The organism is Heliomarina sp. (genome assembly GCF_052826185.1).
The window spans coordinates 57672-171783 of record NZ_JBRBUI010000016.1 but is presented as its reverse complement, the minus strand read 5'-3'; the positions used below and the strand labels follow the sequence as shown (position 1 = coordinate 171783).

Annotated in this window: 112 protein-coding genes, 1 tRNA gene, 1 pseudogene and 2 riboswitches (2 of these 116 only partly in view); of the genes and pseudogenes, 59 read left to right on the top strand and 55 right to left on the bottom strand. The window is 59.6% G+C overall.

Features of this window, described 5'->3' with window-relative positions; translation table 11 throughout:
- The 3 genes in view from ACU0FH_RS04135 to ACU0FH_RS04125 are tightly spaced (at most 12 nt apart) and all read right to left on the bottom strand, a layout consistent with a single transcriptional unit that may run on beyond the window.
- On the bottom strand, window positions 1-152 hold the 5' portion of the coding sequence (locus ACU0FH_RS04135; protein ID WP_446193483.1) for a CaiB/BaiF CoA transferase family protein. 961 nt of this gene lie to the left of the window's left edge; the window shows 152 of its 1113 coding nt (coding positions 1-152); its start codon is at window positions 150-152; its stop codon lies off the left edge, out of view.
- A complete protein-coding gene (locus ACU0FH_RS04130; protein ID WP_446193482.1) occupies window positions 152-829 on the bottom strand; it encodes a DsbA family protein in 678 nt (225 codons plus the stop codon). Before ACU0FH_RS04130 ends, ACU0FH_RS04135 begins: the two co-directional genes overlap by 1 nt.
- Before the next feature lie 12 nt (window positions 830-841).
- A complete protein-coding gene (locus ACU0FH_RS04125) occupies window positions 842-1348 on the bottom strand; it encodes a DUF721 domain-containing protein (RefSeq protein ID WP_446193481.1) in 507 nt (168 codons plus the stop codon).
- An 85-nt stretch (window positions 1349-1433) separates the two neighbouring features.
- On the opposite strand from ACU0FH_RS04125, the gene mutY reads away from it, so the two are divergent.
- The 3 genes from mutY (at window position 1434) to ACU0FH_RS04110 (ending at window position 4173) form a co-directional block, all read left to right on the top strand.
- Window positions 1434-2495, top strand: coding sequence for an A/G-specific adenine glycosylase (gene mutY / locus ACU0FH_RS04120; RefSeq protein ID WP_446193480.1), 1062 nt, complete (start codon window positions 1434-1436; stop codon window positions 2493-2495).
- A gap of 78 nt (window positions 2496-2573) precedes the next feature.
- Window positions 2574-3698 (top strand): alkane 1-monooxygenase, encoded by a 1125-nt coding sequence (locus ACU0FH_RS04115; RefSeq protein ID WP_446193479.1) that lies wholly within the window; start codon window positions 2574-2576, stop codon window positions 3696-3698.
- Between the two features lie 76 nt (window positions 3699-3774).
- Window positions 3775-4173, top strand: coding sequence for a response regulator (locus ACU0FH_RS04110; RefSeq protein WP_446193478.1), 399 nt, complete (start codon window positions 3775-3777; stop codon window positions 4171-4173).
- Here the strand turns inward: ACU0FH_RS04110 and ACU0FH_RS04105 are convergent.
- The 5 genes from ACU0FH_RS04105 to ACU0FH_RS04085 all read right to left on the bottom strand — a co-directional run bounded on the left by ACU0FH_RS04105 (window position 4170) and on the right by ACU0FH_RS04085 (window position 8577).
- On the bottom strand, window positions 4170-5570 hold the full coding sequence (locus ACU0FH_RS04105) for an adenylate/guanylate cyclase domain-containing protein (protein ID WP_446193477.1): 1401 nt from the start codon (window positions 5568-5570) through the stop codon (window positions 4170-4172). The genes ACU0FH_RS04110 and ACU0FH_RS04105 overlap by 4 nt on opposite strands.
- Window positions 5571-5715: 145 nt before the next feature.
- Window positions 5716-6819: a DNA methyltransferase gene (locus ACU0FH_RS04100; protein WP_446193476.1), complete on the bottom strand. Its 1104-nt coding sequence runs from the start codon at window positions 6817-6819 to the stop codon at window positions 5716-5718.
- An 89-nt stretch (window positions 6820-6908) separates the two neighbouring features.
- On the bottom strand, window positions 6909-7541 hold the full coding sequence (locus ACU0FH_RS04095; RefSeq protein ID WP_446193475.1) for a ribonuclease HII: 633 nt from the start codon (window positions 7539-7541) through the stop codon (window positions 6909-6911).
- 57 nt (window positions 7542-7598) lie between these two features.
- Window positions 7599-7919, bottom strand: coding sequence for a hypothetical protein (locus ACU0FH_RS04090; RefSeq protein ID WP_446193474.1), 321 nt, complete (start codon window positions 7917-7919; stop codon window positions 7599-7601).
- A 121-nt stretch (window positions 7920-8040) separates the two neighbouring features.
- Window positions 8041-8577 carry a hypothetical protein gene (locus tag ACU0FH_RS04085; protein ID WP_446193473.1) on the bottom strand — a complete coding sequence of 179 codons (537 nt, stop codon included), beginning with the start codon at window positions 8575-8577 and terminating at the stop codon, window positions 8041-8043.
- A gap of 175 nt (window positions 8578-8752) precedes the next feature.
- Here ACU0FH_RS04085 and ACU0FH_RS04080 point away from each other — a divergent pair, with 175 nt between their 5' ends.
- A complete protein-coding gene (locus tag ACU0FH_RS04080) occupies window positions 8753-9043 on the top strand; it encodes a hypothetical protein (protein ID WP_446193472.1) in 291 nt (96 codons plus the stop codon).
- Complete coding sequence (locus ACU0FH_RS04075; protein WP_238371787.1) at window positions 9015-9719, top strand: winged helix-turn-helix domain-containing protein; 705 nt, start codon at window positions 9015-9017, stop codon at window positions 9717-9719. The genes ACU0FH_RS04080 and ACU0FH_RS04075 overlap by 29 nt, the downstream gene beginning before the upstream one ends.
- 1 nt (window position 9720) lies before the next feature.
- Here the strand turns inward: ACU0FH_RS04075 and ACU0FH_RS04070 are convergent, their stop codons facing one another.
- Window positions 9721-11289: a hypothetical protein gene (locus tag ACU0FH_RS04070; RefSeq protein ID WP_446193471.1), complete on the bottom strand. Its 1569-nt coding sequence runs from the start codon at window positions 11287-11289 to the stop codon at window positions 9721-9723.
- 157 nt (window positions 11290-11446) lie between these two features.
- Here ACU0FH_RS04070 and ACU0FH_RS04065 point away from each other — a divergent pair, with 157 nt between their 5' ends.
- On the top strand, window positions 11447-12118 hold the full coding sequence (locus ACU0FH_RS04065; RefSeq protein ID WP_446193470.1) for a rhomboid family intramembrane serine protease: 672 nt from the start codon (window positions 11447-11449) through the stop codon (window positions 12116-12118).
- Here ACU0FH_RS04065 and ACU0FH_RS04060 read toward each other — a convergent pair.
- From ACU0FH_RS04060 to ACU0FH_RS04050, 3 genes are read right to left on the bottom strand one after another with little or no spacing between them, the layout of a single operon-like run.
- The gene (locus ACU0FH_RS04060; protein ID WP_446193469.1) at window positions 12112-12957 is read right to left on the bottom strand and encodes a CpsD/CapB family tyrosine-protein kinase; all 846 of its coding nucleotides are present in this window, start codon (window positions 12955-12957) and stop codon (window positions 12112-12114) included. The two genes, ACU0FH_RS04065 and ACU0FH_RS04060, sit on opposite strands and share 7 nt — an antisense overlap.
- Window positions 12958-13003: 46 nt before the next feature.
- Window positions 13004-14557, bottom strand: a complete 1554-nt coding sequence (locus ACU0FH_RS04055; RefSeq protein WP_446193468.1) for a GumC family protein — start codon at window positions 14555-14557, stop codon at window positions 13004-13006.
- Window positions 14554-15405 carry an ExeA family protein gene (locus tag ACU0FH_RS04050; protein WP_446193467.1) on the bottom strand — a complete coding sequence of 284 codons (852 nt, stop codon included), beginning with the start codon at window positions 15403-15405 and terminating at the stop codon, window positions 14554-14556. Before ACU0FH_RS04050 ends, ACU0FH_RS04055 begins: the two co-directional genes overlap by 4 nt.
- A 604-nt stretch (window positions 15406-16009) precedes the next feature.
- On the opposite strand from ACU0FH_RS04050, the gene ACU0FH_RS04045 reads away from it, so the two are divergent.
- Both ACU0FH_RS04045 and ACU0FH_RS04040 read left to right on the top strand, forming a co-directional pair.
- Complete coding sequence (locus tag ACU0FH_RS04045; RefSeq protein ID WP_273545055.1) at window positions 16010-16693, top strand: sugar transferase; 684 nt, start codon at window positions 16010-16012, stop codon at window positions 16691-16693.
- A gap of 38 nt (window positions 16694-16731) precedes the next feature.
- Complete coding sequence (locus ACU0FH_RS04040; protein WP_446193466.1) at window positions 16732-19221, top strand: tetratricopeptide repeat protein; 2490 nt, start codon at window positions 16732-16734, stop codon at window positions 19219-19221.
- A gap of 983 nt (window positions 19222-20204) precedes the next feature.
- Here ACU0FH_RS04040 and ACU0FH_RS04035 read toward each other — a convergent pair.
- The 3 genes from ACU0FH_RS04035 to ACU0FH_RS04025 all read right to left on the bottom strand — a co-directional run bounded on the left by ACU0FH_RS04035 (window position 20205) and on the right by ACU0FH_RS04025 (window position 22533).
- A complete protein-coding gene (locus tag ACU0FH_RS04035) occupies window positions 20205-21077 on the bottom strand; it encodes a ribokinase (RefSeq protein ID WP_446193465.1) in 873 nt (290 codons plus the stop codon).
- A 57-nt stretch (window positions 21078-21134) separates the two neighbouring features.
- Window positions 21135-21647 (bottom strand): carboxymuconolactone decarboxylase family protein, encoded by a 513-nt coding sequence (locus ACU0FH_RS04030; RefSeq protein WP_446193679.1) that lies wholly within the window; start codon window positions 21645-21647, stop codon window positions 21135-21137.
- 85 nt (window positions 21648-21732) lie between these two features.
- Window positions 21733-22533: an IclR family transcriptional regulator gene (locus ACU0FH_RS04025; protein WP_446193464.1), complete on the bottom strand. Its 801-nt coding sequence runs from the start codon at window positions 22531-22533 to the stop codon at window positions 21733-21735.
- Window positions 22534-22804: 271 nt separating this feature from the next.
- Here ACU0FH_RS04025 and ACU0FH_RS04020 point away from each other — a divergent pair, with 271 nt between their 5' ends.
- The 15 genes from ACU0FH_RS04020 (at window position 22805) to ACU0FH_RS03950 (ending at window position 40582) form a co-directional block, all read left to right on the top strand.
- A complete protein-coding gene (locus ACU0FH_RS04020) occupies window positions 22805-24124 on the top strand; it encodes a Rieske 2Fe-2S domain-containing protein (RefSeq protein WP_446193463.1) in 1320 nt (439 codons plus the stop codon).
- Between the two features lie 42 nt (window positions 24125-24166).
- A complete protein-coding gene (locus ACU0FH_RS04015; RefSeq protein ID WP_446193462.1) occupies window positions 24167-25621 on the top strand; it encodes a glutamine synthetase family protein in 1455 nt (484 codons plus the stop codon).
- Between the two features lie 256 nt (window positions 25622-25877).
- Window positions 25878-26528, top strand: coding sequence for a TetR/AcrR family transcriptional regulator (locus tag ACU0FH_RS04010; RefSeq protein ID WP_446193461.1), 651 nt, complete (start codon window positions 25878-25880; stop codon window positions 26526-26528).
- A 155-nt stretch (window positions 26529-26683) separates the two neighbouring features.
- Window positions 26684-27541: a flagellar motor protein MotB gene (locus tag ACU0FH_RS04005; RefSeq protein ID WP_446193460.1), complete on the top strand. Its 858-nt coding sequence runs from the start codon at window positions 26684-26686 to the stop codon at window positions 27539-27541.
- Window positions 27542-27645: 104 nt separating this feature from the next.
- Window positions 27646-28947 (top strand): flagellar hook protein FlgE, encoded by a 1302-nt coding sequence (locus ACU0FH_RS04000; protein WP_446193459.1) that lies wholly within the window; start codon window positions 27646-27648, stop codon window positions 28945-28947.
- Between the two features lie 46 nt (window positions 28948-28993).
- Complete coding sequence (flgK, locus tag ACU0FH_RS03995) at window positions 28994-30445, top strand: flagellar hook-associated protein FlgK (RefSeq protein WP_446193457.1); 1452 nt, start codon at window positions 28994-28996, stop codon at window positions 30443-30445.
- Window positions 30446-30447: 2 nt separating this feature from the next.
- Window positions 30448-31455: a flagellin gene (locus tag ACU0FH_RS03990; protein WP_446193456.1), complete on the top strand. Its 1008-nt coding sequence runs from the start codon at window positions 30448-30450 to the stop codon at window positions 31453-31455.
- Complete coding sequence (locus ACU0FH_RS03985) at window positions 31452-32546, top strand: flagellar basal body P-ring protein FlgI (RefSeq protein ID WP_446193455.1); 1095 nt, start codon at window positions 31452-31454, stop codon at window positions 32544-32546. Before ACU0FH_RS03990 ends, ACU0FH_RS03985 begins: the two co-directional genes overlap by 4 nt.
- Window positions 32547-32733: 187 nt before the next feature.
- A riboswitch (cobalamin riboswitch) is annotated at window positions 32734-32932 on the top strand.
- A 122-nt stretch (window positions 32933-33054) separates the two neighbouring features.
- Entirely contained in the window at window positions 33055-34287 is a 1233-nt protein-coding gene (locus tag ACU0FH_RS03980) for an aromatic ring-hydroxylating oxygenase subunit alpha (protein WP_446193454.1), read from the top strand.
- Window positions 34288-34290: 3 nt separating this feature from the next.
- The gene (locus ACU0FH_RS03975) at window positions 34291-35361 is read left to right on the top strand and encodes a 2Fe-2S iron-sulfur cluster-binding protein (RefSeq protein ID WP_446193453.1); all 1071 of its coding nucleotides are present in this window, start codon (window positions 34291-34293) and stop codon (window positions 35359-35361) included.
- 106 nt (window positions 35362-35467) lie between these two features.
- Window positions 35468-36241 carry a lytic transglycosylase domain-containing protein gene (locus tag ACU0FH_RS03970; protein ID WP_446193452.1) on the top strand — a complete coding sequence of 258 codons (774 nt, stop codon included), beginning with the start codon at window positions 35468-35470 and terminating at the stop codon, window positions 36239-36241.
- Between the two features lie 63 nt (window positions 36242-36304).
- Window positions 36305-38332: a flagellar biosynthesis protein FlhA gene (gene flhA, locus ACU0FH_RS03965; protein WP_446193678.1), complete on the top strand. Its 2028-nt coding sequence runs from the start codon at window positions 36305-36307 to the stop codon at window positions 38330-38332.
- Window positions 38329-39099 carry a flagellar biosynthetic protein FliR gene (locus ACU0FH_RS03960; RefSeq protein ID WP_446193451.1) on the top strand — a complete coding sequence of 257 codons (771 nt, stop codon included), beginning with the start codon at window positions 38329-38331 and terminating at the stop codon, window positions 39097-39099. Before flhA ends, ACU0FH_RS03960 begins: the two co-directional genes overlap by 4 nt.
- A complete protein-coding gene (locus ACU0FH_RS03955; RefSeq protein ID WP_446193449.1) occupies window positions 39096-40184 on the top strand; it encodes an EscU/YscU/HrcU family type III secretion system export apparatus switch protein in 1089 nt (362 codons plus the stop codon). Before ACU0FH_RS03960 ends, ACU0FH_RS03955 begins: the two co-directional genes overlap by 4 nt.
- On the top strand, window positions 40181-40582 hold the full coding sequence (locus tag ACU0FH_RS03950) for a hypothetical protein (RefSeq protein WP_446193447.1): 402 nt from the start codon (window positions 40181-40183) through the stop codon (window positions 40580-40582). The genes ACU0FH_RS03955 and ACU0FH_RS03950 overlap by 4 nt, the downstream gene beginning before the upstream one ends.
- Window positions 40583-40587: 5 nt before the next feature.
- On the opposite strand, the gene ACU0FH_RS03945 is transcribed toward ACU0FH_RS03950, so the two are convergent.
- The 9 genes from ACU0FH_RS03945 to ACU0FH_RS03905 are packed head-to-tail and all read right to left on the bottom strand — an operon-like array spanning window position 40588 to window position 45086.
- The gene (locus ACU0FH_RS03945; RefSeq protein WP_238371809.1) at window positions 40588-41046 is read right to left on the bottom strand and encodes a flagellar basal body-associated FliL family protein; all 459 of its coding nucleotides are present in this window, start codon (window positions 41044-41046) and stop codon (window positions 40588-40590) included.
- 11 nt (window positions 41047-41057) lie between these two features.
- The gene (flgH, locus tag ACU0FH_RS03940; RefSeq protein WP_238371810.1) at window positions 41058-41798 is read right to left on the bottom strand and encodes a flagellar basal body L-ring protein FlgH; all 741 of its coding nucleotides are present in this window, start codon (window positions 41796-41798) and stop codon (window positions 41058-41060) included.
- Entirely contained in the window at window positions 41798-42211 is a 414-nt protein-coding gene (flgA, locus tag ACU0FH_RS03935; RefSeq protein ID WP_446193446.1) for a flagellar basal body P-ring formation chaperone FlgA, read from the bottom strand. Before flgA ends, flgH begins: the two co-directional genes overlap by 1 nt.
- Window positions 42211-42996, bottom strand: a complete 786-nt coding sequence (flgG, locus tag ACU0FH_RS03930) for a flagellar basal-body rod protein FlgG (protein ID WP_088632932.1) — start codon at window positions 42994-42996, stop codon at window positions 42211-42213. The genes flgA and flgG overlap by 1 nt, the downstream gene beginning before the upstream one ends.
- 12 nt (window positions 42997-43008) lie before the next feature.
- Window positions 43009-43722 carry a flagellar hook-basal body complex protein gene (locus tag ACU0FH_RS03925; protein WP_446193445.1) on the bottom strand — a complete coding sequence of 238 codons (714 nt, stop codon included), beginning with the start codon at window positions 43720-43722 and terminating at the stop codon, window positions 43009-43011.
- Window positions 43722-43994 (bottom strand): flagellar biosynthetic protein FliQ, encoded by a 273-nt coding sequence (locus tag ACU0FH_RS03920; protein WP_446193444.1) that lies wholly within the window; start codon window positions 43992-43994, stop codon window positions 43722-43724. Before ACU0FH_RS03920 ends, ACU0FH_RS03925 begins: the two co-directional genes overlap by 1 nt.
- A gap of 1 nt (window position 43995) precedes the next feature.
- Window positions 43996-44286 carry a flagellar hook-basal body complex protein FliE gene (gene fliE, locus ACU0FH_RS03915; protein ID WP_446193442.1) on the bottom strand — a complete coding sequence of 97 codons (291 nt, stop codon included), beginning with the start codon at window positions 44284-44286 and terminating at the stop codon, window positions 43996-43998.
- 12 nt (window positions 44287-44298) lie between these two features.
- Window positions 44299-44691 carry a flagellar basal body rod protein FlgC gene (flgC, locus tag ACU0FH_RS03910; protein WP_446193441.1) on the bottom strand — a complete coding sequence of 131 codons (393 nt, stop codon included), beginning with the start codon at window positions 44689-44691 and terminating at the stop codon, window positions 44299-44301.
- 8 nt (window positions 44692-44699) lie between these two features.
- Window positions 44700-45086 carry a FlgB family protein gene (locus ACU0FH_RS03905; RefSeq protein WP_446193440.1) on the bottom strand — a complete coding sequence of 129 codons (387 nt, stop codon included), beginning with the start codon at window positions 45084-45086 and terminating at the stop codon, window positions 44700-44702.
- A gap of 86 nt (window positions 45087-45172) precedes the next feature.
- On the opposite strand from ACU0FH_RS03905, the gene ACU0FH_RS03900 reads away from it, so the two are divergent.
- The gene (locus ACU0FH_RS03900; RefSeq protein WP_446193439.1) at window positions 45173-46513 is read left to right on the top strand and encodes a FliI/YscN family ATPase; all 1341 of its coding nucleotides are present in this window, start codon (window positions 45173-45175) and stop codon (window positions 46511-46513) included.
- A gap of 59 nt (window positions 46514-46572) precedes the next feature.
- Here ACU0FH_RS03900 and ACU0FH_RS03895 read toward each other — a convergent pair whose 3' ends face one another.
- Window positions 46573-47007: a 6,7-dimethyl-8-ribityllumazine synthase gene (locus ACU0FH_RS03895; RefSeq protein ID WP_446193438.1), complete on the bottom strand. Its 435-nt coding sequence runs from the start codon at window positions 47005-47007 to the stop codon at window positions 46573-46575.
- A gap of 71 nt (window positions 47008-47078) precedes the next feature.
- A riboswitch (FMN riboswitch) is annotated at window positions 47079-47227 on the bottom strand.
- Between the two features lie 62 nt (window positions 47228-47289).
- On the opposite strand from ACU0FH_RS03895, the gene ACU0FH_RS03890 reads away from it, so the two are divergent.
- The 5 genes from ACU0FH_RS03890 (at window position 47290) to ACU0FH_RS03870 (ending at window position 51591) form a co-directional block, all read left to right on the top strand.
- The gene (locus ACU0FH_RS03890) at window positions 47290-47904 is read left to right on the top strand and encodes an FMN-binding negative transcriptional regulator (RefSeq protein WP_446193437.1); all 615 of its coding nucleotides are present in this window, start codon (window positions 47290-47292) and stop codon (window positions 47902-47904) included.
- Between the two features lie 59 nt (window positions 47905-47963).
- Window positions 47964-48575, top strand: a complete 612-nt coding sequence (locus ACU0FH_RS03885) for a glutathione S-transferase (RefSeq protein WP_238371820.1) — start codon at window positions 47964-47966, stop codon at window positions 48573-48575.
- Window positions 48576-48785: 210 nt separating this feature from the next.
- Window positions 48786-49349: a ubiquinol-cytochrome c reductase iron-sulfur subunit gene (gene petA, locus ACU0FH_RS03880; RefSeq protein WP_446193436.1), complete on the top strand. Its 564-nt coding sequence runs from the start codon at window positions 48786-48788 to the stop codon at window positions 49347-49349.
- Window positions 49350-49363: 14 nt separating this feature from the next.
- Window positions 49364-50698 (top strand): cytochrome b, encoded by a 1335-nt coding sequence (gene petB, locus ACU0FH_RS03875; RefSeq protein ID WP_446193435.1) that lies wholly within the window; start codon window positions 49364-49366, stop codon window positions 50696-50698.
- 17 nt (window positions 50699-50715) lie between these two features.
- Window positions 50716-51591 (top strand): cytochrome c1, encoded by an 876-nt coding sequence (locus tag ACU0FH_RS03870; RefSeq protein ID WP_446193434.1) that lies wholly within the window; start codon window positions 50716-50718, stop codon window positions 51589-51591.
- A 231-nt stretch (window positions 51592-51822) separates the two neighbouring features.
- Here ACU0FH_RS03870 and mtaB read toward each other — a convergent pair whose 3' ends face one another.
- Window positions 51823-53073 (bottom strand): tRNA (N(6)-L-threonylcarbamoyladenosine(37)-C(2))-methylthiotransferase MtaB, encoded by a 1251-nt coding sequence (mtaB, locus tag ACU0FH_RS03865; protein ID WP_446193433.1) that lies wholly within the window; start codon window positions 53071-53073, stop codon window positions 51823-51825.
- A complete protein-coding gene (gene dapF / locus ACU0FH_RS03860) occupies window positions 53070-53903 on the bottom strand; it encodes a diaminopimelate epimerase (RefSeq protein WP_446193432.1) in 834 nt (277 codons plus the stop codon). The genes mtaB and dapF overlap by 4 nt, the downstream gene beginning before the upstream one ends.
- Before the next feature lie 218 nt (window positions 53904-54121).
- Here dapF and ACU0FH_RS03855 point away from each other — a divergent pair.
- Window positions 54122-54197: transfer RNA gene (locus tag ACU0FH_RS03855), tRNA-Lys, on the top strand.
- A 459-nt stretch (window positions 54198-54656) separates the two neighbouring features.
- On the opposite strand, the pseudogene ACU0FH_RS03850 reads toward ACU0FH_RS03855, so the two are convergent.
- Window positions 54657-55212: pseudogene (locus ACU0FH_RS03850) on the bottom strand (transposase); the annotation flags it as partial.
- A gap of 159 nt (window positions 55213-55371) precedes the next feature.
- Entirely contained in the window at window positions 55372-55770 is a 399-nt protein-coding gene (locus tag ACU0FH_RS03845; RefSeq protein ID WP_446193431.1) for a VOC family protein, read from the bottom strand.
- A gap of 85 nt (window positions 55771-55855) precedes the next feature.
- Between ACU0FH_RS03845 and ACU0FH_RS03840 the strand changes: the two genes are divergently transcribed.
- On the top strand, window positions 55856-56563 hold the full coding sequence (locus ACU0FH_RS03840; protein ID WP_446193430.1) for a helix-turn-helix transcriptional regulator: 708 nt from the start codon (window positions 55856-55858) through the stop codon (window positions 56561-56563).
- Between the two features lie 657 nt (window positions 56564-57220).
- Here the strand turns inward: ACU0FH_RS03840 and ACU0FH_RS03835 are convergent.
- The 4 genes from ACU0FH_RS03835 to ACU0FH_RS03820 are packed head-to-tail and all read right to left on the bottom strand — an operon-like array spanning window position 57221 to window position 60765.
- Window positions 57221-58057, bottom strand: a complete 837-nt coding sequence (locus ACU0FH_RS03835; protein ID WP_446193429.1) for a class I SAM-dependent methyltransferase — start codon at window positions 58055-58057, stop codon at window positions 57221-57223.
- Between the two features lie 17 nt (window positions 58058-58074).
- Window positions 58075-59391, bottom strand: coding sequence for a flavin-containing monooxygenase (locus ACU0FH_RS03830; RefSeq protein ID WP_446193428.1), 1317 nt, complete (start codon window positions 59389-59391; stop codon window positions 58075-58077).
- Window positions 59392-59413: 22 nt separating this feature from the next.
- On the bottom strand, window positions 59414-59656 hold the full coding sequence (locus ACU0FH_RS03825) for a DUF1127 domain-containing protein (protein ID WP_446193427.1): 243 nt from the start codon (window positions 59654-59656) through the stop codon (window positions 59414-59416).
- Window positions 59653-60765, bottom strand: coding sequence for a class I SAM-dependent methyltransferase (locus ACU0FH_RS03820; protein ID WP_446193426.1), 1113 nt, complete (start codon window positions 60763-60765; stop codon window positions 59653-59655). The genes ACU0FH_RS03825 and ACU0FH_RS03820 overlap by 4 nt, the downstream gene beginning before the upstream one ends.
- A 114-nt stretch (window positions 60766-60879) precedes the next feature.
- On the opposite strand from ACU0FH_RS03820, the gene ACU0FH_RS03815 reads away from it, so the two are divergent.
- Window positions 60880-61920, top strand: coding sequence for a GlxA family transcriptional regulator (locus ACU0FH_RS03815; RefSeq protein ID WP_446193425.1), 1041 nt, complete (start codon window positions 60880-60882; stop codon window positions 61918-61920).
- Window positions 61921-62070: 150 nt separating this feature from the next.
- Window positions 62071-62598, top strand: a complete 528-nt coding sequence (locus ACU0FH_RS03810; RefSeq protein WP_446193424.1) for a flavodoxin domain-containing protein — start codon at window positions 62071-62073, stop codon at window positions 62596-62598.
- A gap of 292 nt (window positions 62599-62890) precedes the next feature.
- Here the strand turns inward: ACU0FH_RS03810 and ACU0FH_RS03805 are convergent, their stop codons facing one another.
- From ACU0FH_RS03805 to ACU0FH_RS03795, 3 genes are all read right to left on the bottom strand, one after another.
- Window positions 62891-63184, bottom strand: a complete 294-nt coding sequence (locus tag ACU0FH_RS03805; protein ID WP_446193423.1) for a DUF1330 domain-containing protein — start codon at window positions 63182-63184, stop codon at window positions 62891-62893.
- Window positions 63185-63404: 220 nt separating this feature from the next.
- Window positions 63405-64664: an MFS transporter gene (locus ACU0FH_RS03800; RefSeq protein WP_446193422.1), complete on the bottom strand. Its 1260-nt coding sequence runs from the start codon at window positions 64662-64664 to the stop codon at window positions 63405-63407.
- Between the two features lie 281 nt (window positions 64665-64945).
- Window positions 64946-65557 carry a TetR/AcrR family transcriptional regulator gene (locus ACU0FH_RS03795; protein ID WP_446193421.1) on the bottom strand — a complete coding sequence of 204 codons (612 nt, stop codon included), beginning with the start codon at window positions 65555-65557 and terminating at the stop codon, window positions 64946-64948.
- A gap of 182 nt (window positions 65558-65739) precedes the next feature.
- Here ACU0FH_RS03795 and ACU0FH_RS03790 point away from each other — a divergent pair, with 182 nt between their 5' ends.
- Window positions 65740-66708 carry a homocysteine S-methyltransferase family protein gene (locus ACU0FH_RS03790; protein WP_446193420.1) on the top strand — a complete coding sequence of 323 codons (969 nt, stop codon included), beginning with the start codon at window positions 65740-65742 and terminating at the stop codon, window positions 66706-66708.
- An 84-nt stretch (window positions 66709-66792) separates the two neighbouring features.
- On the opposite strand, the gene ACU0FH_RS03785 is transcribed toward ACU0FH_RS03790, so the two are convergent.
- Window positions 66793-68172: an alpha/beta fold hydrolase gene (locus ACU0FH_RS03785; protein WP_446193419.1), complete on the bottom strand. Its 1380-nt coding sequence runs from the start codon at window positions 68170-68172 to the stop codon at window positions 66793-66795.
- A 348-nt stretch (window positions 68173-68520) separates the two neighbouring features.
- Here ACU0FH_RS03785 and ACU0FH_RS03780 point away from each other — a divergent pair, with 348 nt between their 5' ends.
- From ACU0FH_RS03780 to ACU0FH_RS03755, 6 genes are all read left to right on the top strand, one after another.
- Window positions 68521-68979, top strand: coding sequence for a hypothetical protein (locus ACU0FH_RS03780; RefSeq protein WP_446193418.1), 459 nt, complete (start codon window positions 68521-68523; stop codon window positions 68977-68979).
- A gap of 81 nt (window positions 68980-69060) precedes the next feature.
- Window positions 69061-70080, top strand: coding sequence for a sensor histidine kinase (locus ACU0FH_RS03775; protein WP_446193417.1), 1020 nt, complete (start codon window positions 69061-69063; stop codon window positions 70078-70080).
- Between the two features lie 601 nt (window positions 70081-70681).
- Window positions 70682-71335 (top strand): hypothetical protein, encoded by a 654-nt coding sequence (locus ACU0FH_RS03770; RefSeq protein WP_446193416.1) that lies wholly within the window; start codon window positions 70682-70684, stop codon window positions 71333-71335.
- 550 nt (window positions 71336-71885) lie between these two features.
- Complete coding sequence (locus ACU0FH_RS03765; protein ID WP_446193415.1) at window positions 71886-73541, top strand: PQQ-dependent dehydrogenase, methanol/ethanol family; 1656 nt, start codon at window positions 71886-71888, stop codon at window positions 73539-73541.
- 4 nt (window positions 73542-73545) lie between these two features.
- Entirely contained in the window at window positions 73546-73881 is a 336-nt protein-coding gene (locus tag ACU0FH_RS03760; RefSeq protein WP_446193414.1) for a c-type cytochrome, read from the top strand.
- Complete coding sequence (locus ACU0FH_RS03755; RefSeq protein WP_446193413.1) at window positions 73874-74863, top strand: hypothetical protein; 990 nt, start codon at window positions 73874-73876, stop codon at window positions 74861-74863. Before ACU0FH_RS03760 ends, ACU0FH_RS03755 begins: the two co-directional genes overlap by 8 nt.
- Window positions 74864-74923: 60 nt before the next feature.
- Here ACU0FH_RS03755 and ACU0FH_RS03750 read toward each other — a convergent pair whose 3' ends face one another.
- Window positions 74924-75946, bottom strand: coding sequence for an AraC family transcriptional regulator ligand-binding domain-containing protein (locus ACU0FH_RS03750; protein ID WP_446193412.1), 1023 nt, complete (start codon window positions 75944-75946; stop codon window positions 74924-74926).
- Between the two features lie 235 nt (window positions 75947-76181).
- Between ACU0FH_RS03750 and ACU0FH_RS03745 the strand changes: the two genes are divergently transcribed.
- The 14 genes from ACU0FH_RS03745 to ACU0FH_RS03680 all read left to right on the top strand — a co-directional run bounded on the left by ACU0FH_RS03745 (window position 76182) and on the right by ACU0FH_RS03680 (window position 91228).
- A complete protein-coding gene (locus ACU0FH_RS03745) occupies window positions 76182-77033 on the top strand; it encodes a cysteine hydrolase family protein (protein WP_446193411.1) in 852 nt (283 codons plus the stop codon).
- Window positions 77034-77274: 241 nt separating this feature from the next.
- Window positions 77275-77763, top strand: a complete 489-nt coding sequence (locus ACU0FH_RS03740; RefSeq protein WP_446193410.1) for a YHS domain-containing (seleno)protein — start codon at window positions 77275-77277, stop codon at window positions 77761-77763.
- Window positions 77764-77865: 102 nt separating this feature from the next.
- Window positions 77866-78717 carry a PhzF family phenazine biosynthesis protein gene (locus ACU0FH_RS03735; RefSeq protein WP_446193409.1) on the top strand — a complete coding sequence of 284 codons (852 nt, stop codon included), beginning with the start codon at window positions 77866-77868 and terminating at the stop codon, window positions 78715-78717.
- Between the two features lie 303 nt (window positions 78718-79020).
- Window positions 79021-79473, top strand: a complete 453-nt coding sequence (locus ACU0FH_RS03730; RefSeq protein ID WP_446193408.1) for a (2Fe-2S)-binding protein — start codon at window positions 79021-79023, stop codon at window positions 79471-79473.
- A 3-nt stretch (window positions 79474-79476) separates the two neighbouring features.
- Window positions 79477-81777: a molybdopterin cofactor-binding domain-containing protein gene (locus ACU0FH_RS03725; protein ID WP_446193407.1), complete on the top strand. Its 2301-nt coding sequence runs from the start codon at window positions 79477-79479 to the stop codon at window positions 81775-81777.
- 266 nt (window positions 81778-82043) lie between these two features.
- Window positions 82044-83435: a multicopper oxidase family protein gene (locus tag ACU0FH_RS03720; protein ID WP_446193406.1), complete on the top strand. Its 1392-nt coding sequence runs from the start codon at window positions 82044-82046 to the stop codon at window positions 83433-83435.
- Window positions 83436-83478: 43 nt separating this feature from the next.
- On the top strand, window positions 83479-83910 hold the full coding sequence (locus ACU0FH_RS03715; RefSeq protein WP_446193405.1) for a c-type cytochrome: 432 nt from the start codon (window positions 83479-83481) through the stop codon (window positions 83908-83910).
- 177 nt (window positions 83911-84087) lie between these two features.
- Window positions 84088-84996: a DMT family transporter gene (locus tag ACU0FH_RS03710; RefSeq protein ID WP_446193404.1), complete on the top strand. Its 909-nt coding sequence runs from the start codon at window positions 84088-84090 to the stop codon at window positions 84994-84996.
- 184 nt (window positions 84997-85180) lie between these two features.
- On the top strand, window positions 85181-86641 hold the full coding sequence (locus tag ACU0FH_RS03705) for a catalase (protein WP_446193403.1): 1461 nt from the start codon (window positions 85181-85183) through the stop codon (window positions 86639-86641).
- A complete protein-coding gene (locus tag ACU0FH_RS03700; RefSeq protein ID WP_446193677.1) occupies window positions 86536-87234 on the top strand; it encodes a catalase-related domain-containing protein in 699 nt (232 codons plus the stop codon). The genes ACU0FH_RS03705 and ACU0FH_RS03700 overlap by 106 nt, the downstream gene beginning before the upstream one ends.
- 129 nt (window positions 87235-87363) lie before the next feature.
- Complete coding sequence (locus tag ACU0FH_RS03695; RefSeq protein WP_446193402.1) at window positions 87364-87732, top strand: hypothetical protein; 369 nt, start codon at window positions 87364-87366, stop codon at window positions 87730-87732.
- Window positions 87729-89783 carry a pyrroloquinoline quinone-dependent dehydrogenase gene (locus ACU0FH_RS03690; RefSeq protein ID WP_446193401.1) on the top strand — a complete coding sequence of 685 codons (2055 nt, stop codon included), beginning with the start codon at window positions 87729-87731 and terminating at the stop codon, window positions 89781-89783. The genes ACU0FH_RS03695 and ACU0FH_RS03690 overlap by 4 nt, the downstream gene beginning before the upstream one ends.
- Before the next feature lie 201 nt (window positions 89784-89984).
- A complete protein-coding gene (locus ACU0FH_RS03685) occupies window positions 89985-90545 on the top strand; it encodes a hypothetical protein (protein ID WP_446193400.1) in 561 nt (186 codons plus the stop codon).
- 356 nt (window positions 90546-90901) lie between these two features.
- Window positions 90902-91228 carry a hypothetical protein gene (locus tag ACU0FH_RS03680; RefSeq protein ID WP_446193399.1) on the top strand — a complete coding sequence of 109 codons (327 nt, stop codon included), beginning with the start codon at window positions 90902-90904 and terminating at the stop codon, window positions 91226-91228.
- A gap of 86 nt (window positions 91229-91314) precedes the next feature.
- On the opposite strand, the gene hglS is transcribed toward ACU0FH_RS03680, so the two are convergent.
- The 7 genes from hglS to ACU0FH_RS03645 form a co-directional block, all read right to left on the bottom strand.
- The gene (gene hglS, locus ACU0FH_RS03675; RefSeq protein ID WP_446193398.1) at window positions 91315-92700 is read right to left on the bottom strand and encodes a 2-oxoadipate dioxygenase/decarboxylase HglS; all 1386 of its coding nucleotides are present in this window, start codon (window positions 92698-92700) and stop codon (window positions 91315-91317) included.
- A 269-nt stretch (window positions 92701-92969) separates the two neighbouring features.
- Window positions 92970-93839 (bottom strand): NAD(P)-dependent oxidoreductase, encoded by an 870-nt coding sequence (locus tag ACU0FH_RS03670; protein ID WP_446193397.1) that lies wholly within the window; start codon window positions 93837-93839, stop codon window positions 92970-92972.
- Window positions 93840-93996: 157 nt separating this feature from the next.
- A complete protein-coding gene (gene lpdA, locus ACU0FH_RS03665; RefSeq protein ID WP_446193396.1) occupies window positions 93997-95376 on the bottom strand; it encodes a dihydrolipoyl dehydrogenase in 1380 nt (459 codons plus the stop codon).
- Entirely contained in the window at window positions 95369-96664 is a 1296-nt protein-coding gene (locus ACU0FH_RS03660; protein ID WP_446193395.1) for a dihydrolipoamide acetyltransferase family protein, read from the bottom strand. Before ACU0FH_RS03660 ends, lpdA begins: the two co-directional genes overlap by 8 nt.
- Window positions 96665-96667: 3 nt before the next feature.
- A complete protein-coding gene (locus tag ACU0FH_RS03655; RefSeq protein ID WP_446193394.1) occupies window positions 96668-97681 on the bottom strand; it encodes an alpha-ketoacid dehydrogenase subunit beta in 1014 nt (337 codons plus the stop codon).
- A 1-nt stretch (window position 97682) separates the two neighbouring features.
- Window positions 97683-98915: a thiamine pyrophosphate-dependent enzyme gene (locus tag ACU0FH_RS03650; protein WP_446193393.1), complete on the bottom strand. Its 1233-nt coding sequence runs from the start codon at window positions 98913-98915 to the stop codon at window positions 97683-97685.
- On the bottom strand, window positions 98908-99135 hold the full coding sequence (locus ACU0FH_RS03645) for a hypothetical protein (protein WP_446193392.1): 228 nt from the start codon (window positions 99133-99135) through the stop codon (window positions 98908-98910). The genes ACU0FH_RS03650 and ACU0FH_RS03645 overlap by 8 nt, the downstream gene beginning before the upstream one ends.
- Before the next feature lie 98 nt (window positions 99136-99233).
- Between ACU0FH_RS03645 and ACU0FH_RS03640 the strand changes: the two genes are divergently transcribed.
- The 5 genes from ACU0FH_RS03640 (at window position 99234) to ACU0FH_RS03620 (ending at window position 103374) form a co-directional block, all read left to right on the top strand.
- Complete coding sequence (locus ACU0FH_RS03640; protein ID WP_446193391.1) at window positions 99234-99740, top strand: Lrp/AsnC family transcriptional regulator; 507 nt, start codon at window positions 99234-99236, stop codon at window positions 99738-99740.
- 229 nt (window positions 99741-99969) lie between these two features.
- A complete protein-coding gene (gene ykgO, locus ACU0FH_RS03635; RefSeq protein ID WP_005850168.1) occupies window positions 99970-100095 on the top strand; it encodes a type B 50S ribosomal protein L36 in 126 nt (41 codons plus the stop codon).
- 220 nt (window positions 100096-100315) lie between these two features.
- Window positions 100316-101326 carry a Fe(3+) ABC transporter substrate-binding protein gene (locus ACU0FH_RS03630; RefSeq protein ID WP_446193390.1) on the top strand — a complete coding sequence of 337 codons (1011 nt, stop codon included), beginning with the start codon at window positions 100316-100318 and terminating at the stop codon, window positions 101324-101326.
- 227 nt (window positions 101327-101553) lie between these two features.
- Window positions 101554-102441: an adenylate/guanylate cyclase domain-containing protein gene (locus ACU0FH_RS03625; protein WP_446193389.1), complete on the top strand. Its 888-nt coding sequence runs from the start codon at window positions 101554-101556 to the stop codon at window positions 102439-102441.
- Window positions 102442-102507: 66 nt separating this feature from the next.
- The gene (locus ACU0FH_RS03620) at window positions 102508-103374 is read left to right on the top strand and encodes a CobW family GTP-binding protein (protein ID WP_446193388.1); all 867 of its coding nucleotides are present in this window, start codon (window positions 102508-102510) and stop codon (window positions 103372-103374) included.
- 242 nt (window positions 103375-103616) lie between these two features.
- Here ACU0FH_RS03620 and ACU0FH_RS03615 read toward each other — a convergent pair whose 3' ends face one another.
- The 10 genes from ACU0FH_RS03615 to ACU0FH_RS03570 form a co-directional block, all read right to left on the bottom strand.
- Entirely contained in the window at window positions 103617-105287 is a 1671-nt protein-coding gene (locus ACU0FH_RS03615) for an ABC transporter permease (RefSeq protein ID WP_446193387.1), read from the bottom strand.
- Window positions 105288-105384: 97 nt separating this feature from the next.
- The gene (locus ACU0FH_RS03610; RefSeq protein WP_446193386.1) at window positions 105385-106272 is read right to left on the bottom strand and encodes a sulfotransferase domain-containing protein; all 888 of its coding nucleotides are present in this window, start codon (window positions 106270-106272) and stop codon (window positions 105385-105387) included.
- A gap of 305 nt (window positions 106273-106577) precedes the next feature.
- On the bottom strand, window positions 106578-107300 hold the full coding sequence (locus ACU0FH_RS03605; protein WP_446193385.1) for an NAD(P)-binding domain-containing protein: 723 nt from the start codon (window positions 107298-107300) through the stop codon (window positions 106578-106580).
- Window positions 107301-107458: 158 nt separating this feature from the next.
- The gene (locus ACU0FH_RS03600; RefSeq protein ID WP_446193384.1) at window positions 107459-108676 is read right to left on the bottom strand and encodes a phenylacetate--CoA ligase family protein; all 1218 of its coding nucleotides are present in this window, start codon (window positions 108674-108676) and stop codon (window positions 107459-107461) included.
- Between the two features lie 60 nt (window positions 108677-108736).
- Complete coding sequence (locus tag ACU0FH_RS03595) at window positions 108737-109573, bottom strand: ABC transporter ATP-binding protein (RefSeq protein ID WP_446193383.1); 837 nt, start codon at window positions 109571-109573, stop codon at window positions 108737-108739.
- A gap of 79 nt (window positions 109574-109652) precedes the next feature.
- Entirely contained in the window at window positions 109653-110936 is a 1284-nt protein-coding gene (locus ACU0FH_RS03590) for an ABC transporter substrate-binding protein (protein ID WP_238371874.1), read from the bottom strand.
- A gap of 126 nt (window positions 110937-111062) precedes the next feature.
- The gene (locus tag ACU0FH_RS03585; protein WP_238371875.1) at window positions 111063-112139 is read right to left on the bottom strand and encodes a branched-chain amino acid ABC transporter permease; all 1077 of its coding nucleotides are present in this window, start codon (window positions 112137-112139) and stop codon (window positions 111063-111065) included.
- Complete coding sequence (locus tag ACU0FH_RS03580; RefSeq protein WP_446193382.1) at window positions 112136-112369, bottom strand: hypothetical protein; 234 nt, start codon at window positions 112367-112369, stop codon at window positions 112136-112138. Before ACU0FH_RS03580 ends, ACU0FH_RS03585 begins: the two co-directional genes overlap by 4 nt.
- A gap of 2 nt (window positions 112370-112371) precedes the next feature.
- Window positions 112372-113358 carry a branched-chain amino acid ABC transporter permease gene (locus ACU0FH_RS03575; RefSeq protein ID WP_446193381.1) on the bottom strand — a complete coding sequence of 329 codons (987 nt, stop codon included), beginning with the start codon at window positions 113356-113358 and terminating at the stop codon, window positions 112372-112374.
- Between the two features lie 77 nt (window positions 113359-113435).
- Window positions 113436-114112: the 3' portion of an ABC transporter ATP-binding protein gene (locus tag ACU0FH_RS03570; protein WP_446193380.1), read on the bottom strand. It continues 142 nt past the right edge of the window; the window shows 677 of its 819 coding nt (coding positions 143-819); the start codon falls outside the window, past its right edge — the gene reads right to left on this strand; its stop codon occupies window positions 113436-113438.

Sequence of the window (114112 nt, the reverse complement as noted above, 5' to 3'; positions counted from 1 at the left end):
AATGGCGGACCCCAGGCACGGGTATCGTCGCCGTTGGGGGATTCGATCTTGATAACCTCAGCACCGAGGTCAGACAGAGTCTGACCGGCCCAAGGGCCGGCCAGAATCCGAGCAAGTTCAATGACTTTCAGTCCAGCAAGTGGTGCAGACATTACTTCTCCAGCTCTGCGTCGATCAGCTTGGCGAATGCCTCGTAAGAGCCCTGGTTGGCGATTTTCTGACCGTTCAGGATAAAGCTCGGCGTGCCGGTGATATCGTCGGCCTCGGCATTATGCTGATACCAGGCGACCATCTTCTGCGCCTGCTGGCCGTCCGACAGGCACTGATCCAGCGTTTCCTTGTCGACACCGGCCAAACGCGCGATCTTGCGCAGCTCGCCCGCGATCTCGGGCGCACCACCGGCACGTACCCACTCAGCCTGCGACTTGTACATCAGGTCAGCGATGCCAAAGAATTTCTCGGGTCCGCCGCAACGTGCAATCAACGATGCCCAAAGACCGTACTTGTCAAAATAGACCTCGCGGTAGACCAGTTTCACCTTCCCGGTGTCGATGTAGTTCTTCTTGATATCCTTAAAGATATTCTGGTGGAAACTCGCGCAATGCGGGCAGGTGAAAGACGCGTATTCAATCATCGTCACTGGCGCGTCCTCGGCCCCAAGCGTCATTTCCTCGACGGTCGAGATATCGATCTCGCTACTGTCCTGCGCATGCGCGGCGCTGACAAAGGGCGAAATTTGGGTTGTGTTCGTACCGGAAGTGCCCAGCACGAAATAGCCACCGATGCCGACAGCCATCACGGCACAGAGAAGTGCGACAAGACGGGTCATGTCATTCCTTTCTTAACGTTTTGATTTGATTAGTACGTTGCGGCCCAGACGTTCAAGTGCGGCGCGCAGATCATCATTCTGCACGGGCGTCACGGCCTCGTGCACGGCGGCCACCGCTTCCGGCGCCGGTTCGGGTTTCGGGGCGGGCTTGGGGGCGGCGAACTGCGCCTGTCCCTCGGCAAACCCGGTTGGGGCGGTCTGGGTGATCCGCACCCGCGATATTGCGTTATAGCCATAGGCGGCGTTCACCCGGTCGCGCAGCTTGTCTTTCTGCATCTCGAGCATCGGCGCCTGCGCGCCTGTCGTCAGAACCGTCAATGTTGCGCCGAAACCACCACGTCCATAGCCGATGTTCACCGGCCGGGCGATCTCGGCGATATCGGCACCCGCAATCTCGGCCCAGTGGGTCAGTACCCGCGATACGGCGAATCCCCGGCTTTCGCCCGCGCGGCGGATCTGGTCGTCCAGAACGCTTGCGGTTCGTTTGAACCCGCGTGTCGTAGAGTTTCTTTTGTTCATCGACATGGTTTCCGTTCGCATCGGCGCTAGTGTAAACCTCTGCCGGGCAGGCACCAGAGAAACCACACCGCAGGGGGCATAAAGATTGCGTGACGAAAACGGCCGGATTTGTTTCATCGCGCCCGAATTGCTTGCGTGGTACGATGTCCACGCCCGCGATCTGCCCTGGCGTGTCGGACCTGCGGCACGCGCTGCGGGAGTCCTGCCCGACCCCTATCGCATCTGGCTCTCCGAGATCATGCTGCAACAGACCACGGTCGCCACGGTCAAAGCCTATTTCGAACGCTTCACTGAGCGCTGGCCACATATATCCGATCTGGCAGCAGCCGAGGATGCCGATGTCATGGGGGAATGGGCCGGGCTTGGGTATTACGCCCGGGCGCGGAACCTGCTGAAATGCGCCCGTGTCGTCACCAAAGAATACGGCGGGCAATTCCCGGAGGAACGCGCCGATCTCCTCGCCCTGCCCGGCATCGGCCCCTATACGGCGGCCGCAATCGCCGCCATCGCCTTTGACAGGCCCGAACCGGTCATGGATGGAAATGTCGAACGGGTCATGGCCCGGCTATACGACATCCACACGCCGCTCCCCACGGTCAAACCCGAACTCGCGCGGCTGACAGCCGTGCAGACACCCGAACAGCGCCCCGGCGATTATGCGCAGGCCGTCATGGACCTGGGCGCCACGATCTGCACGCCGAAATCCCCGGCCTGCGGTATCTGCCCTTTGCGTGACCCCTGCCTTGCCCGCGCCGCAGGCACCGCGCCCGAACTGCCCCGCAAAGCGCCGAAGAAACCCAAGCCGACGCGTTATGGTATCGTCTATCTTGTGGAACGCGATGACGGTGCCGTTCTGCTTGAACGCCGCCCTGAAAAGGGTCTGCTCGGCGGCATGCTCGGCTGGCCCGGCTCCGACTGGGGCGACTCCCCCGCCGAGCAGCCTCCCGTAACCGCAGATTGGCAAACCCTGCCGGGCGAGGTGCGGCACACCTTTACCCATTTTCACCTCATCCTCTCTGTCCGACACGCAAAGGTGGCGCAGAATCAGCTTCCAGATACCGGAGAATTCCTGCCCAAAGATCTTTTCCGGCCGTCCGATCTTCCGACCGTCATGCGGAAAGCCTATAATTTGTGGCGTGATTCCTAGTACCGTACTGTGCTTGAGAATTCAGTTAACCAGAAAAATCTAGGTGGTAATCATTCAACTCAGCTATGAGAGAGTGCAATGATCGCGCCCGAAACTCTTGCCCGCTGGCAGCAAATCCTGCCGTATGCCTCCGCCTTTCTACTCGCCCCCCTGATCTGGTTCTGTACGGTTCAGGGCGGCTGGTATGTTTTGCTGATCCCCCTCGTCACGTGGAATTGCTACACGGCGCTTGACCAGGTGCTGGGACTCAATCTGGAAAACGCCGACCCCGATACGCCCGATTCACAGCTTTTCTGGTATCGTATCCTCGTTCTGGCATGGCCTCCGATCCAGTTCGGTACTCTTTTCTGGGCGATCTGGTACGCCACCCGCGCCGAGCATCTTGGAACGGCGGAACTCATCGGTCTGTTCTTTGGCATCGGTGTCGTGACCGGCACGATGGGCATCAATTACAGTCACGAGCTGATGCACCAGAAATCCCGGATCGAAAGGGCTTTTGGCGACTGGCTGCTGGCCATGGTGCTCTATTCGCATTTCCGCTCCGAACATCTGCTGGTGCACCACCGCTATGTGGGCACCCCGCGCGACCCCGTTACCGCCCGGTACAACGAGAACTTTCATCATTTTTTCGCCCGCGTCCTGCGCCAGTGCCTCGTTTCGGCATTCCGGGCCGAAAAGGAAAAACTGGCAAAGAAAGACCGAGGCTGGACCGACCTTGCCAATCCTTTCTACCGCTACGCGCTCCTTCAGGCGCTGATGCTCGGACTTGCCTTTGCCCTTGGTGGCCTCACCGGAGTCGGCCTTTTCCTTCTGCAGGCCTTTATCGCGATCTGGCATCTCGAACTGGTGAACTACGTCGAACATTACGGTCTGACTCGCAAACACCTCGGCGATGGCAAATACGAACATGTCCAGCCCCGCCATTCGTGGAACGCGGCGCACAAGGCATCGAACTGGCTGCTGATCAACCTGCAACGCCACTCCGACCACCATTACAAACCGAACCGGCGTTTCCCGCTGCTTCAGAACTATACGCAGGATGAAGCGCCGCAGTTACCGCATGGATATGCGGTCATGACAACGGCAGCGCTGATCCCGCGTCTGTGGCGGCGGATGATGAACCCGCGCGTGCGCCGCTGGCGAAACATGTATTACCCCGAAATTACCGACTGGGGTCCGTATAATAGGTGGGACCTGCCCTAACCCCGCTGAGATGAACCATTCCTTAAGACTTGCCTGCCAGACTTCGGTCGAATGCACGTCTTGAAAGGGATGGCTCATGCCCGACAAAACGCTGACTGCACCGCAATGCCTGATCATCGAAGACAGCCGTTTTGATCAGATGATGATGACCCGAGTCATGCAAAAGATTGAAAAAAACATCGACATAAGGGTGGTTTCTACTCTGGATGCCGCGCGCCGGGCGCTTTTGTCCGGGCGGGTGTCACTCATCCTGCTCGACAACAACCTACCCGATGGTAAAGGCGCCAATTTCGCGCTCGAACTGGCAGAGCACGTCACGTTTTCCTCGATCCCCGTGATCCTTGTCTCGGACTGGCCCTCGCCCTTCATGTTTCAAAAGGCAAAGATGGCCGGCGTTTCCAATGTTGTTACCAAGGCCGACTTCACACCCGAGGTAATTCTTTCCGCGATGCCTGAGGGTGCGACAATGCACTAATGCAGACGGGCAGTAGTCTCAGACGTTTCCCGCCGACAGGTCCAGACATCGATGGGGTCATCAAGCCCGCGAATCTGCTGCCGCTCGCCCTGAATCAGGGTCAGAAGAAACGGTTCATCAGGCGACTGGATCTGCGCCAGCGATTTCAACTGATCCGAAACCGCCATCTCTACGGCCAGCTTTCGGGTCAGTTTCTCCATCCTGCTCGCCACGTTGACCGTGTTCCCAAGCACCGCGAATTCCAGCCTGTTGGCACCGATATTGCCAAGAACCACCGGACCGTAGTGCAGCCCAAGGCTGCCCTTGATCTCTGGCTTGTTCTGCGCCCGACGCTCTGCGTTCAACTCTGAAATCGACCGCATCATGGCCTGCGCACAGCGCAGCGCGTTGATTGCATCCTGATCGCTCGGCAAGGGCGTTCCGAAGGTCGCCATCAAACCGTCGCCAAGATACTTGTCCAACGTCCCGCCATGACGGAAAACTTCCTTTTCCATCCGGCTGTGAAATTCCCGTAACGTATCAATGACTTCACCCGGCTCATGCGTTGCGGCGAAATTGGTGAAACCGACGATATCGACGAACAGCACAGCCGCATCATGCATCTTGGTCTGCTTGAGCGGTTCGTCGTTATGGGACAGCTCGGCCACCACGTTCGGAGAAAAATAGCGCGACAGGTTTTCACGCTCACGCGTCAACTCGGCATTGCCCAGAACTAGCCGATTGAACCGCCAGACCGTTATCGCAAGCGTATAGGTCACGATCAAAAAGACGACGACCTCCTGAATCCGCCGGTCGAATGCGACCTCGTTCGGGTCCAGCAGGTCAACCAGAAGAGGATAGCCGGCAAATGCAGTCCGTGCGGCTTCGCTCAACGCCGGATCGGTAAAGCCGAACCACCAGACAAGACCCGCTCCGATCAGCCAGACCGCCGCCGTCCAATGCCCGATCGCCACGATGGTCCGCCACGAATATGACAGGGTACCTGCCGCGAGTATGACGAAAAAATAAAGGAACCCGTCATACCGGTAGCGCGCCGCATCCGGTATGGTTTCGCCCGAGAAAGGGTTGGGAAAGGTCAAGATAAAGGCCATCAGCACGAGGTCGAGCGCCAGAAGAAACAACTCTGGCCGCGACACGCCCACCCGCCCCACATAATACTGCAACGCCCCGACGCCGGCGAGCGCGAGAAGCAGAAACTCATAATATAGCACTGACCAGTCGCCGATGAGAAAGATCAGCATGACGCCGGTGATCGACAGCGCGATCCAGCGCGCCTTGATCGCAAATGCCATTCCTTCCGCCTTGTGCCGCGCAAGGATCTCCTCGGCGAAGCGATGCGTTTCAGCATCCTCCTCCCTGCGCGGCGGGCCGTTGGGAATGAAATCTGAAATGGGCATCGGAACGCTCCTCTGTCGGCGATCCAAAGATAGGTACGGCGACCGGAAAAAGCTTGGATAAAAAATGCCCCGCCGGAAAAGGCGGGGCAAGGTTAGTGCCATGTGTCAGGCCACAGGCACCGGCGGTATTCCGTAATGTATTGATTCAGTTTTGCATTTCGGCGCGGATCTGCTGGCGCAGCACATCGATCGGCACCGTCTTGCCATCGCGTTTAAAGCACCAGTAGGTCCAGCCATTGCAGCTTGGTGCGCCTTCAAGATGGGCACCGACCTGATGGATTGACCCCTTTACGTCCAGACCGATCAGCGTGCCATCTGCCCGCACCTTGGCCTTGTGACGTTTATTCATCGAAAACAACTCTTCGCCAGGGCGCAACATGCCCCGTTCGACAAGCTGGCCAAAGGGAACGCGCGGTTCCGCCCGTTTCGAGGCGCTGACCTGCAGCGCTTCGCGATCGAATTTGCGCACATTTTTCAGCCGTTCTTCAGCCACCTTGCGATACTTGGCCTCTCGCTCGATACCGATGAAATCGCGACCGAGCATCTTGGCAACCGCGCCGGTTGTGCCAGTACCAAAGAACGGGTCGAGCACCACATCGCCGGGATTGGTCGAACCAACCAATACGCGATGCAAAAGACTTTCCGGCTTCTGCGTCGGATGAGCCTTGTCGCCATGCTCATCCTTGAGCCGTTCGTGACCGGTGCACAGCGGCAGCACCCAGTCGCTGCGCATCTGGACGCCTTCGTTGAGTGATTTAAGCGCTTCGTAATTGAACGTGTATTTCGCACCTTCATCGCGGCTGGCCCAGATCATCGTTTCATGGGCATTGGTGAACCGCTTGCCCCGGAAATTCGGCATCGGATTCGATTTGCGCCAGACGACGTCGTTCAGGATCCAGTACCCCTGGTTTTGCAGGGCGGCCCCAACGCGGAAGATGTTGTGATAAGAGCCGATCACCCAGATCGCGCCGTTCGGTTTCAGCAGGCGGCGCGCGGCGGCCAGCCATTCTGTCGTGAACTTGTCATAGGCGGCGAAAGACGCGAACTGGTCCCATTCATCGTCGACCGCGTCCACATGGGAATTGTCCGGCCGGTGCAGATCGCCCTTGAGCTGCAAATTATAGGGCGGATCGGCGAAAATCAGGTCCACCGACGCCTCGGGAAGACTGTTCATCACTTCGATGCAGTCTCCGCCCAGAATCGCGTTTAGAGGGAGCGCCGCCGCGCTCTTTACTTTGGTCATTGTCATTTCTGCCTCTTCACCGGACGCGTTTTCGCGCTCTCTTGGTTGACAGCAGGATGAGTCAAAGCCGAATCGGCGTCAATTTCTTTTTTGAATCAATTGGTTACGGTTTTATCTTGATACAAGATATTGTGTACCGGTTTAAAGGATCGTCTATGGTGTGGGGTCACGCCAAGATTTTGAAGCGCCAATCTGTGGCTTTTCGTCGGGTATCCTGCATTGGTCTCCCAGCCGTACCCGGGGTGCTGTTGCGCCAAATCCACCATGAGCCGATCGCGGCATGTTTTGGCGACGATTGACGCCGCCGCAATCGATACGGAAATCGCGTCTCCACGAACCACCGTCCGGCAAGGAAGCCGCAGACCGCGCGGCAGGAGATGACCGTCGATCAGTACGAAATCGGGCATCGGTGACAGAGCGGCGATTGCCCGTTCCATCGCCAGATGGCTGGCTTGCAGAATATTGATCGCGTCAATTTCCTCGACCGAGGCATGGGCAATCGACACCTCGGCGCTTTCATTGATCTGCTCGGTCAGGAAATCGCGCCGGCGGGCGGTAAGCTTCTTTGAATCGTTAAGCCCCTCACAGACCACTTCGAGATCCAGCACAACAGCGGCAGCGGTCACCGGTCCGGCCAGCGGGCCACGGCCCACCTCATCAACCCCTGCAATGCGCACGAAACCCTCGCGCAGCAGATGCCGTTCAATCCTGTCGTCCGGTCCGTTCATACCCCTGTGGTGACCCGATCATGAACAGATTTGCAAGTGTCATTCCGGCGATATGCCCTATTTGACCTGATTGGAGGGCGTATCGCTTAACGGTTCGGTGCGGATCTCGGGTTTATTGAATTCAAGCGTGGTCTTCGGTTTTTCGGGGTGAGGCGCGGCAGCTGTTTCGCGCCGGGCAACCGCTGCGAAAAGGCTCGCTGAATCGATCTTGTCCACGGTCAGCGATAGCGTCTCTTCAATTGGTTTCGCCCTTGATTTGCGATCCTCCTGATCACTGCGCATAAGACCGGTTTTTTCAGCAACCTCAGTTGTTGCCGGTTTTGACCGAACGACAGGTGAAATGCGTGGCGTTGCAGCTGTATTGGCGATCGGATTCATGACAGGCTCCTTTCCTCGGATCGCTCAGATTTAGCCGGAATAGCTTGTCAAATCGTGACCAAACAAAATGGGGGAGGCCGAAGCCTCCCCCACAAGGCGACGCAATGCGCCGCTGGCCCGGTCAGTACCGGGCGCTCCGGTACCCGCGCTGGCGGAGGCAGGCTGAATCATAGCCATTTTGCTTTCCTCCACTACTGATGAACTTAAACTTGCAGGCTTCAGGCAAAGACGCCTTATACCCGTACTCGTAACGAAGGCAGCGGGCACCAAACAGTTGGACAGGCCTGTTGTTCAGTCTGAACGACCGCAGGCATTGTCCGGGAAGATCGAACCGCGAAGGCCGGGGGCGAACCGGATACGGCGTGGTGTGTCGCCGGATCGGATAGCCATGCACGGAGTAGTTAAAATTCGACCGGGTCCGGGGCGGAGTGTACCCATAGACCGGCGGGCGGGGTGTGTGACCATAGACAGGCGCCGGCGCATGCGTGACATGATCGTCATCGTCGCGCCGGTCCGAGATGATCTTGCCGACAATCGCCACCCCGGCAATCGCAGCCAGCGCGCGGGCCAGATCCTCGCCATCGGCGCGGGCAGAAGAAGAAGCGCCGGTCACGAGAACCGAGGCCATAAGGATAAGGGCAATGAACTTACGGTGCATGAAAGCGTTCCTTCCAAGGCGGTACTGGATAAATCCGATCAACGTGACCGGTCGATGGTCCATTCCTGCCCCTCTATGCCAAGGTCAGGCAATAACGCGGGGATGTTATTGGATAGCAATCCTCCAAACGCCTGAAGTTATTGAATATCGTCGCGCGCGCGCGCAGGATGGCGAAATGAGAAACATGATGCTGATATCGACTCTGGTCGCCGTTTCGATGCTCGCAGGCAGTGCCGCGGCAGCGGAATGTTATGCCGATTACAAGGCCAAGCAGGACAGCCCGCTGCGCCTGCACTACGGCGTCATGCAACTGAGCGGCCCCTGCAACAAGCAGTCGGCGCGCGCGGAACTCGCCTCCCGGCTCAGGTCGCAGGGCTGGACACTTCTGAACGTGCTCACGGTATTTGGCCCCGAAGGTTTGCAGCAAAGGAAGGCCAATGCCGGCAACTACTTTCTCCGTTACTGATACGCGCAAATCCGGAACGCTGATCGTCGGCGCCGGGATCGCCGCCATCGTCCTGATCCTTGCCACGGCCGGGATCTTTCTGCTTTTGACCCTGCCGGATGCAAATGCCTTCAACGCGCGGGTGGAACAGCTGTTTATCGAAAACGACGGGCTGACCCAGCAGGCCGAGATCAGGCTCTTGGAAATCCTCGCCCAGTCCGGCACGGCTTTTTCCGACACGCTGTCCAGCTACCGGATGGTGATCTTCGTGCTGCTTGTCTTTGCCACCGCGATGCTTGTTGCCGCGCTGGTCTTTCTGGTCCTGTTGACCGCGCTGAACCGGCGCATGGCCCAGATCGAACGCACCGGCATTCAGGTCAATTCGCTGCTGATCAGCCGCGAGGAAAACACCGTCTATCTCAACAACCTCGATTTCAAACTCACCGCCGCCGCGATGGAAACGCTCGCCGTTCTGGCCGAGGCGCGGCTGGACGATGACGTTCTCTCAGGTGCCGAAATCGAATCCGTGATCTCCGGCCGTCCGGCCAGCGATTGCGACGAAGCGGCCGGCGCCACGCGGATAAAACGGCTGCGCGATACGCTCGGCAACCAGATGGTCAGCGCCCTGCTGGTCAAGAATATTGCCCGACGCGGCTATATGCTCGCGATCGAGAAAGACGTGATCAGGATGGTCTAGGTCACGGCGCCGGGCCGGAAGACCCGCGCCGGACAAGATTGACGGTTCCGTCCTGATTGCGCTGCATGTTGTAGAGGACAAGCACCCCCTGCTCATTAAACCCGTCGGGCGCTATCTTTTCTTCGCCCCCGGCGGTCCTGCGCAGCCACCCTTCAAACGCGCCGTCATCGCCATAGAGAAACGTGTCGCGCCACGGAGCGGACCAGAAAAGCAGCGGATCGTAACGACGCTCCATCTCTTGCGAATCGTAATTGACCTCCTGCAGGCGGACTTCGCCATCATCGCCCCGCCCATACTGACGTTCCTGATGGGTCGGGAAGGTAACCGACAGGAACGAAGGCGCGCTGATCTGCGATCCGTTCGACGCAAAGACGCCGATATCAACGCGCGACGTCTTACGTGGCCCGTTCTTCCCGGCATGCAGTGGCGGCGCAGGATAATCGTCATGCCATTGTATCCTGATGCGGGCGCGCATGCCGCGCTCGTCAAGCGGTTCGATTGAAATCTTCTGCGGATTCCCACGCAGGATACGCCAGAAGAATTGCACATCCTGCCCCTCGGGCACCTCGGTTCCGGCGGCACTCAGTGTGATCTCGCGCTCCCAGTCGTAACTGCGCCAGATCCGCGCGATGGCCGCAGGCGTGGTGAACAGACGTTCTTCCATCTGCATCAACCCTCCCTTGGGCCCGAAATCTTCCTCTTCGACTTCCAGCCGAACCATTGGCGGGATGTGTTCCGGCTGCAAAGCCCCGGCCTGCGCGACCATCCGCTCTGGCCTGAGGTCAGTGCCATCATAGGCGGACCGATGCGCGATCCCGGACATGTAATCGATGTTCGAATTTACCCCGGCCAGATTGCGTCGCATGATCATCTGCAAGGTTGGCGACACCAGTTTTCTTTCTTCAAGCGCTGCGCGGGTTTCCGCCGAAAACCCGGCGAGGGTCAGCAGCAGCGCCCGCATGAACAACCGATCCGATCCCGAGGACCCCTGGCTGTTGACCGTATAGGGCCAGATCGCCGGGTACAGGTCGCGGGCATCGTGATCGCGATGTTCCGGGTAAACATAAAGACTGTTTGACGTGTATTGCAGGAAAGCCGTTTCGGGCCCCAGCGGCACCGTCATCGCCGCGCGCATCTGGCTCCGGGCATTGGGTCCCGCAGTCAGCGCGGTCGAAGAATTTCCGATCAGCGGGCCGGGGATCACGATCTTGTTTGCCAGCCCATAGTCCCAGCCGACTTTCTGCAGGATCGGGTCGTATTCCAGATAGGTCATCTGGGGAAACAACGTCTTGGGCAGGGTCGAATGGCCCCGGTCGCGATTTTCGAACATGATGCCGCCGAAACCGCCGGAAATGCCTCGTGCGATCTGTGATTTCAAAAGCTCCGCCTCGGGCGCCCGGAACCGCGGACCGAACAAAGGTTGCGACAGATCGGGTTTGCCCGGTTCAAGATATCGGGCAATCAGCACGCCGCGAATGTCGCTCGGGACAAGATCGTTCTGCTCGATCGTGACAGTGCCTGCCATTGCCACTGGCGCAAACAGGCCCGCGAGCACCGACAAGATCCACATTCGCCTCATCAAAGCTTGGCCTCCGCTGGTTTCTGTCCCGACGTAAACATCAGTTTTGGTGCAGCACAAGTGACGCCATGTCACGCTTGGATGAGCAATGCGGTCGCGCTGCCAATCGACCCTTGTCTATTGCATCCAAACACTGCATCGCTTGGCCATGAGGACATCGCGCAGCAAGATCGAGGACCCAAGCGGCTGGTGGCTGCCGGTCCCGCTTTTGCTGATATTTCTGGTCGTTCCTGTGGCCATCGAACTGACCCTGATGGCGGCGGATTACGGGTTCTTCGCGACGCCCCGGCTCCGTCACACCGCCTATCAGTACGGGGCTTTCTGGGCGGGTCTTCTGGGCAACTGGCGCCCCAACTACGCGGCGCAGCCCTGGCTGATGTTCTTTACCTATTCTTTCCTGCACGCCGGTTTCCTGCATATCGCGGGCAACATGACCTCGCTTGTCTACCTCATGCAACTGAACGCCCGTAACCTGCGCGGCTGGCCCTTTTTCCTTCTCTACCTGATTTCCGCATTGGGCGGCGCGCTTGGATTTGCCCTGCTCGGCACGGCCTTCAACCCGATGGTCGGAGCCTCGGGCGCGCTCTTCGGTCTGACCGGGGCGTGGCGTTATCAGGACTGGATCGCCGAGCCAGACCTGAACCGGCGCGCCCGTATCATCCTCAGGGACTGCTTTCTGCTGGCTCTGCTGAACCTGTTCATGTGGGTTCTCGAAGACGGCGCGCTGGCCTGGGAATCGCACCTCGGCGGCTTCGTCGCGGGTGTGGTCACGATGGCGGTCATAAACCGGTTCAGAACCCGCAAGACCAGCACTCAGTAGTATTCGTTCTCATAGCCGTGCGCGCCGGTCGTATAGCGGCAGCGGTTCAACACGATCCCCATCACGTTGGTCAGTTCCGAAAGCTGCCGTTCTGCCACGTCAAGCTTGTCCATCGAAGTGATCTCGGCCGCCGCGATCAGCAGCGCGCAGTCCATCTGCTCAAGGAAACCATGGCTGTCGTCGCTGACCATCAGCGGCGGCGTGTCAAAGATCATGATATCCGGTTCGTAGTAAGATTCGATTTCGTCCAGAACCTGCGCCGTCACCGGGTTCTGCAGAATCTCCGACGGGTTCTTGACGCGTTCACGGTTGAACCCAAAGACCACATTGCCCTCCAGACACTTGCCATGCTCCGCAAAGGCAACACGGCGCTCAAGCACGTCCGACATGCTCGTCTTGGTTGACTGGCCCAGCGCCCGCGAAAGCCCGGCCCGACGCATGTCGAAATCCATGATCGTAAGGCGTTTTTCCCGCATCCGGCTGAAACTCAGCCCAAGGTTCACGGTAACCGTGGTCTTTCCCGCGCCGCTTTCCGGCGAACAGATGGCGATCCGCTTCCACTTGTTCTTGCGGGCCTGCTGCAGGATCTTCGTCCGCAGCATATCGAAGGGGATAGAGCTTTCACCCGAGCTGTAGGCGACCAGACGATTGTTCGTCACCGTCTTGGCATCGATGGTCAGCGGCTCGAATTCACCCCAGCGGGCGTCCAATTCGCTCAGGCCTTGCGCCTGAGGCTTACGCTCCCTGCGCTCGGGCTGAGCGGGCTTGCCCGCTGCGGGCGCTTCGGCCCCTTCTCGGCGCATCCGCGCCTTGGAAATTGCCTGCTGCAAACGGTCCATTGTCAGACCTCCAACCCAAAATACATACTGTTAACCATATTCATCATCACCAGCGCACGCCCATCTTGTTCATCACCTTCTCGGCCAAAAGGTCGAGCGGCAGGTAGAACTCGTGCACGGCCCAGACCGTGATCGGCCCTCCCACCAGAATGATGAGGATCAGGGCCAGCTTGCGGCTCCGCTGCATCACCAACTCGCGACGTGTACGGGTGTAGGGAAGCGCGGCGATGGGCCATATATCCATCTTCTTGATGATATCCTCCGGACGGCGCGGCGCCTTGTTCAGGAACTCGATCAGGAAGATCAGCGCCAGCCCGAGAGCGATGCCCATAGCCGTACCTGCGCCGGCGATTTTCATCCGGTTCGGCTTGGTCGGACGGTTGGGTACAGCGGGCTGTTCAATCACCGTCAGGCGCTCGCCGCGCGACAGGACCTCGATCCGCTCGCCGGTCGACGCCTGCGACAGGCGCCCCACGGACGTGTTGTACTGTTTCTGGATGTTATCATAGTCGCGCAGAAGCGAATCCAGCACCACGTCATTGGCAGGCGTCTTGTTGATATTCTCGGTCAGCACGGCAATACGCTGCTCGGCCGAGTCACGCTGGCTTTCAAGCCTTTCGATGCGACGGTCGATCTCGTTCAAACGCAGCTGAAGCGCGGGATTGGAAACCTCCGCATTCTCCGGCAGCTCTTCGCCCGAGGCATTGATTGCGGCATCTGCCTCGGCCTTAACCTTTTCTTCCAGCTGAGCGACCCGGGATTGAAGCAACCGCACCTTCGGGTTAGTTTCCGAGTAAAGCAGTAACGAAGAAGCCAATTCACCACGGGCCTGCGCCAGTGCCTTTTGCGCCTGCGACGCCTCGCCCAGCTCGCCCTGCATGTTGCCGCTTTCGAAAATCGCGATCAGCTGCTTGCGCTGCGACTGCAGTTCATAGATCTCGCGGTCGATGCTCTCGGCCCGTTCCTGAAAATTCGCGCGCTGTTTCTGGCGAAAGTCGAGACTGTCGGGAAGCGCGTTCGCGTTCTCGCTCTTGAACTTGAGGATCGCCGCGCTCTTGTCGGCGAGCTCCTTGCTCAGGCGATCCACCTCGATCTCGAAAAAGTCGAGCGTCTGTCCGGCGCGGGCCTGACGGAAATTCAGATCGTCTTCCTGGATGAGCTTGAGATATTCGTTGAGAACCCCGGCGGCGAGACGTGGCGAGCGCGCCTCAAAGCTGATCTGCATCAGCGAGGCCACGTTGCGCCCCGACGTGCTGCGAATCCGCGTACGTGCCATCATCGCACCGACGATCTCGTCCGCCGTCATCTCGTCCTGATCTTCCAAAACGTTAAGACGGTTTGCGATGTCCAGCATGTTGGCACGCGTCAAAAGCCGCTGCTCGATAAGCTGAAGCCGCTCTGCGCCGGACACGTTGACCGTACTCGGGGCAAGGTTCTCCGGAATCTGCGGTGCTTCCACAAACAGGCGCGTCCGCGACACATAGGCGGGCGGCAGGCTTGTGGCGACGATGATCGAAACCGCCGAAACCAAGGCCGCGACCAGCAGGAAGGCGGGAAGCCTGCGCAGGAAGAGCGAAAGATAAAAACGTATCTCGTTCATTGATTTTCAGTCTCCGTCGGCCGTCCCTCGGCCCAGAAGAAAGTACCATCGTCCAGAATGGACTGGATACAATCCTTATGAACAACGCGTGAGTCGTCTGTCCACGAATAGAGCAGTCCAAAATCACACAACTGGTTGATGAGGCGGGGAACGCCGCCGGTCGCCTCAAAGATGAGCGTCGTGGCGTCCTTTGTGAACTCTTCGCCGGTCCCACCAGCCGTCTTCATTCGATGCACAATATAAGCCCGTGTCCCGTCGCGATCCATCCGGTTGAGGTGAAAACTTGCCGCGACGCGCTGCGCGAGCTGATTCATCCGGGGGTCGCGGATCATGTCGCGCAATTCCGGCTGCCCCACAAGTATAAGCTGTATAAGCTCATCCTTGTTGGAATTGATATTTGTCAGCATCCGCAGTTCTTCCAGCCCTTCGACCGATACGTTCTGCGCCTCGTCAAAGACAAGTATGACACGTCTGCCTTGTGCGTATTCGTCGACGAGAAAGTCCTGAAGCTTCTGAAAGTTCTGCACGTAACTGGCGTTCGGCTCGAATTCGACATCCAGCGAGTTCAGCACCCACTGAAGGATTTCGCCCCGATTGCCCTGCGCGTTGGAAATCAACCCTACGGTGACCCCATATTCTATCTGACCAAGCAGTTTCTGCAGCAGGGTCGTCTTGCCCGCGCCGATCTCACCGGTCAGAATCGTGATCGGTGCCCGGGACATGATTCCGTATTCCAGCACGGCATACCCGCGCCGGTGCTGCTCCGACCAGTACAGGAACTCCGGATCCGGCAGCAGGGTGAACGGACGTTGGTTGAGCCCGAAGTAGTTTAGGTAGAACTCATTCACTAGCGATCGTTTCCATCCAAATGTTTACCAAGCAACGCCTACTGGCGTGCCCGGCGAGTGCAACCGGCAATTTGACCATTCCAAGAGCACGATCATAAAGGCTCGCCCCAACGTAGCTGACCGCGAAGCATATTAAAAACCGTCCAAACTGTGGACGTGTCTTAAATCCCGTTTCGGGCCACAATCTGTCAAAAACCACTCATTTCCAAGGTAGCTGCCTGTAACAATGTGTTTTTTTGCATCACCTTCCCGTTCCACCCCTCCCCACCGATGAACCGTCCCACCAACGCCCTGCGCGAGAGGGACAGCCGGGCCTGATTCTCGCTTCTGGGCAGCAATAAGGCGATTTTGGGGCATCGATTCCGGCAAGTTTTTCACGAGATTGTCGGTAATTTGTCTACAATTACCGCAATCTCCTGCTACAGTACGGTGTGGAGTTAACAGTAGGGCTGAATTTGTTGCCTCGAATCGGTTTTTGTTACACCTATTGAGTTGTCAGGTGGTTAAAGATGGCCAGACTAAGGCTGGATGTTGAATTTTTTGAAGACATCTGTAAACGAGACCCGAGCTCATGTTGAGCTCATCTCTTAGTATAGTGAGCAGTATGACGTTACATTTCAACAATTTGGACCCGCATGACCCCACCAACCTAGGTCGGGTCGAACCGCAACCCTCCTCTTCGAACCTTTATCGCAGCTTTGGTAAACGTCTTCTTGATATCCTCCTCGTAGGCTGCTCGCTTCCATTTGTTCTTCCCGTCATCCTGATCATGGCCGCCCTGGTCGCCCTCGACGGACACAACCCTTTCTACTTCCAGCTTCGCGTCGGCAAGAACGGTCGTCACTTCAGCATTTTCAAGATCCGCACGATGGTGCCGAACGCCGAAGAGCACCTGAAGGAATACCTCGCCCGCAACCTCGAAGCGCGCCAGGAATGGCGGATCAATCAAAAGCTGCGGAACGATCCCCGCATCACGCCGATCGGCAAATTCCTCCGCAACAGCTCGCTCGACGAACTGCCGCAGCTGCTGAACGTGCTCAAGGGCGACATGTCCCTGATCGGCCCGCGTCCGATGATGCTGGCACAGGCAACCCTCTACCCCGGTCAGGCCTATTACCACCTGCGTCCGGGCATCTCCGGCTCGTGGCAGGTCTCCGACCGCAACGCCACCAGCTTCGCTGCGCGTGCCACTTACGACAATGACTATCACCAGAAGGTGTCCCTCTGGGGTGACATTAAGATAATTGCTCGCACCGTAGTCGTTGTTTTGCGCCGGACCGGGTGCTAATCCTCCTGCGTCATTAAAGTATATCGAGGATTTAAAAAGTGTCTGTGTCATCCAAGGCAATAGTCGGGCATTCTGTGTCCCGTGTTCTGAATTCATCCGGTCTTTTTCTGGCTCTGGCTTTCTCGGCCCTTGTTCTCGCGGGCTGTGACAGCGCCGAAGAACGCGCCGAGGAACATTACCAGGCGGGAATGGAGCTCCTTGAAAAGGGCGATGTTGATCGCGCCCTGATCGAATTCCGCAACGTTTTCAAACTCGACGATACGCATATGGAAGCCCGCCTTGCCTTTGCACGGGTCCAGCGCGAGCGTGGCAATAACGGCGACGCCTACGGCCAGTACCGCCGGCTTGTCGAACAGTATCCGAACAATTTCGAAGGCCAGCTTGCGCTTGCCGAGATGGCGCTCGACTTCAACAACGTCGAAGATCTCCAGCGTTATTCGGCCAAGGCGGTCGAACTCGAACCGACCAACATCAAGGCGCAGTCGCTCTCCAACACCGCCAATTATTTTCAGGCGCTCAAGGACCGCGACACAGACGGCCAGCGTAAAGCTGTCGAGTCGGCGACCCAGCTGATCAGCGAAGACGGCGACCTGCCCGGCGCGCGCAAGATCCTGATCGACGACCTGATCCGTCAACAACAATGGGAAGAGGCGCTGACCCAGCTTGGCGAAGCGATCCGGATTTCCCCCAACGATCTTGCCCTTTATCGTCTCAAACTGGGTCTTCTGCAGCAGCTTGGCGACACGTCTGCCGTGCGCCAGGAACTCGAGACGATGAACGAAAAGTTTCCGAACAACGCGGAAATCAAGCAGGCGCTCGTCTCTTATTATGTCTCTCAGGACGATCTCGACGCGGCCGAAGCCTTCCTTCGCGCCGAAGCCGAAGCCTCGGACGACGTCGACATCACCCGTCGCCTGGTTGCCTTCATGCTGCGGTTCCGCAGCCCCGACGCGGCGATGGCGGAACTTGACCGTGTTATCGAAACAGAACGCCTGTCGCCCTTGCCCTTCGAAGGCATGCGCGCGCGTCTGAAATTCGATCAGGGTGATCGCGATGCGGCCATCGCCCGGCTCGAAGAACTGACCGCGAACATCCCCGAAGGCGAACAGACGGACATGACTCGCTCGCTTCAGGTTGAACTGGCGCGGATGTATTTCCAGACCGGCAACCCGGTCGAAGCCCGTCGTCTCGTCGAAACCGTTCTCGCCGAAGACGCGTCCAACCCCGAGGCCAGCAAGCTCAAGGCGGCATGGCTGATCCAGGATGACGAAACGCAGGACGCGATCCTTCTGCTGCGCGAAGCGATGGGCAATGCCCCCAACGACGCGGCACTGATGACACTGATGGCCCAGGCCTACGAACGTGAAGGCAACCGCGAGCTGATGGCGGAAATGCTCTCGCTGGCCGTGGATGCATCCAACAACGCGCCGACCGAAACCCTGCGTTACGCCCAGTACCTCGTTTCCAACGATCAGTCGCGGACGGCGGAAAGCATCATTATCGAATCCCTGCGTGCCGAACCGACCAACAAGGAACTGCTGGTCGCCCTTGGCAATATCTACATCGGGACCGAGAACTGGAGCCAGTCGCAAGGCGTCATCAACCGTCTGCAGGAACTGGACAACGAAGAAGCAACCGCGTCGGCGCTCAGCCTGCAGGCCCGGTCGCTTGCGGCCCAGAACCGCAGCAGCGAGCTGATGCAGATGCTCGAAGGCGTGGCCGAGAACCCCGGCACCCAGAAAGCAGCCGAAATCGCGATCTTCCGCACCCGTCTGGCAACTGACGGCGCCGAGGCCGCTCTGGAATACATCAACGGCCTGCTTGAGAACGCGCCCGAAGATCCGGACTTCCGTTACCTCAAGGCCGGTTCACTCGTCGCACTGGAACGTCAGGACGAAGCCGAAGCGATCTATCGCGCGCTGACCGAGGAACACCCGGAAAACGCCCGCACCTGGGTCACGCTCTACCGTCTGAACCGTCTCACCGGCGATGACGAGGCCGCGTCGGAAACCCTCAACAGCGCCATCGAGGCCAACCCCGAGGATCCTGCCCTTCTCATCACTCTTGCCGAGCAACTGCAGGCGGATAACGAGATCGAACAGGCGATCGAGATCTATGACGGCCTGTACCAGCGCAACACCAACAACGTCATCGTCGCGAACAACCTCGCCAGCCTGCTGTCGGACTACCGCGAAGATGAAGCCAGCCTGCAAAAGGCCTATTCGGTGGCCCGCCGTCTGCGCGGCGCCGAGATCCCGGCCTTCCAGGATACCTATGGCTGGATCGCCTACCGTATGGGTGAAACCGAAGAATCCCTGCCCTACCTCCGCGCCGCTGCCGAAGGTCTTTCGCAGGATCCGATGGTCCAGTACCACTATGGTCAGGCCCTTGCGACCGCGGGTGAAACCGAGGCCGCGATGGAACAGCTCAACAAAACCGCCGAAATGCTTCAGGAAGCCAACCGGCCCGAGCTGCTGAGCACTGTAGAAGGCGTTCTCGAAGAACTTCGCAACAGCGCGAGCGAATAAAGACAAGGGTGCGCAGGTAATTTCCTGCGCACCCTTCTTCGCCGGGCCATTACCGATCCCGCAGGGCGACGGCGGCAAAGGAAAGCGGGTACCGACCCAGAAAAATCGGCTCCCCAGCGATACGGCCTCAACCGTCTCCCGCGACGTCAGTTGCGAATTGGGCGTTTCCCGCGACCCGAGAACTCTCCACCTGATCCGCCTTGCTGCTCATCAACCGAGCCCGGAGCATCCCTGCAGACAAGCAAATCCGCGCTACCGCCTTAACCGTCGCCCGCGCGCCGGCGGCCGCGCCCCGGAAAATGCCCGCAACCCGAGCGATCTCTGCCTTATCCGAGGCCCCACGAACCAGCCTGGTTCGCAAAGCGGCTGTCAACTCGTCCATCGCATCCAATGCCAAGGCATCTCTCGCGCATATGCGGCGGCGCATCAACTCATCGGCCTCGCCCCAGCGCGTCCAGAGATCGCTGGCCTTTCGATATCAGCCCGCAGAGTTTCCCCCGCACGAGCCGGTTTCAAACTCGCAAAGCACCTGTCTTCGAGCCATGCATGCGTCGGCCAAATCACACTTGTGCTGGGCGGGGGGTGTCAGCCATTCACTTCTTGCGGCCGTCAGGTTCCGCCAATACAACTCGTGTCGCATACGCATGATTTACGGCGAAACCGACGCGCTGGTCTCCATTTATGCTTGCTCCACGATGTCGTTTCCCTTCGGGAGTGACGGCAGATCACCGGAATATTGACGCTGTCTCGTGGAGCAACTGTTCATAGTTCATGTGCGTCAAATCTCGTGACCGCGTCAGGATATGGCGAGAGGTCAAGCCAGCCATGACAACAGCTGTGAAATCTAGTCAGCATTCCAAACCCGAATTCCAATACATCGAAGATGCCGCTGGATGACGCCATTCCTTACGCATCACAGTCGCAGCCCTGGCCGGACAAAAGAAGCTGAACGGAACGAATTCCACCGCCGATAAGAAAACCCGCTAACGGCTCAGGAAATCCTCGATCTCCGCCCGGGTCGGAATGGCGTCGACCGCGCCGAGCTTGCCGACCTGAAGCGCCGCCGCCGCATTCGCCGTCTCTAGCGCCTTCTGCGGAGAAGCCCCGGCGTCGAGTTCAGACAGGAAGACGCCAAGAAAAACATCGCCTGCCCCGGTCGTATCCTTCGCCTCTACCCGATGCGACTCGACGCGCAGTCTCTTTCCGCCCGAGAGATATTCGGCCCCCTCGCTGCCGCGCGTGACCAGCAGATCAAGTCCCGAAGGCAGATTTCCCGCCCCGCCAACGGCCTCTTCAAGCTGGGCCAGCTCCACCGCATTGACCGAAAGCAAATCGATTTCCCCCAGCAGTGGCATGACATCCTCGGCGCGGAAGGGCGCTGCCGAAAAGGCTACCTGCATGCCCTGCGCCCGCGCCAGCCTAGCTGCTTCGCCGGTCTGGTTGGTTTCGTTCTGGAACAACAGCCAGTCCCCGGCCTGCGCCTGGTCCACCGCCTCAGAAACCGCGGCCCCCGGCAGTTTACCGTTCGCCCCCTCATCCAGCACGATCAGGTTTTCGCCGCCGTCATCCACAAGGATCGTGGCACTGCCGGTTTCAACACCGACCACGCCGACGATAAAATTGTCGCGAAGCCCCAGATCGTGCAGCACATCCCGGATCCGCGTATCGTTCGCCCCGACCGCGCCCACATGCTGCACCGTGCCGCCCGCGCGCATGATCGCAACGCTCTGGTTCAGCCCCTTGCCGCCCAGCCCGACGGAAATCGAACGCGACCTCAGGGTTTCTCCCGGTTCCGGGAAATGCGGCACGCGGATCACACGATCCCAGTTGATCGACCCGACATTCAGGATGGCCATGAACGAAACTCCGGCTTTGGCCCCTCATACCTGCAAGAGGCTAAGATTATCTTGCGCTCAATCCGCGATATCCGCGTCGATCGGCGTCTCATACGTCATCAGGATATAGCCCAGCGTGGAATAGAACCCCACCGTCGCGATCAGGTCGAACACCGCCTGCCGCCCGATCGCCCGCGCCAGCCGCGATTCCAGTTCGGCGGGCAGGCGTTTCTGATCGAACAGCGCATCGACCGCCTCGGCAATCAAGCCGTCCTCGCCCTCGGGCGTCTGCCGCATCGCCTCGATCCGCGCCGCCTCCATGCCAAGCTGGCGCGACCGATGCACGTGATGCGCCCATTCATAAGCCGACCCCATCCGATGCGCGGCGCGCAGGATCACCAGTTCCGACCGCACCGCGCCCAGCGCGCTGCCTTTCACCACATGCTGCCGCAGATCCGCCCAGGCACGCAGCAAGGACGGATGATGCGCCATCGTGCGATAGACGTTCAGCCCGGTCGCAAACCCGCCTTTCATATCGGCCAGTTCCTCCGGCCAGTCCGCGTCGCTGATCGGCGGGCAAGGGCTTGTCATCTCTGCCATAATTACCTCCGGCGTCATTCCCCGCCGCAACAGAGCCTCGCCGCCGCCGCGATGCAAGCCGAAAACCGAAACGCTCTCAGCCTGCCTCGAAGAGACCCGAGCGGCCAAGTTCCTGCGCCACCTTCTGCAATTCACTGATCCGGCGCAGGTGCATCTCTTCGTCGCGCAGCTCGAAATTGGGCTGCGACATGCCCACCACCGCGCGCAGATCGCCGGGACGACCAACCGGCACCGCGAACCCTGTCACCCCCGCGTCGAATTCGCCGTTGGCAATGGCATAGCCCTGCGTCCGGCAGTTCTCGACCCTTCGCGCGATTTCAACGCGGTCCATTTCAGTCGCGGGCGTGTATTGCTCGAACCCCAGTTCCCGGATGCACGACTCGCGCCATGACGCCTCACCATAGGCCAGCATCATCCGGCCAATCGCCGTATGCAGCAGCGGCAGACGGCTTCCCACCGTGAACCCAAATGTCACCGCTTCTTCCTGTGAGGAAGACTGCGCCACGTAGACCGCCGCATCCTCATCTGCGATAGCCAGCGAAATTGCGCAGCCAAAGGCGCGCGCATAGCGGTTCAGGAGCGGCTGGATATGGCTACCGAACCGGTTGCCGCGCAGAAAGCTCCCCGCAAGGATCAGCACCCGCGGCGTCAGCGCGAAATGCCGCCCCTCCTTGCCCACATATCCCAGTGCAACCAATGTCAAAACCAACCGCCGGACCGAGGCACGATCAAGCCCGGTGATCTTCGCGATATCCGTCAAGGTCAGCCGCGTATGATTGTCGTCAAACGCTTTCAGAACCGCCATGCCCTTCGCAAAGGTCAAGGATATATCCCGTTCCGTCAGCCCATGTGCCGACAGGTCCCCTTCAATGCCCATGACATCCCCCTTAACACCTGCGTCCGATTTCAGAATTTCGCAAGCTCAGCCTCTGATAACCGCCTCTGCCCCTTATGCAACTCATCCCCTGTTTTCCTCTTGCCCCAAATACTCCGGGGGGAGGCCAAAGGCCGGGGGGCAGCGCCCCCTTCTCGCCAACATCAACGCCTGACAGGACATATTTTATATTATTTGACTTTCTGTGCGTTATTCAACATTTTCCTCGCAGGCACGGACACACGTTGCACCCGTACCCAAGGAGGATAGCCAGATGATCAGCAAGGAACTCAACGAGACCCTCACCCGCACCGGCCCCGGCACCGAAGCTGGCGAGGTCATGCGCCGCTACTGGCAGCCCGCCGCGCTTTCCGATGAATTGGCCGGCAACCGCCCCGTGGTTCCGGTCAAGCTGTTGGGCGAGAACCTCGTTCTGTTCCGCGACGACGACGGAGAGCTCGGCCTGATCGACCGTGCCTGCCCGCATCGCGGCGCCGACCTCTGTTTTGGGCGGCTTGAGGATAACGGGCTGCGCTGCCCCTTCCACGGCTGGCATTTCAACCGCGATGGCCAGTGCGTTGAACAGCCGGGTGAGCCGGAAGGCTCGAAGATGCACGAGCAGATCAAGACGACCTCATACCCCGTGGTCGAAAAGAACGGCATCATTTTCGCCTATATGGGACCGGGTGAGCCGCCGGAATTCCCCAATTTTGACTGTTTCCGCGCCCCCGACACCCATGTCTTTGCCTTCAAGGGTCTGTGGGAGTGCAACTGGCTGCAGGCGATGGAGGTCGGCATCGACCCGGCCCACGCCTCTTTCCTGCACCGCTTCCTCGAAGACGAAGACCCCGCCGACAGCTATGGTAAGCAGTTCCGCGACAAGGCCGCCGATACCGACATCCCGATGACCAAGCTGCTGCGCGACTACCCGCGCCCGGACATCACGGTCGAGGAAACCGAATATGGCATGCGCATCATTGCCCTGCGCCATCTCGACAACGGCAAGACCCATGTGCGGATCACCAACCAGATCTTCCCCGAGGCGATCTCCATCCCGATGAGCCGCGAGATGATCATCACCCAGTGGCATGTCCCGGTCGATGACGAAAACTGCTATTGGTATTCCATGTTCACCAGCTTCACCGACCCGGTGAACAAGGATCTGATGCGCGAACAGCGGCTCAAGGAACACCGCCTGCCCGACTACGCCCCGCTCAAGAACAAGCGCAATTCCTACGGGTTCGACCCCGAGGAACAGATGCGCGAGACCTATACGGGCATGGGCCTCGATATCAACGTGCACGACCAATGGGCGGTGGAAAGCCCGGGTCCGATCTTTGACCGCACCAAGGAACATCTCGGAAAGACCGACGTGGCGATCATTCGGTACCGCCGCATGATGCGGGCCGCCATCGCCAGCCTCAAGGAAGGTAAGACCGACGGGCTGCCGATGCTCAACGGCACCCCGCCCGGCGACATCTACGGCCCGATTTCCAACGATACGATCGGTGACCGTGAAAAATGGCGTGAAGTTTCAGCAGCCAGCGACGCGGAGCGACGTGCGGCCTGTACCGGATGGAACGCCAAGGTATAGTCCGGGTCACGGACCATCGACAACAACGGGAATCCCCAGGCCATGACAGAACTTACCCGCAAGATCGCCGAAGGGCGGCTGGCCCGGCTCGGCCTGCTCGACGGGGTTTCCATCGACGCGGCAGCCAAGCTGGTCGGCACCGCACGGCAAAGCGATCTTGAAACGGTTCGGGTTCTCTTTGCCGACCAGCACGGCGTGTTGCGGGGCAAGACCATCGTGGCCGAGGCGCTGATCTCGGCCTTTACCTCCGGCATCGCCGCGCCCTCGACCCTGCTGCTCAAGGACACGTCGCACCGCACGGTGTTCCCGATCTGGGACGATGTGCCCGACATCACCGGCATGAAGGGCGCGGGCGACATCCTGCTGCTGCCCGACCCGTCGACCTTTCGCACCCTGCCCTGGGCGCCACATTCCGCCTGGATCTTCTGCACCCCGCGCCGGACCGATGGCTCGGCGATCCCCTTCGCGCCGCGCGACGTGCTGCAATCGGCCGTCGACCGGCTCTCCGACTCGGGCCGCGCGCTCATGGTCGGGCTCGAGGTCGAGTTTCACGTCTTCCAGAAACTGGACGACCGGCTGGCGCATCCGGACGCCACCATGCCTGCCCAGCCCGCCCGGACCGCCAATCTGGGACATGGCTATCAGTTCCTGACCGAATCCCGCTATGACGCCGCCGAAGAGGTGCTGGACGATCTGCGCCGCAATGCGCAGGCGCTTGGTCTCCCGGTCCGTTCGGTAGAGATCGAAATGGGGCCAAGCCAGTTCGAATTCACATTCGATCCCGCCGATCCCATGACCCATGCCGATAACATGATGATGTTCCGCGCGATGGTAAAGGAAACCTGCGAACGCAAGGGTTTGCACGCGACCTTCATGTGCAAGCCGAATGTCGAGAACGGCGCCGCCAGCGGTTGGCACCTGCACCAGTCGCTCGTCGATCCCAAGACCGGCGTTAACCTTATGATCCCCGGCGATGACGGCACGCTTTCAGCGAATGCACAGGGCTGGATCGCCGGGCTGCTGGAGCATGCCGCCGAGTCTTGCCTTCTGACGACTCCCACGGTGAACGGGTACAAACGCTTCCGCCCGCACCAGCTTGCGCCCGACCGCATCCAGTGGGCGCGCGACAATCGCGGCGCGATGATCCGGGCGCTGATGACGCCCGGCGACGCGGCCAGCCGGATCGAAAACCGGGTCGCGGAAACCACCGCCAACCCGTACTACTTTTTCGCGAGTCAGATCCTTTCGGGCCTCGACGGCATCGAACGCGGCCTCTCCGCCCCCGATCCGGTCGAAACCCCCTATGCCGGGAACGCTCCCCGCCTGCCCGAAAGCCTGCTCAGCGCCATCCAGCTTTTCGAAAGCTCTGCCTTTTATCGTGGCGCTCTGGGAGACATATTTGTTGATTACCTGAGCCATATCCGTCGCTCGGAATGGAACCGCTATCACCTCGCGGTCTCAGAATGGGAACAGGCCGAATATTTCGGAATCTACTGAAATCCGACTCTCCCTATGGTTGTTTCAAAACTGCAAGGTGGCAGATTTTCCCATAGGCTGAACTCCGCTGCTTTTTCTGGCGCTTTTTTGCGCAGGGACTCCGGGCGAAATTAGGCAGTAAGCATATGCTTCTGGCATTAAGACACATTTTTTGTCATAAAAGATTGAATTCACTGCATGTCAAAGTACCCGAACAATACTCGGAAACCCTGCCCGGGGTGGCCGACGAGTTGCGCCCTCGGAGAAGGTCAAGCCCGTGACGAACCTTTCCAAAATAGGAAAGAAACCGCGCAAGCGTGATGCCGCCGCCACACGGCTGCGCATTCTCGATGCGGCCCGTGCCGACTTTGCTGCCGAGGGGTTCACCGGCGCGAGGATCGATCGCATTGCCAAGACATCACAGACCAACGTCCAAATGATTTATCGCTACTTTGGCAACAAGGAAGACCTCTATCTTGCTTCGCTGACCGAAACCTTCAACGACCTGCGCGAACGTCAGGACAAGCTCGACCTCAGCGCCCTGCCGCCTGTCGAAGGGTTGCGCAAACTGGTCGAGTTCACCTTTGACTACATGGAGGACAATCCCGAATTCGTCGCCATGATCCGCAACGAAAGCGTCGTGGGCGGCAAGTTCGTCAAAGGTCTGCCCGTCGCCGCGGATTCGACGCGCGCACTGATCGAAACGATTAGCGACCTGCTTCGTCGGGGTTATGACAGCGGCGCATTTACCGCGCAGATCGACCCGGGTCATCTCTATGTCACGATCCTGTCGCTCTGCATGGAACACCAGGCAAACGGGGACACGCTCTCGGCGATGCTGGATCAGGATCTGGCCGCGCCGGAATGGCAAAACACCCAACGCCGCATCGCGATTGACATGTCCGTCAGCTACCTGACCGCCTCCTGACCCCTGCGAAATGTCAGACGTCTGATGTACAGGGGGTGTACAGGTGGTGCACAGCTATCACCCCCGGTTTTCGACCCATCTGTCACCCGCCATTAGTCTCTCTTTAAGTCTCCGGTGCTACCCCTTTCCTCGGGTGAGTTAAAAAGGTGGTGGAGATGAGTGCGCAGCCAAATGTCGCGCCAATCATCATCAAGCGGAAAAAGGTAGTTGGTGGCGATGGTCACCACGGTGGCGCATGGAAGGTGGCGTATGCTGACTTCGTGACAGCCATGATGGCTTTCTTTCTCTTGATGTGGTTGCTGAACGCAACGACTGAAAAGCAACGGATGGGTCTGGCCGACTATTTCGCCCCCTCCGTGCCGATTCACAGGATATCCAGTGGGAGCGAGGATCCCTTTGGAGGGGAAAATGTCTTTTCGCAGGAGACCCTGATTAACAGCGGCACCGGCGGCAGCGAGGATTCAACGAAACCCGGCGACCCTGCGAAAGGAATAGATGCCTCGCAGAAAGGCGGCAGTTTCGGCGGCCGGACTGACAGCGATGAAACAGACCAGCTCAAGGAGATCGAGGAAGAGCTTTTTGGTCGCGGCGGCGAAAGCATGGTTGCCGATAACTCCATGAAGCACATCATAACCCGTGTCACCGACGAGGGCCTCGTCATCGAGATCTTTGCCCGCGAAGGTGCACCTTTATTCGACGAAGGAACATCTGATCCGACCCCGCTCTACCGCGAATTGGTCGAGATGATCGCGCGGCGAACGATGGACCTGCCGCATGGGGTCGCGGTCAATGGGTTCGTGCGTGCAAATCCTGTCGTGGCCGCGGAAAATCCGGTCTGGGCTCTGTCGGGCAGTCGCGCGGAAAGAACCCGGGGTCTGCTGGAATTATTCGGCACGCGCTCCGAGCGGATCAAGCGGATCACCGGTCACGCCGACCGCAAGCCTGCGGATGATAACCCGATGGCCGCGCGGAACGACCGAGTCGAAATCACCATCCTAAGAAAAGAACAGTGACGGGCCACCGTCAGTAAGTGCGGAACATTTTAGATGTTAGCGGCACGTTAAGCCGCGATGTCTAGGTGTAGTGCCAAGTTACAAAGCATCAGAAAGGGCATTTCATGACCATGTCGTCCTCCCTCAATGCGGGGATTGCGGGCCTTACTGCGAATTCGAACCGTCTGGCGTCGATTTCGGACAATATCGCCAACTCCTCGACTTTTGGATACAAAACGGTGCGGACCGACTTTCATTCGATGGTCATCTCTGCATCCGGCGGGAACTATTCGGCCGGCGGCGTTAGGTCCACCTCCCAGCGGCTCATCGATCAGAAGGGACCACTTGTATCGACCTCGAACGCGACCGATCTTGCTGTTCGAGGACGGGGGATGCTGCCAGTCGCCTCTTCCGCCGAAGTTGCTGCCGACAACGGCGCCCCGACGATGCTCTTGTCGACGACGGGCTCGTTTCGCACCGACTTCGAAGGGTACCTGACGACCGAATCCGGGCTTGTCCTGCTCGGTTGGCCCGCGGACCCGGACGGCACCATCCCGACCTATCCCCGCGATACCTCAGACGGGCTTGAGCCTGTACAGATCAACGTAAACCAGTTCTCTGGCGAGCCAACAACGCAGATGTCGCTCGGGGTCAACCTGCCCGCGACCGAGACTGAGGCAGGCGCTTCCGGCGATGTACAGGAATTGTCTATTGAATACTTCGACAATCTCGGAACCTCGGAAAGTCTGAACATCACGTTCGAGCCCACAGTTCCAGCGACGGGCGTATCCAACGAATGGACGATGGTCATCCGGGATTCGGCCTCCGCCAACGCAATTGTCGGAGAATATGGCGTCACCTTTGACACAAGCCGCGCTTTGGGCGGGACACTGGCGAGTGTCAGCACGACCTCCGGGGGCACCTACGATCCTCTGACCGGCACGCTCATCGTTACGGTGGACGGCGGTCCGATCGAGATTGATATCGGCATGATCGGGCAAAGCGATGGTATGACCCAGCTCTCCGATACATTTGCCCCGGTTTCGATCATCAAGGACGGCACCCCCGTTGGCAACATGACGAGCGTCGAAGTCGACGCAAATGGCATGGTGCATGCCTTTTTCGACACCGGCATCACGCGGGTCATCTATCAGGTTCCACTGGTCGATCTGCCGAACCCGAATGGCATGGTCGCGCTGGATCAGCAGACGTATCAGCCCTCCACCGAAAGCGGCACCTATTTCCTCTGGGATGCGGGTGACGGACCGACCGGTGACATCGTTGCCTTTGCCCGCGAGGAATCCTCGACAGACGTTGCAAGTGAATTGACGAACATGATCCAGACCCAGCGATCCTACTCATCCAATGCCAAGGTCATCCAGACTGTCGATGAAATGCTGCAGGAGACGGCGAACATTAAACGCTGACCTGCAGCAATTTCTATCTCCGGTAACGTAACGAGGAACCGACACCATGTCACTTTCAACCGCATTACACGGCGCTCTCAGCGGGCTTTCCGCTGCGGGCCGGGCTTCCGGCGTGGTGTCGGAAAACATCGCCAATGCTCTGACACCCGGATACGCAAAACGTTCAATTATACTTTCCTCGAACAGCGAGGTAAGTCCGGGCGTCCGGGTCCTTGGCATTCAACGACAGGCCAATCCAGGCATCATTTCAAGCCGACGTCATGCCGACGCCGAATTTTCGAATGCCACTCCGCTTGCCAGCTTCCAAACGCGGTTCGCCAGCGCAGTTGGCAATCCCACGGATACAGATTCAATTACAGCGCGGCTTGCCGCCTTCGACAGCAGCCTAATCTCGGCATCAAGCCGTCCGGACAGCGCGCAGCGACTGGACGACGTCGTCATCAAAGCGAATGATCTTATTAACCTGATCAACAACGCCAGCGATACAGTACAAAAAATGCGCTCGGAGGCAGATCGCAAGATCTCGATTCAGGTCGAAAGATTGAACAAGGCGCTCAGCGACGTCGAAGGCCTGAACGTGAGGATAACCGCCCTTGAGGCCGGAAATGCACCAACCGCTGCCCTGCTCGATCAACGTCAGGTGCTGATTGACGAAATCAACAATATCGCTCCGGTGAACGTGGTCGAGCGCAACTATGGGCAGGTTGCCCTTTACACCATTGGCGGCGCCGTTCTCCTGGATGGGCAGGCGGCAACGCTCGAATTCACACCGGTGAATACAATTGTGCCGGAAATGACGCTTGCCAGCGGTGGTTTGTCGGGACTCACACTTAATGGGAACCCCGTCAGAACCGACAGCCTGCGGGGCGCGTTGCGGGGCGGATCGCTTTCGGCACAGTTCGAAATCCGCGATGAGTTGGGCGTCGAGGCACAAGCTGAACTCGACAGCGTCGCGCGTGATCTCACTGAACGCTTTGAAGACCCGGCTCTGGACCCGACCCTCTCACCCGGCGACCCTGGCTTGTTCACCGACAACGGCAACGCCTTTGATCCACTCACAGAAATCGGTCTTTCCGCAAGGCTGAGAGTCAACCCGGATGCAGATCCCGAACAGGGAGGAGAGAGCTGGCGCCTGCGCGACGGGTTGGGGGCTGCCACCCCGGGCCCGAGCGGCGATGCAAGATTCCTGCAATCGCTGCAATCGGTTCTGGAAATCTCGCGCATTCCCGGCTCGGGCAATTTTGGGACCGGTGCATTGACGGCCGCGGAGATCAGCGGCGCGCTCGTATCGAGCGCTGCTCAGGCAGAAGCGGTATCGGATCAAAGATTGGCCTTCAGCTCTGCCAGCTTGACCGAAATGAAGAACGCCGAACTCTCGCAAGGCGTCGATTCCGATGAGGAACTGAGCCAGTTAATCCTCATCGAACAGGCATATGCGGCGAACGCACGTATGTTGCAGGTGGTCGATGAATTGATGGAAACCTTATTGAGGCTGTAAGCATGAACCTGACATCTATCGGAGATCTCTCTCGGCATCTGCTTCAGAGGACCAGAAGCACCGAAATCAAGCAAGACCTGCAGCGCCTGACCCAAGAGCTGAGCACGGGGCAGGTTACGGATGTGAATAACCGCCTTGGCGGCGATTTTGCCTACCTGACAGACATAGACCGCAATCTGGCCCGACTCCGTGGATTTCACGTAACCGCGACTGAGGCCGGGCTCTTCACCGATGCTGCCCAGAACAGCCTTGATAGGCTCCAATCCGTTACATCTGAACTTGGCAATGACCTCCTCTCGACGGTTCCGACCCACGTAACCACTCTGAGAGAACACAATGCCAGCAGGGCCAGGGGAGATCTGGATATCGCACTGAACATGTTGAACGGGCATGTTGCCGGGCGAAGCATCTTCGGAGGTATCCAGACCGACATTTCGCCCCTGCGCGACGCGGAAACGCTTCTGGCCACTCTTCAAGCCGAAATCGCCGGGCTGACGGACCCGGACGACATACGTCTGGCCGCCCAGACTTGGTTCGATGATCCGGCTGGCTTCACCGCTGTGATGTATCAGGGCTCAAATATTGATCTGGCCGATGTTTCGGTCAGCCCCGACCACACGGTGTCAATGACATTGAAAGCCAATGATCAGGGTTTCCGGGATATTATTCGCAATATCGCCCTCACCGTGCTCAGTACCGACCCTTCCCTTGCACTCTCCGGAGACGCTCAGAACAACCTGATGCAGCGGGCCGGCGAGGAATTGCTGAACGGACAGGATCAGCTCGCCAGCCTGCGCGCCGATATCGGCGTGGCGCAAGCCAGAATCGAGGAAGCCACGGTTCGCATCAGCATGGAAAAAACCAGTTTCGAGCATGCCCGGAACGTGCTGCTTGAAGCCGATCCGTTCGAAACAGCCTCTCGTATAGAAGAAGCACAGTTTCAACTGGAAAGCCTCTATGCGGTGACTGTCCGAAACTCACAACTTTCCCTGCTGAATTTTCTGAAATGATCCGCGCAATCCTCATTTTCCTGCTTCTGGCCAATACCGCACATGCAGGCGCCGTACGGCTGAAAGATCTTGTGGAATTCGATGGAGTCCGTGGCAACGACTTGGTCGGCTACGGCCTTGTGGTGGGCCTGAACGGCACGGGCGACGGATTGAGAAACGCTCCTTTCACCGAAGAGATCATGACCAATATTCTTGAACGGCTGGGGGTCAACGTAAACGGCGAAGATTTTCGCCCGAAGAACGTAGCGGCCGTGCTGGTCACCGCAACGCTACCGGCGTTTGCCCGCGTTGGTGGTCAGATCGACGTGACCGTTTCGGCGATTGGCGACTCCGACAGCCTTTTAGGTGGCACGTTGATCATGACGCCATTGAACGCTGCCGATGGTCAGATATACGCAGTTGCTCAGGGTGCAATCCTTGCGGGCGGTGCCGCTGCGGTCGGTGACGCTGCAGAGGTGGTTCAGGGCGTTCCGACGTCCGGAACCATTCCCTCTGGCGCCCGGATCGAGCGCGAGATCGATTTTGAACTCGGCTCACTTTCGACCATAAGGCTCGCTTTGCGAGACCCGGATTTCACAACGGCCGGAAGGATTGAAAGCGCGATCAACCGGGAGTTTCGGCGCACCGTCGCGGTGATGCGGGATTCCGGCACCGTGGAATTCGATATCGGAGCCACCCGAACCGCATCGACAGCTCACGCCATTGGCCGCATCGAAAACATTCTGGTCGAACCCCAACGCAAGGCGAGGGTGGTCGTCGATCAGCGGTCGGGGACGATAGTCATGGGCGATGACGTCCGGCTTTCACGGGTGGCCGTGTCGCAAGGCAACCTGACCCTGCGTATAGAAGAAGCGCCTCTCGTCGTTCAACCGAATCCTTTTACCGATGCCGCTCCGATTGTCATTCCACGGACAGGCGCCGCACTTGAAGAAGAGCCCGGCGTATCTCTGGCTGAAGTCCCTGAAGGCACCTCCCTTTCTCAGGTGGTGTCCGGCCTCAACGCCCTCGGCGTTTCACCAAGAGATATGATTGACATTCTCAAAAGCCTTAAAGCGGCTGGCGCCTTGCATGCAGATTTCGTGGTCAGGTAAATTGCCAAGCCACGGGGATCAGTGGTGTCACAAAATGGCCCCTGCGTCAGGTCGCGCTCACAGATGAGGTCAGGCCTGAACTTTCTAAACACACGCAAGGAAATGAGCAGCCCAAAAATTTCCATCAAGTCTGTTTCGCGCAATACGACGTCGTAATCGTACGTCGGATTCGCATATTTCAGGCTAGGGTGCCCGACAGATATTGGGTGCGGTCGCAAGACCGAGAATTGGGAAGCCGGTGTAAATCCGGAACTGCCCCCGCAACGGTAAGGAAAGCGCTGGTTTCGACATTGGCCACTGGGGAGGAGACCCTTGGGAAGGCGTCGAAACACCGGACATGTCCGGGTTTTCCAAGTCCGGAAACCAGCCTGATATCACGTCAAACCGCGGGGGGCGGTGGAGGCGGCGCTTTGCCATGCCGGTATCCTCGGTAAGGCGGTCCGTTTCCATGCGCCATCCGCAGAACAACATGCAATCGGGCCCTGCGCCCGGAATTCGGAGTTCGGCCATGAACGCAGAGGCCAATACGCGTAACCTGTTATCCCGGCGCAAGCCCGGCTTCTCGCTGGAGCAAGCATTTTACAGCGATCCGGAAATTTTCTCTCTGGATATTCAGGAAATCTTTTGTCGCGATTGGCTTTACACCGTTCCGGCCTGCGCTCTGCCGAAAACGGGCAGCTATGTCACGCATCGGATCGGCGCTTATGGGATCGTCATCATCCGAGGCCAGGATGGCGTGATCCGCGCCTTTCACAATACCTGTCGGCATCGCGGTTCAATAATTTGCAAGGCTGCTTCGGGTCACGTGCCGAAACTGGTCTGCCCCTACCACCAATGGACCTACGAACTGGATGGAAAACTACTCTGGGCGCGGGATATGGGTCCAGATTTCGACGCGTCGAAATATGGCCTCAAGCCGATCCATTGCCGGGAACTGGCCGGCTTGGTTTACATCTGCCTTGCGGATCAGGCACCGGATTTCGACGCCTTCGCGACCCTGGCCGAGCCTTATCTCGCGCCGCACGATCTTTCCGATGCCAAGATCGCGTATCAAAGTACGATTGTCGAGGAAGGTAACTGGAAGCTGGTCTGGGAAAACAACCGTGAATGCTACCATTGCGGCGGCAACCATCCGGCGCTTTGCCGTACTTTCCCAGATGATCCGGCCGTGACCGGCGTCGAAGAGGGAGAAACGCCGCCAGCACTTGCAGCCCATTTCGATCGCTGCGAAAACGCAAATCTTCCGTCGCGCTTTCACATTGACACCGCGGGGCAATATCGCCTGGCACGCATGCCGCTGAAAGTTGGTGCGAAAAGTTACACAATGTCGGGTGACATCGCGGTCCGGCGTCGCCTTGGTCGCGTGCCTTTCGATGACGCGGGTTCTCTGCTCAAGTTCCACTACCCGACGACATGGAACCATTTCCTTCCGGATCACTCGATCACGTTCCGTGTGACGCCGATCGGACCGCAGCAGACCGAAGTTCAGACAACATGGCTGGTCCACAAGGACGCGGTCGAAGGTGTCGATTACGATCTGGAGAAACTGACGGAGGTCTGGGTTGCAACCAATGACGAAGATCGCCGCGTTGTCGAAGACAACCAGATCGGGATCAATTCGCCTTCCTACGAACCCGGCCCCTATTCAAGCATCCAGGAAACCGGCGTCAACCAATTCGTCAACTGGTACTGCAACACGCTGGGGTCGCGCCTTGATCCCGTCCGGCTGGCAGCGGAGTAGATAATGGCAAAGGATTCAATCGCCCCCGCCTATTGGGACGGTCAGGAAATGCTGGAATGCGTATCGGTCATCCCTGAGGCGCCGAACGTGTCCACCTTCTGTTTTGTCGCACCGTCAGGCGCCACGTTCGATTATCTACCGGGGCAATTCCTGACATTGGAACTGCCGGTACCGGGTGGCCCGCTGCACCGGACCTACACGATTTCCTCCTCGCCCTCGCGGCCCGTGTCGATCACGGTTACGGTAAAGGCGCAGCCCGGCTCTGTCGGAACGCAGTGGATGCGCGACAACTTGCGCCCCGGGATGCGGCTCAAGGCCATCGGCCCTGCCGGTAACTTTACGTCACACCATCACCCTGCCGATAAGTTTCTTTTCATTTCGGCCGGGTCCGGCATCACCCCGATGATGTCTATGCTCACCTACATGTATGATATCGGCCGTATCCCGGATGTCGTGTTCATCAATTGCGCCAAACGTCCTTCGGACATTGTCTTTCGGCAGCGACTGGAACATATCGCCAGCCGCATCGACGGGATCGAATTGAGATGGGTCGTCGAAGAAGGTGACCGCTATCAACCGTGGACAGGCTATCAGGGCACGTTCAACCAGTTGATGCTGGGTCTCATGGCGCCAGACTACCTTGAACGCGAAGTGTTCTGCTGCGGCCCTGAACCGTTCATGCAAGCGGTTCGTGAAGCACTGACGGGTCTGGGCTTTGATATGGCCCATTACCATCAGGAAAGCTTTCATCCATCGCTCGCAGAGGAAGCCAAGGATGCCACAGCGGATGACGTCATTCCCGATGATGCGGCATTGGCCGAGATCGAATTTGCCCTGTCCGGCGTTACGCAGAAATGCAACGAGACCGACACGATCCTGTCAACGGCGCGCGCTGCCGGGCTGAACATCCCCTCTGGCTGTACCTTCGGCGTCTGCGGGACCTGCAAGATCAAGAAGCGGTCGGGTCAGGTCCATATGGTGCATAACGGTGGCATCACCGACGAGGATATCGAGGACGGATACGTGCTTGCTTGCTGTTCCCATCCCATAGGCCGTGTAGAGGTCGAAATCTGATTTATCCCCTCAGCCTGAGCCGCTGTGAACGTGGCTCAGGCTAACCAATTCTAAAGACTGCGCACGTAGCCTTGTTTCAACTGTGAAACAGGGTTGGATGGGCAGAATGCCACGACTTTTCAAGGCTTTGATCGTTCGCCAGATTCGTCGGGCGCGGTTGGTTTTCCCGAGCTTGCTGGTGCTTGGTCTTGGCTGGGCGGTTCTGGGCATCACCAGTGTCAGTGCCGCAATCCCGCCGGATCGGATTTGCGATCAAGCTGCCGCAATCGCCGCACGCGCTCACCAGGTCCCGCTTGACGTCATGCAGGCCATTACGCGGACCGAAACCGGAAGGGGCGGCAAGGACGGGCTGCACCCCTGGCCCTGGACCGTGAACATGGAAGGGGCGGGTCGCTGGTTTGACAACCGGGAACAGGCGCGCGCTTTTGCCTACAAGCATTTCGACCGCGGCGCGCGCAGCTTTGATGTCGGGTGCTTCCAGATCAACTACAAATGGCACGGAACAGCATTTCGAACGATCGACGAGATGTTCGATCCCGTGCTGAACGCCAAATATGCCGCCCGGTTCCTGAAAGAACTGTTTTCGGAATACGGCGACTGGACGAAAGCGGCGGGGGCCTATCACTCTCGCACGCCCCACTACGCCCGTATCTACGAAGCCAGGTTCAAACGCATCCGTGCTGGAATCTCCGGCCATAGCGATGATGCAATCCTGCGCAGGTACAGCACCTTCGGACCGCCCCAAAGTCTTGATATCCAGACCGGGCTGCAATCCGGCCCGATGTTCGGCGGCGGCGCAACCCGTATGGGGTCCTTAGTGCCTCTGAACAATACGCCCGCCCCTATTAAGAATAGCCGTTTTTCCATTTTCCAGGATTGACCCGTGCCAAAGTTTTCCAGTGAAAACCTCTTTAGTCCAACCGTCCTGCTCGCGCTCGCGCTGATGGCCGTTATTATCATGATGATCCTTCCAATGCCGGCCTGGGTGCTGGACGTCGGACTTGCCGCCTCTTTCGGCCTCGCCATCCTGATCTTCACTGTAACGCTCTTTATCGGGCGTCCGCTGGATTTTTCGGCCTTCCCGACTGTCCTGCTTGCGTCCCTGATGCTGCGACTATCGCTTAACATTTCTTCGACGAAACTGATCATCGGACAGGGACATACCGGTCCTGGTGCGGCCGGTGACGTGATCGAAGGATTTGCCAGTTTTATCATGGGCGGTAGTGTCTTTCTGGGCCTTGTTGTCTTTGGCGTTCTGCTAATCGTGAATTTCATGGTCATCACAAAGGGTGCCGCCCGCATGGCCGAGGTGGGCGCGCGATTTGCGCTCGACGGCATGCCCGGCAAGCAGCTTGCCATCGATGCAGATATGTCCGCCGGTGCCATCGATCACAAAGAAGCCAAGGCGCGGCGCGAGCTTGAGCAACAGGAAACGACTTTTTTCGGATCGCTCGACGGCGCGTCGAAATTCGTCAAGGGCGACGCGATCGCGGGTCTGCTGATCACCTTGCTGAATATCATCATGGGCCTGATCATGGGCATCATTGTGCATGACATGCCGATCGGGCAGGCCTTTGAAACCTATGCGATCCTGACCGTCGGGGACGGTCTGGTCTCGCAGATTCCCGCGGTCGTGATCTCGATTGCCTCTGCCCTGCTCCTCGCCCGCGGCGGCACGACGGGGGCCACCGATCTCGCGCTTTTTGACCAGCTGGGGAAATATCCCGCCGCGCTTGGCACGGTGGCAGTGCTCATGGCCTTGTTCGCGCTTGTGCCGGGTCTTCCTTTTCTGCCGTTCATTCTGGGTGGTGCCGTACTTGGGTTTGCCGCGTGGAAGATGCGGCAACGCGAAGAGAAGGAAGAACAAGAGGCCTCTGAAGAAAATCGAAGGCAGGAGGCACCAAGGGCCAAGGGCCTTGGCGACGTTCTGGACCTCGATGACGTTCACGTGGAATTTGCCCCCGATCTGGTAGGCATGGTTCTGGATTCAGGAACCGGTCTGGATACGCGTATCGCCAACATGCGCACCCACGTCGCGACGGTCTATGGTCTGATCCTTCCGGACATCCGTCTGACGGACCAGCCCGAGCTGCAACTGGGCGAATATGTCATCCGCGTTCAGGGGGTTGAGCAGGTCCGGGGGATGTTGCATCCGGATCTTGTCCTAGCCTTGATGCCCGACGGGAACGAAGGTCTGCCCTCGGGCAAGGATGTTTCCGAACCGGTTTACGGCGCGCCAGCGCGCTGGATTTCGCCCAAGGATCAGGAAACCGCCGCGATGAGCGGCGCCACGATTGTCAGCCCGCCTGAAATCCTCGCGACGCATCTGCTTGAAACGATCAAACAGAACTTTGCGCGACTGCTGACACTCAAGTCGTTGCGCCGCTTGCTGCACGAAATGACCCGTTTATCAGACGCCTCCCGCGCCGAAGCGAATAGAAAGCTTCTCGACGAACTAATCCCGGACAAGGTGCCAATCGACTGCCTGCACAGTGTCCTGCGCCTGCTCCTCGAAGAGCGCGTTTCGATCCGCAACCTGCCTCTTATCCTCGAGACACTGGCCGAAGGCCGGCAACAGACGACCCAGCCCGAAGTTCTCTGCGAACTCGTCAGGCAACGTCTCGGGTTCCAGCTGGTTGCCGAGATGAAACGACCGGACGGCACCATACCACTGGTTCAGCTTGCCCCGGAATGGGAGGAGACCTTTTCCGCCTACCAGGTCGAAACGCGCAATGGCGGTTATGACATCGCCTTGCCACCCGAACTGTTTAACAAGCTCGCCGAGGGCGTAACGAAAAGGATGAACGAAACCGCGGAAAAGGGCCTGTATCCCGCGGTGGTCACCTCGACCCGAAGGCGTCGTTTCCTGCAAACGATCATGCGCGCGCGCGGTATTTCCAACCCGGTGCTATCCTTCGATGAAATCGGACTGGAAGCGCAACCTTCACTGGTCGGGGTAATCGCTGCATGATGGAAATCCTGCCGGAATTGCAAAGCAGGTTGACTGAGTTGTACTGGCACGGATTTGCCGTTTTCCTTCGCGTTGCCGCCCTCTCCTCGCTCTTGCCAGCGTTCGGCGAGCGGACCGTGCCAATGCGGATCAAGCTGGTGATCGCACTTATGTTCACCATGATCGTGGCGCCGGCGGTTCCCATGATCAGTCAGCCGGCGGATCTCATGGTTCTTGGTTTTCTTGTATTGAGCGAAACAATCATCGGCCTCGCGCTGGGAATTGCAGTCCGGCTTTTCGTTCTCGCCCTGCAAACTGCTGGGTCTATTGCCGCTCAGGCGACCTCGCTTGCTCAGATTCTCGGCGGCGCTGCCGTCGAACCGATTCCGGCAATCGGATACGTGCTCGTCATTGCGGGTCTCGCGCTTGCGGTCATGTCTGGTCTGCACGTTCATGCCGCGGAGTACCTGATTTACTCCTACGAAATCTTCCCCGTCGGTGAATTTCCCACAGCCTCGATATTGGCAGAATGGGGTATCTCGCGCATTTCGCATGCCTTCTCTCTCGCCTTTGCCCTTGCGGCCCCTTTCGTGATCATTTCGTTGATCTATAACCTGACACTCGGCGTGATAAACCGCGCCATGCCACAGCTCATGGTCGCCTTTGTCGGGGCCCCGGTCATCACCTTCGGCGGGCTGTTCCTGCTGTTCGTCTGCTCTCCGATGCTGCTGCAGATCTGGGCGGATAGTCTCGCCAGATTTTTTGCGAATCCGATGGAAATAAGATGAGCGGTGGACAAGACGACAACGAGAAGTCCCACGAACCGACCGAGCAGAAACTCCTGAAGGCCCGGGAAAAGGGAGAAGTTGCGCGGTCGACGGATCTTTCGGTTGCGGCAGCCTATGCCGGGATCCTTGTGGCGGCGGTGGCAGTAGGAGCACAGTCGCTGCAGGCCATGGGTTCAGTGTTCGTTGTCATGGTCGATCAATCTTATGAATTGGCGGATCTGATTTTCAGAGGTAGCCCTCGTCCGCTTATGGGAGGTTTTCTCTGGCAGATGGCGATTTCCGCCGCGCCATGGTTCGTTGTTCCGACCGCCGTCGTGCTCTTGTCGATCCTCGCCCAACGTGCCTTGGTGTTCGCCCCAAGCAAACTTAAGCCAAAGATCTCGCGCATTTCGATCATTTCGAACGCGAAGAACAAGTTTGGCCGAAGCGGGCTTTTTGAATTCTTCAAGAGTTTTGTAAAGCTGCTGCTCTACTCGGCATGCCTTGCTCTCTTCATCAAAGCTCATTTACCTGAAATCGTTGGCAGCATCGCCGCAGCGCCACGCCAGGTCGTTGCGTTGCTCGCCGAGCTTTGCGTGCAATTCATGTTGATCGCCCTGCTCATTGCGAGCGCGCTGGGCATCATCGATGCGCTCTGGCAACACAAGGAACACAGACGCAAGAACATGATGTCCCGCAAGGAACTGACTGACGAGGCGAAAGAGGCCGAAGGCGACCCGTATATCAAGCAGCAGAGAAGAATGCGCGGCCAGACCATCGCCATGTCCCAGATGATGGCGGCCGTGCCAGAGGCGGACGTGATCATCGTCAATCCGACGCATTTTGCGGTGGCGCTCAAATGGGATCGCAAACCAACGAGCGCTCCGGTCTGCGTCGCCAAGGGGGTGGACGAAATGGCAGCATCCATCCGCGAGAAAGCACAGGAGTGCGGCGTCCCCGTTCATAGTGACCCGCCAACCGCACGGGCCCTGCACGCGGTCACCGAAGTCGGCGAGGAAATTCAACACGAGTTCTTCGGCCCGGTCGCAGTCGCGATCAGGTTTGCCGAAGATATGCGCCGAAAGGCACGCGAACGAATGTCATGAGTCGAAAACAACTGAAAGATCTGCATGTTGTCGCCCAGCTTCGCTTTTTGCAGGAATACGCCAAGATCAGCGACATCCTTCGCGAGGAGGCGCAGATCCGCGAACAGCTGATGCGTCTGGAACAGAAATCCCGGCAGGTAGAAGCACCTGCAGACGCGATCCAGACCATGAGCATCGTAGGGGCGGACATCCTTTGGCAATCATGGGTATCGCGCTCCCGCCGCCAGCTGAACATGGAACTTGCGCAGGTCCTAGCAAGGAAGTCAGATGCGATCGCGGGCTTCCGAAAGGCTTTCGGCAAGCGGGAAGCGGTGGAACAGATGTTGCAAATGGAAAAGGACGACCGGAAAAAGCAACAGATGCGCAAGTTCTACGATCGCCTGATGTCGGGCGTCTAGGAAAGCTACATTTCCTGTCGGGCGATTTCGGTTATCAGAACATCGCGAATGACGCTTCCCATCTCTTTCTGAGCCACTTCCCGTAGAGCGTTCCGTAGCAGTTCCATATTTTCGAATTTTGTAAAGCTGCCCCGAAACCCGCCCATGTTGGCGTGATCGAAAAACACTCTGAGAAACAGATCTCGCAGTTTCGGTTCCCGTGCGTAGATGGCTGAGCCCTGGTCGGGATCGGATTCAATGCTGAGCGAAATCACCACCATCGCTGCCACGCGGTCATCCTTGATAAGCGGGACCACGAACTGGTTTGGTATACGCGTGTATTCGGAGTCACTTTCAGGCTCTTCGGGTTCCTTGACGGGCGCGGTATGCGCCTCATCCGTCCCGCTTGGCCCAAGGAACATCGCCGCCCCGATTCCCGCTCCGAGGCCGACGAGAAGAAAAACAAGCGGTATAAGTTTTCCCATCACAGCCTCCCTCAGAACGGCAGGACAGCGTCAAGGATCTGCTGACCATAGCGCGGTTGCTGAACATCGGTTATCTGGCCCCGTCCTCCGTAGGACACGCGGGCAGACGCGATCTTGTCATAGGTGATTTCGTTCTGCCGCGAGATGTCCTCAGGCCGCACGTAGCCGGACACAAGCAGTTCGCGGATCTCGAAATTCACGCGCAGTTCCTGAGACCCGTTAATCGACAAGACCCCGTTTGGAAGAACATCAATGATCGTTGCCGCAACCCGAAGCGTCAGTTTTTCGTTTCGCTTCACTGATCCCTGACCCGATGTCTGGGTGCCCGAACTCAGATCGACCGCATTCCCGAGTGTAGCGCCTTCGGGAAGTTTCTCATCAACCCTCTGCGGCAGCCCAAGCAGCTGTGGAATGCCCAAAGATTCCGAGGCATTGCGCGATCGCGAGGTTCCGTTTGAAATTTCGGCCTTTTCATCGATTTCAATGACAACCGTCAGGATATCGCCTTTCTTGATGGCACGACGATCACCCAAAAGGCTTTCGCGTTCCCGGCTCCAGAGCGAAGCCCGATCCACGGTGCGCACGGTCTGGGTCGTAAGCGGCAGTCCTGGCCACAACATGGCCACATGTTCGGGCGTTTCCTTGTTTGCGGAGAAACTTGGGGGACGTCCGAGATGATCGACACGGCCGCAGGCGCCGAACACGATCAGGCCGATAAGAATGAGAAAACTGGTACCAACATTTAAACGCATTACCTGACCTCGATTGTACCGTCCGACATGACATAACCGGTGACTGTTGAACGTGATGAAAGGTTCATCACGCGCAGGGTTTCACCGGCCGCCGCGCGGTCAAGCGCGCGCCCCTCGGTCACGATATGCAGACCACCGCTGGAAAAAATGAGGGGCACGATTTCGTTCCGCGAAATCAAAGCCGGTGGGCCAATGTCCTTGCCGTACACCGGCCGCCCCGCGTAAAGCGACACCCGCGCCTCCATACCGACAACATCCGCCATTTGTCCAAGGGCACCGGGCACATCTGCATTTTTGACGATGACGTCCTGGGCGGTGATGATTTCCTTTGCCCGGATGGTTCGCACCGGCACGAGTACCTCAGCCACGGCAGGCGCGCCGGCCAGAAGAAGGAGAAGCGCGAAATAGTTCATCAGCGAACCTGCGTCGTTGCCGCAAGCATCTGGTCGGCAGCCGTGATAACCTTGGCGTTCATCTCATACCCGCGCTGCGCTTCGATCAATTCTGTAATCTCGCGCACGGCATCGACCGAACTGGCTTCGAGATAGCCCTGGCGTACCGTCCCAAGACCGTCTTCGCCCGGAGAGGATACCTGTGCTGCACCGGAAGCTTCGGTTTCGAGGAACATGTTGCTGCCAATCGCCTCAAGCCCCTTGGCATTCGTAAAGCTCGCTAGGGTAAACTGGCCCAAGAGCTGGCCCTCGCCATTGTCGGTGAAATAGGCGTAGACCTCTCCATCGCCATTTATAGAAATGCTGCGTGCATCAGCGGGAATGGTGATATCCGGCGCGACCGGGTAACCTTCGTTGGTGACGATCAGACCGTCCGCCGAACGCTTGAAACTTCCGTCGCGCGTAAAGGCCGACTGCCCCGATGGGAGTGTAACTTCGAAAAAGCCGTTCCCTTCGATCGCCATGTCGAGATCGGCCTGGGTCGCTTCCAGCGATCCCTGCTCAAGATGGACGCTTACCGCTGAGGGACGGACACCAAGCCCAAGCTGCACGCCGGTCGGAACGACGGTACCATCGGCGGCGTTGATCGTGCCCGCCCGGGTAACCTGCTGATAATGCAAATCGGCGAATTCGGCACGCCGCGCATTGTAGCCCGTCGTGCTCATATTGGCGAGGTTGTTCGAAATCGTCTCGACGCGCATCTGCTGAGCGCTCATTCCTGTAGCGGCGATTTTCAAGGCGCGCATCGTAGGTCTCCTTTATGTTCTGATCAGGGTCTTGATGGCCGTGCGAACCCGTTCATCCTCGGCCTGCAGAAAGCTCTGGCCCATTTCATAGGCGCGCTGAACTTCGACCATTCGGGTAATCTGCAGCATGGGGTTCACGTTCGAACCTTCCAGAAAGCCCTGAAGCAGACGCGCATCATCGGCCGGCTCAACCCCTCCGGTGGTTTCGAACATCACGCCGTCCTGGCGCTGCATGTCGAGCGGGTCGGAAGGCAGATAGATCCCGATCTGTCCAAGCGGCTGACCACCGGCGCTGAGCGTCCCGTCAGCGGCCACCGCGATCTGGGTTCCGGGCGGCACAAAGACCGGCGCACCACCGGCGCCCAGAACCGGATGCCCGTCCGGCGTGACAAGGTCGCCATTCGCGTTCGGCGTGAAACTTCCGGCGCGCGTCAGCCTCTCGCCGGCTGGGGTTTCAATCAAGAAGAACCCATCGCCTTCGATGGCAAAGTCGAAACTGCCATTCGTCTGCGTGAGCGTGCCCTGCTCCATCGAGGTGTTGCGAACCTGGGCACGCGACATCGAAAGCGAAGGCTGGCGGGCAGCCGACTTGATGTATTCCGAAAATACAATGCCTTCCTGCCTGAACCCGGTTGTCCCCGAATTGGCGATGTTATTCGCGATGATGCGCATTTCATTCATCAGCCCTGACTGGCGCGACAGGGTGACATAGGCGGTGGCGTCCATCAGGAACCTCCTGCAATGAGCGGTATGACATGCCCTTCAAAGAAGGCGACAAGCGTTTCCGTCATGAAATCCATCGTGATCCAGAAAACGATCACGATCGCTGCCAGTTTTGGCACGAAAGTCAGAGTCATTTCCTGAATGGAAGTCAGCGCCTGAAACAGGCCGATGGCCAGCCCGGTTACGAGTGCTACGGACAGGATCGGCGTCGAGATGATCACGGCCGTCCACAACCCCTGCCGGAGCGTGTCAAAGAAAACGCCTTCGTCCAGCATGTTACACCGGCATCCGGAGAATTTCCTGATAGGCCTCGACAACCTTGTTCCGAACCGTGACCGCGGTTTCGACCGCCAGTTCCGTCTGTGCAAGCGCCTGTACGAGGGCGTGAGGATCCACGCTGCCGGTCATGCTGCCCATGGCCGCTTGTTCGCCCGCGCGGAGCGTTTCGGCAAATTCCTTTCCAACCGCCTGAAGCGATTGCATCATGTCCGGACCATTCTCTCCCGGTTCGGTCGCGGGTCGTGCCGAGGCATAGCTTTTCACGGCAGATAAACTGCGGATATCCATTCTGGTTCTCCTTTATTTGCGCAAAAGGTCCATCAACCCGGAAGACATCTGCCGGGTCTGATCGAACATTTTCAGGTTGGCTTCGTAACTGCGCTGCGCTTCGCGCGCGTCAGCGATTTCTATCATCAGGTTGACGTTCGACCCCTCAAAGTGGCCGGTTTCATCAGCGAGCGGATGCGAGGGATCAAAGACTTTCTCCAATTCGCTCTGGTCAAGCTGCACGCGCCCGACAGAAACAAGTGCCGGACCGCCGAGCATCTCGCTCTCGACTTCGAAAGGTACGGTTTTGCGGCGGTAACCCGGCGTGTCGGCGTTGGAAATGTTTTCTGAAACATGCCGCAAGCGGGTGGCCTGCGCGCGTAGACCCGCAGATGAAACGGCAATGGCATCTGAAAAATCACTCATGAACTGGTTCACCCTCTTCCAAGACTGGTACGCAGAATGCTGAGACCGCTTCGGTAGATCGCGAGCGCCCTGTCATGTGAGCGCTTTGCATCGACAGCTTTCATCATCTCCATTTCGACCGAAACGGAGTTGCCATTTGGTTCGGCGATTGCATCCGGGTCTTCGATGACACGGATCATGCCGGGCTGCCGGTCTGCATCGAAATGCCCTGGACGCGTGGCGCGCATGCTGTCGCCACGTTCCAATTCGTAGGTGCTGGAGAAATCGGGCACGTCCTTGGCGGCGTAACCCGGCGTGTCCGCATTCGATACGTTCTGGGCGATTACGGCCTGCCGTTTCCCAGCATGGGCTGCCATCGCAAAAGCTGTTTTAAAGACATTCAAGTCAGAGAACATCGGGGCTTCTCCCTCGATCAATTTCAATCAAGGCTTAACCCCGATTCCTTTAGAAACCGTTTTCAGGAAACTGAGGGAATTGCGCGATGGATGAGCTGTTTACGGCTTTGCACGACAGTATTTCGGAACTGTCTTTATGGCGTACGATCGGGCGCGTTACCTCGATTTCTGGCGGGTTGGTGCATGCTTCGGGTCTTTCTGAAGAGGTTCGCATCGGCGATCGCATAGAGCTCCGCCGCAAATCAGGGGTCCCACTCATCGGGGAAGTGCTTCAAATTGATGGTAAATCCATCGGAATTTTGCCTGACATGGCACCCGAAGGCCTTGCGGTGAATGACCGGGTCGCTCCCTTGCCCCAAGCCGTTTTTACGCCGAGCGAGCGTTGGATCGGGCGCATTGTCGATCCCTTTGGCGCCCCGATCGACGGTGATCCGCTTTTGCGAGGACCCAAGGCGCTCGACATCATGAACCCGCCGCCGCCTGCCGTATCGAGACGCCCTCTGGGCGGGCGCCTGAACACCGGTATCGCGGTGCTCAACACGATCCTGCCCATTGTGGAAGGTCAAAGACTGGGGCTGTTCGCCGGCTCGGGTGTCGGCAAATCCCGGCTGCTTGGCCAGCTTGCTCGAAACATGGAGGCGGATGTTGTCGTGGTCGCCCTGATCGGAGAGCGCGGGCGCGAGGTCAACGATTTTGTCACGCGGGTACTTGGGGAAGAAGGAATGCGCCGGGCGGTCGTGATTGCCGCGACCTCGGATCAGTCGGCATTGACGCGCCGCCGCTGCGCATGGTCGGCAATGACGGTCGCCGAATATTTCCGGGACAAGGGAAAGAACGTACTGTTACTGGCCGATTCAATCACGCGGTTTGCCGAAGCGCACCGCGAAATCGCGGTCGCTTCTGGTGAAACGCCCGCGCTCAGAGGATTTCCCCCGTCGGTGAATCCGGTGATAACGGCGCTTTGCGAACGGGCAGGACCGGGCACGATCGACCAAGGGTCGATCACGGCAATTTTCAGCGTACTGGTTGCCGGATCGGACATGGACGAACCGATTGCCGACATTCTCCGAGGTGTTCTGGACGGCCATATCGTGCTGGATCGCGATATTGCCGAGCGCGGCCGTTTTCCCGCGATCAACGTCGGCAAGTCCGTATCGAGAAGCCTGCCGGACGCGGCAAACGAGGCTGAAAACAGGATAATCGCCAAGGCGCGCAAGCTGCTTGGCGCCTATGAACAGTCCGAGGTCATGATCAAGGCAGGGCTCTACGCTGCGGGCGCGGACCCGGTTCTGGACAGTGCCGTGAAGGTCTGGCCGGAACTGGATGCTTACTTCTCCAAGGCGGAAACCGGTGAAATCAGGGACAGCTTCAACCGGCTCGATCTGTTGCTTCGGCGCGCAATGGGACCGGGAGAGAAAGCATCGTGACCCCTCCCCCGGCCGCTGCACCGTGACAATGTGTTAGCGTTGCAAAGAGCGGCCCCGGGTCATGCCGCCAGTTCAAGCCGCGTCTTGCATATGGCCAGTGCCGCCCCAGCCGCCTCTCGGCCTTTTTCCACGAAATGCTCGCGATAGATGGCATTGTGGTGGTCGGTCTCTTGATAGTGATGGGGTGTCAGCGACACCGAGAGAACCGGCACGCCACTGTCCAGTCCGGCCCGCATAAGACCATCGACAACGGCCTGTGCTACGAAATCGTGCCGGTAGATCCCCCCGTCGACAACGAAAGCGGCGCAAGCAACTGCGCCGTAGCGCCCCGATAGCGCGAGGTCACGCGCGACCAGCGGCATCTCGAAAGCGCCGGGAACGTCATAGACATCGACCTGCGCTACGGGAATGAGCTCAAGAAATCCGTCGAGCGCGCGGTCGACGATATCAGCATGCCAATTGGCTTTGACGAAAGCGAAACGGGTGTGTGTCATAATCATCTCCTTTAGGTTCGACACGTCACCCAAGGCGATCACGGGCAGGCATACCGCAAAGGCGGTACGCTGCACGTCCTCTTTCATCCGGACTGTAACCGTCGGCCCCGGCCTCGCACCGGATCTGCTGACCACCGGAAAGCTCCGGTGCGCTCGCGGGCTCGCGGATTTGACACCGCATACCGCCGGTGGGGAATTGCACCCCGCCCTGAGAACGGGGCAATCATTGCCAATGCAGAAGACAAAGCGCAAGACTGCAAGAGCTACAAATCAAGGTTTCAAATGCACCCAAATCCCGTCTTCCACACCGCCGACTCGACCCGAAACCTCGCCTTCGCGCGGGAACGTGCTTTTGGCGTCCTGAGCGTGAATGGCGCCGATGCCCCCCTTATCAGCCATGTACCCTTTCTGCTTTCAGATGATGGAAAGAGCCTCGATCTGCATCTGGTACGCTCCAATCCCATCGCGCGCGCTTTGAAATCCCCGTTGGCGGCGGTGATGGCGATCAGCGGTCCAGACAGCTATGTCTCGCCAGACTGGTACGGCATCGACGATCAGGTACCGACGTGGAATTACATCGCCGTGCATCTACGAGGCACCCTCTCCGCCCTACCTCCCGAAGAGATGCGCAACATGCTCGACCGGCAATCGGCCTTGTTCGAAGAACGGTTGTTGCCCAAAACGCCTTGGAAGACCAACAAGATGCCAATGGATTTGCTCGACAAGCTGATGCGGTCGATCATTCCCTGCCGGATGCAGATCGACTCCGTCGATGGCACTTGGAAGTTGAGCCAGAACAAGACAGATCTGGCCCGCGAGCACGCGGCGGATCATATGGACAGCTACGGTTTCGGCGCGGATCATCGCCTGCTGGCCGCGCTTATGCGCTCTGCATAGACAGGCTGTTGCGCCTTGCATAGGGTGACGCCAAACACGTCAGAAACGGGAGCCGTTACGTGAAACTCTTTTACAGCCCGACCTCGCCCTACGTCCGCAAGGTCATGATCGTACTACATGAAACCGGCCAACTTGACGATGTGACGCTGGAAACGGTGGCAACCACACCGATCGCGCCGGCAAGCGAGTTGCTGGGAAAGACCCCCCTGACCAAGGTCCCCGCGCTGGAACGTCCCGATGGGCCCGCGCTTTTCGACAGCCGCGTGATCTGCGCCTACCTCGATGATCGAGCAAATGGCGGGCTTTATCCGCAAGGTAACGGGCGTTGGGATGCGATGACACTGGAAGCGATGGCCGACGGAATTCTCGATGCGGCACTAGCCATGACTTATGAGGGCCGTCTGCGCCCCGAGGAAAAACGCTGGGATGAATGGGTCGAAGGCCAATGGGGCAAGATCGAGCGCGCCTGTGCCGCGCTGAACGGCCGCTGGATGAGCCACCTTGCCGGGCCATTCGGCATCGGCCATATCGCGGTTGCCTGCGCGCTGGGTTACATTGATTTTCGGCACGATGCTCGCAACTGGCGCAAGGGAAATGATGCCCTGGCGAAATGGGTCGAAAGCGTCGAATCGCGCCCCAGCGTCGCCGCCACTCGCCCGCCAGAGGGCTGAACGCAGCGCACCAAGGTTAATTCACCGGCGCGTGAAGCAAGCCCAACTTGTGTTTTTTTGCGGTTTTGCAACCCCATGCGACGTCCTGCGCGGCTTTGACCGCTGGACGAACCTTTTTGACCTCGCTAGACACGCCAAATGAGGGGCCGTATTCCGTGCGGTCCACACGCATGTTTGCCCCCAGCGGGCGCTGGAATTGGAGAAAACCTCGTGTCCCACGCAGACGATCACGAAGGCACCCGGAGAGATTTCCTGTATTACGCAACGGCTGGTGCCGGTGCCGTAACAGCAGGCGCCGCGATCTGGCCACTGGTCAATCAGATGAACCCTTCTGCCGACGTTCAGGCCCTTTCATCGATCTATGTCGATCTGAGCGGCGTTGAGACCGGCACCCAGATCACCGTCAAGTTTCTTGGTAAACCCGTGTTCATCCGTCGCCGGACCGAGGCCGAAATCGAAGCCGCCCGCGAAGTCGACGTGAGCGCGCTGCCCGATCCTAATGCCGAAAACGCCAATATCTCGGGCGAAGCACCGGCTACCGATGAAAACCGCGCGCTGGACGAAACCGGCGAATGGCTGGTCATGATGGGTGTCTGCACCCACCTCGGCTGTGTGCCGCTGGGCGACGGCGCTGGCGACTTTGGCGGCTGGTTCTGCCCCTGCCACGGGTCGCACTACGACACTGCCGGGCGCATTCGCAAAGGGCCCGCACCGCGCAATCTGCCGATTCCGGTTGTCGAATTCACCGACGAAACAACCATCAGACTGGGATAAGGGGAGGACTGAACATGGCCGGAATTCCGCACGATCATTACGAACCTTCGACTGGCGCTGAAAAGTGGCTTCACCGCCGCCTGCCCGTAGTCGGCATCCTGTACGACACCATCATGATCCCCACGCCCAAGAACCTGAACTGGATGTGGATCTGGGGGATCGTCCTTACCTTCTGTCTGGCGCTTCAGATCATCACCGGCATCGTTCTCGTGATGCACTACACGCCGCACGTGGACATGGCATTTGCCAGCGTCGAACACATCATGCGTGACGTGAACGGCGGCTTTATGCTGCGCTACCTGCACGCCAACGGCGCCTCGCTGTTCTTTGTCGCGGTTTACGCGCATATCTTCCGCGGTCTCTACTACGGTTCCTACAAAGAACCGCGCGAGATCACCTGGATCATCGGCATCCTCATCTTCGTTCTGATGATGGGCACCGGTTTCATGGGCTACGTCCTGCCCTGGGGTCAGATGTCCTTCTGGGGTGCAACCGTGATCACTGGCCTGTTCGGCGCGATCCCGTTTGTGGGTGAATCGCTGCAGACATGGCTGCTGGGCGGGCCCGCCGTGGACAATGCCACGCTGAACCGCTTCTTCTCGCTGCATTACCTGCTGCCCTTCGTGATTGCCGGTCTCGTGATCGTGCATATCTGGGCCTTCCACACCACTGGTAACAACAACCCGACCGGTGTCGAAGTGCGCCGAGGCTCCAAGGCCGAAGCCGAGAAAGACACCCTGCCCTTCTGGCCCTATTTCGTGATCAAGGATCTGTTCGCGCTGGCGCTGGTCATGGTGATTTTCTGGGCCATCGTCGGGTTCATGCCGAACTACTTGGGTCACCCAGACAACTACATCGAAGCCAACCCGCTTTCGACGCCCGCGCACATCGTGCCCGAATGGTACTTCCTGCCGTTCTACGCGATCCTGCGTGCCTTCACCTCCGAAGTCTGGGTGGTGCAGATCGCGTCCTTCCTGACCGGTGGCATCATCGACGCCAAGTTCTTTGGAGTTCTGGCGATGTTCGGCGCGATTGCCGTCATGGCGCTGGCGCCCTGGCTCGATACTTCCTCGGTACGTTCGGGCCGGTACCGTCCGATGTTCAAATGGTGGTTCGCGCTGCTCTGCGTCGACTTCATCGTGCTGATGTGGCTTGGTGCCATGCCTGCCGAAGAACCCTATGCGAGCTTTTCGTTGATCGGGGCCGCTTACTGGTTCGCGTATTTCCTCGTGATCCTGCCGCTGCTTGGCGTGATCGAGAAACCCGATCCGCGCCCGGCGACGATCGAAGAAGACTTTGCCGCGCATTACGGCGACGCCGACAGCAAATCCGCTGCGCCGGCTGAATAAGAAAGGGACAGGGAAACATGTTCAAGAAACTTGCAATCAGCAGCATCCTTGCGCTGGCCCTGACTCCGGCGGCGGCTCTGGCCGCTGGTGGAGAAGCCCATGTGGAGGATTTCGACTTTTCCTTCGAGGGCCCTTTCGGCGCCTACGACCAGAACCAGTTGCAACGCGGTCTCCAGATCTACACCGAGGTCTGTGCTGCTTGCCACGGCCTGCGCTACGTGCCGATCCGCACCCTCGCGGACGAAGGTGGCCCCGGTATCCCCGAAGATCAGGTGCGCGCCTATGCGGACCAGTTCATGGTCCTGGACGAAATCTCGAACCCGCAGCTCTTTGACACCGAGACCGAGGAATACCGCGCGCTGATCCCCGCGGATCACTTCCCGGCCAACAACTCGCAGAGCGCGCCCGACCTCAGCCTGATGGCCAAGGCACGGGCCGGCTTCCACGGCCCCTATGGTCTGGGGATCAACCAGTTCTTAAAAGGTATCGGCGGACCGGAATATATTGCCTCTCTGCTGGTAGGCTATGAAGAGCCCCCCGCTTGCGCCCCCGAGGATTTCCCTGGTCACTACAACACAGTATTCGCCGCGGGCGGCATTCCGGACAGCTGCCGGGACGAACATGGTCATTCGACCATTCCCGGAAGCTGGATCGGCATGGCGCAACCGCTTTACGGTGAAGATGTCGAGTTTGCTGATGGCCACTCGAACGAGCTTCACCACGAAGCTCAGGACGTTGCTGCCTTCCTGATGTGGACCGCCGAGCCCAAAATGATGGCTCGCAAGCAGGCCGGTTTTGCCGGTGTGCTGTTCCTGACCGTTCTGACCGTTCTGCTCTACCTCACGAACAAGCGGATCTGGGCGCCTCACAAGGGTAAGAAAAAGCACGACTGATCGCTTAGAGATGAATTGAGAAAACCCGTCGGCCGAGCCGGCGGGTTTTTTCGTTGGCCGTTTCGAATTTGGCAGCAAGTAAAGCGGCGGAAATTCGGAAGCCTCAACTTTACTGTGGAACCGTGGATCCCCCATTCTGTCCGGAAGTTTGTTTAGCTTCCCACAAGCGCAGCCTTCCGTTCACCAGAAAGCTGACGAAATCCTACGCGCCAGTGCCAGAAGCAGGTCGCCTCAAGCCGTAAGGTGGCCTGATGCATGTCCGGTGATCTTGACATGCACAAGTGCGCCTTCGATCTGCGCGCTGTCAAAGCGAACCTCGGTAAACTGTTCGGTGCGCCCCATGTGCGAATTCTCCATCAGCACACGATGGTTCCGACCGACCTGGGCCGCAAGATGGCGCTCTACCTGTCTGGCCCCTGCGTCGCGCAGACGCGCCGCCCGTGCCTTTATGACATTTCCATCCACCTGGGACGGTATTCGCGCCGCTGGCGTGCCCTCCCGCTTGGAATACGGAAAGACGTGCAACCAAGTGAGATCGCAGTCCTCGACCAGTTTCAGCGAATTCTCGAAATGCGCTTCTGTTTCCGTCGGGAAACCCGCAATGATGTCCGCGCCAAAGGTCATGTCCGGACGCAGGCGCCGTGCTTCCTCGGTAAAGCGGATTGCATCGTCGCGCAGGTGGCGACGCTTCATCCTTTTCAGGATAAGGTCATCACCATGTTGCAGCGACAGGTGTAGATGCGGCATGAGGCGCGTTTCTGTTGCGATGGCCTGCATCAGGTTCTCATCGACTTCGATACTGTCGATGGAAGAGATCCGAAGACGCGGCAGATCAGGCACCAGCCGCAGGATACGCATAACCAGATCGCCAAGCGGCGGCGTTCCCGGTAAGTCGGCACCCCAGCTGGTCAGGTCAACGCCGGTCAGCACGACCTCATTGAATCCCTTATCCACCAGTCGTTTGATCTGTTCAACGACCACCCCGGCTGGCACGGAGCGGGAATTGCCCCGGCCATAAGGGATGATGCAAAACGTGCAACGGTGATCACAACCGTTCTGGACCTGCACATAGGCGCGGCTGCGGGTGCCAAAGCCGTCGATGAGATGACCGGCCGTCTCGGTGACCGACATAATATCGTCGACCTGTACAGGCTCCGTCCCGAAGTTGCCGGAAAGCCCTGCCCATGTCTTGGCCTGCATCTTTTCGGTATTGCCGATCACCGCGTCGACTTCGCTCATCTCGGCAAAGGTCTGCGGTTCGGTCTGGGCCGCGCATCCCGTCACGATCAGGCGCGCGTGGGGGTTTTCGCGCCGCAGCTTGCGAATCTCCTGCCGCGCCTTTCGGACCGCTTCAGCCGTCACGGCACATGTATTGACGATTACGGCATCGCTCAGCCCGGCCTGACTGGCGAGGTCTTTCATCGCCTCGGTCTCGTAAGCGTTGAGCCGGCAGCCCATCGTGGTGAACTTGGGCGGGTTCATCCCAGTGATTCCAGAAATTCCGGTGTCAGAACGCCAGAGAAGACATGTGCTGTCGGCCCTGTCATCCAGACTCCATCCTCGCGCCATTCGACCTGCAATTCGCCACCGTCCAAAACGATATCCACCTTGCGTCCCGTCAGACCGCGGCGTACCGCTGCAACGGCCGTTGCGCAGGAGGATGACCCAGACGCCAGCGTCACACCAGCGCCACGTTCCCAGACCCGCATTCGGATACGATCCGGCGCGATGACCTGCGCAACCTGCACGTTGGTTCGCTGCGGATAAAGCGGATGATGTTCATAGCGCGGGCCAAAGTTTTCCAGCGGCACCGCCTCGGCATCTTCGACGAAAAATGTGCAATGCGGATTGCCCATTCCGGTCGCGACAGGCGCACCTTCGATCGGCAGTTCAAGCGTATCCATCTGCTCTGCCAAAGGAATTTCCGACCAGTCCAGCTGAGGCGCTCCCATATTGACCGAGGTCAGCCCGCCGCCCGCATCGCAGGCTTCAAGCGTTCCGCGATCCGTCGTAAGCACAAGCTGGCCACTTCCGGATTCGCTAATCAGGTGCCGCGCGATACAGCGCGTGGCATTGCCGCAGGCCGCCGACGTGGAGCCGTCTGCGTTATAAAATGTAAGATGCGCGTCACCGGTTCCTTTGGTAATCAACGCAAGCTGATCGAACCCGACACCGAAATGCCGGTCGGCCAGTCCACGCGCCAACTCGGGCGTCACGGCAAAACCGTTCTGCCGTGCGTCAATCACGACAAAATCGTTGCCAAGCCCGTGCATTTTCATAAAGGGCAAACCGGTTTCAGAGCGCATGTTCATGACGCTGCATATAGCGACAGGCTGACCGAGAATCCAGTACGTGAAAATTATCGCTCTTTGCCGCTTGACCCCTGTCGCCGCCTTCCCTAGTAACGCCCCGAACACCCCAGCGGGATTCGTCCTGAACGGTGTTTATTCGTGATTTAAGCACTTGATCCGCGAGGAGCATTCAGCTTAGAGAGCGGGACTGAAACGGTCTGACCGTTTCAACAGAGAGTGGGCCGTTAGCTCAGTTGGTAGAGCAACTGACTTTTAATCAGTGGGTCGCAGGTTCGAATCCTGCACGGCTCACCACTGAAATCAGATACAAAATCACTAAAAACCAAAAGCGCATTTTACTGAGAACTGCCTTGAGCCGCGCAATTGCGGAGGCTTCAGACGGGCTCCGACGAACTTTGAGGAACCACATTTTTGGTAAACCTACTGAGGTAAATTGCCTTCCCAAGCTTGGTCGATCACGGTCAGTATGTCCCCCCGCGCAAATCTCAGAGAAAATCCGGTTAAGCCCTTTGTGTCAGGTGCTGCACCGGGCCCGAACGGCTGCTATGCGCAGATGCTGTTGAAATACTCGCCCCGAATTTTCGAACGGCGAGTTAGGCATATCGTTCTCGCAGATGTTTAACGTCGGTGACAGCCTCAGGTTGGCGAATTTGCGGAGGTTCTGGATTGTTGCGGCTATGTTGAACTCGTCCTTGGCGCCGTTCGGTCGTCGGAGGCGAAGGCGGTCGAGGCCGAGTATTTTCTTCAGGTGCGCGAGATTGCCTTCGGCTTGACGGGCGTGGCCGCACCCATAGCGTTCGCATGTTTTCTCGAACCGGTGGCGTTCATGCGCTCACCATCCAGCCTGGCGAGGTATTCCTGCGTTGCTCGGCTTGCCCCTGTCTTCCGCTGGCGATTCCGAGGAGTCTAGCATGGAATATCGGTTGGCATCCGCCTTGATCAGCGAAGCGTCCGCCCAGCACCGCCGCGAAGAGATGCCGGAACAGATCGCTCTCACGGAACCGTCCGTGCCGGTATTCGAGAAAGTCGAATGGTCCGGCACCGGGTCGGTAAATTCGAGGCGACACAACCAGCGATACGCTAGGTTCCAAAGAACCTCGTGGCAAAACTGCCGTTCTGACCGGATGCCAAAGGCATAGCCCGCGATCAGCATCCGTATGATCAGCTCCGGATCGACCGACGGCCGCCCGGTATGGCTGTAGAATGGTGCGAGATGACGGCGCGTGTCTCCGAGATCGACGAAGCGGCCGATGCCCTTGAGCAGATGATCCGACGGGACATGGCCTTCGATCGTGAATTCATAGACCAGCGCGCCCTGCGAAACCCGCCTCGACCTATCATCGCCAGCTCTCCCATGCCTCGGGAGAAGTGAACCAGCAGCCAAGCCATCGCTCACAGACACATTGCCGCTGACAGCGGCCGCAGTGCACCTGCTTTCGCGTCCCGACCGGAGGTGGTCGCTGAAGCCCTAGGACCTTAAGCCAAATCGCGCCTTCGCCGCCTCGGTCTCCGGCATGTAGAGGCTTACGAGATTTCCCTCGGGATCACGCAGTTGCAACGTCCGGTTTCCCCACGGCAGCAGCTTCGGCTCATGGACGACGTCCAGCGTCTTCAGACGCGCGAAGTCCGCGTCAATATCCTTCACCTGAAGCTCGATGATTGACGTCCGGTTCGCCGCGGCCTCGGCACTGCCTTCCTTAAAGAGCGCCACGGTCTCTTCCGAAGCAATGGCCAGCGATGCGCCCGGCGTCACGATTTCCGCGAAGACAGGGGCCAGCCAGTCGGCTTTCACACCCGTGACTGTTTCGTAGAAGGCCGCAAGACCCCGGACATCCCGAGCGATGAGGCGGACAGAAGCAAGTTTCATTGTCTTTTCCTTTTCTGCGGCACTTGAACGATCGCCAGCGCTTCTAGACAGGTCCTGCCGACAGCATTGTGGCAACAGGAAACCGGTGCGCAGCACCGACCGCCTTTTTCAGATCATCCAGATCCTTCGTCGCACGCCGCGCCCCGTGACGGCTGCCGCGATCGCGGAAGAACTCGAAGTGTCGCGTCGCACGGTCTATCGCGACATTGCCGATCTCATCGGTCGCCGAGTCCCGATCCATGACACAGCAGGTTTCGGCTACACGCTGGACGATGATTACGAGATGCGCCCTCTGGCCCTTAGCCCGGACGAGACCGAGGCCCTTGCCCTGGGCGCACAATGGGTGAGCCGTCACCCCGATCAGGCGCTGGCCCGTCTTGCATTGGACGCATTGTCTAAGGTCCGGTTGTCCCTGCCCGAGTCCAGCCGCACGGTGCTGGAGCAGCCCGCACTAGGTTTGAAGTCGATTGCGACTGCCCTCGGGGCAACGCTCGATACCACTTGCCTCCGGGAGGCCATACGTCGGTGGCGCGTTGTGACATTTAACTACCGTGCGCTCGACGAGACAATCAGCCAGCGACACGTCTGGCCGATCCTTCTTGGCTACGAGGACACCCGCTGTCTGTTGATTGCATGGTGCGAGGAACGGGATGTCCTTCGCCATTTCCGCCTAGAGCGCATGTCCCACATGGAAATTCGCGAACGAAGGCCGCTCAAACGGAGGGCGGATTTGATGCGGCAATGGCGTGCCCAACAAGAAAAGGCGATGGAGGCTGGAAGCCGCAAAGTGTAGCGTCTTGGTGGGGAACCTCAACGATACCACCTTCTTGATCGAGGGGTAACATTGGGCTGCCACCGGTCATCCATTGCGCATCGTGCGAACGGCAGCAAAGGGCCGGAATCGACTGCGGACCTGGTCGAGTCTGCCGGACTTAGTCGCGGCTCCGAGGCATAATTGCGTCGAGCTCAGAATGCCGGATGCTCCGTAGAATTGTGAATGACCGCTCCAGTGAATGAAGTTGTTTTCGATGCCTATCACCTATGAGTTTAGAATTGCTCCCTAGCAAATTATAGAGACCATGATCGGCTCTATCTGCGCGAAGAGAACCGTTCCAAAAACCAGTCCAGTAAAGGCGCATCAACGGAAACGGGTTCACGTCCTTTCGCGCCGCAACCCCAAACAACTTACGTTTTTGACCGCGACTACCTGATACGCCTAAGGCCAAGCGCACTCCTAATCGGAGCCTTTACATGCGTTTGAATCCTTGGCGTAGCCCTCTCGTAGCGCAGAACCCTGTGAGATGTGACAGTTCCACATGAATGTGGGTCGAATGCCTCTATCTTGTCTCGGATCGAATGCCGCGTTCGCTGAACAGGCTGATCAAACTGGTCCAAGTGATCTTTGCTACAAGCTTGCGATACGCTACGTCAGCGCAGAGACTAAGACAGTTTAGCCCGGTGCAGTGGCGATGAAATGAGCGGGCCGAAGATGTCCTTGGTTCGCGATCAGGGCACGCCTTTCGGCGGTTGCAATGAGTCTTTCGGCAGTATCGGCGCCGATCCTTCCAACAATCTCGGACCAGCGCGATCGTGCAGCGGCCTCGGCTTCCTGCGCTGCAAGGTCCGAAAACCAGCGGTTGCGATCTTTGGCAGCAATATTCCTGAACCCCGCATCCTCCATGGCAGCCTCCATCTCTTTGATCGACGCGATGACGAAACCCATGCCGTTGCCAAGCCATGCAGTCATCTCGGGAGAATAAGGTGGCGGTCCGCAGCACCAGTCACTGAAAGCACAGAGCCCGCCCGGGACCAGTATGCGTCGGATTTCGGAAAAGAGCAGAGCCTTGTCGGCGATGTGAATGAAACTGTCCTTACTGAAAACGATGTCAAACTCAGCGTCCACAAATGGCAGCACCCCTGGCGCGACGTGAACCAGTTCAAGCTGCCCGGCGACACCATGCTCTTGCGCGAGGGCCGCAGCACGCTCGAGTACCGGCCGCTCCACGTCAATTCCGGTGACGTGACCCGCTCCGAATTTCTTTAAGAGCGAGATGGCCGGACCACCTGCGCCGACGCCGATGTCGAGCACATTGAGACCGCTTATATCTTGCCCCTCCAGAAGGGCGGCGAGATCTTCCACGCCGCCCGGAGAGAGCCAGCCGGCCTCCCAATTAGCTTCGAGAGTCCGGATTACGTTGGCGCCGTAGATTGGGCGCGGCGCTTTGAGCGGTGCGAAAACTGCACTTTCCTTATTCTGCAATCTTGCGTCTTCTGCGGATTCGGACATCAGTTCATCCTTTCAATTCACATTCTGTTTTTGCGAACCTGCGGCATTCCGGTACGGGGAGTGGCGTCAGGGTCGGAGTCTATCGGACGGGCAATAGGAGGCCTCCTGTCCACGGCGTATGGTCGCCTCGCCGTCATCGGTTCGCGTCCTGCTAGACGACGGCGTGTGCCAGCATTGTCTCGTTGGGCAGTGGCCACCGCGAGATCAACCTCGATGCCTGACGCGATACGCTTGGCAGCAATCCCGGCCGCGTCAAAGAAGCCTGTGAAAATCGGCTTGAATCCTGTGAACCAAAGACCGGGATGATCGGGATCCCGCTCTCCCATAGGGTGGTTTGGCCATCCGTTACTGTCGAGGACCCCGAGATGACCAAGCAACGGTTCCAGACCAGTCCCATACCCAGTCGCTGCAATGATGACATCCAGCTCTCGCGAGGTGCCATCGTTCAGAACGACGCGGCTGCGATCAATGCGTTCAATCTGGGGCACGACCCTGAAGCGGCCAGATTTCAGCGCTGCGACGAACCCGTCGTCGATCGCGAAGGTCACACCGTCCCGCAGAAGACGGGTGCTGCCGCCTTCGGGATGGCTTGCCAGCCCGTAGCGCCGGAGGTCTCCCAGAAGGAGCCGCTCGGTCAACTTGAACGCGGGATCCGTCAGTTTGACCGGCAGTGCCGCGAAGAGGCGCGCAAGCCCATGGATCGGGTAGCCGAAAATGCTTCGGGGCACGATGGCAGGGCCGTGGCGCACGGATATCATTACGGTCTTGGGCCGATGCGCCGCGAGATGGTTAAGCGCGTCAGTGCCGGAGTTCCCGGCGCCAACCACAAGCACGCGCTTTCCGTCAAAGCGGGAAACGTCCCCGAGATCGCCGACATGTAGCAATTCGCCCTCGAAGGTCTCTCGCCCCGGCCAGTCCGGGATATGGGGCAGACTTTCTCGTCCAGTGGCGATGACAATATGAGCCGCGCGATGAACGCCATTCGTCGTGGTGACCTGCCACCCATCCTCGACCCTGACAATCTCTTTCACTCCGGTTCCAAAGTGGATCGGCGCACCGAGCTGCGCGGCGTAGCGCTCCAGATGCCCGACGACCGTGTCGCGCTTAAGGTAGATGCCATCGGTTCTTGGCGCCGGCTGTCCCGGCAGGCCCGCGAATTTCCGGTGAATGTTGAGACGAAGCGCCGGATGGCGGGATCGCCAAGGTTCTGCTACTCGGTCTTTCGCTTCGAGTACGCTGACCGCAAGTCCGCGGCCAGAAAGTGCCCGGGCGGTCGCGAGGCCCGAAAGCCCCGCACCGATCACCAGCACGCGTTCTGCATATATGGGAGACATTTCCAGTCCTTTCGGTTTTTGCTTAGAATCTGTGACGCCAATCGGGATCCGTGCGCCGCCGGGCCTTGTCCCGCAGGTCATTTTTGCGCCAGCCGACGCGGTCGTGCAGGCCTATATCTCGAAGCAGATACTCAGGCATGTTTGAAAGCGCGATAATCTCACGGCGGATCTGCCGCCGCTTGCGAACGCTTTCGGTCATGCGTCCGAACACACGGGAAATACCGGGTTCACGGCGTCGCGATGCATGGATTTTCAGATCAGTCATGTCATTGGTCCTTGTGGCTGTCCCGCTCTGACGCGGGCGATGAAATAGGCGTTCATGTCGTCGTGCGGCAGCCGGTGTGTCTCGACCGAGTCAAAGCCGCATTCCGCGAGGTGTTCCTCGGCGGTCTCGACCCCCCACATCGCACCGAGCCCCGGGCCGCCCTGACCGATTGAGATCGGCGTGCAGTGCATGCTCGAGATCGTGTACAAAAGCGGCGCGAAGGGATTGGCGATGTTCTTCTCCAGATCGCGCGAACCCCCGATATCCTGCATCAGGAAGATTCCGCCGGGCCGCAGCGATCGGTGAATCAGGCGCAGGAAACCCCTGGGGTCGGCCTGGTCGTGAACGGCATCGAAGGCAGTCACGAGATCGAATGCACCGACGGATTTAGCGGACGACAGGTCGCAGCCTTCAAAGTGGAGGTTCTTGGGACCCTCTCTCTCGGTTTCCTCCTGCGCGGTGCGAAAAGCATCCTCGCACAGGTCGAACCCCGTGAAGCGGCTATTCGGGAATTCCCGCGCGAGGTGCAACATGGCCCGCCCGCCGCCGCAGCCAAAGTCGGCCACCGTGATGCCCTCACGCAGGCGATCGATCAGGCCTGGCACAACGGGCAGGATCGCTCCGGTCAGGTTGGCAACAACAAGCTGTGCGCTGTCCTCGGCCATAACCTCGTGGAAACGGTCGAAGTGATTGTAACACAGGCCTTTCCCGGTGCGGAAACGTTCCAGCAGATCGTCCTCGACCACGGCCGCGAGACAGATGAACTGTGTCGTCACCGCAAGGTTGTCGGGGCTGGCCGCGCGGGTCAGAATGGCCGCGTGCTCTGTCGGGAGCGTGTAGCTTTTTCCCACCGGATCATAATCTACGACGCCTGAGGTGACCATCACGCCCAGCCATTCGCGCAAGTAGCGCTCGTTCACGCCGATCTTCTCGGCAAGCGCGACAGAGGTCAGCCCGGGATTTGCGGCAATCCCGTCAAGCAGCCCGGCGCGATGACCAAGCGAGGTCATGACGGCCAGCGCCGCCTCATTCAATGTGCCGACGAAGCGTTTCGCAAATGTTTGGGCCTTGGCTTCGTCGAATTGGGCAATCGGTGATTGATCTGTCATTTTCAGGTCTCCGTATCTGGGCCGTCTGGCGCTTGTCGTGTGGACAGTTCTGGCGCACTGGCCCGAGTCGTGATATGCGTGGATTTTACCGGAACGGTGAAAATCGGACACTGCATGGATCAATCGACAGCTCCTCTGAACACAGTCGTGCTGGCACTGCCCTTTACCGGCACATCAACGATGTTCTGTATTCTCGATGTGCTGAGTTCAGTGGGTCGTGACTGGGAATTGCTCCACGCCAAGGCCCATCAACCCAAGGTCTTCGATGCGCGGATGGTCTCGCTTGATGGCAAGCCCTATGAGGATGTGAATGGACGGCGCGTGACCCCCGAGGGGCAGCTTCCCAAACCGACCGAAGCCGACCTGGTTATCATTCCCGACCTGCACATCGATCCGGCCGTTTCACCGCCGGATTTGTTCGAGCCAGCGGCGGAATGGCTCCGCTCGGCAGCTGCAGGCGGTGCAATCGTGACATCGGTCTGTTCCGGTGCCTGGCTGCTGGCCCATGCGGGCCTGCTCGATGGGTGCGAGGCAACGACTCATTGGGGATTTGCCGAAACGATAGCGCGGCGCTACCCGGACGTCTGTATGCGCAGGGAGCGCATCCTTGTTCCTACGGGCGAAGGCCATCGTTTGGTCACCGCAGGCGGCATGTCGTCCTGGGGCGATCTGATGCTCTATCTCATTGCGCGCTTCGCCGGTCAGGACGAGGCGCGACGGATTGCGAAGATCTACCTGCTCCAGCCACACACCGAGGGACAACTCTGTTACGCTTCACTGCTCGCCGGCCAACAGCATGATGACGCTCTCGTGGCCGAGGCACAGTCTTGGGTTGCGGATAACTACGCTAATCCGACGCCGGTTGCGGCAATGGCCGCCCGGTCCGGTCTGAGTGAACGCAGTTTTCTCCGGCGGTTCCGACGCGCCACGGGGCAAACCCCGGTCGAATACGTGCAGACGCTCCGAGTAGAGGAAGCCAAGCAGATGCTGGAAACATCCGACATTCCGATTGAAGAGATTGCCGACGAAGTTGGATATACCGAGACATCGAGCTTTCGGAATGCTTTTCGCCGTCATGTCGGCCTGTCCGCTTCGGCTTATCGGCGCAAACATGCGAGTATCGCGCCAATTCTGGCGGCTTCGCACGGCGCATGACTGCCAAATTACTGCTTTCCGTCTTTAAGCGATCAAGCACCCCGGGGTCGAGTAGAGAGCATGATCCCATTTGCACCGGCGCAGTTGATCCGGGCGGATCGGTAGAGGATACTGATAAAATCGGTCGCTCCAGCAACGGAAGGAGCCGAAATGAAAGTATTGGTCGCCTATGCATCCAGCGAAGGTCAAACGCGAAAAATTGCCCGCTGGATTTCAGACCGGATTGCAGATTCGGGACAGGCGGTGGAACTTGTCAGTGTCGCGGACGCGGCGGGTATGGATTTCGGTCGATTTGACCGCGTGATTCTCGCCGCCTCGATCCACGTGGGTCACTATCAGCGCGCGTTTACAAATTTCGTTTCGACAGAGGCGAAGAATATGCGCGGTTCGCAGATACTATTCTTGTCAATTTCCCTTGCCGCCGCAGGCCACGAGGCTGAGGATTGGAAAGGTCTTGATCTGATCCTTTCGGACTTCTGCGCGGCAACGGGATGGACACCAGACAAGACGGAACAGATTGCTGGCGCTTATAAGCCATCGCAATATGACGTGTTCCGACGCTTTGTGATGCGTCGCATCGTTGCCGCGAAAGACCCACAAGCGGATCTAGATGCTGACAAAGAATATACCGACTGGCAGCGCCTCGGTGCGCAGGTTGACGATTGGCTGGGACTTTAACGCGCGTCCCGAAAAACCCTCGATACTGTACTTATCCAATGACCGATCTCGCGCCGCGAACTGCAACGCCGCCACGATGCAGTTCTGCCCGGGGCGCTTTTTACCAGACTGACGAACCGGAACTCTGCGACCAGGATCATTTAAGATTGAAGTGGACCGCCTATCCTGGAATTGGACAATGTCATTCCAAAAATCTCATCGACTTGCAGCATCCGGTGCAAGAGGTGACTTTGGGAAGTCCATCGGAACGCCCTGATCGATCTGGCGCAACCGATCAACCTATGGACAGCTCTCACCCCAGCGCATCTACAATGATCGCATTGAGAGACGACCCTGAGCGGCGCAAGACGGCAAGAGTCTGAAATTCCTTCGAGTTCCAAAACGCTTCTGCGTTCTTTCGATCGGGAAACTCTACGATAAATGCAGCATCCGGAACCGGATTGTCGCCTTCCACTAACTGTGGATTGCCTCCCCGCACCTTGAACGTTCCGTCATGCGCAGCCACGACCTCTGGAATACTGGCGAAGTATTCCTCCATCCAGTCTCGACTGTGGATCATCATCTGTCCGATTACGAATGCCGTCATACAAAGAGCCTCCTCAACTCGGGCGCCAACTTCTTGCCGAGCCTAAACTGTTTGCCTGCACCCGGGCAACTTTGCCGATCAACAGGGCAGCTTTATCAAAACCTCGGAGTTAGAGGATCGTTTCGGACGCCGCCGAAGCGCCGAACTCAAAAAATCAGCTCTGCAAAACTCACAGCCAGGATCAATACGGGCCACAAGGCAAGCGGATCCCGGGTCACCATCAAGAAACCGTCTCCCGTTCAGCTTCCGCGTGATCTGCCGCCCAGGCGCCTGCGGCTTCAACAGCGATCGGAGAGGCTGTCGGCAAGACGCCAAGATAGCTTTCTGTTTCCTCCACAGAAGGCGCCGCGCGTTGGGTCATGCGGTAAAGGGCATAAACGGCGATGCTAGCAAATGTTCCGCCAAGGGCGAGCCAGAAGGCGAATGGACCAAACCATTGCATTATCGCCCCGGTGACCAACGGACCCAGAATAGCCCCGATCCCGAACGTCAGCACCAGACCACCAGAGGCCGCTGGCATTGCGTCGCTCGACAGCGAGTCATTGGTGTAGGCAAGGAAGAGAGCGTATAAAGGTGTCGTCACGCCACCTGCGAAAAATGCGGCCGCCAACAAGGCCCACAAAAGGTCTCCCGCGATCCAGGCCAGTCCACAGCAAAGCGCCCCCAGAACGGCGGACCCGAAAATCAGCAACCTTCGGTCCATCCGGTCCGAGAGCCACCCGATGGGGTATTGCAGGACCAGCGCCCCCGCAAAAAGCATCGCGACGAAAAGCGATATCTGCGCAGCGCTCATCTCGATGAGAGATCCGAACACAGCCGCCATGCCGGATTGGGTTGCATAGACCCCGCCAAGAAAGAAGATTCCGATGGTTCCAAGAGGCGACGCCCTGAACAGCTCACGAAGCGGCATCGGACGCGCGACCTCGGCCGCCGGAACCGGCGAGATGGACAGAAGGATTGGCGCGAAAGAAACCGAGACAAATATCGACGCACCGATGAAAAGTGCTGAAGAGGCCGCGTCTCCAAGGTTGAGCAGCGCCTGGGCGCCAATAATTCCAAGCGTCTGCGCAATCATATAGGCGGCCAGTACCTGCCCCCTGTTTTCATTGGTCGAAGCATCGTTCAGCCAGCTCTCGGCGGTCACATAGATGCCCGACATACAAAAACCGATGAGAAGGCGCAAAATGGTCCATGCCCAAGGTTCGGCCACCAGCGGAAAGGCGATAAGCCCAGCGGACATGAAACTGCCCAGCGCGGCGAAGACACGCACGTGCCCCACGCGTCGGATCATGATCGGGCTGACACGCGCACCGGCGAGGAAACCTGCAAAATAGCCGGATGTGACGATTGCGAGTTCGCTTGCTGAAAACCCTTCGATTCCTCCCCGAAGTCCGATCAAGGTGAAATGCATGCCGTTGCCCAGCATGATCAGCACTATTCCGAGCAGAAGGGCCCAAACCCCCGACAAGACCTTGATCAAGATAACGTCCTTCCAATGGCAATACGTATGACTTCAGCAGCGCATCGGGACAGGGCATGTGTCAATGCTTCCCGCCCGGTTTTGGCTCCGGTAATAGCGATCTCTACCAATCGGTCTTCAATATGCACCCGATCCACCGGTTGGGCGCTTCGATAGCCCAACTTCCAAATCTCCGATCTGATTTGCCATGTCGCAACTGCTAGTCGACACACCGGTATCAACCCGCAGCTGCTTCGACGCTAGGCGGTGTCAGCAACCCGCGGACAGACCGGGTCCACAATTCATGGACGCGGATTGAACAGTAGCTTGATGTATTGCCGCAGCAACATGATCTGCCCGGCAGTCATCTTTGGTTCGCCGAGCGATTTGGCCATTACGATCCCTCCTTCGACAACCGTGTTGACGAAATCGGAAAGCGCATCGAAATCGACCTCTTCCTGTGGTGGATAAACCGCCGCGATCTGGTCGAACATCTCGCGAAATCGTTGGCGCCAGCCCAAAACAGCGCGCCGGTTGGCATCGCGGACCTTCTGATTGAACAATCGGTCCTGATAGGCCGCCGTGGCAACGATACAACCGGGGTGACCGGTTTCCATATCTTCCAGCAATTCGGCCAGCAGCTTCATCCCGATCAGCGCCCGGTGCAGCGGATCGTCCGACAGTTCCGCCGCACGCTCGAAGAGGCTGTCAAAAAGCTGGTCTTCAAAGGCGACGTGGCGGTCGATCAGGGCCAGTGCGAGGGCGTTTTTGTCGGCGAAATGATAAAAGAACCCGCTGCGGGTAATATCTGCGGCTGCGACAATCTCATCAATCGACGTGGCGTCAAAGCCTTTCGCCAGAATCGACTCCTGCGCGATGTCCAGAATTCGCTCTTTGTGGCTTGGTCTTGGCATTTCAAACTGGACCCCCAGTCGGGTTTCGCTTGCAGCAAGAGGCGCAGAGCTGCGCGTACTTCAGGGCAAAGCATTGATAGAAAAAGAATATTCTTGATGAGGCGAAACTGTACCACGCGTTCGCTGTTCAAAAAAGACCTGTGCAGCCAAAACGAAGGCATTGAAAAACAAGGAGCACAGCGATGACACATTCAACGAATTTCGAAGCCTTCCTCGCCTCAGACAAGACATGGGTCGCCGATGGCGGGCTTGAGACCGACCTGATCTTTTCTGATGGGCTCGACCTGCCCCATTTTGCCTCTCTCCATGCCTTCGACACCGACGAAGGACGCGCCATCCTCGCGCAATACTACGATCGCTACATCGAGGTTGCCCGCCGCTCGGGAACCGGCTTTGTCCTCGATACAGCAACCTGGAGATCGGGGGCCTTCTGGTCGAATGTTGTCGGTCGACCGCTCGCCGAGCTCGAAGCGGCAACACGAGAGGCGGTGACTGCGGTACGCGAAGCCCGTGAAAGGCACAGCGATGTGCCGACGGTGCTTAACGGTGCTGTCGGTCCGGCGGGTGACGGCTATGCGCCCGATCGGCTCTACACGGCGGAGGCGGCCGAACCACTGCACGCTCACCAAGTGCGCTGGATGGCCGAGGAAGGTGTCGAGATGATCTCGGCGGTGACCATGACCCATCCGGGCGAGGCGATCGGGATCGTCCGTGCCGCCCGCGCACACGGTCTGCCTGTCGTGGTCAGTTTCACTACCGAAACTGATGGCCGCTTGCCCACCGGCCAGTCCGTCGAAGAGGCTATTGCCGAGACCGATGCCGCAACTGGCGGTGCCCCGGTCTTTTACATGATCAACTGCGCCCATCCCGATCATTTTGCGTCGGTTCTGGCAGGCGACTGGACATCGCGCATTGGCGGGATTCGCGCCAATGCGAGCCGTATGAGCCATGCAGAACTCGACGAGGCCAAGGAACTGGACGCGGGCAGTCCCGAGGAGTTCGGCGAACTCTACGGCGCTCTGTACCAAACGCTCCCCCAGCTTCGGGTCATCGGCGGATGCTGCGGCACTGACAAGCGTCATATCGGATGTGCGGCGCATCATATAATCGGCTCAACGAGCCATGACAGTCACAAAGAGGCCGCCGCCTGACCACGAACGAAAATTGTGGTTCGCGAAGGCCGGGCAAACGTCCGGCCTTCCGAGCGTCAGGGCGCAAACCTGATGATCTCACGATCATACATGTGCCTTTAGAAAATTGCTGATCTCTCGCTCGGCTTGCGGCCACGCCGTGTCGTACTCGGGCAGAATATGGTTGTCGCTGTCGAGCGCAACGAACTTTGAGTTCGGCAGCCCCGCCGCAAATTTGCGCCCCTGATCGAACGGCTGCATCCGGTCACCGCGTGAGTGAAGCACAAGGCAAGGCACCGTGACCTCTTTCAAAAGATACATAACGTCGATGTTGTCGATGACTTCTCGATACCGCCCGGCGTTTTCCGGAGAGATCATCTGGCGCATGTCCGCAGCATAGAGATCTCTGTCTTCGATGCTGGCACCCGGGAGGATTATTTGCGCCAGATGATCCCGAAGAGAAGGATATTCGTCATCCCATCCCGCACGCATCATCGACTTCAGCGCTTCCGCGCGCGCCTGGTCCTGCGGATTGTTCCGTTGCGCCCGACCAAGAGGAAAGCTTCCGAGCATCACAATTGCCGATACACGCTCGGGCGCCCGGGCCGCAAAGGCCGCAGCCACAGCGCCGCCTTGAGATATTGCCAGAATCGGCGCTCTCTCAACACCCGCCGCATCAAAGACGCATTCGAGGTCATCCACGAAACGGTCGAAAGAGATTTGATCGACGTCCCAATCCGAAAGACCATTCCCGCGCGCATCGAACCGGACCAGGCGTCCCAACCGGCTGACCGAACGGATCATCGGGGCAATGCCCGGGCTTCGCCAATCCAGATCCAAATGACCGATCCAGTTCGGGGCCTTGATGATTGTCTCGCCCTCCCCGGAACATTCCCAGGCTAACGTCACGCCGTCTGAAGTTTTGCAGAAACGGAGATCACCCCGCACCGGGACGTTACTCGTCCCGGTATCCTTCTCAGGTTCAAGCACCACGGAGAGCGTTTCAACAGGGTGGCTGATGTTCTTGAAGCGATGTACGCCTTGGGATTTGAGTTCGTAAGGCTGGCTGCCGCAAAGATCGCGAACCATTCCAGATATGAGGATTCCTCCGGGTGCCGCCGCCGCCTGAAGCCGTGCCGCGATGTTCACCGGATCGCCAAAAAGGTCATTTCCTTCAACCAAAACATCGCCCGCGTGGACCCCGACTCTCAGCTGGATCGCCTCTCGGGGCCAAGGGAAAGCACTCATTTTCTGCTGGATCCCGACCGCCGTCGAAAGAGCGCTCAGCGTGGCAGGAAACTCGACAAGGGCGCCATCGCCCAACAGTTTGACGATACGCCCACCACCCTCGGCAACGGTTGGCTTCAAAATGTCGCGAAATATCTTGTTCAGAGATTTAAGCAGTCCGCTGGCATCAAGCTGCATCATGCGGCTGTAACCAACGACATCAATAGAAAGGATCGCGGCAAACCTGCGTCCGTTCATCGAACCTCTTTCCTGCAGCAAATCCGCGTGAGAGTTTCCATCGATATCCCCGCCAATCAGGTTTAGACAGAAAGTATCACCGACGTGGATAAATTGCACCTGTCCAGCATTCACGTTCGGTGACATTAAGAACGCAATGATCAAGGGAGAATGGCGTTCACGATACCCTGCAGGTTCCATGGCTTCGTCACCAGTGGTTTGCGAACCTCCGTCATTCGTACGAGGAAAAAAGGATTGCACCCTCGCCACCTTGGGTTGGGACAATCACGCAATAGGCAATCATAGCTTGTGCGGTCTAGCGATATTTGGAACAGTGCCAATCGAGATTATAAGCATCAAGTTATAGATATGACGCCCAGCCTTCGCAAAACCGCAGTTGTCGGCATCTTGGCCTTGGCCAGCATGGTTCTGTTCATGGTGCTGGTCTTCGAAGATGTCAGAGCATTCCAGGATGCAGACTGGCATCAATTGCCCTTGGCTCTTGTCGCACGCTACGCCGTTGCTATGGGTCTGGCCGGTGCCCTTGTGGGTTATCTGCTCTATGGCATGTTTGGCAAATCAGGCCTCAAAGGGTGGGCGCTCGCCTGGTTGGGCGGCTTCTTGGTGGCGACGATCGCGGGTATTGTCGGCAGCGCCGTAGGGCTTGTGCCTGACCTGATAGCAGACGGTCCCAGAACCGGCGCAATCATCGCGATTTTTGCCGGTGCGCTCGTCCTTCCTCTGGCTCTGATCGGGTGGCCACTATTGCTTCTGATCTGGATCGTGTTGGTATCGTTGGCTCATATCATCGCTCGCCCGGGCAAATGATACGTCAAAACTCTATTGACACGAACCGCTCCAATTGACCTGAATGGTTGACTCTACGGCTTCAACGTTAACACTGGTACCGTGTCAGGCGATATTGGGCTGGCATCCTTTCGACCACCTACAGTGCCCACTTTTGGTGCCGAGGATACCAAGCCGATGCCACCAGATGATTATGCGCTGGAAAACTCATTCAGTTTTGCCGGAATAGGGCGCTGGGAATTTTCGGTTGATACCGGCGTACTTGTTCTTGACAGCGCCTGCCGCGAATTGTTCGAACTGTCGGCGTGTGACGCAGCTTCACAGACGGCCATCATCGAGCGCGTCGCGCAGGAGGACAGGGAGCGAACTTTCAGCGCCCTCGCTGCATTAAGCGATGACGGCGATGAATATGACGAGACCTTTCGGCTCGATCTTCCCTCAGGTCGGGAACGATGGCTGCGAGGCGTTGCAAAACTGCGAAAAGGCCAGGATGTCAACAAGGTCATCGGTGTCAGCTTCGATGTGACCTCCGAGCAAAAGCTGCTCGCCGAACGTGAACTTTACCTGTCCGAGATCAATCATCGCATCAAGAACCTCTTCGCCCTTGTCGGAGCTATGATTTCAAGCGCGTCCCGAGAAACATCGGACAAGGATCAGCTGGTCGAAAACCTCCGGGACCGTGTGGCAGCGCTGGATCGCGCTCACTCCCTGATGCTGAGAACTGACGTGTCGCAGCCTATTTCTTTCGGCGCTCTGCTTGACCGCATTCTAGCGCCAACGCGCAGCAAGCAGACGATCGTGATGTCTGGCGAAGAAGTGTTGATCCCGGCAAGGGCAATTACCTCGTTGGTTCTGATCATTCATGAGTGGATGACTAATTCCACGAAATACGGCGCCTTAAAGACGGCGCACGGAACGATAGAGGTTAAATGGACCTCCACCGGAAAAGACCTGAGCATCACATGGCGGGAATGGGCGCCAGACTATGACGCTCACGCGGCAATAGGGTTCGGATCGCACCTGATCAAGGCTTCATCCATGCAACTGCGGGCCGAGAAGGAACGTCGGTTCAAAGACGGTTGGCTCACCATCGAAATGCTCTTACCGCTGGATAGTCACTGATCCGACAATTTGCGCGCGGACTTATCCCTGACGGCCTATCGTGTGGGGCGATATCGGCCTCCTGTCCGACGCAAAACAATAACTCGCTCTATAGCACGGCCCTACATGTCAGGCCGAAAGCCCAAAACTAATTTCGCGTTAAGTTTTGTTATTCTGGAACTAGGGCTTTTCGAATTGGTTTCCCAGACGGACCGGCTGCACAATCATGCCGGGATCACAAATTTACAGCTCGGATCGACCGAGTTCGCAGGGATCAGAGATATATCGCCATGACCGCCCTTATCCGACATCCCATTATCATGCCATTCATCTCGAGGACGGTGGCTCACGCCTTGCCTGCGGCGCTCTCAAGCCGTGGACTTGCGGTTAAGCTCTCTGCACCCTCTGCAATGAAACTGGCACCGATAGCTGGGTGTTTCGCCCACAGGGCGACGGAACGGCCGTCCTCCGCGAGTGGATTACTACCTCTGGTGGTCGATTGAACTTTCTACCAACGCTACCGCAAAGTGGTGAAAGCTGCTGCCGAAATCAAATCAGAAAAGTCCGGATGCGTCCAAGGTTATAGTGCCGCTGAAAAATCCGGGTGTGAGGATACTGAACGATGCTCGAATTTATCCGCCAGAACTCTGAACTGATGCAGATCGGGGCCAGCCTGACCACGACGCTGGTTTGGCTTGTCTATCTCCACGTTCTCCTGCGCGGTTTTCGCGAACAGCGCAGATCCAGCGTACTGATCAACCGCGGAGGCGGCGAGGATATTGACGCCAGATGTCTGGTTTCGAACATGGGCGCGCAGCCTGCCTATCTCCTCGATGTGCTTGCCTGCATCGAGACCGACGAGGGCGCAGACGTTTCCAGCGTGGTCGACCGGCGGGAACTTCGACGCGAAGAGCTGGAGCGAGCGACCGAGATGACAGGACAAGGGCCGCTGCCAAGTGGCGGATACGTCGACATAGGAAGCTTCAAAGACATTGCAAAACGGGCCGATAGCGATATTCGGCTCGACGATATGTCCCGGAGGACAATTAAACTGATCGCCGTCGCGGCAACCAATCAGGCGTCTCATATCGTCGCCGCCGTACGGGAATTTGATCTCGTTCCCGAGGACAACAGTGTATCCGTGCGCCCACGGTCCCTCGAAGCAAAGCAGTTGCGGTCTCGCCGGTCACGAAAGCAAGTGCGCAAAGCGCTCGAGATGCTCCAGAACCGGTCAGGCACCGGCCCGGAGATTGCTGCTGAATTACAAAATGTCTGATGCGGAATGGTCTCTGTAGGTTCCGTTGACCGCTCAGGTGACTCCGACCAAGCCGAAGACAAGATTGGCCAGTCAACATACTAAATTTCTTCGCTTACGCTGACGGGACATATCCACACTTTTGGCGCCGAACCCGGGGCACTTGTGCTCTTAATTTGTCGCCGCTTTCCTGAAACGGAAGGCGCCACAAGCACGAGATGGAAATTCCTTCAGCAATGATAGCAGGACGTGGGGGAATTACACGAACACCGGTCCGTCAAACCCGCACCACGCAACCCCAGCAGAATGCGACAAACAGATTCGCACCCGGAGAATGATGCGATCAAGTGATGGCCGGAGGCCGTGATAAACCTTCTTTTCGCGCCGGCGAGTGTGCAGGGCGCATGACCGCAAAGCATCGCCATGCAATTGAAACAAAAAACTTTTCCCGATAGAACCAGCCCTCCCTCCTCCCCGCAGTTAAGCCATTTCGCTTAACAAAATGAATGACAAAACGGGCGGCTTGCCCTGTGATGCGCTTAGGGAGCACTGAATGTGGAGGAGAAACGACATGACGAAAGCGGCAATATCTCTGGCGCTGTTACTTGCAGTCGGAGCGACGTCAGTTCACGGCCAGACCGCCGAAGAACTCATCAATGACACATCGACAACCGGCGACGTCCTGACATACGGAATGGGGTATGGTCAGCAACGATACAGCCCGCTCGATCAGATCAATACTGAAACCGCATCGCAATTAACCCCGGTCTGGGCCTACAGCCTCGACGATGGCCGGGGGCAGGAAAGTTTCCCGCTGGTCCGCAACGGCGTCATGTATGTGACCACGCACAAGGCCACGATGGCGATCGATGCGATGACCGGCAAACAGATCTGGAAAACCTCCGTGGATTACCCTGCCGAAACACCGCGGGTTGCTTGCTGCGGTATCGTCAACCGAGGGGTTGCGATGCTCGATGGCAAGCTGTTCAGAACCACGCTCGACGCGCATGTGATCGCGCTTGATGCCGAAACCGGCGAGGAAATCTGGCGCAAAAAGTCCATCGATTTCAAGACAGGATACTCATTCACCGTGGCGCCGCTTGTTGCCGATGGCGTGGTCATCGTGGGCATTTCGGGCGGCGAATATGGGGTGCGAGGATATATCGAAGCCTATGACCCGGAGTCGGGCGAACAACTCTGGCGAACCTACACCGTCCCCGCCCCGGGTGAACCCGGGTCCGAGACCTGGCCGGAAGGAGATGCCTGGGAACGCGGCGGAGGCCCCGCATGGCTGACGGGCACCTACGATCCCGATCTGAACACGGTCTACTGGGGCACAGGCAATGCGGGCCCATGGAACGCCGGCCTGCGTCCGGGCGACAACCTTTATACGACATCCATTCTGGCGCTCGACCCGAAAACGGGCGAAATAAAGTGGCACTACCAGACGACTCCGAACGATCCGTTCGACTATGACGCAACGAACGAACTCGTTCTGGCCGATCTGGAAGGACAGAAGGTCCTGATGCAGGCGAACCGCAACGGTTTCTTCTACGTGTTGAACCGGGAAACCGGCAAACTGGTGGCTGCCAACAAGTTCGTTGATCGGGTCGACTGGGCCGAGAGCATTGATCTGGAAACCGGCAAGCCCAATCAGACCGAGGTCGCGGAAGGCGCGCGCACCGGCGATCAGGTCGAATTCTGGCCTTCGGCTTTCGGCGGCAAGAACTGGTCCCCCATCTCCTATGATCCCGAAAAGCAGACGGCATTCGTCAACACGATCAACGTCGGGATGAACTACAAAGCCGTCGAACCGCAGTACCGTGCCGGGGTCTTCTATTTCGGAGCCGAATTCAGCTGGTCATGGCCGGAAGGCAACCGGGGCTTTCTGCGCGCCATTGATCCGCTGACCGGTGAGGTGAAATGGGAAGACGGCAGCGAGATCCCGCGACTGGCCGGAACACTCGCAACGGGCGGCGGATTGGTCTTTACTGGCGCCCAGACAGGGGAATTCGAGGTCTTCAATTCGGAAACCGGCGAAAAACTCTGGTCGTTCAATACAGGTTCCGGCGTTATCGGCCAGCCGATGACGTGGGAGATGGATGGCAGGCAATATGTCTCCATCGTGAACGGGGGCGGCGCGGTGTATGCGCTCTTCTCGGGCGATGAGCGCCTTGCGGGCTACCCCGCTGGCGGAAACCTCTGGACCTTTGCACTGCCGAACTGAACACATGAGAATTCCGATAATTGGACTTGTCCTGCTGGCGCATCTGACTGCGCCAGCACAGGCAGATGAAGCCGCTCTCGCCAAGGGCGCGAGCACCTACAAGCAGTTCTGTTCCCATTGCCATGGGATCGACATGAAAAACCCCGGCACATCCTCTTACGATCTGCGGAAATGGCCGCAGGACCGGAAAGACGAATTCTACAACAGCGTCCAGAACGGGAAAGGCGATATGCCTGCATGGGGTGATATCCTCTTGCCCGACGAACTCGACGTATTGTGGATCTACGTGGTGACACGCGGTGGAAAGGAGCCGCTGCCCGAAGGGCCGGACAATGGATAGTCGTAATCTGCGGCTATTCGCGGGCCTTGCCGCCACCCTCTTGCTCACGCTCGCCACGCCCTCGGTCGCACCGGCCGAGACAGAGATCGGGACAATGGAGCCCGGTGTTCTAACGGCATGCTTGCCGCGGAACTCGGGCGTCATCGCAGGCAAGCGAAATGCTGGCGGGTCCGGTTTCGACTATCACCTGATGGAAGAAATCGCCTCGCGGATGGGGTTATCGTTTTCCCCGGTCTGGTTCGAAGGCGAGCTTGAGGAACAAAGCGATCCGCTGCGCGACACCTACGCCATGTTGTCACTCCCTCTCTGCGATGTCGTCCCCGGCCATCCGCGCTATGTACGGGCGGTCGGCACGCCGGGCTATGACCGCGCTAGACTGCCGCGCTGGGTTGGCATGCCGCAAGAGATCGACCAGTCCACGAGCTTTCTGAAAGACGTTCAGACCGAATTCGTGGATGTCCGGCCTCTCGCCGTTTCGCAGGGATACATGCGCTCCACCATTGGCCTCGTCTATCTCGACGGCACACCAGAGCCGAAAGATCTGAGCGACCTGCAAGATCGCCCCTTGGCGTTTCAGCAAGGTACGCTGTCAGGGGCCATCGCGATGGCGGCCCTGCCGCCGCAGGATCGCCAGCAAGCTCGGCACTTCAATCCCGGCGCCTCTTTCCTGTGGCAGGCAGAAATCGAAGGCATGCAACTGGCCATCGTCGATGTTGCTGCTTTTGACAACTACCGGCAAAGCAACGCGATCACCCGTCTCAAACTTGCCGAATGGCGGCATCCTTTCGGCATGGATATCGGCATCGCCGTACTCGAAGAGCGCAAAGAACTATTGAAAAGCCTGAACGACATTCTGGACGACATGGCGGATGAAGCATGGCTTCAGTCGCTCGCCTCGTCAGAAGGGCTCACCTATTCTCCACCTGCTGACACTGAACTGGCACAGGAAATAACCATGCGGGATCTCCTCACGTCACCCTGAGCCTATTCGACCCGGCAAAATCCAGAAAGCAGAACGCAAGCCACGAGATGCAAAACGCATTCACCCGGCATGGGCGGTCGATAGCGTGCTTTGCCGAAAGGCACGCGGAGTAATGCCTTCGCCACGTTTGAAAGCGCGGGTAAAGGCGCTTTGCTCCGAAAACCCGGTCAGAAATGCGATTTCGGCAAGCGAATATTCCGAGCGTCGCAACAGTTTGCGAGCCAGACGCCTGCGCGCTTCGGCCACAAGTTCCTGATAGCTTTTGCCACCGTCGGACAGACGACGCTGCAAAGTGCGCGTGCCCAGACCCAGACGTCCCGCGACCTCGGCAAGCTGCGGCACCCCGCCGCTGAGCAGTCCCGCGACCTCTTCGATCACCTGCGCCGCGAGCCTGTCCGGCTCCGTCTCCATCGGTGGAAGCGTGCTTTCCAGATGATCCGAGAAGAACTTCCAGATACCGAGATCCCCAATCGGGCTGGCACGATCAACGTCTTCGACCGCGAATTGCATCCCGTCGATTTCCTGATCAAAGATCGGCTCTATGCCGAAATGATCAGTCAGGGCCGTGGTACTTCCCTCGCGCCGGTGCGCGAACTGAAGTCGGACCGGCTTGAGGTCCGGCCTGCTCGACTCGCGGCACAACGTGAGAAAGGTCGCAAGCGCAGCTTCGTTGGAGAGGTAATTGCCAAGCCGCGCTGGCTGCGGCCTGCGATGCGTCCAACAATAGACATTGCCCTTGTCCTCGACAGCAAAGGCCGAAGAACTGTTATAAAGCCGCGCATACCGGTGCATTCGCTCAAAGGCATGGCGCAGGGTTGGCGCCGATTTCATGGCAAGTCCGACAGCCCCGAATTCCTCGCAGCGCATGCCAGCGCAGACGCGCATGTGGAATGCCGGATCGGGCCATTCGCTCTCTGCGATCTTTTCCAGCAGGGTAAAATAGTCAGCCGTCGTGATCTTGGCGTCGGGCGCGCGCGCGGACTCTTCAGTCAGCCCGACCAAAGTGTAAAGCGCAGCCTTGTCCGAAACGTTGCGCGCCTCGCTGACCTGCTTGCGCACGAACATTGCTGAAATTTCCGTCACGCCCCTTCCTCCGACAGCCAGCACCCCCGGGCTCTGCCGAGACCGGCGCATTCTGTCCCGCTTTGTCACGCGACGTCAAGTTTCTGGCAGTTCGGGTCAATACCTCCACGCCGCCCACAGCGTACCCAAGAAGCATACGGAGTCAGGCGAACAAACGACCACAAGTGCGGTCGCGCCCGGTCTCCGGTGGCTTTGAAAACATCTGCGCCGACAAGCGCGAAAAAGGAGGAAGATCATGGAGTTGAAGAATCGAAACATCAAACTGGCACTGTCCGTCGTTGGTGCCTGTTTCGGCGCGGGACTGACGGTTGCCGCAGGCGCCGCAGTCGTCGGGCTCGGCACCGGCCCGGCCATGGCGCAGGACGGCGAAGTGCGCGCCGCAACGGCCACCCTGCCGCCGATCAACGACGGCCTGCCGATGCCCGGTTTCGACATCACCGCCGGTGATACGGCGCTTGTAATCACAGATCCGCAGAACGACTTTCTCTCACCGGATGGTGTGACCTGGGGCGTCGTGGGAGAAAGCATCACAGCCAACGGAACGGTCGAGAACCTCGAGTCGCTGTTCGCCGCTGCCGAGAAAGCCGGGATGCCGGTGTTCGTCTCTCCCCATTATTACTACGAACATGACCACAAATGGCACTTCGAGGGCACGCTCGAGACGGTGATGCACCAGCTGGGCATGTTCGACCGTCCGACGGCGCTGGACCTGACCGGTTTCGAAGGCTCCGGCGCGGACTGGCTGGAACGGTACAAACCCTACATCAACAATGGCGAGACTGTCGTCACCAGCCCTCACAAGGTCTATGGGCCGGAAAGCAACGACCTGCTTCTGCAGCTTCGCAAGGCGGGGATCGACAAGGTGATCCTTGGCGGCATGTCGTCAAATCTCTGCACGGAATCCCACATGCGGGCGCTGGTCGAAGCCGGTTTCGAGGTCATGGTCGTCACCGACGCCACCGCCGGTGCGATTACCGCGCATTACGACGGCTACGCCGCCTCGCTGACCAACTTCCGCATGATCGCCAGCGCCGTGGACAATACCGAAAACACCGTGCGCGCAATCGAGGAAGCCCACGCGATGTAATGCCGGTGGCAGTGGGTCCCCGCTCCCGGATCCGACTGCCGCCCAAGCATGCGGTCTGCCGCCCGCCCATTCCGGCAGGTCGCCGCTCGGTCCGGCCCCTTCTCGTCCCAACTCGCCTCACAGGGGCCGGACCATTTTCACCGCCAACACCGCCGGATTTTCGGAACGACTACCGTCCGGCGAAACATCCAGCCATCGCCTGAAAGGGTTTCCCGCACAGGCTCAACCAAAGGAAAAACCAATGTACTCCAAACCTCTCACCAACCTGTTCCTCGCCATGAGCGTTGCCTGGGCCATCGCGACGCCGGCAATGGCCGAGGATGAATACAACGTCACCAACGGATTCACGATTGACGGCGTGCCTCTGGCGCTGCGCGGCGTCGACCCCGTTGCGCTCTCGACACTGAACGCCGTCGCCAGCGGCGCGGCGACCCGGACCGTGATCCATGATGGTGTCGCCTATTACTTCTCGTCCGAGACAACCGCCGCGATGTTCGAGGCCGATCCGGGCAAATACCTGCCCCAGTACGGTGGGTTCTGCGCCTTCGCCGTCGCTCTCGGCAAGAAGCTTGACGGTGATCCGCGCTATGCCGATATTGTCGACGGCAAGCTGTACCTGTTTGTGAATGCTGCGGTGTTTGCGAAATACAAGGAAGATCCGGAAGGCACGATCAGCAAGGCCGAAGAGATCTGGCCGACCATTCATCACGCCGCCGTCGGCAGCTTGTAACGCCACAACTGACCGGCAGCGCCCCTGCCGGTCAACTCGCATCCGCATTGACATGGCCACGCCTTGGCGCGTGCAGATCAAATTTTCTGATAGGATCTGACAATGGACACGAAAACTGAAACCGAGATCAAGCGACTGGCGGCATTCTCCGATGGGACCACTGGCGGAAACCCGGCGGGCGTTGTCGTGGGCAACACCCTCCCCTCCGAGGCCAAGATGCAGAAGATCGCGGCTGACGTGGGATACTCCGAAACCGTCTTTGCGGCATCTGACGGAGATGGCTGGCGCGTCCGCTATTTCTCACCCGAGGAAGAGGTCGCCTTCTGCGGTCATGCCACCGTGGCGCTCGGCAGCGTCCTTGCCGAACAGGGCAAAGAGGGCACCTTCTCACTGCACCTCAATTCGGGAAACATCACCGTCGAAGCCCATCGCGACGGCGACGCCGTTCAGGCAACCCTGACCTCGCCGCCGACCCGCAGTGCCGCCGCAGATCCCGACCTTGTCGATGCTGCACTGAAGCTCTTCGGCTACCAGCCCGCTGATCTTGATCCCGCCCTCCCACCCGGGCTCGCTCATGCCGGGAACGACCATCTGGTCCTCGCGCTTCGTGACAGGGCCGCGCTTGCCCGGATGGACTATGATCTGGCGGAAGGTGCGCGCCTGATGCGCCAGCACGGTCTGACGACAATCGACCTCGTCTGGATCGAGACAAAGCGGAAATTTCACAGCCGCAACGCCTTTGCCATTGGCGGCGTACTCGAAGACCCGGCAACAGGGGCCGCCGCCGCTGCCCTCTCGGGCTATCTTCGTGACATCGGTTGGCCCCATGAAGGCGCCATCGACATCGTACAGGGCGAGGACATGGGGTCACGATCCCTGCTTCATGCTGAAATCAGCGATGTGGCTGGGGAAGGCATTAGGGTGTCAGGATCAACAAGAGCCATGGAGCGATAAGGACTCCGTCGGAGCGGAACGACGCAAAACCCGACACGCGTCCCCGACAAACCCAAGGCAACATTCAAGGATGAAAATTTCCTTGGGTTCGCACTCCTTGTTCGCAACAGACCTTCCAGTGCCCCAAAGGCTCCTCGCCCTTAAACAACCTGAGATTGCCACAGGCTCATACAATGCTGAGCCTGCAGGCATTTTGTGCTACGATCGCACAACCTGGCGGCGATTCTGATAAGAGCGTGTCCCTGAATTCAAAAGTGCCGATTTCGCTTTGACCGCCACGGTTTGCATTTTCGGGAGGAAGACATGACCAAGATAACTCTGAACGGCGCGGAGCGGGACTTTGACGTAGACCCGACCATGCCGCTTCTCTGGGCCATCCGGGACGCAGCAGGGCTTACCGGAACCAAATACGGCTGCGGCGCGGGGCTTTGCGGAGCCTGCACCGTACATGTCGAAGGCGAAGCCGTGCGGTCCTGCCAGACAAGCCTCGGCAGCGTCGAGGGCAAGGCGGTGACAACGATCGAGGGGCTGGACCCCGCGGGCAATCACCCGGTTCAGGTCGCCTGGCGCGATCTCAACGTCCCGCAATGCGGCTTTTGTCAGCCCGGCCAGATCATGCAGGCGGCTGCCTTCCTGACCGAAACGCCAAAGCCCACGGACAGCCAAATCCTGGAAGCCATGGCCGGAAATGTCTGCCGGTGCGGCTGCTACCAGCGCATCGTCGATGCCGTCCGCCACGCCAGCACGGGGATCTGAGACATGCTTAAGTATCTTGAACCGCTGATCGAAACAGCAACCGCGCGTGTCAAATTCGAAAAAGTCACCCGCCGGGGCTTTCTTGGCACTTCCGGTGCATTTGCGCTGGCCGCATACGCCGTTCCGGCCCGCGCCTTTGACACCTACGCCGTTGGCGGCACCGACATGCCCCACGGTATCGTCGACGATCCCCTGATCTTCGTATCGATCGACGCCGACGGCACGGTGACGCTGGTCGCCCACCGCTCGGAAATGGGCACCGGCAGCCGCACCTCCATCCCGATGGTGATGGCGGATGAAATGGAGGCCGATTGGTCCCGCGTGAAAATCGTGCAGGCCCCCGGCGACGAACCGAAATACGGCAATCAGGACACCGACGGGTCACGTTCGATGCGTCACCATATCCAGATGGCGCGCAAGATCGGTGGTGCCGTGCGCACAATGCTGGCCCGCGCCGCGGCCGAGGAATGGGGCGCCGATCCATCGCAGATCACCGTGGAAATGCACGTGGTCAAAGGCCCTGCAGGTCAGAGCATGGGCTTTGGCGACCTGGCAGCAGCGGCGATGGCACAGCCAGTCCCTGCCCATGAAGAGATCGCCTATAAAACCGAGGACCAGTTCCGCTACATCGGCAAGGGCGAAATCCAGATCACCGATATCCACGAAATCACCACGGGCGAAGCAGTCTATGGCGCCGATGTCACCCTCCCGGGCATGAAATTCGCCGTGATTGCCCGCCCACCAGTCGTCGGAGGCAAGGCCGCGTCCTATGACGCCAGCGAAGCGCTGGCCGTTTCCGGCGTCGAAAGCGTGCATGAAATTCCCTACGTCTCCATGCCGCCCCTCTTTGCACCGCTCGGCGGGATCGCCGTTGTGGCCAACAATACCTGGGCCGCGCTGCAGGGACGCGACATGCTAAAGATCGAATGGGAGGCCGGGCCGCACGGGGACTACAACTCCGAAAGCTACATGGCTGATCTGATCGCCCAGTCGGAAAACCCGGGCACCATTGCGCGTGATCAGGGCGATATCGACGCCGCCTTCGCCAGTGCCGCCAAGACCTTTACCGGCACCTACACGCAGGACCATATGGCGCATATCCCGATGGAGCCACCCGCCGCCATTGCCAGCTACGCGGACGGCAAGCTGGAAATCTGGGCGCCGGTCCAAAGCCCCTACACAACCCGCACAGACACGGCAAAGTCACTTGGGCTCGATCCGGAACAGGTCACCGTGCATGTCACGCTTCTTGGCGGTGGTTTCGGGCGCAAATCCAAGGCCGATTTCGTCACCGAGGCGGCGCTTCTCTCCAAAGAGCTGGGTGCTCCGGTGCGGGTGCAATGGACACGCGAGGACGACGTGAAGCATTCCTTCTATCACACCACCTCGGCAGAACGGATCGACGTCGCGATGGATGACGCGGGCAAGGTTACCGGCTGGCGGCATCGCTCCGTCGCGCCCTCGATCCTGTCCACCTTCGCCCCCGACGAAGGCAACATGCTGCCACTCGAACTTGCCATGGGGATGACCGACCTGCCCTTCGATCTGCCCAATATCCGGTGCGAGCACGGCAAGGCGCTCGCGCATACCCGGATCGGCTGGTTCCGCGCGGTGTCCAACATACCGCACGCATGGGCCATCGGCTCCTGCGTCGGCGAGTTGGCGCAAGAGCTCGGTAAGGACCAAAGGGAGATGTGGTTGGAACTCATCGGCGCACCACGCACTCTCGATCCGGCAGCAGCCGGGCTGCCTGACAACTTCTGGAACTATGGCGAGCCGATGGCCGAGTTCCCCATCGAAACGGGCCGGCTGGCAAATGTCCTCAATATGGCTGCCGACGGTATCGGCTATGGCGCCGACCTGCCCGAAGGTGAAGGTATCGGGCTCGCCGTGCACCGCAGCTTTGTATCCTATGTCGCCTGCGCGGCACGGGTAAAGGTAGCGGATGGTCGGATCACCGTGCCCGAAATGCACATGGCCATCGACTGCGGATTCGCCGCGAACCCCGAACGTATCGAAAGCCAGATACAGGGTGCGGCCGTCATGGGCATGACAGTGGCCCTGCATTCGGGGATCACCTTCGAGGACGGTGCGGTTCAACAGTCTAACTATTACGACTACGACGTGGTGCGCTCGGACAACTACCCCACGGTCGTCACCCATATCGTGCCGCATCCCTTCTCGGTCCATGCCACCGGCGTGGGTGAACCCGGAGTCCCACCGGTGTCCCCCGCCATTGCCAACGGGCTGTTCGCCGCGACCGGAGAACGGCGCCGCCATCTGCCCATGGGCGTGGACGCATAAAGCACACCGGACCGCGCCGTTTCACCACGGCGCGGTTTCAACAATCAATCCGCGCTAAAGTCTGATCCGGGAGTCGTCTAGACCGCCTGATCTGCTTCCGTCTGACTGCAACTCCCGCCAAGCACCAGGAACTCGGGGCTAACCGCTTCGATCACATCATCGGAATATCACCCGCATACTGTCATCCAATGACCTGACTTAGCCAGTAGCGGAGTCTAACATTGCCGCCATGTAAAAACGGCAACTTGGTAACGGGAAAAACAGCGATGACACCGAACCTGACCAGGCGCGGATTTTGCACCGCAATGGCTGGCGCCTCGGCTGCGCTTGCCCTGCCCGTAAGCGCATCGTCACCCATGCCTTTGACCGCGCGGACGGCCAAAGCACAGATCGCACCACCGCAATACGCGATGACCGATGTGTGGAGCTACGATGGCAAGATCCCCGGCTCGATCCTGCGCCTCCCCCAAGGCGGCCGAATGACGCGGCGGCTGGTGAATGAACTGCCCGTGCCAACCTCGATCCACTGGCATGGCATCCGTATCGACAACGCGATGGATGGTGTCGCCGGGCTGACGCAGGATGCGGTGCCGTCGGGCGAGATCTTCGACTACGATTTTACCACGCCGGACGCCGGCACCTACTGGTATCACGCGCATACCAACTCGATGGAGCAGGTCGCGCGCGGCCTTGCCGGTCCGCTGATCGTCGAGGAACAGGACCCGCCCGATGTGGACCGGGACGAGGTCATCCTCTTTGACGACTGGCTGCTAAACCCCGAAACCGCGCAATTTGCCGAGCCCTTCAATCACCCGATGATGCTGAGCCACGCCGGACACATCGGCAACCTCCTCGGTGCCAATGGGACGTTCGATCCGGTCCTGCCCGCCAGGCGACATGAAAGGCTGCGCCTGCGCCTGATCAACGCCGCCAACGCGCGCATCTTCGATCTGCGGTTGCACGGGCTTTCGGGCTGGACCGTCGCGCTGGATGGCATGCCGCTTGAGAGCCCCGAACCCGTGGACGGCGCGATCACTCTCGCCCCCGCCCAGCGCGTGGACCTGATCGTGGATGTCATCGCAGATACAGGGGAAGAAGCCGGCCTGCTGCACCTTGCAAATGACGACAGCTGGCAGGTGCTCGTCCGCATGCCCGTCACTGGAAAAGCCGCAGCCCATACGCGCGCAGCTCCCGTAGCCTTGCCCCCGAACCCGCGCATGGAGGTCCCCGGCCTCGATGCGGCGCAACGGCTCGAGATGACGATGGAGGGCGGTGCCATGCGCGGTATTATCTCGGCAAGTTACCAAGGGCGCGATATGGGCGGCCGCGAGCTGATGCAGAATGGTCAGTTCTGGGCACTTGCAGGACAGGTCGGCATGACAGAAACTCCATTCGCCCGGCTCAACATGGGCGAAACCGTCCGTCTGAAACTTATCAACAACACGGTTTTTGCCCATGCCATGCATCTTCACGGCATGCATTTCCGGCAGGTCCGCGCCAATGGGAGCCTGGGTCCGATGCGCGACACGATCCTGAGCCTGCCGAACCAACCGCTGGAAATTGCCTTTGTCGCCGACAACCCGGGCAAATGGCTGCTTCATTGCCACATGCTCGCCCATGCAGCTTCCGGCATGAACACTTGGATCGAGGTCGCGTAACCTGCCAGGCTGCGCAAAAGCCACACAGGAAGGAACCGGAATATTGAAGAGATACGTCATTCTTGCCCTCGCCATGGCGGGCAGCACCGCTATCGCGCATAGCGATGTGCAAGACCCGAATGTCCAGAAACGGATGGCTGGCATGAAGGAGATGGCCGCGCAGATGAAGACCCTCGGCGCGATGTCGAAAGGGCAATCGGCATTCGATGCAAGCGCGGCGAATGCGGCCCTCGCCGTAATATCGACACAGGCGGTACGCATCCCCGCGCTCTTCGAGATCAAGGCAGACGACCCGCAATCCGAGGCGCTGCCGCGAATCTGGACGGATCATGACACCTTCACAAACCGCGCACGCCGGTTGAATGAGGCGGCGGAAACCCTCACCGGGACCGTTCAGAAAAAAAGCGAACTTGGCCGTGCGATCAAGCAACTCGGTCGAGCCTGTCGCAGCTGTCACGAGACATTCAAGGAGTAATCCTCACCCTGCAGTCTTCGCTTCTGGGCCTAATCGTATTTTGCCACGCACAGCACCTTTCGAAGCGCCGAAAAGGTTAGCATGTGAAATTTGTCGCAATGCCCGCCGGTTTGGGCTTTCCCCCTTTCGTCCATGACTCTACGCTCCCCTGGGATGGTCCCGCGAAAGGTTGACTGGATGGATATTTCCGACAAGCGTGGGTTCGGACTGTTTGCCGCCTTGGGCACGGTCACGATCTGGGCGGGTTTCATCCTGATCACCCGCTTCGCCGTTCAGGGTACCTTCACCGTCGAGGAACTCCTCATCCTCCGCCTGATCCCCGGCGCGCTGCTGTTGTCACCGGTCATGTTCAGACTGGGCGTGCTGCCGCGACAGAAATCCTGGGCAAGGTCCGCCATCCTGATGGTTGGCGCCAGCGCGGTCTTTCCCTACCTCGTCTCGATGGGCCTCGCCTTTGCACCGGCATCCGATGGCGGCGCACTCGCGCCCGGTATGCTGCCCTTCTGGACGGCGCTGGCCGCTTTCGTAATCATGGGTGAAATCCCCGGACCACGCCGCCGCGTCGGACTTGTCATGATCCTTGTCGGCGCCATGCTCGTCAGTCTCTGGCAGATCGTTGCCGGATCAGAGGTCGACGCGTGGAAGGGACACCTGATGTTCCTGCTGGGATCGCTGCTATGGGCGATCTACTCGGTAATCTTCCGTCAAAGCGGGCTTTCCCCTCTGCATGGTCTTGTCATTGGCCTGTTCTGGGGTTCCGTCCTGATTGCGCCCCTGCTTCTCGCAACCGGCAACGTGACATTCTCGCGCGTAAGCCTGACCGACATCGCGGTGATGATCGTTCTGCAAAGCTTTATCATCGCGGTTCTGGCGATGTTTCTCTTTGGCTATGCTGTGCGCATCCTAGGTGCGGCCGAAACCGCGGCGTTCGGTGCGTTGACGCCAATCCTCGCCCTGCTCGGCGGCGTCGCCTTTCTGGGCGAAGCGGTCACGCCTCTGAAAATCCTCGGTGTCGCCTTGGTGGCTGCAGGCGTGTTCCTTGCTTCGGGCATTCTCAGCAAGCGACAGCCCGCCACCATTTCCTGATCCATCCCTAATCATTTGAAAGATCGCCCGCGACCCAATCGCGGGCCGCGCAACTGTGCGAACTTACTTCGGAACCGTGTCGCTTACCCGTACGTTTTGCCCCGAGCGCCGGGGCCATAACGATCCGGACGCGACCAGAGTTTTCACCAACAGTCGTATCTACTGTTTGTATCGAGAGGCTTCCATGAAAGACGCGAAACTAGACAAGGGCGGCGCACCCCGCCAGCAGGAAACAGACCGGGAGCGCACCATGACCACGGCGCAGGGCGCCCCGATTGCAGATGACCAGAATTCGCTCAAGGCAGGCTCGCGCGGCCCGACCCTGCTCGAAGATCACATCATGCGCGAAAAGATCTTTCACTTCGATCACGAGCGTATCCCCGAACGGGTCGTCCACGCGCGCGGCTATGGCGTACACGGTCATTTCGAACTGACCAAGGCGATTCCTGAACTATCCTGCGCCGACATCTTCCAGCGCGAGGGCGAAAAGACCCCTCTCTTCACCCGCTTTTCCACCGTGGCAGGTAGCAAGGGATCGCCGGATGTTGCCCGTGACGTGCGTGGCTTTGCTGTCAAATTCTACACGCAGGAAGGCAACTGGGACCTCGTTGGCAACAACATTCCCGTTTTCTTCATTCAGGACGCGATCAAGTTCCCCGACCTGATCCATTCGGTCAAACCCGCGCCGGACCGTGGTTTTCCGCAAGCCCAGAGCGCCCATGACAACTTCTGGGATTTTGTCTCGCTCTCGCCCGAGGCAACCCACATGACCGTCTGGGCCATGTCCGACCGCGCCATCCCGCGCTCCCTGCGCTTCATGGAAGGCTTCGGCGTTCACACCTTCCGCCTGATCAACGCCAAGGGGGAAAGCCACTTTGTAAAGTTCCACTGGAAACCGCGTCAGGGGATGCAATCCGTCGTCTGGAACGAAGCGCTCAAGATCAACGGCATGGACCCGGATTTCCACCGCCGAGACATGTGGGATGCCATCGACAGTGGCGATTATCCGCAATGGGATCTGGGCATTCAGGTGTTTGACGACGAATTTGCCGACAAGTTCGAATTCGACATCCTCGACGCGACCAAGCTGATCCCCGAAGAGGACGTTCCCGTCCAGATCATCGGCACCATGACGCTCGACAACAACGTCGAGAATTTCTTTGCCGAAACCGAGCAGGTCGCCTTCTGCACGCAGAACATCGTCAACGGCATCGACTTTACCAACGACCCGTTGCTTCAGGGCCGCAACTTTTCGTATCTGGACACCCAAACCAAACGTCTCGGCGGGCCGAACTTCACCCATATCCCGATCAACGCGCCGCGCTGCCCGATGCACCACTTCCAGCAGGATGGGCACATGGCGATGCACAACCCCAAGGGTCGGGCCAACTACGAACCTAACAGCTGGGGCAAAGATGGCGGGCCCCGCGAAAACCCCGAGATCGGATTCAAAAGCTACGAAGCACCGGTAGAAGCCCGAAACAGCGCACCCGTTCGGAAACCTTCGCCGATCACTACAGCCAGGCGCGGCAGTTCTTTATCAGCCAGACCGAGACCGAGCAGAACCATATCATTGCGGCCTATACCTTTGAGCTATCCAAGGTTGAACGCGAAGAAATCCGCCTGCGGATGCTCGGTCATTTGATGAACGTTCATGACGATCTCGCCTCGGGCGTCGCCAAAGGTCTTGGCATCGAAGACATGCCCGAACCCGCAACGCCCGCACGCGAACCGATCACCGATCTGAAACCTTCGGACGCGCTCAGCATCCTAAAGAACGCACCCGACAGCTTTGCCGGTCGCAAGCTGGGGATTTTCCTCTGCGAAGGTGCGGATGCCGGGTTGGTTAAAGACCTGAAAACCGCATTTGAGGACGAAGGCGCAAAGGTCGCGATAATCGCCCCCCATGTTCAGGGCGCCAAGCTCTCGGACGGCAAGATGATGGAGGCCGACGAAAAGATCGACGGTGGGCCGTCGGTCGTCTTCGATGCGGTCGCGATCATCCTCTCTGACGACAAGGCAAAGGATGTCGCTGCAATGAAACCGGCCAAGGACTTCCTCAGCGATGCCTATGCCCATTGCAAGTTCATCGCCCATGCCTCCGCCGGTCCGCTGTTCGACGCCGCAGGACTTAAGGACAAAAAGGACGACGGGGTCATGGATCTCACCACCGACAAGGCCGGGGATTTCCTTGAAGCCTGCCGCAAGCTGCGGTTCTGGCCGCGCGAAATGGCCTGAAGTATCAGAACGGGGCCTGCCCTGCCGGGCCCCGCTCTACCGCCTTGATACGGCACAACCATTGACGAAAAATCAGACGCGCTACCTGAAAAGTTCAACCTGTTCAGCAACGGTTTCAGGAGTCCCCACATGTCTGGCCCCACCTACCCGGGCAAGCCACGAACCATCGTGACTTTGGCCGGAGCCCTCGGCGGTTTCGCTGTCGCGCTTTACAACTATCTCACCCCGCTCACCGGCGTCAGCGGCACTTACGGGGCCGCTCTCGTCGTCCTCGCCTGTCTTCTCATCGCGATTGCCTGTGTGCTCGTCCAACTCAGCCATTCGACCGGCTGGCGCGGCTTTCTTCGGTTCATGATCGGCCTCGGTGCCGTTCTCACCGGGCTCGCCGCCTATTTCCTTCACGAATGGTGGCTCATCGTTGCGATGGTCATCGTCTTGGTCGGCTTGATCTACGACATCTCGGCGACGCGCCCGAAATCCACGGGAGCCCTCGCATGACTCGCCTGCCAACACTCTTCCTCATGGGCACCATGCTGGCCCTGCCCCCGGTCGCCTTTGCTCAGGAAACTCCCCAGCCTGAGGCCACGGAAACCGCCCCGCAAACCGAAACCCAGACACCCGAACCTGTTGATCGCTTCCCCGGTGTCGCCGATCCGATCCTGAGCACCACGACCCGCACCCGGTCCGACATTCCTCTCGTGCCTGGAACCGCCACATGGGATGGGTTCCACGGTCAGCTCAACGCGCAGAAATATTCGCCCCTTACCCAGATCACGACGGAGAATGTCGGCGAACTTGAAAAGGTCTGGGACATTCATACCGGCGATGTTTCCGACGGATCGGGCGACCTCACCGCAACCGTCTGGTCGGCAACCCCGGTCTTCGCCAACGATACGCTCTACATCGGTACGCCCTTCTATCGCATCCTCGCGCTGGATCCGGCCACGGGTGAGCAGAAATGGTCCTTCAGCACGGATTCCAAGCTTGAACCGCTGACCCAGCCCGCGCTCAAGAACCGCGGTGTCTCATATTGGGAAAACCCCGAGCCGGTCGCCGGCGAGACCTGCCAAAAGATCGTATATATCGGCACGATGGACGCCCAGCTCTTTGCCGTCGATGCTGATACCGGCGAAAAATGCGCCCGCTTTGGGGAAGACGGCGTGCTGGACATGAACCAGTGGAACACAGTCAACGACCGTTTCCCGCTTTCGCTTCTGCAACCGCCCACGATCACCGGCAACCACGTGGTGCTTGGCTGGGCCGGGATGGACTGGCAATATGCCGAGGCCCCTCCGGGCGCGGTTTTCTCGGTCGATCCGCAAACGGGCGAGCTGCAATGGTCCTTTGAAACCCTTCCCGAAGATATCCGCCGCCAGACCGGCACCGCCAACGTCTGGACGCATATGTCGGTGGATGAGGGGCTGAACATGATCTACCTGCCGGTTGCCTCGCCCTCGCCCAACTACTGGGGCGGCAACCGGACCGAGGAAATACCCTATGCCACCTCGACCACCGCGCTCGACCTCGACACCGGAGAGGTCGTCTGGTCGCGCCAGTGGGTGCATCATGACATCTGGGACTATGACATCAACTCGGCCCCGACGCTTATGGATATCACCGTCGACGGCGAAGACATCCCCGCGCTCATGCAGGCGACCAAGATGGGTTTCCTCTTCGTGGTGAACCGCGAAACCGGCGAAGATGTCTGGCCGATCGAGGAACGTCCGGTTCCCGGTGGCGACGGAACGGTTGAGGGCGAATACTACGCGCCGACCCAGCCCTTCCCGACCAAGCCCGCGCCGCTTCTCGACCAGTCGGAAAAACCCGAGGTCTGGGCAATCGCCGATGTCGTCGGCCTTGGCTCTTGCAGCAGGCTGTTCGACAACCTCTGGTACGAAGGCATGTATACGCCGCCCACTACCAAGGGCGAAGGCGTGCTGGCCTACCCGGATTCCGCCGGGGGCGTGCAATGGGGTGGCGTGGCCTTTGATCCCGAGAGCCAGACCGCCGTTCTCAACACCTCTCACGTGGTCCAGTACATCAAACTCTTCACCCGTGAGGATTACGACCAGCAAGCCGGTGGTTCGGGCAATGAAAGCGGCTTCTACCCGCAAGAGGGCGCGCCCTACGGCATGTCGCTGATGAACGCGATGAACTGGCTGGGCATGCCCTGCTGGGAACCGCCCTTCGGCGAACTCGTCGCCATCGATATGCATACCGGCGACGTGAAATGGCGCAAGCCCATCGGTGAATCCCAGAAGTTCGGGTTCTATATGCCCGAAAGCATGGGGTCTCCGACCATCGGCGGACCGGCAGTCACGAAAGGCGGGCTGATCTTCATCGGCGCGACGATGGACGCCAAGGCCCGGGCCTATGATCTCGCCAGCGGAGAAGAGCTCTGGTCCGACCAACTCGAAGCGCCTGTTGTCGCCAACCCCGCGGTCTATGAATATCAGGGCCGCCAGTACGTGGCTTTCGTCAGTGGTGGCAACTCGATCCTGAAACCCGCCGTCGGCGATCAGGTCGCGGTCTACGCCCTGCCGGATTGAACCGATACGACGCCCAGCCGCTTGGAAACAGGCGGCTGGGTCCCCGCGCCAGGTGCTGCCCTTCACGGCGCTTGACCTGCGACCCGCCTTCAACATTAATCGTTAACGGCGGATTAAAATTTCGCACAACATGTAACTTCTCGAACTCACCTGACCGCCAACGGCATTTTAAATTTGCGGACCAGCAAAGGACGTCAGCTGATGATCTTGAATGTGGCCAGCAAGCTCGTCTCGAAACTCGCGGGGATCGAAATCGAGGAAAACAAGGAACGCGACAATTTTATCAAGAAGTCGCTGGGCCTCGCCAGCGCCGGCATACCAATCGGGCGCGAACACGAACCTGCGGGCTATATCCGCTGGAAAGCGGAAACCAGCGACGGGTCCTTTCAGGGATCGGTGGCAGCGGCCGACGAAGACACCAAACTCGCATGGCATGAATATCTCTGGACCAACCGCGTTTCGGTCGACGAATGCGACTGGGAACAGGTGCGATGGCGGTTCTACAGCAACGGTCTCGTCTGCTTTGAATCGCGCATGTCCAATACCAGCGGCCGTCTCGACAATGGCGACGTACAGGGCCACCGGATCGAACTGCGTGAGAAAAGCGGCCTGTTGCTCGGCGTCTGGATCGCGGGGTTTTTCGTCCGCAAGGATCTTCCCATGCGCGGGTTCGCGAGCTCCTACGTCGATGAACACCAGCCGCTAAAGCTTCATTTCGCAGATCTCGGCGCAACCCAGACCGGCGCATGGGTCTGCCTCTGAAACCGCTGAAAGACTTTGGCCCTACCCGACCGTCTCGCCTTTTTGAGATGCGCGGGCAAGCGCCCGGAATTTCAGCAGGAACGGACACCGGGATATTTCAACCCGTCCCGCTCACCAGCCATTTCCCGCCGACCATCGATGTTCGGTCGCAATGCGCCAATGCAGCCCGGCACCCACAACCTCCTGACAGAGATTGATATTTTCTCAATGCACTGGGGCGACTCCCCACTGACCAAAGCGCCATTTCGCCGACACGGCCATTAGGGCGCAAAGCGCGACTCGTGTTAAAGTTGTGTCAGCGCCCTGTAGGGCGCGACTTCAGGTGCAAGGCACCGAATGCTTCAGGAGAGATTTCCATGAGCAAACTTCTTGTCGGTATATTGAGTCTTGTTGTCGGCCTGATCATTGGCGGGATCGGGTCCTCGGCCATGATTGGCGGCGCAACGGGCGTCGGACTTGCCGTCGGCCTGTCCTCGGGCATGTGCGCCCTCAGCCGCTCCGCTGTCGACGCCGGTTACCTCACGCCGGAACAGGTCGACGAGGTAATGCAAAACGCGGCAAGCACGCTGGGCGATATCGCCGGAACCGAGGGCGATGGCGGCGAGATCACCAACAGTACCGAGCGATGCGACGAGGTGCTCGCCAAACTGCGCGGCCCCGAACCGACTGCCCCCGCCGAATAGGTCCCACCCGCGAACGAACCGTGGTGAACCCCTGCCGGTCAGGAACCGGCCCTCGGATCAGGGCCGGCGCTGGGCATCAACCGGTATCAGGCGTCTTCGCGGGTCAGATCGGCAAGGGCACGGTTCAGCGAAGCGGCTTCCGCCTCGGCATACCGCTGATGCAGATCCACCACCGACGCACCAAGGTCGCGCTCGAACATGTCCCGGTTCGGATTGCCGCTGAACGCCTGCTGTGCTTCGTCGCCAAGGTTCGACTGGAAAATACCTGCCGCGCTGACCGGCAGGAAGTCTTCGTAAATGATCGGATCGGCGCGCAGAACGCCTTTTTCGACCAATGCCGCTGCATCCAGCGTCGCATCGCCTTCAGCCAGCGGTTTACCCGTCGCCGAATAGCGGAAATAGCCCAGCCCTTCGTTACGGATTCCGTCAAGGTCATCCGGGAAGGCCGCAAAGACCTCGGAGAGTTTCGCCATGTATTCCGCTGCGTTCGACCCATCCGCCTTGGGCGTGATGACCGCGCGGGTCTCAGCCAGAAGCTGGTCGTAAAGCGCCTGCCCTTTCGGTGTCAACGCCATGCCGCGCTGTTCGATCTCACCAAAACGCGCCGTATGGCTGCCCTCGACGGTGGTTTCGCCATCCGCATAGGTCACAGGCTCTTCCAGCGCCTTGAACGAGGTCTGGCGCAGCAGGATCGCCACCTTGCGCGGCGGTGGGCCTTCGATCACCGCCTTGGGCGTGATCTTCCACTCCGGCATCAGCCCCTGCACCTTGTCGATGTCCAGCGTGCGCGGCGTCAGGTGGTTGATATGCGGTCCCTTGAAGGCCACAACGTCAGCGACCAGCCGGTGCGCATCATGCAACCGGCGATACATCGCATGGCTCACGTTGGCCTCTGCATGCCAGCGGAAAGTCTCGAGCGCCTCGGCAACGAACGCCTCCGCGTCGGCCTCGGTCAGCCCGCCGTCAGCCTCTGCCTTTTCGACCAGCGCTACGCAACGATCTGTGTAGATCCGGCGCGTATCCAGAACGCTCTGCGCCTCGGCCCGCAGGTCTTCGTCCTCAATGAGGTCAAGCCGCAAAAGCGAGGTAAAAACCCGAAACGGATTGTGGCGCAACGCCGCGTCTTCAAGCGGGCGGAACGCGGTCGAATGCACCGGCACACCGGCAACGCTCAGATCGTAATAGCCGACCGGATACATGCCCATGACCGCAAAAAGCCGCCGCATCATCGCAAGTTCCGACGCCGTGCCCAGACGGATCGCCCCGTGACGTTCCTCGCTGATCCGGTCGAGCTCACCAAGATCCTGCAAGCGGGTTTTCTCGGCCGGGTCAGCGGCCAGCGTCGCGTTGTTCACCTCGCGCACAAGGTCGAGAAGCGTGCCATAGGCGGGCACCTCTTCCTTGTACATGGCGGACATTGCACGGGAAAACAGGGTGCGGATCGCATCCCGGGAAATCTTGGTATCGGACATCGCGGCATTCCATCTTGTCGATTCTGATTGCGTCTGCGGTATCAGGGATCGGACCTGAAATGAAATGCCCGATGTAACTATCCCCATGCGCTTCGCGCATCACAGCATGCCGAACGACTGTTATCTGGTCACGCCGCTGCCCGGCGGTGCTTATTAGAGCGTTCCGCCAGAGGTGCTGGTGCAGAAATCAGAAACGTTTCGCCGATGCCACAGGCATACCGACCAACAGGCGGCAAGCCTCATGTCAAAACGGTGACGGACCGCGCGCCTCAGCCGCGCCGGAAGATACGCGACAGCTCCGGCACATAGGCCGACCCTTCGCCAGCCTCGACCGCAGTGGAAATCGCCTGATGCACGCCATCCGCGATCAGGTGCTGTGCGCCCGCCTGCTCCGACATGGTGCGGTAATAATCGATATCCTTCAGCGCGTTGCTGACAAAGAACGGCAGCGCGTCGCGATTGCCATCGGTGATGAAGGGACCCATGCGCTGCAGCGCGACGCTGGCACCGCCGCCATTGGCAAGGATATCCACGAAACGCTGCGGGTCCACATCGGCATCCGCCGCCTGCGCCGCTGCTTCGGCGAGAAGGGTCATGAATCCGACCGATACATAGTTGTGCAGCAGTTTCAGCCGATGGCCGTTGCCCAGCGCGCCCACATGCTCCACCGCTTCCGTAAAGGAATCGAGCAACGGGCGGACCTTGTCCAGAACCTCTGCATCGCCGCCCACAAGCAGGTTCAGCGTGCCTTCATGCGCATGCTGCGCGGTGCGCGTCATAGGCGCGTCGAGGAACGCGCCACCCGCCTCGCGGACCATTTCCGCCATGCGCAAGGTCGATTCCGGCAGCGCAGTCGAGCAATCGACGACAATCGTTCCCGGACGCAGACCTTCAAGCACACCACCGGGGCCTGTGATGATCGCTTCGACCTGCGGCGAACCGGTCACGCAGAGGATCACCACGTCCGAGGCAGCCGCCACCTCCGCAGAGCTGGCGCAGGACTGCGCGCCAAGGCCGGTGATCTCGTCCACCGGCTGGTTGCCCGGATGGTCGAGGAAAGAAAGCGCGAAACCGCCCTTCAACACGTTGCGCGCGATTCCGTGGCCCATGAGCCCAACGCCGATAAGTCCTGTCTTCATGCCTGTTCTCCCTCAGTGGCGCAGTCGGCCACCCGTCCGGCGGGGTCCTACCCGCCGGGAATTCCGTGATGCGGCAGACCTAGCGAAAGCCGGACGCGGGGGAAAGGGAGGCCGCGCCAGCGGCATCGATATTTTTCGAGTCCATAATCCCGGGCACTCATCCGTGATTGGCCATGCTTGCCACCGCCAGCGCGGATTCCTGAAACGCCTCGCTCAGGGTCGGATGGGCATGGATCGTCCCCGCCACATCCTCGGCCCGCAGACCCGCCTCGATCGCCAGCGCAAAGCCCGAAACAAGCTCGGACACGCCCGGCCCCACCGCCTGCACGCCCAAAATCACATGATCACTTTCCCGCGCCACCAGCCGGACGAAACCTTCGGCCCGGTCCAGTGTCAGCGCCCGGCCGTTGGCACGAAAGGAAAACTCGCTGACCCGCGCGCCTTCGGCCTCGGACGGCAACAGGCCGACACTGACAATTTCCGGATCGGTGAAACAGACCGCCGGGACACAGGCGCGATCCCATGCGTTCGGCTCTCCGGCAACCACATCGGCGACGATCTCGCCCTGCGCCATCGCCCGGTGCGCCAGCATAAGCCCCGGCGTCACATCGCCAATCGCGTAGACCCCGCGCATCGAGGTCTGGCAGCGGTCATCAATCTCGACAAATTCCCCCTGCCGCCGGAGACTGAGTTCACCAAGACCCAGACCATCCACCGCAGGTTGCCGCCCGACGGTGACCAGCACCCGGTCGGCCTCCAGCGTATCGCTCGTCTCGCCGCTTTCCAGCGTGAGCTTGCCGTCCAGTTCATCCCATCCGGTAACCTTGGTTTCCAGTTTCAGCGCGATACCCAGTGCATCAAGCTGTCGCCGTACCCTCCGGGTCAGCTTTTCATCGTATTGCGGCAGGATCGCATCCGCCGCCTCGATCATCGTGACCTCGCTGCCCAGCTTGGCAAATGCCGTGCCCAGTTCCAGCCCGATATAGCCCGCGCCGATCACGGCCAGCCGCTTTGGTGGTTCCTCCAGCGCCAGCGCCCCGGTTGAATCCAGAATACGCCCGCCAAAGGGAAGCCCCGGTAGTTCAACCGGACGCGACCCCGTCGCGATCACAATGTTTTCCGCCCGCACGATCACCGGGCCGGTTTCGCCTTCGACCTCGACGGTCTTGCCATCACGGAACCGCGCCCAACCGGTAAGCGTCTTGACGCCCGACTTTTCCAGCAAACCGTCCACGCCGGAACAAAGCCGGTCCACCACGCCCTGCTTCCAGTCCTGCGTCTGGCCGAAATCGAGGCTTGGTGCCGAAACGCTGATGCCCTGCATGCCCTCGCCCGCCTGACGTACGGCGTCATGGTACAGCTCGGCCGCGTGGATCAGCGCCTTGGACGGTATACAGCCGACGTTCAGGCAGGTGCCACCTACGCGCCGCCCCTCGACAAGGATCGTATCGACACCCAGCCGCGCCGCCCGCGACGCGCAAATATAACCGCCCGGCCCGCCGCCGATTACCAGAAGGGAACATCTGAGTTCAGTCATCGCGCCACTCCATAAACAGCATCGCGGGTGTTTCCAGCAGGCTCTTGATCTTTGCCACGAATTCCGCCGCCACATAGCCATCGACCACCCGGTGATCGAAGCTGCACGACAGGTTCATCATCCGGCGCGGCTGAAAGCTCTGCCCGTCCCAGACCGGGCGCACCACCATCTTGTTCACCCCGACGATGGCCACCTCGGGGTGATTGATAATCGGTGTCGTCGCCAGCGCACCGAGAGGCCCCAGCGACGTCACCGTCAGGCTCGATCCCGACAGGTTCTTCGGCCCGATCCGCCGGTCCCGCGCCGCCTCGGAGAGCCGTTTGATCTCCCGCGCCATATCCCAAAGGCTGCGGGCCTCGGCATGGGCCAGCACCGGCACCATCAGCCCGCTGTCCGTCTGCGTCGCGATCCCGCAATGCAACGCCTCAAACCGGGTGATGACATCGGCCTCATCGTCATAGTGGGCGTTGATCTCGGGGTGATCCACCACCGCCTCGCTCAGCGCGCGCAGCAGGAAAGGCAGCACCGTCAACCGACCGCGATCCGCGCCGAAACGGTCGTTGAGCGAGCGGCGAAGCTGCTCCAGCGCCTCGACATCCACCTCTTCGATGATCGAGAAATGCGGGATACGGCGCTTGGCCAGCGCCATGCGCTCGGCGATCTTGCGGCGCACGCCGGTGACGCGGATTTCCTCCGTTCCGTGGCGCCGCACCAGCCCGCCGCCCTGCCGCATATCCGGGCCATGGGTGACGAAATCGTCCAGATCCTCATGCAGGATACGCCCCGCCGGGCCGGTTCCGCGCAGCTGCCGCAGATCGACGCCCAGCTCTCGCGCGCGCCCCCGAACCGAAGGCGCCGCCAGAGGACGGCCCGACGCATTCCGCGCCGCGACCGGCGCCGCCGTTCCGCCGCCATTCCGCCGGGGCCTTGGTGCCGGGCTTTCCTGTTTCGGTTCAGGCTCTTCCGGCGCGGGTTCTGCCGTCTGCTCTTCGGCTACTTCTGGCTCGGGGTTCTTTTCATCCGACGCCGGGGCAACCTCGACCGAAGCGTCGGTTTCGATCCGGATCAGCTCGCTGCCGATGGCCATGACCTCGCCGGTCTTACCACCAAGCCAGGTCACGCGACCGCTCACCGCCGCCGGAATTTCTACCGTCGCCTTGTCGGTCGTCACCTCGCAGATCGTGTCATCCTCGCGGATCACGTCGCCGACTTTGACCAGCCATTCCGCGATTTCCGCCTCGGCAATGCCTTCGCCGATATCGGGCAGCTTGAATACCTGCTCCGCCATGTCTCAGCCCTCCATGACTGTTGCGATGGCGCGCTTCACCCGCTCGGGACCGGGGAAGTAATCCCATTCCTGCGCATGGGGATAGGGCGTGTCCCAACCCGCCACCCGCAGCACCGGCGCTTCGAGCGAATAGAAACACTCCCCCTGGATCAACGCCGTCACCTCGGCCCCGTATCCCGAGGTCAGCGTCGCCTCATGCAGCACGATGCAGCGCCCGGTCCGGCTCACCGACTCCGCGATGGTCTCAAGATCCAGCGGCAAGAGCGTCCGCAGGTCGATCACCTCGACATCGACGCCGCTCTCTTCCACCGCCGCCAGCGCCACATGCACCATCGTGCCATAGGCCAGCAGCGTCGCCGCCGACCCTTCGCGCACGATATTCGCCTTGCCAAGCGGCGTCTGGTAATACCCGGTTTCTACCTCGCCCAGCGGATGCTTGCCCCAGCTTTGCGAGGGCCGGTCGAAATGCCCGTCAAACGGCCCGTTATAGAGCCGCTTGGGTTCAAGAAAAATCACCGGATCCGGGTCGTTGATTGCCGCAAGCAGCAACCCCTTGGCGTCCTGCGGATTCGACGGCACCACGGTCTTCAGCCCCGCCACATGGGTAAACAGCGCCTCGGGACTCTGGCTGTGGGTCTGCGCGCCGAATATGCCGCCCCCCGTCGGCATCCGCACCACCATCGGACAGGTGAACTCCCCGGCCGAGCGGTACCGCAGACGCGCCGCCTCGCTCACGATCTGGTCATAGGCCGGGTACATGTAATCCGCGAACTGGATCTCGACCACGGGTTTCAGCCCGAACGCCGCCATGCCCACCGCCGTGCCCACGATCCCCAGTTCGGAAATCGGCGTGTCGAAACAGCGCTGCACGCCGAACCGTTTCTGCAGCCCCGCGGTGCAGCGGAACACCCCGCCGAAATAGCCCACGTCCTCGCCCATCACCACGACATCATCGTCCGCTTCCATCGCCAGCGTATGCGCATCGCGGATCGCTTCGATCATCGTCATCCGCGCCATGTCAGTACCCCACTTCGTGACGCTGCCGCACCAGATGCGGCGGCATCTCGGCATAGACATCCTCGAACATTTCGCGCGGGCTGGGCCGGTTGCCCGAATGCAGCGTGCCGATGGCCTCGGCCTCTTTCTGCGCCGCGATCACCCCGTCCATCACCTCCGCCTCGGCCTGCGTATGGCGTTCCTCGCTCCACAACCCCTTCTGGATCAGATGTGTCTTGAGCCGCAGGATTGGGTCACCCAAGGGCCATGCCGCGCCTTCCTCCTTGGGCCGGTAGGCCGCCGGGTCGTCCGAGGTCGAATGCCCCCCGGCGCGATAGGTCACATATTCGATCAGGGTCGGGCCCAGATCGCGCCGCGCTCGCTCCACCGCCCATGCGGCAGCAGCATGCACCGCAAGGTAATCGTTCCCGTCGACCCGCAGCGCGGGCAGCCCAAACCCGTGCCCCCGCGCCGCGAATGTCCCGGCACCGCCCCGCGCAATGCCCTGAAAGGTCGAAATCGCCCACTGGTTATTGACGATGTTCAGGATCACCGGCGGCTTATAGGTCGAGGCAAAGACCAGCGCCCCGTGGAAATCGCTCTCGGCCGTCGACCCGTCGCCGATCCAGCCCACAGACAGCTTGCGCTCCCCCTTGATCGCGGCGGCCATCGCCCAGCCCACGGCCTGCACGTATTGCGTCGCAAGATTGCCCGAGATCGAAAAAAACCCGTGTTCTTTCGAGCTGTAAAACACCGGAAGCTGCCGCCCCCGCACCGGGTCCGCCTCATTCGAATAGACCTGGTTCATCATGTCCGACATCGGATAGCCCGAGGCGATAAGCAGACCCGCCTGCCGGTAGGTCGGGAAATTCATGTCGCCCTTGCGCAGCGCTTTCTGGAAAGCGCAGGCAATCGCCTCTTCACCAAGGTGCTGCATGTAGAAGGATGTTTTGCCCTGCCGCTGCGCTTTCAGCATCCGTGCATCATAGGCGCGCAGGGTCATCATGTGACGCAGCCCCTCCTGCAGGGCTTCGTCGCTCAGCGAATCGGCCCAGGGACCAACCGCCTCGCCCTTGCGATTCAGCACCCGAATGATCGAAAACGCCAGATCGCGCATCTCCTGGGGGTTCTCACCGGGATCGGGACGCCGCACCTCCCCCGCACGCGGTATGTCCACATGCGAAAAATCGGGGGTGTCCCCGGGCCGGATGGCCGGCTCCGGCACATGTAGCTGCGGATCGGTTTCCTTATCCATCCTGACACTCCTTCTGAAGGTCGATGTACTGGGCCAGCCGGGCAAGCATCGTAGCCCGCATCGCCGGCTCTGCCGGGGCCAACGCGAATCCAAGGGCATAACGCCCGTTTCCCTGCGGCTTCAGCGACATTTCCGCCATTTCCAGCCCCATACGCCGCGCCGTAGCCATCACGCGCGCCACCTTACAAAGTGGATCGCGGCAGGAATAATTCAAATCCATCCCCGGCCCTCCTTGGAAAGACGATAGTTGGGCCGCGACAGAATGAGCTTTTGATTTCTTTGCCTCTTGCGCGTAAACGCAAAAGAATCTTCTGCAGGATGATCATTCCCAAAACGATGCGACCCGCCAAGCCACAGCCACAAATCGACCAGATCGACCGCCGCATCCTCAAGGCACTGGCCGAGGACGGGCGCATCTCGAACACGCAGCTCGCGCAGCAGGTCGGCTTGTCTCCCAGCCCCTGCTGGCAAAGGGTCCGGCGGCTCGAGCAACAGGGAATCATCGCCGGCTACAGGGCGATTCTCGATCACGAACAGCTGGGCGCCCCGGAAATCGTGATGATCGAGGTTGTTCTGGACCATCACGACGATTCGACACTCGATGTCTTCGAACGCACGATGGAACGCATGCCCGAAGTACTCGAGGTTCACCTGACCAGCGGCGAATACGACTACCTGATCAAGGTCGCGGTGCAGGGAACGCGCGGCTACGAACAGTTTCTACGTAAAAAGCTGTACCGCGTGCCGGGAATCCGGCATTCACGCTCCAGTTTCGTTCTGCGGTCTCTCAAGAACGTGCAGGCCTACCTGCCCGCGTCAGACTGACTGGTCCACGCGCGCGCAGGTCGAAACGCTGCCCACGAAACAATATTTCTGCGCCCCAAGGCCTTTTCACCCTTGACGCTCCCCGCTGAAATTGAGAGAGAGCGGCCCTGATATTAAGGGTCGCAGGCTCAACGTTTGTAAATCCTTCACATGATTCACCACCCGGAACCAATATCGGGTACCCGCAACCAAGGCGCTTTCACGCGCGCCGCAGGACAGGAGAAAGGCCATGAAGGTCAGAAACTCGCTCCGCTCGCTCAAGAATCGGCACCGTGATTGCCGCGTTGTGCGTCGCAAAGGCCGCGTTTACGTGATCAACAAAACGCAGCGCCGGTTCAAAGCTCGTCAGGGCTGAACCGGACAATCTGATTTGGAACGGGCCGCCTCTTGGGCGGCCTTTTTCTTTGCGTTCAGACTGAACCGGACAGGGTCTTATACCCTCAGTCAGACGCGCCCACATACCGGGTCACGAAACGGTGAATAATTTCTGACTGAAACGCTTGGAAATTCATCACCCCTCGGTTACTGATCAAAAAAGTCGGAAATAATCCACCACACGAAAGGACGACCGAACCATGCAACGCACCGCCCTGCTGGCCGCCCTCACCCTCTCCGCCATCGGCTCCACCGCCGTCGCGGATGAGCTCAATCTCTATTCCTCGCGTCACTACGACACTGATGAACGGCTCTATTCCGATTTCGAGGAACAGACCGGAATCACCATCAACCGCATCGAAGGCAACGCCGATGAGCTGATCGCCCGGATGGAAGCCGAAGGCGCAAATTCTCCCGCCGACGTGCTGCTGACCGTGGATACCTCGCGGCTCGAACGCGCCAAGAACGCAGGCGTTCTTCAGGCCACCGACAGCGACGTGCTCGAAGACCGCATCCCCGCCAGCCTTCAGGATTCCGACAACCAGTGGTTCGGTTTCTCCCAGCGCGGCCGGATCATCTTTTACGACAAGAACGAACTGACCGACCCGCCGCAGACCTATGCCGATCTGGCAGACCCGAAATACAAGGGGCTGGTCTGCATCCGTTCCTCCTCGAACACCTACAACCAGACCCTGCTGGCTTCGATCATCACCAATCAGGGTGCCGAGGCCGCACGTGAATGGGCCGCAGGCGTCGTCGAGAACATGGCCCGCGATCCGCAGGGCGGCGACACCGACCAGCTGCGCGGCATCGTTTCGGGCGAATGCGACATCGCGGTTTCGAACACCTATTACTTTGCCCGCGCGATCCGCACCGATGTCGAAGGCGTCAGCGACAGCCGCGATATGATCGGCTGGGTCTTCCCGAACCAGGACACGACCGGCGCGCATATGAACCTCTCGGGCGGCGGTGTCGCGGCACATGCGCCCCACCCGGAAAACGCGGTCAAATTCCTCGAATACCTGACCAGCGATTCGGCGCAGGTCTATTTCTCCGGCGGCAATGACGAGTACCCCGTCGTTCCCGGCGTCGAAATCTCGGATTCGGTCAAGGAACTGGGCGAGTTCAAGGCGGATGAGGTAAGCCTCTCCGATGTCGCCAAGAACATTCCCGAAGCCCAGAAAATCTTTAATGAGGTCGGCTGGAAGTAATCCACGCCCCTCAAGGCAACAGGTGACGCGGACCGAAAGGTTCGCGTCATTTTGCTGCGCGGCGCCCTGCGCTGCCGACACAGCTCTCCGTCCGGGCGATTTTCTTTTACCTCAGGTCAATTTTTCGCATAACATGTTCGCGCGTTAGCAGTTAACGGGCCCTATTGCCGCCCCGACGCCCGCCACTTCAACTTTGACGACCTGCATAGACTGGATGAATTGAAACGATGCCGCTCGCCTGCGTTCTGATTTCGGACATCACCGGCAGCACTCAAATCTACGAGCGCGAGGATAACGAGACCGCGCTCGGCTACATGCTGCCCGTCCTCGAACGTATGCGTGAGTTGATTTCCAGCAACGACGGCATCTGCGTCAAATCCAAGGGCGATGATACGATCAGCTTTTTCCCCACGTCGGAAAACGCCTTCAACGCCGCATGGGCAATGATCAACGAGGAATGGCATCTGGGCATGTCTGTCCACGCGGGAATCTATTTTGGCGAGGTTCTTCGACAGGACGCGGGGCTTTACGGCAGCGCCGTGAACACCGCTGCCCGGCTCGCCTCGCTCGCCAAACCCAGCGAGGTACTCGTAGGCGCCAATTGCATCGACGGCCTAAGCGACGACAACCGCGCCCGCGTCCTGCCGATCGGCGATCTGCACCTCAAGGGCAAGGAAGAGCCGACACAGGTCTTTGCCGCATCGGTTCATTCCATGGCAGCGACGACGATGGTCTTCGCCAAACGCCAGATAGAACGCCCCAGCCGGACCGAACTGGTCGAACTCACTTATGGCGGGCAAAGCTGGCGGATCAACGAGGGCGAAAAGCTCACCATCGGGCGCTCTTCGGACTGCGATATCGTCGTCGACTGTGCCTGGGTATCCCGCCGCCACGGTGAAATCTCGATCCGCCAGTGGCAGCTTGAATATGCCGATCACAGCTCGGCCGGCAGCATCGTCAAGGGCGCCGATGGCGGTGAAATGTCAGTCCACCGCCGCTCGACCATGCTGAACGGGGCCGGGACGATCATGCTCGGCGCGCATGGCATGGTGGACGACTCCTGCACCATCGGCTTTGTCGCGCATGACATGTCGATCCTCGCCGCCAATACCTGAGCCCCCATTGCGAAGCCGCCGCTTTCCCGGCACAAGCACCTCCGGCACCTAGATAACGGACTTCGCATGCGTCTCCCCCTTACCATTCTCAGCGGCTATCTCGGCGCGGGAAAGACCACCCTGATCAACCGGCTTCTGGCCGAGGGTCACGGGCTGAACCTGATGGTGATCGTCAACGATTTCGGCTCGGTGAATATCGATGCCGCGCTGATTGCCGAGGCAACCGACCAGACCATCGCGCTGACCAACGGCTGCGTCTGCTGCTCGATGGAGGCCGATCTTTTCATGGCCCTGAACGCGGCGCTGGACCGTAACCCGCGACCCGACCACCTGATCGTCGAGGCCAGCGGCATCGCCGATCCTGCCGCCATTGCTGCCGCCGCAATTGCAGAACCCGAAATCGGCTACGGCGGCATCCTGACGCTGGTCGATGCGCTGAACATCGACGCCCAGCTTGCCGATCCGGAACTCGCCCCTCAGATCAGCCAGCAGATCGCGGCCGGGGATTTGACGCTGATCACCAAGACCGACAGCGCCCATCCCGATTTGATCGCTCGTCTGAGAGACCTCGGCGCGCGCAACCCCGCGCCGCTCGGCGACGTACCGCTCGCGCCGCTGCTGTTTGACATCGTGCCCCTGCCGCGCAGCCCCCGCCCCGCGCCGCACCCGGCCTATGCCGCTTGGCACCACGACAGCGACACGCCAATCAGCCGCGCCAAGATGGGCGACCGCCTCGCCGCCCGGCCCGAGGGTCTCTACCGGCTCAAGGGGACGGTGTTGACGGACGACGGCGCCTACCGGATCCACGTGACCGGCCAGCACGTCGAGGCGAAACGCACTCGCGCCGAGCGCACGAACCTCGTCGGCCTCGGCCTCGCCAGCCGGATCGATGCGGCAGAGATCGAGGCGTGGTGGCAGGGCGGGACGGTCTAACCGGGTTCGCCGGATAAGGGGTAGGGCAGCGCCCGACCCTGGGTGGGCGCCGGAACCTCGCGCCACGCATACACCTCGCCAAAAGCGGCCCATTGCCTGCCAATCGCACCGTTGCAATGCGCCCTCCCGGGGGGTGGGTCGGGCGCGGCCCGGGCTTTCAGCCCGCGCCAACAGAAAAATTGCGCATAACGGCTCGGGCGCGCCCCTAATCTAACCTGTCGTGCAGCCCTGCAATAGAGTAACTACCGTCGCCGCCCCACCTGACGACAGATCAGGATCACCGGCAGCAACCCCATCGCGACGATCACCAGCGACGGCACCGCCGCGCCCTCCAGCCGTTCGTCGCTGGCCAACCGATAGGCCTGCACCGCCAGCGTGTCATAGTTGAACGGCCGCATGATCAGCGTCGCGGGCAATTCCTTCATCACATCGACGAAGACGATCAGCAGCGCCGTGAGCAGGCTCGGCGTCAGGATCGGCAGATGCACCCGGCGCAGCGTGCCCATCGGCGTCTGCCCCAGCGACCGCGCCGCCGCGTCCATGTTCACATGCACCGTGCTCTGCCCGCCCTCATAGGCCCCCAGCGCCGCCGCAAGGAAGCGCACCATATAGGCCCCGACCAGCAGCCAGATCGACCCGGTCACCAAAAGCCCGGTCGAATAATCGAACCGCGCCCGCATCCAGGCATCCAGCGCATTATCGAACGCGGCAAAGGGCACCATCAGCCCCACCGCGATCACGCCACCGGGCACCGCATAACCCAGCCGCGCGATATAGCCCGCAACCGAAGAAATCTTGCCCGGCCGTAGCCGCTGATAGAACCCGACGATCACAGCCGCGCCCACCGTCACCGCCGCCGCCACGCTCGCCAGTGTCAGCGAATTGGAGATGAACCCGATATAGCGCCGCGACAGCAGATCCTGCTCGGAATCGATCCCCATCGCAAAGAGCGCCACCGTCGGCACCAGAAAGCCAAACACCACCGGAAAGGCGCAGATCACCACCGACGCCCAGGCCCGCCAGCTCGTCAGCGCCTCGGGCGGCATGGTCACATGGGCCTTGCCCGCATGGTGATATCGCGCACGCCCGCGCTGAATCCGCTCGCTCAGCGCCAGCAGCAGGGCGAAACTCAGCAAACAAAGCGCCAACTGCGCCGCCCCGGCCCGGTCCGCCATGGAGAACCAGCTGGTATAGATGCCCGTGGCAAAGGTCTGCACGCTGAAATAGGCCACGGTGCCAAAATCAGCGATAGTCTCCATCACCGCCAGCAGCACGCCCCCGGCAATCGCTGGCCGCGCCATCGGCAGGCTGACCCGCAGAAAAGCCGAGAGCGACGAATGCCCCAGCGTCCGCGCCGCCAGAAACGCGGCCGAGCTTTGTTGCAGGAACGCCGCCCGCGCCAGCAGGTAGACATAGGGGTAAAGCACCAGCACCAGCATGGTCGCCGCGCCGCCCATGCTCCGGATCTCGGGGAACCAGTAATCGCGCGGCCCCCAGCCGGTCACATCCCGCAGGGTCGATTGAACGATGCCCGGATGATCCAGCAGATAGGTATAGGCATAGGCCATCACATAGGCCGGAAACGCCAATGGCAGCACAAGCGCGACCTCGAACAGCCGCACGCCGGGAAAGCGAGTCATCGTCACCAGCCAGGCCGACCCCACCCCAAGACAGAACGTTCCCACAGCCACCAGCAGCACCAGCACCAGCGTGTTCAGCGCATAGCGCCCCAGAACAGTGTCGATCAGATGCTGAACCGTATCGGTCCCGCCGGTCAGCGCCGCCAGCGCCACCGCCAGCATCGGCAAGAGGCAGGCCCCAGCCACCACGCAGGACGCCCAGCCCAGCAGCCTCGGCCCGGTTTCGCGCCGGTGGTGGCTGCCATGGTCGGCATATGATCGCGTATCGCTCAAACAGGCCCCCGGAGCAGATGGTGTCAATGTAAGCAAGGCACAGCGTGTAGCAGACAGCCCCGGTTAGGCAAGGGTCAGAGGCGATCACCAGCCGGCCTCAGCCGGACGGTATGCCTGCCGAGCCATATTCCAGCCACGCCCGCTCCTCGGGCGTAAGGCTTTCCGCCATCATCGCGTCATAACGCGCGATCTCATCACCGCTCAGCACATCCGCCCACTGGCCATTGCTGCCGCTGTGAAAAAACGCCCTGTCCGATTTGAAGAACCCCTTGCCGCCCGACGGAGCGAACCGCTCGGCGTTGGCCCTCATGTTGCCGAATGTCGCGGCACGGACAAGCTGCGCCATGGTCTCAGCACTGTGCGATATGTCCAAGAGTCCGGCGACCTTCGCGAAAGTCCCCTCCAGATCGCGCCTCATATCAGCAAAATGAAACAGGGTGACGTTGGGCCGGTCGGCCAGCGCGATAGCGGCACTGTAGTGCCGCAGGATATGGGCAAGCGGCGCCGCATCCATATCAAACCCCTCCGTCCCGCCGTCCAGAAACCGGCGAAAGGCGAGCCCGTCCGGATCGTCCTCGGGAAACCAATGAGCATAGAAGGTGATCGGCATGTTGTGCATATGCCTGCGGTTGGACAGATGCGCGTCGAGCGGATGGCGAAACACGCAGATATACTGTGCCTGATCGTCCAGCGGCAGCCCATCCATCGGCGTGTGGCTCTTCATGCTGCGCCGATGGGTCATCCCCTCCAGCCGCTCCACCACCTCCTCGAGGTCGCGCAGCCGGATATCGACCCATGGCATCCGGATCGACAGCTCTGTCTCAACTTCGGGGTCGCCGGAAAACAACAGGGCAATGATCGTCTGCATCCACGTGGTGCCGCATTTCGGCGGGGTCACCACGATCACGTCATCCGACCGGATCACTACCCTGTCCCAGCGCCGATTATCGGTAAGCGGGCCGAGGTAAAGCTTTCGCTGCGTCATTTCCGACCTCGTTTGCATGCGGCGGGATCAGGAGAAACGGAGCTCCTCCGTAAGGTAACACAAAACAGCGCCCGTGATCACGAAACACCGCAAGCTCTCTGCGCGGGCAACACGCGCAGGACGCGCCAGATGAGACTGCCGACAGCCAATGGTATCGAGTTTCGTCAACCGCATCGTGCGACAAACAGCCCGGCTTGGGCAAAAAGCCAGACGACAGCTCAACTCCAATCAAACCATGGCCGCCTTTCGGATTTCGCCTCCGCTGCGTTCAACAAAACAAACTTCTCCCACGGCGAAAACACGGCTCAAGCCATCTTGCTAAGACCGTCCCTGAGCGCCTTTGTCATACCCTGAGCTTCCATATGAAGCCGAAGTCTCTGATTAAAGCCATCCGGCGTATTGAGCGCCTCGATCAGCGGACCACACGCGGTCGTCGACAGGTTTGATGCCACCAACTCTCTGAGAAATGCTTCGCCCTGGGTTTCGTCCGCGACCCTTTCCCCAAGCCAGACCGCAGCATCGCTGACCATGCGCGCGACAGGGGATAGAACAGCCTGCGCGCAAAGATAGGCGGCCATTTCATCGGCATCCCGCACGGGATAAATACTGTTGCGTGCTCCGAAAATCTCCGTGACGATCTTGGTGTCCCCGCACATCATGATAGGAGTCCCGCCCCTTGCAATGCCGGGAAACGGCATCATCTGGGCAACCACGCGCGCCGGTCGAACCAAGGCGTCTGCCTCCTCAAGCGACGCACCGGCCATGAAACTTATCGCGACCTGTCCTTCTCGAAACGCCAGAGGTCCAAGAACATCTGGTGCGACTTCGGCCATCAAACCCAAGAACAGAACGTCGCTTGCATCCACAACCCCCTGATTGTCAGCGATCTGAACATTACCATGGGCTTCAGCGAGAGAAGATGAGTGATGAACGCTGCGCTCGGAAACAGTGATGTCGTGCCCATCCTCGGCAATGCCTTCCACCGCCGCACGGGCAATCGTTCCACACCCGATCACGCCAATACGCATGTCTTCCCTCCTAGTGACCTCACCCGAAATCGACCCTTGCGCGGATCGTAACATTCGTCACGACGGGCGCGGCGCGGGCCTCTCGCCATCCCGGAAAGAGGGTCCGCGAAAGGATCGAAAGGACCGATGCGACAGGGACGGCCCCCGGCGCGGTCCCCCTAGTCGTATTTCCGCTGATCCTCGATCACCAGCCCGTCATTCGGCAGGCTGCCCGGCGCGACCACCTCGACGATGCCGCGCATCTTCAGCACAGAGGCGACGGATTCGTCGTAATTGGTTCGCTTGTCGCTGGATTCGATCTGAACCGTCAGCGTATCCATCTCACCCACGCGGCGGGCGATCACCCGCGCCTTGGACACTTCGGCGTGTTTGGCGACCAGCGCGGCAACCTGTTCGGGGCGGATGAACATGCCCTTGACCTTGGTGGTCTGATCGGCCCGGCCCATCCAACCCTTGATGCGCATATTGGTCCGCCCGCAGGGTGAAACCCCCGGCATCACGGCGCTCAGATCGCCGGTAGCGAAACGGATCAGCGGATAGTCGTGGTTCAGCGTCGTCACGACGACCTCGCCCACTTCTCCCGGCTTCACCGGCTTGCCGGTGCCCGGGGTCACGATCTCGACGATCACCCGCTCATCGACGATCAGCCCCTCCATCGCCTCGCTTTCATAAGCGACATTGCCAAGATCGGCGGTGGCATAGGATTGCAGGCAGCTGATCCCACGATCCGCATATTCCTGCCGCAGCGACGGGAACAATGCGCCGCCGCCAACCGCCGCCTTGCTGATCTTCAGCTTGACGCCCATCTCCTCGGCCTTGTCGAGGATCACCTTCAGGTAATCGGGCGTCCCGGCATAGGCGGTCGTACCCACGTCCCGCGCCGCGGTCACCTGCAGTTCCGTCTGGCCGGTCCCGGCGGGCAGCACCGCCGCCCCGACCGCCCGCGCGCCGTTTTCGAACATCATGCCCGCCGGGGTGAGGTGATAGCCGAAACAGTTGTGAACGATGTCCTTCTTGCCGATCCCGGCGGCAAAAAGTGCGCGGCCAAAACCCCACCAGTCCTTGCCGATCATCCCCGGTTCATAGATCGGGCCGGGCGACTGGAAGATATGCGAGTATTTGTTGACGGCGTGCATCGCGAACCCGCCAAACGGCGGCGTCTTGGCCTGCGCCTTGGTCAGGTCCGACTTGCGCAGCACCGGCAGTTTCGACAGCTCCTTGACCGAGGTGATCTCGCTTGCATCGACATCCTTCAGCGTCTTGGCATAGCCGGGGAGGCTTTGAGCCTGCCCGATCTGTACCTGCAAAGCGCCGCCGATATCCGCCGCGCGCTCATCCTTGGACCGCGTCTCAAGCGTATCATAATACCCCGTCATGGCATCTCTTCCGTGTCAATATACCTGTTACGACCCGGACCCCGGGTCACTCAACATAACTCAGCTCAGCCATCTCTTGCGTCTACGATAGGACCGCACGTCGCGGAACGACTTGCGTCCTTCGTCCGACATGCCAAGGTAAAACTCCTTGACGTCGGGATTCTCGCGCAGGGCCTTGGCCGCACCATCCATCACTACGCGACCGGATTCCAGAATATAACCGTAATGTGCAAAGCGAAGTGCCACATTCGTGTTCTGCTCTGCCAAAAGAAACGTCACCCCTTCCTGCTCGTTCAAGTCCTTGACGATGCCAAAGATTTCCTCGACCAGCTGCGGCGCCAGCCCCATGCTCGGCTCGTCCAGCAGGATCGTTTCGGGGTTGGCCATCATCGCCCGTCCGATGGCACACATCTGCTGTTCCCCGCCTGAGGTATAACCCGCCTGACTCTTGCGGCGTTCCTTGAGACGCGGGAAATAGGCGTAAACCTTTTCAAGCGAGGCATTCTGCTCGGCCTTGCTGTCCTTGCGGGTATAGGATCCGGTCAGCAGGTTCTCCTCGATGGTCAGGTGCTCGAAACAATGCCGCCCCTCCATCACCTGAATCACCCCCTTGCGCACGATCTGCGCCGGGTCCGCGTGCTGCATCGGCTCTCCACGGTAACGGATCGACCCCTTGGTCACCTCGCCCCGTTCCGACGCCAACAACCCCGACACCGCCTTGAGCGTCGTCGTCTTGCCCGCGCCATTCCCGCCCAGCAGCGCCGTGATGCCGCCCTTGGGCACCTTCAGGCTCACGCCTTTCAACACGAGGATCACGTGGTTGTAGATCACCTCGATATTGTTGATCTCCAGCAGGGTATCCTGAAGCGTCTCTTGCGCATTCGCCGTATCGAGCATTCTCACAGATCCTCAAAATTCCAAGCCCCTCGCCGGGGTCAAAAAGGTGCGGCGACACGGGGCCGCCGCACCAGTCAGATCAATCGCACCCAGGTGTGATGTTGTTTTCCGACGCATAGGCCGAGGAATCTTCCTCGATCAGCGCGCTGATCACTTCCTGATCGGTGTCGATATAGTCGGTGATCATGTTCCACTCACCGGCTTCGGCATCCCATTGCGCCACCGCACCACGGCCGTCGCCGCCATGGTTTTCACAGGACGCCGCGAATTCCGGGCCGAAATTCGGCAGGCCCAGCGATTCCATCTTGGCTTCGTCGATCACCAGCGCCTCCATCCCGTCGCGCATCATCGCGGGCGTGATGTCCTTGGTGCCGTGGATCTCCTGCGCGGTCTTGGCGGCTTCTGCAGCCAGCATCGCCGCATACATGCCACGGTTGTAAAGCGCGGTACCAAGCTGATCGCCCGCACCAGCGGCCTTGCCCGCATCGACCACATATTTGCGCAGGTCATCGTAAAGCGGGTAATCGTCGCCAAGGTTATGGAAGGTCAGCGCCTTGTAGCCATCGGCACCGGCGCCCGCAGGCAGCACGTCATTCTCGGACCCGGACCACCAGATGCCGATGAAATTCTCCATCGGGAACCGGATGTTCACCGCCTCCTGAATCGCGACCGAGTTCATCACACCCCAGCCGTACATGATCACGTAATCCGGACGCTCACGACGCACCTGAAGCCACTGTGACTTCTGCTCCTGACCCGGGTGATCCACCGGCAGCAGCATCAGCTCATAGCCATGCTTCTTGCCAAGCTCTTCCAGCGTGCGGATCGGCTCTTTGCCGTAAGCCGAGTTGTGATAGACCAGCGCGATCTTCTTGCCGGACAGGTCGCCGCCGTTCTGCTCAAGCAGGTGCTTGATCGCGACCGAGGCCCCATCCCAGTAGTTGGCCGGGTAGTTGAAGATATTGCGGAACACTTCGCCGTTCTTGGCCGAGGTGCGGCCGTAGCCCATCGAGTGGACCGGGATACCATCCGCTGTCGCCTTTGGAATCAGCTGATAGGTGATGCCCGTCGACAGAGGCTGATACACCAGCGAGCCTTCGCCCTTGGTGGACTCGTAGCATTCCACGCCTTTTTCGGTGTTATAGCCGGTTTCGCATTCGATCACCCGTACCGGCACACCGCCGATCCCGCCGTCGCGTTCGTTCAGCAGGGTAAAGTAATCCTCGTAGCCGTCCGCAAAGGGAATACCGTTCGCGGCATAGGCCCCGGTACGATAGCTCAGCGACGGGAACACGAGGTCCGCCATCACCGGCCCCGCGGCCATCACGGCGCCCAGCGCCAGCGTCGTCAGTCTAAGTTTCATCGGGTCTTTTCCTCCCATGTGGTTTTGTCCGATGGTTCACGGGGTTGACCCCCGCTTGTCCTTCGCCGCCCCGATCGGGGTCGGCATGTGGTGCGGGGCTCGCTCCTCTCACCCCGCGCCCGCCCCCTAGTGGGGGAAGGGCCACAATCTCAGTTTCTCCTTGGCCACGCGCCAAAGCTGCGCCAGCCCGTGCGGCTCGAGGATCAGAAACGTGATGATCAGCCCGCCGACGATCAACAATTGCAGATGCGCCACGATGTCGGTCGGCCATCCCAGCATATCCGCCCCCACGACCTTGAGCACGACTGGCAAAAGCACGAGGAACGCCGCCCCCGCAAAGGATCCGAAAATCGAGCCCAGACCCCCGATGATCACCATGAACAGCACAAGGAAGGATTTCTGGATGCCAAATGCCTCGCCGACCTCGACCGCGCCAAGGTAAACCGCAAAGAACAGGGCCCCGGAAATCCCGACGAAAAAGGACGAAATCGCAAAGGCGGTCAGCTTGGCCCGCAGCGGGTTCACCCCGATGATCTCGGCGGCAATGTCCATGTCGCGGATCGCCATCCACGTCCGCCCCAGCGTGCCCCGCGTCAGGTTCCGCGCGATGATCGCCGATCCGGTAAGGAAAACGAGACAGAAAAGATAGGTCGCCCAGGCCTCGGTATTCGGTCCCGTCACCTCGATGCCGAACAGCGTGCGTTCCGGCGCGGAAATCTGGCCCGAGGCGGAATAGTTGTAAAACCAAGGCACCCGGTTGAACAGCCAGACAAGAAAGAACTGCGCCGCCAGCGTCGCCACCGCAAGGTAGAAGCCCTTGATCCGCAGGCTAGGCAACCCGAAAAGCACCCCGACCCCGGCGGTGATCAGCCCCGACAGGATGACGTGGAAAAAGATGTTCACATCCGGAAAGGCGGTCATCAGCTTGTAGCAGGCATAAGCCCCCACTGCCATGAACCCGCCGGTGCCAAGGCTCACCTGCCCGCAATACCCCGTCAGAATGTTCAGCCCGATCGCCGCGATCGCGTAGATCAGGAACGGCAGCAGGATCGCATTTGCCCAGTAATCGTTGATGACAAAGGGCACGACCAGAAAGGCCACCGCCAGCACAAGGTAATACCGATACCGGTCGAACTTGATCGGAAAGGTCTGGCTGTCCTCGACATAGGTCGAGCTGAAATCACCGGCTTCGCGATAGATCATTTGTCAGCCTCCTGCATTGGCATGGCGCCCCGGTTGGGCGCACGGGCAAACCCGATCTCCTCGCTGTGCCGCGCCAGCCAGATCCACGCCAGTACGCCCAGCCCGGCGCCAAAGGCCGCCAGAACCGCCGCCGTCAGCACCTGCCCCTCACCCGCCGTCAGCGCGAGATAGCCAAAGACCCAGAACCCCGACCAGGCCACCACGTTCACGATTGCTACCAGTTTGGCCATGCTCATACCCTCTCGATGATCTTTTCGCCGAACAGCCCCTGCGGCCGGAACACAAGGAAGACCAGCGCCAGCACATAGGCAAACCAGTTCTCCGTCGCCCCGCCCAGCGCAGGCCCCAGCAGGAATTCGAACAGCTTCTCGCCCACCCCGATGATCAGCCCGCCGACAATGGCCCCGGGGATCGAGGTGAAACCGCCCAGCATCAAGACCGGCAGCGCCTTGAGCGCGATCAGCGAAAGCGAGAATTGCACCCCCGACTTCGCGCCCCACATGACCCCTGCGACCAGCGCCACGAACCCGGCCAGCGACCAGACAAGCACCCAGACGAAGTTGAGCGAGATCCCGACCGACAGCGCGGCCTGGTGGTCATCCGCCACCGCGCGCAAGGCCCGCCCCTCGCGGGTGTACTGGTTGAAAGCCATCAGCGCGATCACCAGCACCCCGGCGATTATCGTCGCCACGATGTCGAGATTGTCGATGAAGAAGCCATAACCGAACATGTCATAGGTGATCTGGTCGATGGTCTCGTTGATTCCTTGGGGCAGCCCGACGTCGAGGGTCTTGATCTCAGACCCCCACATCAGATCCGACAAGCCTTCAAGGAAATAGGCAAGCCCGATGGTCGCCATGAACAGGATGATCGGCTCCTGGTTGACCAGATGCCGCATGACCAGACGCTGCACCAGCCAGGCCAGCACGATCATCACCAGCACGGTCACCAGTATCGCGAGCAGCGCGGGCACATGCCAGCCGAAATGATGCAGATCCGTGCCCAAAGTGGCGTTGATCAGATGGCTGAACGGCACCTGCCCGTCCATGATCCCGACCAGCGTGGCCGCCGCAAACAGGGCCATAACGCCTTGGGCATAGTTGAAAATCCCGCTGGCCTTGAAGATCAGCACAAAACCAAGGGCGACCAGCGCGTAAAGCACGCCGGCCATAAGCCCGTTCAGCGTGACCTCCATCGCGAATAAAAGCTGATCAGGCATCACACCCTCCCCCGCCGCCAAATTTCTTCACAGAAATTTCCCAAAAATTATGGAAAATTTTTGCCGTCTCACCCCGATCAGTCATGCGCCACCCCCAGATAGGCGTCGATCACATCCTGATTGTTGCGCACCTCGTCCGGCGGGCCATCGCCGATCTTCTTGCCGTAATCCATCACCACAACCCGGTCGGACAGATCCATTACCACGCCCATGTCATGTTCGATCAACGCGATCGTCGTGCCGAACTCGTCGTTCACATCAAGGATAAAGCGGCTCATGTCCTCCTTCTCCTCGACATTCATCCCCGCCATCGGCTCGTCGAGCAGCAGGATCGTCGGCTCCGCCGCTAAGGCCCGCGCCAGCTCGACCCGTTTCTTCAATCCGTAAGGCAGCCGCGCCACTGGCGTCTTGCGAATATGCTGGATCTCGAGAAAATCGATGACCCGCTCCGCCACTTCGCGGTTGGCCACCTCCTCATGCTCCGCCTTCCCCTTCCAGAGCATCTGCGACAGGATCGATGGCTTCATATGGGTCAGCCGGCCACACATCACGTTGTCCAGAACGCTCATCCCCTCGAACAGCGCGATGTTCTGAAAGGTCCGCGCAATGCCCTGCCGCGCCACCTCATAGGGTTTCATCTGCGGCCGCTGCGCGCCCTTGTACCAGACCTCGCCCTCCGAGGGCGTATAGAACCCGGAAATCACGTTCAGCATCGAGGATTTCCCCGCCCCGTTCGGCCCGATGATCGCGCGGA

Coding starts and splice junctions, on each gene's coding strand:
- ACU0FH_RS04130 (WP_446193482.1), bottom strand. CDS start 829: ATGACCCGTCTTGTCGCACTTCTCTGTGCCGTGATGGCTGTCGGCATC.
- ACU0FH_RS04125 (WP_446193481.1), bottom strand. CDS start 1,348: ATGAACAAAAGAAACTCTACGACACGCGGGTTCAAACGAACCGCAAGC.
- ACU0FH_RS04115 (WP_446193479.1), top strand. CDS start 2,574: ATGATCGCGCCCGAAACTCTTGCCCGCTGGCAGCAAATCCTGCCGTAT.
- ACU0FH_RS04110 (WP_446193478.1), top strand. CDS start 3,775: ATGCCCGACAAAACGCTGACTGCACCGCAATGCCTGATCATCGAAGAC.
- ACU0FH_RS04105 (WP_446193477.1), bottom strand. CDS start 5,570: ATGCCCATTTCAGATTTCATTCCCAACGGCCCGCCGCGCAGGGAGGAG.
- ACU0FH_RS04100 (WP_446193476.1), bottom strand. CDS start 6,819: ATGACAATGACCAAAGTAAAGAGCGCGGCGGCGCTCCCTCTAAACGCG.
- ACU0FH_RS04095 (WP_446193475.1), bottom strand. CDS start 7,541: ATGAACGGACCGGACGACAGGATTGAACGGCATCTGCTGCGCGAGGGT.
- ACU0FH_RS04090 (WP_446193474.1), bottom strand. CDS start 7,919: ATGAATCCGATCGCCAATACAGCTGCAACGCCACGCATTTCACCTGTC.
- ACU0FH_RS04085 (WP_446193473.1), bottom strand. CDS start 8,577: ATGCACCGTAAGTTCATTGCCCTTATCCTTATGGCCTCGGTTCTCGTG.
- ACU0FH_RS04080 (WP_446193472.1), top strand. CDS start 8,753: ATGAGAAACATGATGCTGATATCGACTCTGGTCGCCGTTTCGATGCTC.
- ACU0FH_RS04075 (WP_238371787.1), top strand. CDS start 9,015: ATGCCGGCAACTACTTTCTCCGTTACTGATACGCGCAAATCCGGAACG.
- ACU0FH_RS04070 (WP_446193471.1), bottom strand. CDS start 11,289: ATGTGGATCTTGTCGGTGCTCGCGGGCCTGTTTGCGCCAGTGGCAATG.
- ACU0FH_RS04065 (WP_446193470.1), top strand. CDS start 11,447: ATGAGGACATCGCGCAGCAAGATCGAGGACCCAAGCGGCTGGTGGCTG.
- ACU0FH_RS04060 (WP_446193469.1), bottom strand. CDS start 12,957: ATGGACCGTTTGCAGCAGGCAATTTCCAAGGCGCGGATGCGCCGAGAA.
- ACU0FH_RS04055 (WP_446193468.1), bottom strand. CDS start 14,557: ATGAACGAGATACGTTTTTATCTTTCGCTCTTCCTGCGCAGGCTTCCC.
- ACU0FH_RS04045 (WP_273545055.1), top strand. CDS start 16,010: ATGACGTTACATTTCAACAATTTGGACCCGCATGACCCCACCAACCTA.
- ACU0FH_RS04035 (WP_446193465.1), bottom strand. CDS start 21,077: ATGGCCATCCTGAATGTCGGGTCGATCAACTGGGATCGTGTGATCCGC.
- ACU0FH_RS04030 (WP_446193679.1), bottom strand. CDS start 21,647: ATGACAAGCCCTTGCCCGCCGATCAGCGACGCGGACTGGCCGGAGGAA.
- ACU0FH_RS04025 (WP_446193464.1), bottom strand. CDS start 22,533: ATGGGCATTGAAGGGGACCTGTCGGCACATGGGCTGACGGAACGGGAT.
- ACU0FH_RS04020 (WP_446193463.1), top strand. CDS start 22,805: ATGATCAGCAAGGAACTCAACGAGACCCTCACCCGCACCGGCCCCGGC.
- ACU0FH_RS04015 (WP_446193462.1), top strand. CDS start 24,167: ATGACAGAACTTACCCGCAAGATCGCCGAAGGGCGGCTGGCCCGGCTC.
- ACU0FH_RS04005 (WP_446193460.1), top strand. CDS start 26,684: ATGAGTGCGCAGCCAAATGTCGCGCCAATCATCATCAAGCGGAAAAAG.
- ACU0FH_RS04000 (WP_446193459.1), top strand. CDS start 27,646: ATGACCATGTCGTCCTCCCTCAATGCGGGGATTGCGGGCCTTACTGCG.
- flgK (WP_446193457.1), top strand. CDS start 28,994: ATGTCACTTTCAACCGCATTACACGGCGCTCTCAGCGGGCTTTCCGCT.
- ACU0FH_RS03990 (WP_446193456.1), top strand. CDS start 30,448: ATGAACCTGACATCTATCGGAGATCTCTCTCGGCATCTGCTTCAGAGG.
- ACU0FH_RS03985 (WP_446193455.1), top strand. CDS start 31,452: ATGATCCGCGCAATCCTCATTTTCCTGCTTCTGGCCAATACCGCACAT.
- ACU0FH_RS03980 (WP_446193454.1), top strand. CDS start 33,055: ATGAACGCAGAGGCCAATACGCGTAACCTGTTATCCCGGCGCAAGCCC.
- ACU0FH_RS03975 (WP_446193453.1), top strand. CDS start 34,291: ATGGCAAAGGATTCAATCGCCCCCGCCTATTGGGACGGTCAGGAAATG.
- ACU0FH_RS03970 (WP_446193452.1), top strand. CDS start 35,468: ATGCCACGACTTTTCAAGGCTTTGATCGTTCGCCAGATTCGTCGGGCG.
- flhA (WP_446193678.1), top strand. CDS start 36,305: ATGGCCGTTATTATCATGATGATCCTTCCAATGCCGGCCTGGGTGCTG.
- ACU0FH_RS03960 (WP_446193451.1), top strand. CDS start 38,329: ATGATGGAAATCCTGCCGGAATTGCAAAGCAGGTTGACTGAGTTGTAC.
- ACU0FH_RS03955 (WP_446193449.1), top strand. CDS start 39,096: ATGAGCGGTGGACAAGACGACAACGAGAAGTCCCACGAACCGACCGAG.
- ACU0FH_RS03950 (WP_446193447.1), top strand. CDS start 40,181: ATGAGTCGAAAACAACTGAAAGATCTGCATGTTGTCGCCCAGCTTCGC.
- ACU0FH_RS03945 (WP_238371809.1), bottom strand. CDS start 41,046: ATGGGAAAACTTATACCGCTTGTTTTTCTTCTCGTCGGCCTCGGAGCG.
- flgH (WP_238371810.1), bottom strand. CDS start 41,798: ATGCGTTTAAATGTTGGTACCAGTTTTCTCATTCTTATCGGCCTGATC.
- flgA (WP_446193446.1), bottom strand. CDS start 42,211: ATGAACTATTTCGCGCTTCTCCTTCTTCTGGCCGGCGCGCCTGCCGTG.
- flgG (WP_088632932.1), bottom strand. CDS start 42,996: ATGCGCGCCTTGAAAATCGCCGCTACAGGAATGAGCGCTCAGCAGATG.
- ACU0FH_RS03925 (WP_446193445.1), bottom strand. CDS start 43,722: ATGGACGCCACCGCCTATGTCACCCTGTCGCGCCAGTCAGGGCTGATG.
- ACU0FH_RS03920 (WP_446193444.1), bottom strand. CDS start 43,994: ATGCTGGACGAAGGCGTTTTCTTTGACACGCTCCGGCAGGGGTTGTGG.
- fliE (WP_446193442.1), bottom strand. CDS start 44,286: ATGGATATCCGCAGTTTATCTGCCGTGAAAAGCTATGCCTCGGCACGA.
- flgC (WP_446193441.1), bottom strand. CDS start 44,691: ATGAGTGATTTTTCAGATGCCATTGCCGTTTCATCTGCGGGTCTACGC.
- ACU0FH_RS03905 (WP_446193440.1), bottom strand. CDS start 45,086: ATGTTCTCTGACTTGAATGTCTTTAAAACAGCTTTTGCGATGGCAGCC.
- ACU0FH_RS03900 (WP_446193439.1), top strand. CDS start 45,173: ATGGATGAGCTGTTTACGGCTTTGCACGACAGTATTTCGGAACTGTCT.
- ACU0FH_RS03895 (WP_446193438.1), bottom strand. CDS start 47,007: ATGACACACACCCGTTTCGCTTTCGTCAAAGCCAATTGGCATGCTGAT.
- ACU0FH_RS03890 (WP_446193437.1), top strand. CDS start 47,290: ATGCACCCAAATCCCGTCTTCCACACCGCCGACTCGACCCGAAACCTC.
- petB (WP_446193435.1), top strand. CDS start 49,364: ATGGCCGGAATTCCGCACGATCATTACGAACCTTCGACTGGCGCTGAA.
- ACU0FH_RS03870 (WP_446193434.1), top strand. CDS start 50,716: ATGTTCAAGAAACTTGCAATCAGCAGCATCCTTGCGCTGGCCCTGACT.
- mtaB (WP_446193433.1), bottom strand. CDS start 53,073: ATGAACCCGCCCAAGTTCACCACGATGGGCTGCCGGCTCAACGCTTAC.
- dapF (WP_446193432.1), bottom strand. CDS start 53,903: ATGAACATGCGCTCTGAAACCGGTTTGCCCTTTATGAAAATGCACGGG.
- ACU0FH_RS03845 (WP_446193431.1), bottom strand. CDS start 55,770: ATGAAACTTGCTTCTGTCCGCCTCATCGCTCGGGATGTCCGGGGTCTT.
- ACU0FH_RS03835 (WP_446193429.1), bottom strand. CDS start 58,057: ATGTCCGAATCCGCAGAAGACGCAAGATTGCAGAATAAGGAAAGTGCA.
- ACU0FH_RS03830 (WP_446193428.1), bottom strand. CDS start 59,391: ATGTCTCCCATATATGCAGAACGCGTGCTGGTGATCGGTGCGGGGCTT.
- ACU0FH_RS03825 (WP_446193427.1), bottom strand. CDS start 59,656: ATGACTGATCTGAAAATCCATGCATCGCGACGCCGTGAACCCGGTATT.
- ACU0FH_RS03820 (WP_446193426.1), bottom strand. CDS start 60,765: ATGACAGATCAATCACCGATTGCCCAATTCGACGAAGCCAAGGCCCAA.
- ACU0FH_RS03815 (WP_446193425.1), top strand. CDS start 60,880: ATGGATCAATCGACAGCTCCTCTGAACACAGTCGTGCTGGCACTGCCC.
- ACU0FH_RS03810 (WP_446193424.1), top strand. CDS start 62,071: ATGAAAGTATTGGTCGCCTATGCATCCAGCGAAGGTCAAACGCGAAAA.
- ACU0FH_RS03805 (WP_446193423.1), bottom strand. CDS start 63,184: ATGACGGCATTCGTAATCGGACAGATGATGATCCACAGTCGAGACTGG.
- ACU0FH_RS03795 (WP_446193421.1), bottom strand. CDS start 65,557: ATGCCAAGACCAAGCCACAAAGAGCGAATTCTGGACATCGCGCAGGAG.
- ACU0FH_RS03790 (WP_446193420.1), top strand. CDS start 65,740: ATGACACATTCAACGAATTTCGAAGCCTTCCTCGCCTCAGACAAGACA.
- ACU0FH_RS03785 (WP_446193419.1), bottom strand. CDS start 68,172: ATGAACGGACGCAGGTTTGCCGCGATCCTTTCTATTGATGTCGTTGGT.
- ACU0FH_RS03780 (WP_446193418.1), top strand. CDS start 68,521: ATGACGCCCAGCCTTCGCAAAACCGCAGTTGTCGGCATCTTGGCCTTG.
- ACU0FH_RS03770 (WP_446193416.1), top strand. CDS start 70,682: ATGCTCGAATTTATCCGCCAGAACTCTGAACTGATGCAGATCGGGGCC.
- ACU0FH_RS03765 (WP_446193415.1), top strand. CDS start 71,886: ATGACGAAAGCGGCAATATCTCTGGCGCTGTTACTTGCAGTCGGAGCG.
- ACU0FH_RS03760 (WP_446193414.1), top strand. CDS start 73,546: ATGAGAATTCCGATAATTGGACTTGTCCTGCTGGCGCATCTGACTGCG.
- ACU0FH_RS03755 (WP_446193413.1), top strand. CDS start 73,874: ATGGATAGTCGTAATCTGCGGCTATTCGCGGGCCTTGCCGCCACCCTC.
- ACU0FH_RS03745 (WP_446193411.1), top strand. CDS start 76,182: ATGGAGTTGAAGAATCGAAACATCAAACTGGCACTGTCCGTCGTTGGT.
- ACU0FH_RS03740 (WP_446193410.1), top strand. CDS start 77,275: ATGTACTCCAAACCTCTCACCAACCTGTTCCTCGCCATGAGCGTTGCC.
- ACU0FH_RS03735 (WP_446193409.1), top strand. CDS start 77,866: ATGGACACGAAAACTGAAACCGAGATCAAGCGACTGGCGGCATTCTCC.
- ACU0FH_RS03730 (WP_446193408.1), top strand. CDS start 79,021: ATGACCAAGATAACTCTGAACGGCGCGGAGCGGGACTTTGACGTAGAC.
- ACU0FH_RS03725 (WP_446193407.1), top strand. CDS start 79,477: ATGCTTAAGTATCTTGAACCGCTGATCGAAACAGCAACCGCGCGTGTC.
- ACU0FH_RS03720 (WP_446193406.1), top strand. CDS start 82,044: ATGACACCGAACCTGACCAGGCGCGGATTTTGCACCGCAATGGCTGGC.
- ACU0FH_RS03710 (WP_446193404.1), top strand. CDS start 84,088: ATGGATATTTCCGACAAGCGTGGGTTCGGACTGTTTGCCGCCTTGGGC.
- ACU0FH_RS03705 (WP_446193403.1), top strand. CDS start 85,181: ATGAAAGACGCGAAACTAGACAAGGGCGGCGCACCCCGCCAGCAGGAA.
- ACU0FH_RS03695 (WP_446193402.1), top strand. CDS start 87,364: ATGTCTGGCCCCACCTACCCGGGCAAGCCACGAACCATCGTGACTTTG.
- ACU0FH_RS03690 (WP_446193401.1), top strand. CDS start 87,729: ATGACTCGCCTGCCAACACTCTTCCTCATGGGCACCATGCTGGCCCTG.
- ACU0FH_RS03685 (WP_446193400.1), top strand. CDS start 89,985: ATGATCTTGAATGTGGCCAGCAAGCTCGTCTCGAAACTCGCGGGGATC.
- ACU0FH_RS03680 (WP_446193399.1), top strand. CDS start 90,902: ATGAGCAAACTTCTTGTCGGTATATTGAGTCTTGTTGTCGGCCTGATC.
- hglS (WP_446193398.1), bottom strand. CDS start 92,700: ATGTCCGATACCAAGATTTCCCGGGATGCGATCCGCACCCTGTTTTCC.
- ACU0FH_RS03670 (WP_446193397.1), bottom strand. CDS start 93,839: ATGAAGACAGGACTTATCGGCGTTGGGCTCATGGGCCACGGAATCGCG.
- lpdA (WP_446193396.1), bottom strand. CDS start 95,376: ATGACTGAACTCAGATGTTCCCTTCTGGTAATCGGCGGCGGGCCGGGC.
- ACU0FH_RS03660 (WP_446193395.1), bottom strand. CDS start 96,664: ATGGCGGAGCAGGTATTCAAGCTGCCCGATATCGGCGAAGGCATTGCC.
- ACU0FH_RS03655 (WP_446193394.1), bottom strand. CDS start 97,681: ATGGCGCGGATGACGATGATCGAAGCGATCCGCGATGCGCATACGCTG.
- ACU0FH_RS03650 (WP_446193393.1), bottom strand. CDS start 98,915: ATGGATAAGGAAACCGATCCGCAGCTACATGTGCCGGAGCCGGCCATC.
- ACU0FH_RS03645 (WP_446193392.1), bottom strand. CDS start 99,135: ATGGATTTGAATTATTCCTGCCGCGATCCACTTTGTAAGGTGGCGCGC.
- ACU0FH_RS03640 (WP_446193391.1), top strand. CDS start 99,234: ATGATCATTCCCAAAACGATGCGACCCGCCAAGCCACAGCCACAAATC.
- ykgO (WP_005850168.1), top strand. CDS start 99,970: ATGAAGGTCAGAAACTCGCTCCGCTCGCTCAAGAATCGGCACCGTGAT.
- ACU0FH_RS03630 (WP_446193390.1), top strand. CDS start 100,316: ATGCAACGCACCGCCCTGCTGGCCGCCCTCACCCTCTCCGCCATCGGC.
- ACU0FH_RS03625 (WP_446193389.1), top strand. CDS start 101,554: ATGCCGCTCGCCTGCGTTCTGATTTCGGACATCACCGGCAGCACTCAA.
- ACU0FH_RS03620 (WP_446193388.1), top strand. CDS start 102,508: ATGCGTCTCCCCCTTACCATTCTCAGCGGCTATCTCGGCGCGGGAAAG.
- ACU0FH_RS03610 (WP_446193386.1), bottom strand. CDS start 106,272: ATGACGCAGCGAAAGCTTTACCTCGGCCCGCTTACCGATAATCGGCGC.
- ACU0FH_RS03605 (WP_446193385.1), bottom strand. CDS start 107,300: ATGCGTATTGGCGTGATCGGGTGTGGAACGATTGCCCGTGCGGCGGTG.
- ACU0FH_RS03600 (WP_446193384.1), bottom strand. CDS start 108,676: ATGACGGGGTATTATGATACGCTTGAGACGCGGTCCAAGGATGAGCGC.
- ACU0FH_RS03595 (WP_446193383.1), bottom strand. CDS start 109,573: ATGCTCGATACGGCGAATGCGCAAGAGACGCTTCAGGATACCCTGCTG.
- ACU0FH_RS03590 (WP_238371874.1), bottom strand. CDS start 110,936: ATGAAACTTAGACTGACGACGCTGGCGCTGGGCGCCGTGATGGCCGCG.
- ACU0FH_RS03585 (WP_238371875.1), bottom strand. CDS start 112,139: ATGATCTATCGCGAAGCCGGTGATTTCAGCTCGACCTATGTCGAGGAC.
- ACU0FH_RS03580 (WP_446193382.1), bottom strand. CDS start 112,369: ATGGCCAAACTGGTAGCAATCGTGAACGTGGTGGCCTGGTCGGGGTTC.
- ACU0FH_RS03575 (WP_446193381.1), bottom strand. CDS start 113,358: ATGCCTGATCAGCTTTTATTCGCGATGGAGGTCACGCTGAACGGGCTT.